Source organism: Micromonospora sp. NPDC049107, assembly GCF_040648595.1.
In the GTDB taxonomy this organism is placed as follows: Bacteria; Actinomycetota; Actinomycetes; order Mycobacteriales; family Micromonosporaceae; genus Micromonospora.
In genome coordinates this window covers 67,344-180,683 of record NZ_JBEZEC010000011.1, presented here as the reverse complement: position 1 = coordinate 180,683, position 113,340 = coordinate 67,344, and the positions used below count along the sequence as shown (strand labels likewise).

The window sequence follows — 113,340 nt, the reverse complement described above, 5'->3', positions numbered from 1 at the left end:
CGAAGACGTCGATGGCGAACTGCTTGAGCGGCTCGGGAACGGCGTCGACGACCACCCCGCCGACCGCGACCAGTGGCGCCGACCGGGGGCCGGTCAGCACCGCCACCGGCTCCGCGGTGCCGATCGCGACGGCGGCGGCGGTGACTCCGGCCAGCGCGGCGTACCGCCGCGACGTCGTGCTCATCGGCCCAGTGTGCGCGATCATCTCGGCCGATCGCCAACGACGTCATCGCTTGGTAATGCTCGCCCGGACGAAACCGGGGCACACCGCCGTACGGCGGTGTGCCCCGGAACGGGTGTCGCTACCGGGTCAGAAGCCCGGGCCGTGCTGGTGGCCGTGGCCGTGGCCGTGCCCGCCACCGGCGGCGGCCGGCTCGGGCTGCTCCGGCTTCTCCACCACGAGGCTCTCCGTGGTGAGTAGCAGGCCGGCGATCGACGCGGCGTTGGTGACGGCGTTGCGGGTCACCTTCACCGGGTCGATGATGCCGGACTTGACCAGGTCGCCGTACTCGCCGGTGGCCGCGTCGAGGCCGTTGCCCCACTGCATGCCGGCGACCTTCTGGGTCACGACGTAGCCGTCGTGGCCGGCGTTCTGCGCGATCCAGCGCAGCGGCTCGACCAGCGCCTTGCGCACGATCGAGACGCCGACCTTCTCCTCGCCGGTGAAGCCCAGGTCGTCGTCGAGCACGGGGAGGATCTGCACCAGGGCGGCGCCGCCGCCGGGCACGGTGCCCTCCTCGACCGCGGCCTTGGTCGCCGCGATCGCGTCCTCGATGCGGTGCTTGCGCTCCTTCATCTCGACCTCGGTCGCCGCACCCACCTTGATCACGGCGATGCCGCCGGAGAGCTTGGCCAGCCGCTCGGCCAGCTTCTCCCGGTCCCAGTCGGAGTCGGAGGCCTCGATCTCCTTGCGGATCTGGGCCACCCGGTCGTCGACCTCGGTCTTCTGGCCGCCGCCGTCGACGATCGTGGTGTTCTCCTTGTCGACCACGACGCGCCGGGCGGTGCCGAGCACCTCCAGGCCGACCTGGTCGAGCTTGTAGCCCAGCTCCGGGGCGACCAGCTCGGCGCCCGTGGAGATCGCGATGTCCTGGAGCATGGCCTTGCGCCGGTCGCCGAAGCCCGGGGCCTTGACCGCGCAGACCTTGAGGGTCTTGCGCAGCGAGTTGACCACCAGGGTGGAGAGCGCCTGGCCGTCCACGTCCTCGGCGATGATCAGCAGGGGCTTGCTGTTCTGCAGGACCTTCTCCAGCAGCGGCAGCAACTCCTCGATCGCCGAGATCTTCTGGGTGGTGACCAGGATGTACGCGTCCTCGAGGACGGACTCCTGACCCTCCAGGTCGGTGACGAAGTTCGGCGAGATGAAGCCCTTGTCGAACTGGAGACCCTCGGTCACGTCCAGCTCGGTGGTGAGCATCGAGCCCTCCTCGACGGTGATGACACCGTCGCGGCCGACCCGCTCCATCGCCTCGGCGATCAGCTCGCCGATGGTGGCGTCCTGCGCGGAGATCGTCGCCACGTTCGCGATCGACTCCTTGCCGGCGACCTCGACGGCCTTGCCGAGCAGCGCCTCGGAGACCTTGGCGGCCGCCGCGTCGATGCCCCGCTTGAGGCCGGCCGGGTTGGTCCCGGCGGTCACGTTGCGCAGGCCCTCACGGACCATCGCCTGCGCCAGCACGGTCGCGGTGGTGGTCCCGTCGCCGGCGACGTCGTTGGTCTTGGTCGCCACCTCCTTGACCAGCTGCGCGCCGAGGTTCTCGTAGGGGTTGGTGAGCTCGATCTCCTTCGCGATGGTCACGCCATCGTTGGTGATCGTCGGCGCACCGAACTTCTTGTCCAGGACGACGTTGCGCCCGCGCGGGCCGAGGGTGACCTTGACCGCGTCAGCGAGGGCGTTGACACCGTGCTCCAGCAGGTGTCGGGCGTCGTCCGAGAAGCTGAGGATCTTCGCCATGAATGTCCCTTCGAAGCGCCGCTGCCCCGGCCCGGCGAGCCGGACCGGGGCAGCGACACTGATCGGTTGCTTACTTCTCGATGACCGCGAGGACGTCGCGGGCGGAGAGCACCAGGTACTCCTCGCCGGCGTACTTGACCTCGGTGCCGCCGTACTTCGAGTAGAGGACGGTGTCGCCGACCTGCACGTCAACCGGAACCCGGTTGCCGTTGTCGTCGACGCGCCCCGGACCGACAGCGAGGACGGTGCCCTCCTGCGGCTTCTCCTTGGCGGTGTCGGGGATCACGATGCCCGACGCCGTGGTGGTCTCAGCCTCGTTCGCCTGGACCACGATGCGGTCCTCGAGCGGCTTGATCGCAACCTTGGTCGCGGTAGTCACGGGCATACCCTCCTGGGGTACTGGTTTCGTTGCCGGCCAGCGGGGCTGACCAGCGTCAATCTGCCTCATGCCACCGGGCGGGGCCGTCGTCGCGGGTGCCGGTCCGCCTGGCGTGCGCACCCGGGTCGCGAGACCCGGAAGCTGGCACCCTCAGGGTGAGAGTGCTAATCGCAGGTTATTCCGTGGCTAGCACTCCGTCAAGGAGAGTGCCAGCGCGTCGCGCCCCGCCAGCGGTATTTTCCCCTCGGTCGGGAGAATGGGCAGGTGGATCTCGATCAGTTGGCGGCACTGCGTACCCCCGAGGGGTCGGCCGCCCTCACGGCGGCGGCCGAGCTGGCCGGCGGCGATCCACTGGCCGCGGCGTCGGCGCTCCGCGCGGCCGGGGTGCCGCCGACGCTGGCGGCGGCGGCCCTCACCCAGGCCGAGCTGCGCCACCGGGCGGTGGGCAAGTTCGGCCCGGCCGCCGCCGGGATGTTCCTCACCCGCCCCGGCCTGGAACAGGCCACCCGCCGGGTGGTCGCCGACCGGCGGGCCGCCCGGCTGCACGCGGCCGGCGTGCGCACCCTGGCCGATCTCGGGTGCGGCCTCGGCGCGGACGCGCTGGCCGCCGCCCGTGCCGGCATCCGGGTGTACGGGGTCGAGGCCGACCCGGTGACCGCGGCGATGGCCGCCGCCAACGCCGCCGCCGCCGGGCTGGCCGACCTGTTCACGGTCGAGTGCGGCGACGCGACCGCGTTCGACGTGTCGCGGGTGGACGGCGTCTTCTGCGACCCGGCCCGACGGGCCACCGGCACCGGCCGACGGATCTTCGACCCGCGCGCCTACTCGCCGCCCTGGGACTTCGTCACCGGCCTCGCCGAGCGGGTGCCCCGCACGGTGGTGAAGGTGGCGCCGGGCCTGGATCACGCGCTCATCCCGGCTGGCGCGGAGGCGGAGTGGGTCGGCGTGGACGGCGACCTGGTCGAGGCGGCGCTCTGGTGCGGCGAACTGGCCGAGGTGCCCCGCCGCGCCAGCGTGTACCGGAGGGAGATCCACCAGCTCACCGGCTCGGGCGACACGGAGGCGCCGGTCGGACCCCCGCGCCGCTACCTGTACGACCCGGACCCGGCGGTGGTCCGGGCGCACCTCGTCGCCGAGCTGGCCGCGGAGCTGGACGCCACCCTTGCCGACCCGAGCATCGCGTACCTCTACGCCGACCAGCCGACCCGCACCCCGTACGCGCGCTGTCTGGAGATCACCGACGTGCTGCCGTTCTCGCTCAAGCGCCTGCGGGCATTGCTGCGCGAGCGTCGGGTGGGTCGGGTGGAGATCCTCAAGCGGGGTTCGGCGCTGACGCCGGAGCAGTTGCGGCGGGACCTGCGCCTGGCCGGCGACCAGGCGGCGAGCCTGGTGCTGACCCGGGTCGCCGGAGCGCCGACCGTGCTGATCGGCCGGCCGGTGGATTAGGTTCGGGGCGTGGCGGGACAGGGCACTCCGGCAACGGCACTACTGGCCAAGCGCGGGATCGCGCACCGCACCCACCCGTACCGGGTGGCACCCGACGCTCCGAACTACGGCGCCCTGGTGGCGGCGGCCCTCGGCGTGGCGCCGGAGCGGGTGTTCAAGTCGCTGGTGACCGAGGTGGACGGCGTCCTCACCGTGGCGGTCGTACCGGTGACCGGTGAGCTGGACCTCAAGGCGCTCGCGGCGGCGGTCGGCGGCAAGCGGGCGGCGCTCGCCGAGCGGACGGTCGCCGAGCGGGCCACCGGCTACGTGCGAGGCGGAATCAGCCCACTCGGGCAGCGGCGGCGACTGCCCACCGTGCTCGACGACTCCGCGCTGGACCTGCCGACGATCTATGTCTCCGCTGGTCGGCGCGGGCTGCAACTCGAACTGGCGGCGGTGGACCTGGTGGCGCTCACCGGGGCCCACAGCGCGCCGTTGCAGGCGCGCTGACCTGTCGTTACATCGCCCTTTTCGGGGGATGTTCGGCGAGTAACAGTCGCGTTGCTGAATTGTTATCGCTTCCAACAAACTTGGGACCTGCGTGGTCTTGTGGTTCCAGTATGACGCGGAATACGTTGCCGGACACAACAAAACAACACCTCCCCCACCTCCGAAAGGACCCTGCACATGCGTAAGGGGATCCTCACCATCGCCGCCGTGGGCCTGCTCGCGACCGGCGGTTTGACCGCCTGCGGCGACGACTCCGGCAACGGCTCGGCCGACTCCAAGAAGACTCCCAAGATCGGCGTGATCCTTCCGGACAGCAAGTCCTCCCCCCGCTGGGAGACGGCGGACCGTCGCTTCCTGGAGGAGGCGTTCAAGGCCGCCGGCGTCCAGTCCGACATCCAGAACGCCCAGAACGACAAGGCCGCCTTCCAGACGATCGCCGACCAGATGATCACCGGCGGCGTCACCGCCCTGATGATCGTCAACCTGGACTCCGGCACCGGCAAGGCCGTGCTCGACAAGGCCAAGTCGCAGGGCGTCGCCACCATCGACTACGACCGGCTCACCCTCGGCGGCTCGGCCCAGTACTACGTCAGCTTCGACAACGAGGTCGTCGGCAAGCTCCAGGGCGAGGGCCTGTCGAAGTGCCTGACCGAGAAGGGCGCCAAGAACCCTGTCGTGTCGTACCTGAACGGCTCGCCCACCGACAACAACGCCACCCTGTTCAAGGCCGGCTACGACTCGGTGCTCAAGCCGAAGTTCGACTCCAAGGAATACACCAAGGGCCCGGACGACGCCGTGCCGGGCTGGGACGGCCCCACCGCCGCGACCATCTTCGAGCAGCAGCTCACCGCGACCAAGGGCAAGATCGACGGCGTGCTGGCCGCCAACGACACTCTCGGCAACGCCGCCATCTCGATCCTGAAGAAGAACAAAATCAACGGCAAGGTGCCGGTGACCGGGCAGGACGCCAGCGTGGAGGGCCTGCAGAACATCCTCGCCGGTGACCAGTGCATGACCGTCTACAAGGCAGTCCGGGAAGAGGCCAAGGCCGCCGCGGACCTGGCCATCGCGCTGGCCAAGGGCGAGAAGAAGGACACCGGCCAGTCGGTGAAGGACGGTGACCGCGACGTCCCCTCGGTGCTGCTCACCCCGAAGGCCATCTACAAGGACAACGTCAAGGACGTCATCGCCGACGGCTACGCGACCAAGGAGCAGGTCTGCACCGCGGCGTACGCCAAGTTCTGCGCCGAAGCCGGCATCAGCTGACCGACGCCGCAGTACCCGCCGGGACGACCATCGCCGCCCGGCACGGGAGCACCCTCCCGTGCCGGGCGGCGCCCGCCGGACGGGCCCCGACCCTCCCTTAAGAAGGAGACCCCGTGTCCGCGACTCCCCTGCTGGAACTCCGCGGGATCGACAAGAGCTTCGGTCCCGTCCAGGTGCTCCGCGACGTCGCCCTGAGCGTCCACCCGGGCGAAGTGACCGCACTTGTCGGCGACAACGGCGCCGGCAAGTCGACCCTGGTGAAGTGCATCAGCGGCATCTACCCCACCGACGCCGGTGAGGTCCTGTTCAACGGCGAACAGGTGCACATCGGCAGTCCCCGCGACGCCGCAACGCTCGGCATCGAGGTCGTCTACCAGGACCTCGCGCTCTGCGACAACCTGGACATCGTGCAGAACATGTTCCTCGGCCGGGAGAAGCACAGCGGCATCGTCCTGGACGAGCCGACCATGGAACAGCTCGCCGCCGAGACCCTGGCGGGGCTCTCCATCCGCACCGTCACCTCGCTTCGCCAGCACGTCTCCAGCCTCTCCGGCGGTCAGCGCCAGACCGTGGCCATCGCCAAGGCGGTGCTGTGGAACAGCAAGCTCGTCATCCTGGACGAGCCGACCGCAGCCCTGGGCGTGGCACAGACCGCCCAGGTCCTCGAACTCGTCCGCCGCCTCGCCGACAACGGCCTGGCCGTGGTGCTCATCTCGCACAACATGAACGACGTCTTCGCCGTCTCCGACCGGATCGCCGCGCTGTACCTCGGCCAGATGGTCGCCCAGGTGAAGACCACCGACATCACTCACGCCCAGGTGGTTGAGTTGATCACCGCCGGGCGCTCGGGCGGCCTCGGCCTCGCCACCGACCCGGGCGGCAACGGCGACGGCCCGCAGCCGGCCGACTCGATCTCAGGAGGCGTCCGATGACCACCACCGCCGTGCGCAAGGACGGCCCGGCGGCCGTCACACCGCCGCCGACCGTCGGGAGCCACGTCCGCAACTACGTGAGCCGGGTACGCGGTGGCGACGTCGGCGCGCTACCAGCCGTGCTCGGCCTGATCGTGCTCTGCACCGTCTTCGCGGTCATGCGGCCGTCGTCGTTCCTGTCGGCCGGCAACTTCGCCAACCTCTTCACCCAGGGCGCGGCGGTCACGCTGATCGCGATGGGCCTGGTCTTCGTGCTGCTGCTCGGCGAGATCGACCTCTCCGCCGGCTTCGCCAGCGGTGTCTGCGCGGCGGTACTGGCAAACGTGGTCACCGTGCTCGGCTACCCCTGGTGGGTCGCCGTCCTCGCCGCCATCGCCACCGGTGTCATCATCGGCACCACGCTCGGCATGCTCGTCGCGAAGATCGGCATTCCGTCCTTCGTGGTCACTCTCGCCGGCTTCCTCGCCTTCCAGGGCGTCGTGTTGCTGCTCGTGCAGGAGGGCACCAACATCTCCGTCCGCGACGAGGTGCTGGTCGCCATCGCCAACCGCAACCTCGCCCCCGCGCTGGGCTGGGCGCTGACCGCCGTCGCCGTCGTCGGCTACGCGGCGGTGCAACTGCTACGCCACCGCAACCGGGCGGCCCGCGGCCTGATCACCGACCCGATCGCGGTGGTGGCGCTGCGGATCGGCGGGCTCGCCGTCATCCTCGGCACCGCCGTGTACGTGCTCAACCTGGAGCGCAGCCGCAACGTCCTCATCGTCTCGCTCAAGGGTGTGCCGATCGTGGTGCCGATCATCGCGGTGCTGCTGGTCATCTGGACCTTCGTGCTCCAACGCACCAGCTACGGCCGGCACATCTACGCCGTCGGCGGCAACCGGGAAGCGGCCCGCCGGGCCGGCATCGGAGTCGACCGGATCCGGATCTCCGTCTTCGTGATCTGCTCGTCCATGGCCGCCGTCGGTGGCATCGTGGCCGCCAGCCGGGCCAACTCGGTCGACCCGAACACGGGGGGCAGTAACGTACTGCTCTACGCGGTCGGCGCGGCGGTGATCGGCGGCACCAGCCTCTTCGGCGGCAAGGGCCGGGTATTCGATGCCGTGCTGGGAGGCGCGGTGGTCGCGGTCATCGAAAACGGAATGGGCCTGATGGGGTACAGCGCGGGAGTCAAGTACGTGGTGACCGGCGTCGTGCTGCTGCTCGCCGCCAGCGTCGACGCCCTCTCCCGCCGCCGCGCGGCAGCCACCGGCTCCCGCTGACCGCGCGGGAGGTAGCACCAGCATGCGCCCGGCACCTAGCCAGGAAGAGGTTCGCCGGCAGAACCTCGGGGCCCTGCTGCGGTACGTGCACGTCCACGGGCCGACCACCCGTGCCGAACTCACCACGGCACTGGGGTTGAACCGGAGCACCATCGGCGCGCTCACCGCCGACCTGGCCGGCGTCGGGCTGGTCAGTGAGGGAACGCCGAAGGAGACCGGCCGGGCCGGACGACCGTCCATTGTCGTCCGGCCCGAGTCGGCCCGGGTGTACGCGTACGCGTACTCCGTGGAGGTGGACCGGCTGCGGGCCGCGCGGGTCGGTCTGGGCGGCGCGGTGCTGGACCGCCGCGAGCTGGATCGCCCGCGTGGCCTGCTGGCCGCGGAGGCCGCGCCGATGCTGGCCGGCGCCGTCAAGGAGATGCAGCAGGCGGTCCCGGGCGGCGCGATCTGCGTCGGCACCGGCGTCGCGGTCTGCGGCATGGTCCGCCGGGAGGACGGCCTGGTGCGGCTCGGCCCCACCACCGGCTGGGTGGACGAGCCGATCGGCGCGGCGCTCGGGGCCGAGATGGGCCTGGACGTGCCGGTCACGGTCGGCAACGTGGCCGACGTGGCGGCGTTCGCCGAGCACACCAGGGGCGTCGCGGCCGGCTGCGACAACGTCATCTACCTGTACGGCGACGTCGGCGTCGGCGCCGGGATCATCGCCGGTGGGCGTCGGCTCACCGGACACGGCGGGTACGGCGGCGAGGTCGGCCACATGAAGGTGGTGCGCGACGGCAGGCCCTGCGAGTGCGGCGCCCGGGGTTGCTGGGAGACCGAGATCGGCGAGCACGGCCTGCTGCGCGCCGCCGGACGCTCCGATGCGCGGGGACGCGACGCCCTGCTGGCCGTCTTCGACGCCGCCGACCGGGGGGACGCCCGCGCCCAGACGGCGGTACGCCAGGCGGGTGACTGGCTCGGCTTCGGGGTCGCCAACCTGGTCAACGTCTTCAACCCCGAGATGGTCATCTTCGGCGGCACCATGCGCGACCTCTACCTCGCGGCGGCGGCCCAGATCCGCAGCCGGCTCAACTCGAACGCACTCGGCGCGTGCCTGGAGCACGTCCGGCTGCGTACGCCGACGCTGGGCGAGGACGCACCCCTGATCGGGGCCGCCGAGCTGGCCTTCGAACGACTGCTCGCCGACCCCCTCGACGTGGGCTGACCCGCGTACGCTGTCCGGCGTGGACGTCGAGTTGCGCGCCTCCGACGACGACCGTCACCGGGTGGTCGCCGAGCTGCACCGGCACACCACGGTGGGCCGACTCACCCTGGACGAGTTCTCCGAACGGGTCGGCGCGGTGTGGACCTCCCGCACCCTCGGCGACCTCGCCACGCTGACCCGGGACCTGCCCGCCCTGCCCGATCCCGCAGCCGCGGCGAAGGGCGACGACGGGATCGGGCACGGCCGCCGGGAGCTGCTGGTGCTCTTCGCCGTCGCCGCGCTCACCCTGCTGCTGCTCGGTGGCTTCCTGGCCGTCACCCGCTGATCCGTGTGGCACGCCCGACGGGCTCCGCATTTCCACGGCCCGAGCGGATGAACTGATCGGACGATCAGTCCGTACCAGTGGGCGGACGGGCGGCCGGCAGGGTGCGGCTGCCCGGTCCAGACGCGTTTCGGTCCGGACCGAGGAGGCACCGCAGACATGGCACCGCTCAGATTGGCCCGTCGCCGGCCGGGCAACCGGACGCACCGCGCGGCGATGTTGCTCATCGCGATCATCGCGGGGGTCGGTGTCCTGCCGGGCGTGGCCATCGCCGCCCCCGCGGGTGGGCAGCAGCTCAACGCCGCCGACATGACGCTGCTCAACGGGGTGCGCCTGGCCGGGCTGTGGGAGATGCCGGCCGGCCAGATGGCCGCCGAGAAGGGACAGTCGCCGAAGGTACGGGAGATCGGGGCCGGCATCGCCGGCGAGCACCAGAAGCTCGACCAGCTCGTCGTGGACGCCGCCAACAAGCTCGGCGCGTCCATCCCCACCGAGCCGACGGCCGAACAGAAGGGCTGGCTGGCCGAGATGCAGAACGCGTCCGGCGCTCGGTTCGACCAGATCTTCGTGACCCGGCTCCGGGTGGCCCACGGCAAGATCTTCCCGGTGATCGGCGCGGTACGGGCCAGCACCCGCGACGCCACCGTCCGCAAGCTCTGCGAGGACGCCAACGCCTTCGTACAGCACCACATGCAGATGCTGGAGTCCACCGGACTGGTCCGCTGGCCCGAACTGCCGCCGGCCGCGCTGCCCGCGCCCGGCAAGGACGGTCTGCTCGCCGCCGCCGGGGCGAACGCGGGGCCGCAGGTCGGGGTGAGCAGCACCGTCGTCTGGCTGGTCTTCCTCGCCGCGCTCGGTACCGGCGGGATCGCCACCTACCGGATGCTGCGCCGGAGCTGACCGACGATTGAGGTGGCCCGGAGTCAGCGGTCGACCTGGGTGAAGTCCCAGGAGTGCGGGGCGCGGGCCACCAGCAGGGCGGGCGGATCGGGCAGCGGACGCGGGTTGCTGCGCCACTTCGAGATGACCACGACGCGGTGGTCGGTGGACGAGAAGACCTCGCTCGACACGTGCAGCGGGTCGTGCTCCAACTCGGGCAGGGCGGTGTCGCACACCCAGGTGATCAGGTCGGCGACGCCGTACGCCTCGGCGCGCGCCTCCCACATCCGCACGATCATCTCCGGCGTCCCCGTCACACGCTGACCGTGGTCAACGGCAGCGCCGAGTCGGCCGGCAGATCCAGCCGGCTCGGCGCGACCCCGGCGGCGACCAGGTGCGATCCGAGCGCGGCCACCATCGCCCCGTTGTCGGTGCACAGCTTCGGCCGCGGCACCCGGACCCGGATGCCGTACTTCTCGGCCCGCTCCTCGGCCAACGCCCGCAGCCGGGAGTTCGCGGCCACTCCCCCACCGATCACCAGGGTGTCGATGCCCTGCGCCCGGCAGGCGGCGATGGCCTTGTTGGTCAGCACGTCGCAGACCGCCTCCTGGAAGGACGCGGCCACGTCGGCGACCGGCACCGGCTCACCGGCGCGTTGCCGCGCCTCCACCCAGCGGGCCACGGCCGTCTTCAGACCGGAGAACGAGAAGTCGTACCGGTGGGCCGCCAGGTCCTTCGCGGCGGTCAGGCCACGCGGGAAGGCGATGGAGGCGGCGTCACCCGCCCGGGCCTCACGGTCGATGGGCGGACCGCCCGGGAACGGCAACCCGAGCAGCCGGGCCACCTTGTCGAACGCCTCACCGGCCGCGTCGTCGATGGTGGCGCCGAGCGGGGTGACACCCCGGGCCAGGTCGTCGACCAGCAACAGGGACGAGTGCCCGCCGGAGACCAGCAGGGCGATGGCCGGTTCGGGCAGTGGGCCGTGTTCCAGGGTGTCCACCGCCACGTGCGCGGCGAGGTGGTTGACGCCGTACACCGGCTTCTCGGCGGCGAGGGCGTACCCCTTGGCGGCGGCGACGCCGACGAGCAGCGCGCCGGCCAGACCCGGCCCGGAGGTGACCGCGATGGCGTCGATGTCGGCGAGGGTGACGCCAGCGTCGGTGAGCGCCCGCTGCATGGTCGGCACGATGGCTTCGAGGTGGGCCCGGCTGGCCACCTCCGGCACCACGCCCCCGAAACGGGCGTGCTCCTCGACGCTGGACGCGAGCGCGTCAGCCAGCAGGGTGTGCCCGCGTACGATGCCGACGCCGGTCTCGTCGCACGAGGTCTCGATGCCCAGGATCAGCGGTTCGTCAGCCATGGTCGTGTGGTCCGTCCCCGGTCGGCTCGGCGTCGCGCCGCATGACCAGCGCGTCGGTGTTGCTCGGTTGGTAGTAGCCGCGACGCACCCCGATCGGCTCGAACCCGTACGTCGCGTAGAGGCGCTGGGCGGGGGCGTTGTCCACGGCCACCTCCAGCAGGGTGCTGCGGGCGCCCCGACGGTTCGCCTCGGCGAGCAGTTCCTCCAACAGGACGCGGCCGACGCCACGTCGCTGGACGTCCCGCCGGACGGCGATGACCTGCACCCACACCTCGTCCGGTGGGGCGCCGGCGAGCCCGGCGTAGCCGAGCACCGCTCCGTCGCTGTCGGTCGCGACCCGGTAGTGGTGCCCGTTGGCCAGCTCGTTCCAGAACATGGAGGGCGACCACTGCCCGGCGCCGAACAGGTCCGCCTCGATCGGCATCGCCTCGTCGACGTGCCACCAGCGGAACCGTTCCAGCCGTACCGACGTCACGGGAGGACCGGTTTGCGGCCGGTGGCCGCCACGGCGTCGGGACGGCGCAGGTAGAGCGGGGTGAGTCGCTCGCCGGGCGCGCCGGCCCGGATCCGCTCGGCGGCGAGCAGCGCCAGCACGGTGGCCTCCGGGTAGCGCGGTTCGACCCGGACCGGCAGGTCCAGAGCCTCGGCGTACCGGTGTGCTCCGTCGCCGACCGCGACCGTCGCGCCCAGCTCACGGGCGCGGGCGGCGGCCACCGCCGGCGAGGACACCTCGGGCCCGACGACCCGCTGGCCGGCCCCGTCGTAGACAGCCCAGTACAGCTCCTTGCGGCGGGCGTCGCTGGCTGCCAGCACCGGCTCGCCGGCAGCCGCCGGGTGGCCGATGGCGTCCAGGGAACAGACGCCGTACGTCGGAACGCCGAGCACCTGCCCCATCGTGGCGGCGGTGACCAGGCCGACCCGCAGCCCGGTGAACGGCCCGGGGCCGAGCCCGGCGACTATCGCGCCCAGGTCACGCGGGCGAGCGCCGGCGTCGGCAAGGACCGCGTCCACCTGAGGCGCGAGCAGTTCACCGTGCGCGCGGGCATCGACCGTGCACCGGTGCGCCCGGGACGTGACGCCGTCCGCCGAGATCTCCACCAACGCTGCGGTCACCGCGGGGGTCGAGCTGTCCACCACGAGTACGAGCACGGTTAGCCAGCCTAGCGGCCCCGCCACCGCCCGCCCGTGACGCCCCGCCCCTCGGCCACCACCGGGCCTACCGGCGGACGAGCAGCGCCGCGACTCCACCCGTCGCCACGCCACCCCGCCGCCGTGCGCCTTCCCGACCCTCACCGACCCTCACGCCACGCCGTGCGCCTTCCCGACCGCCACGCCACGCCACGCGTCTTCCCGACCGCCACGCCACGCCGTGCGCCTTCCCGACCGCCACGCCACGCCACGCGCCTTCCCGACCACGGCGACGGCGACGGCGACGGCGACACCATCCTGATGAGCCTGATGCCTGTGAGTCATCTTGATGACTCACAGGCATCACTCTCATCAGCAATACCGCCGCCGCTCAGCGACGCGGCCCCGACCGTGCTGATCCCGGCCTGCAAGACCGCGAGTCGTGAATCCGCCGCAGAGCTACCGCGAGCGTCTGATGCTGGGCCAGCATGCCGGGATGCCATCGACTCGCCTCGTCACCCTCCTCGGCGCCGTGCTGCGACAACAACGCCAGCGACGCGAGCTGAGCCAGCGCCAGCTCGCCGGACTCGCCGAGGTCAGCCAGGCGGCCGTGGCCCGGATCGAACGCGGCGAACGCGCGCCGAGCGTCCCGGTGCTGGAGCGGTTGTTCACCGCGATGGACGTGCAGCTGGTGGTCGGGGTCGAACCGCTGGACGCGCATCTCGACGCTCGCATCGACGAACTGGCCGCCCGCCCGGTCGGCGAACGCATCGACGAACTGGGCCTCAACGAGACGCTGGACCGACTGACCGACTTTCCGCAGGTGCTCACCGGTAGCACGGCGGCGCTGTTGCAGGGCGCGCCGGTGCCGGTGGACGCCGTCGAGATCGCCCTCCGCTGGCAGGACTCGAAACGGTTCACCGGCTGGCTGGAGGCAAACTACGGCCAGCGGTGGAACGCCCGGTGGGGCGAGTTCGGCGGGGTGTGGTTGGAGCCGGAGGAGCCGGGCGAACACCGTTGGTCGACCCGGTACGGCGAGATCAGGGCGACCATGTGCGACGAGTTGCCCGAGACGATCGAGGTACGCCACGGTGGCCGCGATTATCAGGTGGTGCCGCTGGTCGAGCTGGAGTTGACCGAGCCGCGGGCCGCCGACCTGCTGCGCCGCTACCGGGCCCGGCGCCGCGCCCCGGAAAGCTGACCGGACCCGGCCAGCCGGCGCCGGACCCGGACCAGGCCAGCCGGCGCCGAACCCGGGCCAGGCCAGGCTGAGGTCAGTCGGCGGTGCGCTCCCAGTCGATGGTGGGACGGCCGGCGTCGGCGAGGGCCTTGTTGGCCGCGCTGAACGGGCGGCTGCCCAGGAAGCCGCGCGGGTTCATCGGGCTCGGGTGGCCGGCCTCCAGCACGACGTGCCGAGAGTTGGTGACCAGGCCGGCCTTCTTGCGGGCGTAGCCGCCCCAGAGCAGGAAGACCACCCGGTCCGGCAGGGCGTCCAGCGCCCGGATGGTGGCGTCGGTGAACTCTTCCCAGCCGGCGTTCGCGTGCGAGCCGGGGGTGGCCTGACGGACGGTCAGCACCGCGTTGAGCAGCAGCACGCCCTGCGCCGCCCAACCGTCGAGGTTGCCGTTGCGCGGCTTGGGCACGCCCACGTCCTCGCCCAACTCCTTGAAGACGTTGCGCAGCGAGGGCGGCACCGACACGCCCTCGCGGACGCTGAAGCTCAGCCCGTGCGCCTGCCCGGCCCGGTGGTAGGGGTCCTGCCCGAGGATCAGCACCCGGGTGGCCTCCGGCGGGCAGAGCCGGTACGCCGAGAAGAGGTCCTCCAACGGCGGGAAGACGGTCTGCGTCGCGTACTCCCGGGCGACGAACTCGGCCAGCGCGGCCGTGCGGGCCGGGTCGAGGTGCGGGGTGAGCACGGCACGCCACTGCTCCGGCAGCAGCGCCAGCAGATCCAGGGCGGGGGCATCGTCGGGCATCAGAAACCTCTTCCAGCGCGGGTCGGTCCCCCGCACTCTAGGCATCACGTCCGACAGCGCCGCGTCCTAACCCAGCTCGGCCAACCGCCGAGCCCAGTCCCCACCGACCGGATCCAGCTCGACGACCCGGGTGTCGTCGTCGCGGCGATCGATACGGACCCGCAGGTGCGCGTCGACCAACTGCTCCACCAGGCCCTCGCCCCACTCCACGACGGTCACCGACGCGTCCACCGAGGCGTCCAGGTCCAGGTCGTCGATCTCGGCGCGCGGGTCGCTGGCGGCGCCCAGCCGGTACGCGTCGGCGTGCACGAGGGCCACCCGACCGCCCCGGGCCGGATCGGGCCGGTGGACCCGGGCGATCACGAACGTCGGCGAGGTCACGTCCCCGAGGACGTTGAGCCCGGCACCGATGCCCTGGGTGAGCGCGGTCTTGCCGGCGCCCAGCGGGCCGGTCAACAGCACCAGGTCACCGGCCCGCAGCAGCCCGGCCAACCGGCGGCCGAACTCCCGAGTGTCCTCGACGGTCGGCAGTTTGACGACGAAACTCACCGGTCCTCCATGCTCTCCAGTGATTCGAGGAACCGCTCCAGCGCGGCGTTGACCTCGTCGGCGTGCTCCAGCATCACCACGTGACCACTGTCTTTGATCTTGATGAACTCGGCGTGCGGCAGCCGCCGGACGATCTCCTCGGAGTGGGTCACCGGCGTGATCATGTCCTTGTCGCCGACGACCACCAGCACCGGCGCGTTCGCCAGCGCCGCCAGCGCCGGGAAGCGCGAGTGTGTGGCGAGGGTCCGCAGGTAGCGGGTCACCGTGTCGGCCGAGGTCCGGGAGTTCATGGTCTCCACGTAGGACACCAGCCGAGGGCTGGGCTTGCGGGTGCCGAAGCCGTACTTGCGGGTCAGCAACCAGGCCACGTTCGAGGTCGACTTGCGGGCCCGGTCGATCACCGGGCCGCCGTACCGCGTGGCGTTGCTGACCATGTAGAGCACCGGACCACCGACCCGGCCCAGCAGCGCCGGGGCGACCAACTTGGTCTCCGCGACGAGACCGCCCGACGTGGCCATCAGCACCGTGCCCACCACCCGGTCACCGAACAGCTCCGGGAACAGTTCGGCGAACGCCATGATCGTCATGCCGCCCATCGAGTGGCCGACCAGCACCAGTGGCCCCTCCGGGGCGACCCGGTCGATCACCCGGCGCAGTGTCCGGCCGAGCACGGCCAGGTCGTACTCGCCGGTCTCCAAGCGACCGGACTGGCCGTGACCGGGCTGGTCGTACGCCACGATCCGATAGTCGCCACGCGCGGCCAACATCTCGCGCTGGAAGTGGAAGGTGCCCATGTCCAGGCAGAACCCGTGCACCAGCACCACCGTCGGGTGCCCCGGCACCGGACGGGTCGGCTCGACCACCTCGACGTGGATGTCGGTGCCGTCCGGCAGCTCCAGCCGGAACGCCTCGTCGTACCTCTGTTCGCCGAACGTCTCCTGGGCGTAGCGGTCGGTCGGGTCGGTCTTCAGCCGGCGGACCAGGGTGCGTTCGGTCGCGACGCCGGCGGCCAGACCGGCCGCCGCCACCCCGACCGCGGCCCCGACCAGGCCGGCGACGCGGCCGGCCGCGGTCCGCGGGCGCGGGATGCGGTACGCCATCAGGGGCGCTCACCGTCGTAGACGCGCGGCACCCGGGTGCTGCCGAACCGGGTGACGATCTCGTAGTTGATCGTGCCGACCGCCTCGGCCCAGTCGTCGGCCGTCGGCTCGCCGTCGGCGCCGCTGCCGAAGAGGGTCGCCACGTCACCGTCGGCCACCGGGTCGTCGCCGCAGTCGAGCACGAACTGGTCCATGCAGACGCGTCCGGAGATCGTCCGCCGCGCGCCGGCGAGCTGTACGGGGCCGGTGTTGGAGGCGTGCCGGGGCACACCGTCGGCGTACCCGAGCGGCACCACGGCCAGGTTCGCGTCCGACTCGGTGGTGTAGGTGTGGCCGTAGGAGACGCCGGTCCCGGCGGGCACCCGCTTGGTGAGCATCACCCGGGCCCGAGCGGTCATCGCCGGACGCAGCCCGTACGTCTCGCCGGCCACCGGGGACAGGCCGTAGATAGCCAGCCCGGGACGGACCAGGTCGAAGTGCGTGTCGGGGCGGGTCAGGGTGGCCGCCGAGTTGGCCAGGTGCCGCCACCGGGGGCGCAGCCCGGCCCGCTCGACCATGGCCAGTCCCTCGTGGAAGACGGCGAGCTGCCGGTCGGTGGTCGGGTGGCCGGGCAGGTCGGCGTACACGAAGTGGCTCCACACACCGACCACCTCGACCAGGCCGTCGGCCTGGGCCTTCGCGGCGGCGTCGAGCAGGGCCGGCCAGTCGGCGACGGTGGCGCCGCCCCGCGACAACCCGGTGTCGATCTTCAGGTGCAGGCGGGCGGGGCGCTCGGCACGCCGGCTCGCCTCGATCATCTCGTCGAGCTGCGGCACGCTGGCGGCACCGAGATCGACCCCGGCGCTGACACCCTCGTGCAGCGGCAGCCCGGGCGCGAGCAGCCACGCCAGCACGGGCGCGGTGATTCCGTTCCGGCGCAGCGTGAGCGCCTCGTCGAGGGTGCAGACGCCGAGCCAGTCGGCCCCCGCGTCGAGCGCCGCGCGGGTGGCCGGGAGCATGCCGTGGCCGTACCCGTCGGCCTTCACCACCGCCATCAGCTCGGCGGTGGTGCCGGAGCGGAGCCGGCTCACGTTCTCGCGGATCGCGTCAAGATCGACACGTACCTCGGCCTGCCACATGCGCCCAGCCTACTTTCCAGCCTGATCACCGTGGGCGGCGACGCTCGGCCCGCCGCACCGGTCGGGTCGGTTCGGGACGATCAGCCCAGCCGGGCGACGACCGGGCGCAGCGCGGTCACCACGTCGGGCGCGGTCACCGGGCCGCCGCGGGCCGCCTCCCGACCGGCCAGCCCGTGCAGGTACGCGGCCCCGGCCGCCGCCCGATCCGCCGGCACCCCGGCCGCCAGCAGCGAGCCGAGCAGCCCGGCCAGCACGTCGCCGGTGCCGCCGGTGGCCAGCGCCGGGGTGCCGGTGGGGTTGACGTACGCCCGGCCGTCCGGCGTGCCGATCACCGTGCGGTCCCCCTTGAGCAGCACCACCGCGTTCATCCAGGCGGCCAGTCGCAGCGCGGACCCGACGCGGTCGGCGCCCGGCTCCTCCCCGCACAGCCGGGTGAACTCCCGGTCGTGCGGGGTGACGACGATCGGCGCGTCCCGGCCGCGCAGCCGGTCGGCGAGTGAACCGTCGACCAGCAGGGTCAACGCGTCCGCGTCGAGCACCACCGGCACCGGTGTCGCCAGGACGGCCCGCAGCTCGGCCGCCGCCTCGTCTCCGGTGCCCAACCCCGAGCCGCACACCCACGCCTGCACGCGGCCGGCATCGGCCACCCGGGGCGTGGCGATCACCGAGGGGTGCTGGCGCAGCACCTCGTCGCGGGCCCCACCGGCGTACCGGACCAGGCCGGTCGGCCCGGCGAGCGCACCGCCGACGGAGAGCACCGCCGCGCCCGGGTACGTCGCCGAGCCGGTCGCCACCCCCACCACACCCCGGGTGTACTTCTCCGACGCGGCGCCCAGCTCGGGCCACCACCGCTGAAGGTCGGACCAGTCGGTGACGTTCAGCGCGGGGGTGCCCCGCAGCCAGGGCTCCAACCCGATGTCGACCAGCTCGACCTGCCCCGCCAACGCGGCGGCCGGCCCGACCACCAGGGCGGGCTTGAGCGCGCCGAAGGCGACGGTCACGTCGGCGCGGACGGCGGTGGGCCGGCCGGACGCGGACAGCGGCACGTGCCCGGTGTCCACCGCGACCCCGCTCGGCACGTCCACGGCCAAAACGGTGGCCCGCTGGCCGTCGCGCCCGCGCAGGTCGCCCAGCCCCTGGACGACCTCGTCCGCGTTCGCCCGCAACCCACCCGTGCCGCCGATCCCGACGATGCCGTCGAGGACCAGGTCGACGGGGCCGGCGGGGCGGTCGACCAGCCGGCCACCGGCGGCCCGCAGCGCGGCCAACCCGGCCACGTGCGCCCGGCCGGGGGTGAGCAGCAGGGCGAAGACCTCGACGCCCCGGCGGGCCAGCCGCTCTCCGGCGTAGAGCGCGTCACCGCCGTTGTCGCCCGAGCCCACGAGCAGCAGCACCCGGCCGCCGTACACGCCGCCGCGCTCGGCGAGCAGCAGGGCGGCCCGGCGGGCCAGCCCGGCGGCGGCGCGCTGCATCAGCGTCCCCTCCGGCAGCGTGCCCATCAGCCCCGCCTCGGCGGCCCGTACGTCGCCCACCCGCCACACCGGTCTCATGTCACCGTGTCCCATCCGTTCCGCGGGCTGGCCGGCACGGCCCACCCGGCCGACGTCACCGTTCCGCGACCACCATCGCCGAGGCGATGCCACCGTCGTGCGAGAGCGACAGGTGCCAGTGGTTGATACCACGCTCGGCGGCCACCGCCGCGACGGTTCCCGAGACGCTCAGCCACGGCCGGCCATCGGTGTCGGGCACGATCTCGCAGTCGTGCCACCGCAGGCCGGCGGGAGCGCCGAGGGCCTTGGCGACGGCCTCCTTCGCGGCGAAGCGGGCGGCCAACGACTCCGGCGAGCGGGGACCGCCGGAACGGGTGACCCGCTCCGGCCCGGTGAAGAGCCGGTCGGCGAGCAGCGGCGTCCGCGCCAGGGACCGGGTGAACCGGTCCACCAGGACGACGTCGAGGCCGACAGCGACGATCACCAGACCACCCTACCGGCGGCGGGGGCGGCAGATTAGCCGTCGGGCCCGCGGTGGGCAACGCCTGTGGACAGACCGGGGTACGACCGCAGTCCGCCGTCCACAGGGCACCTCGGCGCGGCCCGGCTCTGCCTAGCGTTCACCGCGTCGATGCCGATCCGACACGGGGGTGGGGTCATGACCGAGGAGCCGTTCGCCGTCCGGCCGCAGGAGCTGCGCGCGGAGGCCGGCGCGCTCGACGACGAGGCGTACCGGTTGGCGTGGGGTCTGGCGCGGGTGCCCGGGCTGCTGGTGCCGGCCCCGGGCTGGCGGACGGCCACGGCGCTGGCGGGGCTGGAGGCGGCCGGACACGCCTGGTTCTGCCGGCTGGGCACAGCCGTGGCGGTGACCGCCGATGGCATCCGTGGGGCGGCCGAGGCGTACGAGACGGTGGACGACCGGGCCGCCGGCCGGTTCGTCACCGTGCCCCGGTGAGCGGGGTCGGCTACCGGCAGCTCTGGGCCGCCGATCCGGCCGGCTGGCGGGCGGCCGGATCGGCCTGGGCCGGGCTGACCGGCCCGGTCCACCGGCACGCCGACGAGCTGGCCGGGACGGCCGGGCGGCTGCGCGGTGGCTGGTCCGGTGCGGCGGCCACGGCAGCCGACGCCCGGCTCGCCGGTCTTGCCGACGAGCTGACGTCGGTGGCGCCGGCGCTGATCGAGGCCGACCAGACGCTGGCCGAGTTGGCCCGGCAGCTCGGCGTGGCGAGGGCCCAGCTCGCCGAGGCGGTCACCCGGGCCGAGGCGGCCGGCCTGACCGTGGACCGAGCCGGTGGTGTGCGGGCGGCTCCGGTGGACCCCGCGCATCCCGTCGGAGCCGGCACGGCGGCAGCCGGGCCACCGGCGGGTACGAGGGCCGGCACGGCGGCGGGGTCGGCAGCCGGCACGGCGGCGGGGTCGGCAGCCGGCACGGCGGCGGGGTCGGCAGCCGGCACGGCGGCGGGGTCGGCGGTCGGAGTCGCGGTGGCGGGAGTGGCGGCGGCCGTACGCGCGGCGGTCGAGCGGGCCGACGCGGCGGATCGGGCCGCCGCCGACCGGTTGGCGGAGCTGGCCCGTGCGGCCGGCACCGGCTGGGCGTCCCCGGCACCGCCCGGCCGGCCGGCCACCGGGGCGTCGCCGTCGGTTGTACGCGCCTGGTGGTCCGGGTTGACGCCGGCCCAGCGGCGCTGGCTGGTCGGGCACGAACCGGCGCTGGTCGGCGCCCTGGACGGGGTACCGGTGGCGGCCCGCGACCAGGCCAACCGCCTGCTGCTCGGCGCGCGGCGCGACGAGTTGCTGGCCGAGCGGCGGCGATTGTCGGTCCGGGTGCCGCCGGGACCGCTGGTGTCGGTGCGACTGCGCGCGCTGGCCGCACGGTTGGCCGGCCTGGACGCGCTCACCGAGCGGCTGGCCGGCGGGACGCCGCGGGCGTACCTGCTGGGGCTGGACCCGACCGGTGAGGGGCGGGTGGTGGTGGCGCTCGACGACCCGGACCACGCCGATCGGGTGCTGACGTACGTGCCGGGGATGACCGCCGGGCTGGACGACGCCCCCGGCGAGCTGGGTCGGGCCGCCCGGGTGCTGGAGCGCTGCGCGGCGCTCGCGCCGGGTCAGCGCAGCGCGGCCGTGCTGTGGCTGGACTACGACGCTCCGGACTTCCTGACCGAGGCGGCGTCCGCCGGCCAGGCCCGGGACGCCGGGCCGGCGCTGCACCGTTTCCAGGAGGGGCTGCGCGCCACCCACGAGGGGTCGCCGGCCCGGCAGACGGTGCTCGGGCACAGCTACGGGTCGCTGGTGGTGGGGGTGGCCGCCCGGGAGCACGGGCTGGCGGCCGACGCGCTGATGTTCGTCGGTTCGCCCGGGGTGGGCGTGGCGCACGCCGACGAACTGGGCGTCCCGGCCGGGCAGGTGTGGGCCAGCAGGGCACCCGACGACGTGATCCGCCTGGCCCGGCCGGTGGACGAGCTGGGTCGCCCGGCGCTGTTGGGCGCGGCTCCGCTCGCCGCGGTGCTGGGTTGGCCGGATCGCACCGGTCACGAGCTGTGGTTCGGTCACGACCCGGCCGATGCCGGGTTCGGCGGCCGGGTGTTCCGCAGCGGCCGGGGTGGGCACGCCGGCTACTGGGAGCCGGACAACCCGGCGTTGGACGGGATGGCCCGCGTCGTACTGGGCCGGTGACGGGACCGGGCCGCCGACGAGCCACCGGACGCGACGCCGACGACGGAGCCCCGGCCACCGCGGGTGCGGCGCGGCCGGGGCTCCGGGGCGTGGCTGGCGACTACTCGACGGTGACCGACTTGGCCAGGTTGCGGGGTTGGTCCACGTCGTGCCCCCGAGCCGCGGCGATCTCGGCGGCGAACACCTGCAGCGGCACGGTGGTGACGAGCGGGGCGAGCAGGGTGGGCGTACGCGGCACGTAGATCAGGTGGTCGGCGTACCGGACGACGGCCTCGTCGCCCTCCTCCGCGATCACGATGGTCCGCGCGCCACGCGCCCGGACCTCCTGGATGTTGGAGACGACCTTGTCGTGCAGCATCCCGCGCCCCACCGGGGAGGGCACCACGCAGATCACCGGGGTGCCCTTGTCGATCAGGGCGATGGGGCCGTGCTTCAGCTCGCCGGCAGCGAAGCCCTCGGCGTGCATGTACGCCAGCTCCTTGAGCTTGAGCGCGCCTTCGAGGGCCACCGGGTAGCCGACGTGCCGGCCGATGAACAGCACCGTCGGCTCGGACTTCAGCTCGCGGGCCAGCTCGCGGACCGGCTCGATGCGGTCCAGCAGCTCGCGCAGCTTGCCCGGCATCTCCTGGAGCTGGGCCACGACCGCGCCGACCTCGTCGGCGAACTTGATGCCGCGTACCTGGGCCAGGTGCAGGCCGATCAGGTAACAGGCGACGACCTGGGTGAGGAACGCCTTGGTGGAGGCGACGGCGATCTCCGGCCCACCGTGGGTGTAGAGCACGGCGTCGGACTCGCGGGGGATGGTGGAGCCGTTGGTGTTGCAGATGGCGAGCACCCGGGCCTTCTGCTCCTTGGCGTGCCGCAGGGCCATCAGGGTGTCCATCGTCTCGCCGGACTGCGAGATCACCACGATGAGCGTGGACCGGTCGAGCACCGGGTCGCGGTAGCGGAACTCGCTGGCCAGCTCCACCTCGCACGGGATCCGGGTCCAGTGCTCGATGGCGTACTTGGCGACCAGGCCGGCGTGGTACGCGGTGCCGCAGGCCACGATGAAGATCTTGTCGACGTCGCGCAGATCCTGGTCGCTGAGGCGGACCTCGTCCAGGGCGATCTCGCCGCTCTCGGTGAGTCGGCCGAGCAGGGTGTCGGCGATCGCCTGCGGCTGCTCCTCGATCTCCTTGAGCATGAACCAGTCGTAACCGCCCTTCTCGGCGGCGGACGAGTCCCAGTCGATGTGGAAGTCCTTGCCGCTGGCGGGCTGACCGTCGAAATCGGTGATCTCGATGCTGTCGCCGGTGATCAGGACGATCTGGTCCTGACCCAGCTCCACCGCCTCGCGGGTGTGCTCGATGAACGCGGCCACATCGCTGGCCAGGTAGTTCTCGCCGTCGCCGCGCCCGACGACCAGCGGCGAGTTGCGCCGGGCGCCGACGACGGCACCGGGCACCGAGGCGTCGACCGCGAGCAGGGTGAACGCGCCCTCCAGTCGCTGGCACACGACACGCATGCCGGCGGCGAGCAGCTGCGGGCCGTCCGGCTGGCCGGCGGCGCGCAGGTCGGCCAGGGCGGCGGAGAGCAGGTGCGCGGCGCACTCGGTGTCGGTGTCGCTGGTGAACTGGACGCCGTCGGCCTCCAACTCGGCGCGGAGCCGGGCGAAGTTCTCGATGATGCCGTTGTGGATCACCGCGACGCGGCCGTCGGGCGCGACGTGCGGGTGGGCGTTGCGGTCGGTCGGCCCGCCGTGGGTGGCCCACCGGGTGTGCCCGATGCCGGTGGTGCCGTCACCGATGCCGATCGGACTGGCCGCGCAGGAGGTCGGGTCGTCGGCGGCACGCTCGGAGAGCACCTTTTCGAGGTTGGCGAGCTTGCCGGCCTTCTTCTCGGTCAGGAGCTGGTCGTCGCAGACGATGGCGACGCCGGCCGAGTCGTAGCCCCGATATTCCAGCCGTCGCAGCCCGTCGAGCACGATGCTCAGCGCCGGGCGCGCGCCGGCGTATCCCACGATTCCACACATGGCCCGCAGCCTAACCCAGTTTCGCTCATCATGGGTGCTCGAAAGACGGCTAAACAAGCACCGAATTTGAGCGATCGGTCGTTGGTGGGCCGCAACGGGACGAGCGTCACGAGCCGGGCCGGCGTGCGCGGGACCGGACGGGGTTGCGGGACGACCGGCGCGTACGACAGTCTTCCGGCGGGTTCGGCGCACGCTCCGCTGACTCCTCGACCCCTTACCCACTCCCGCCCGGAGCAGCCATGTCCGACGCGCCGCCACCCGAGTCGTCCCCGACGCCACCTCCGGACCCCGCCCCGCCGCCGCCGGACCCGACGGCTGCGCCGCCGCCGACGAACCCGCCGTCCGGCTGGTCCGCGCCGGACGCCTTCCCGACGCCGGATCCGTTGACGCCGGGCCAGCCCTGGGCGCCCCCACCGGCCTGGACCCCGCCGCCCCCGTCCGCGCCGTGGACGCCCGATCCCACCGGCGTTCCGGGTACGCCCGACGCCGCCGGAACCGGCGCCTGGCCGCCGCCCCCAGAACAGCCGTCGGCCGGCTACCCGCCGGGTTACCCGGTACCCGGCTACCCGCCGCCCGGCTACCCACCGCCCGGCTATCCACCGCCCGGCTATCCACCGCCCGGCTATCCACCGCCCGGCTACCCACCGCCGTACCTCTATCCCGGCTATCCGCCGCCCGCCCGGCCGGGCGGCGGGGCCGGCCGGGTCGTCGGGATCGTCGTCGCGGTCGTCGTGGCGCTCGCCCTCCTCGGGTGCGGATGCTTCTGCGTGTCCGGGTCACTGCTCAGCCGGCTTGTCCCGGACACGGTCGCCGAGGACCCGTACGACAGCGACCCCTTCGGCGACGACACCTGGCCGCCGAGCATCGCGCCCGAGCCGCCCACCGTGCCCGACACCCCCACGACGGGGCCCACCAAGAAGCCGATCACGCGCCCGACGTCGGGTCCGGCCCCCGTGACGGTGGTCTACGAGGTCACCGGAGTGGGCCGGGCGGACATCGCGTACTTCGACGCCGAGAGCGATCTCATGCACATCGACGGCGCGAAACTGCCCTGGCGCATGACCATCCGCACCAACGGCCAGAGTCGGGTCATGGTCGAGGCCAGGTGGTCCGATGACGGTGAGAGGCCGATCGGCTGCACCGTCACGGTCACCGGCGCCGGAAAGCCCGTGACGAACAAGACCCAGGGGACCTGGGCCACCAGTTGTGAGCCCGAGTGAGGCTGGAGTCGGGTCAGCGGGTGACCGTAGGCTGGCGCAGGTGACGACGAGCACCGATGTCGACCCGCTGGTGGCCCGGATGCGGCCGTTCGGTACGACGATCTTCGCCGAGATGTCCGCCCTCGCCGTCCGGACCGGGGCGGTCAACCTCGGCCAGGGCTTCCCGGACACGGACGGCCCGCCGGAGATGCTGGCCGCCGCCGTCGAGGCGCTGCGCGGCGGGCAGAACCAGTACCCGCCCGGTCCGGGGATCCCCGCCCTGCGCGCGGCCGTCGCGGCGCACCAGCGTCGGTTCTACGACCTGGCGTACGCCCCGGACGGCGAGATCGTGATCACGGCGGGCGCGACCGAGGCGGTGGCGGCCAGCATCCTCGCTCTCTGCGAACCGGGCGACGAGGTGGTCTGCTTCGAGCCGTACTACGACTCGTACGCCGCTTCGATCGCGCTGGCCGGCGCGGTCCGGCGGCCGGTCACGCTGCGTCCCGGCGCGGACGGCCGGTACGCCTTCGATCCGGCGGCGCTGCGGGCGGCGTTCGGGCCGCGTACCCGGCTGGTGCTGCTGAACTCGCCGCACAACCCGACCGGCAAGGTGTTCACGCCGGCCGAGCTGGCGCTGGTGGCCGAGTTGTGCCAGGAGTTCGGCGCGTACGCGGTCACCGACGAGGTGTACGAGCACCTGGTGTTCACGGACGCGTCCAGCGCGCACGTGCCGCTGGCGTCGCTGCCCGGGATGCGGGAGCGGACGCTGCGCATCTCGTCGGCCGGCAAGACGTTCTCCTGCACGGGCTGGAAGATCGGCTGGGTGAGCGGCCCGGCGGCGCTGGTCTCGGCGGTGCTGCGGGTGAAGCAGTTCCTCACCTACGTCAACGCCGCGCCGCTGCAACCGGCGGTCGCCGTGGCGCTGGCCCTGACCGACGACTACTACACGGGCTTCCGCGACGGGCTCCAGCAGCGGCGCGACCAGCTCATCGGCGGCCTCACGGACGCCGGGTTCGACGTGCTGACGCCGGAGGGCACGTACTTCGTGACCGCCGACGTCACCGCGCTCGGCGGCACCGACGGGATGGAGTTCTGCCGGTCGCTGCCGGAGCGCTGCGGCGTCGTGGCGGTGCCCACCCAGGTCTTCTACGACGACGTTGAGGCCGGCCGGCGGCTGGTCCGGTTCGCGTTCTGCAAGCGCCCGGAGGTGCTGGCCGAGGCGGTCACCCGGCTGCGCGCGCTGACCCGCTGACCGGCCCGGAGCCGGTCGCGTCCGGATCGGTCGCCGACTGATCCGGGGTGGGCGACGTCAGTCGGGTGAGCAACTGGCCCTCATCGCCGAGCAGCGCCGCCTCGGCGTCGTCCACGAAGGACAGGTCGGCGGTCACGTGCCGGCTCGCCGCGGTGAGCAGCAACCCGACCACCGGATCGTCGGCGGTCCGCCGGAGGCCGTCCAGATTGCGCAACTCGCGCAGCAGGTGCCCGCGCTGGTTGCTCAGCACGGCACGAACGGTGACCGCGGACCCGGACCGGGCGGCGGCGGTGACCTTGAGGAAGAAGTCGTCCCGGAATCCGCCGCTGCGCGGGCTCGGCTCACCCAGCCACCGCGCCAGCTCCGCGCGCCCGGCCGGGGTGATCTCGTAGACGACCCGGTCCGGCTTGATCGGCTGGGGCTGCCGTTCGGCGACGACCAGTTCGTCCCGGGAGAGCCGGTCGAGGATCTGGTAGAGGTGGCCGATGTTCAGCGGCCCCCACTGCGGGCCGACGGCGGCCTCGAACGCTCCCTTGAGCTGGTAGCCGTGGCTGGGGCCACCAGCGAGCAGGGCGAGGACGGCGTGCTGGATCGCCATGTCACCTCCGGTACCGGTCTTGCATTGTCACAATGTATCGCGCAGAGTGGGAGACGGCACACGGGGAGGCGCGATGCTCGGCTTCATCTGGCGACAGCTACGCGGCCGTGCGGGGCGGTCGGTGGCACTGCTGGTCGGAGTGCTGGTGGCCACCACCGGTTTTGTGGTCCTGACCGGTGCCACCACCACCTCCCGCCTGGATGTCAACGGCACGGTCGAGCGCAACACCCAGGTCGCCTACGAGATCCTGGTGCGCCCGAAGGGCACCCGCACCCCGCTGGAAGCCGAGCGCGGGCTGGTCCGCCCCAACTATCTCTCCGGGCTCTTCGGCGGCATCACCACCCAGCAGTACGAGCAGGTGGCGGCCGTCCCCGGCATCGAGGTGGCGGCCCCGATCGCGATGCTGGGCTATTCCACCACGCTGCTGCCGACGCCGATCGACCTCACCGGGGCCGTCGACCGCTCACTCGATCATCAGGTCATCCGGGTCGCCCCCACCTTCCACGCCGAACGCGGTCTCTCCAGCGCGCGGGGCAAGCCCCGGTACGTCTACGTGACCAAGAAACCGTTGATCTTCCCCCGGCTCGACGGGAGACTCGGCAGCGAATCGGTCCCCTACTCCGACGGGAACTCCTACCCCTGGCCGGAGGCCTGCGGACCGGCCCCCCGGGAGGTGCAGCCGGACGGCCGCAGCCTGCCCATCTGCGATCCCCAGTACGCCCTGCTCGGCAACCCCGGCACCTACTCCGAGCGGGAGGCGTGGTCGCTGCACGCCGTGCAACTGTTGCCCGACGGCCGGTTCCGGGGCCAGCCCTACGCGTTGGCGAGCGATCGGGACGGCACCTCGGCGCCCGCCGACCGGCTGGTGATGGCGTACGACCTGACCGTGCCGTTCCTCCTGGCCGCTGTCGACCCGGTCGCCGAGGAACGTCTGGTCGGCCTCGACGACGCCGTGGTCACCGGCCGGGCCGTCCGCCCGGACGACACCGTCGCCGTCGAACGGGCCGGCAGCACGGAGAACCTGCAGGTGCCGGTCCTCGTCACCAATCGGCCCTTCATCGACGAGGCACTGTCGGCCACCTTCACCCGGCTCTCGGCCAGTCCGGTGGGCGTGCCGGCGATCGACCTGGAGAAGACCCTGAGCCGCCCGGTCGGGGCGCCAGCTGGGTCTGCCCGAACCGACCTCACCGCCGGCCACCAGACGATGCTCACCGAGGAGCTGTCCCCGACCGGGTGTTGCGTGGGCCAGTTGCAGGCCATCGTGCAGTCGGCCGACGTGCAGTACGACCGTCTTGCCGACGGCAGCCTGCGGGCCCGTCCGCAGCCACCCGGCGCACCCACCGCGTACGGCCGGGAGACGGCGTACAACCCGATGCCCCGCCCCTGGCTCGCCGACGACAGCGGTTCGCGGTCGGTACGGCCGCTGCTGCTGGCCGCCGCCGGGAACACCACCTTCCGGTACTGGCGGGCCACGGGTGTCTTCGACCCGAGTCGGCTGACCGGCTTCGCCGACCTCGGCCACCTGCCGCTGCAGACCTATCAGGCGCCCGTCGCGCAGGGCGCCGACGAGCGTAGCCGTGCGGCGCTGGGCGGTCAGCCACTCGCGCCCAGCGGCAACCCGGCCGGATACCTCTCCGCCCCACCGCTGCTGATCACCAACCTCGGCAGCCTGCCGACCCTCCTCGCGGGTACCGGCAGCCCACAGGCCAAGGCCCCGATCAGCGCGATCCGGGTACGGGTGGCCGACGTGGGCGGGTACACCGAACGTTCGGCCGAGCGGGTCCGGTTGGTCGCCGAGCAGATCGCGGCGCGCACCGGACTGGACGTCGACATCACCCTCGGCTCGTCGGCCGCGCCGCAGACCGTGGAGCTGCCCGCCGGCACGTTCGGTCGGCCGACGCTACGGCTGACCGAGAACTGGTCGGCGCTCGGCGTCGCCTCGATCATCACCCAGGCGGTGGACCGCAAGAGCCTGGTGCTTTTCCTCCTGGTGCTGGTGGTCTGCGTCCTGTTCCTCGGCAACGCGGTCAGCGCCGCAGTCCGGGACCGACGCTCCGAACTGGCGGTGCTCTCCTGCCTCGGCTGGCCGGTCCGCCGCATCGCGGCGCTGATCCTGGGCGAGGTGGCCCTCCTCGGGCTCATCGCCGGCCTGCTGTCGCTGACCCTCGCGGTGCCGCTCGGAACAACCCTCGGCATCGATGTCGACTGGCGGCGGTCGGCTCTGGCCGTACCCATCGCCCTGCTGCTCGCGCTGGCCGCGGGCCTGGTGCCGGCGCTGCGGGCCGCGCGCGCCCACCCCGCCGCCGCCCTGCGCCCGATGGTCGCTCCCGCCGGTTGGGTACGCCGGCCCCGCACCCTGCTCGGGATGGCGCTGGCGAACCTGGCCCGTACCCCCGGACGCACCTTCCTCGGCGCCGGCGCGCTGGCCATCGGGGTGGCCGCGCTGACGTTGGTCACCGCCGCTGCCTGGGCGTTCCGGGGCGCGATCGTCGGCAGTCTGCTCGGCGACGTGGTCTCACTGAGCGTGCGCGGCGCGGACACCGTGGCCGCGGTGGCCACCGTGCTGCTCGGCGCGGCGGCGGTCGCGGACGTGCTCTACCTGAACATCCGCGACCGGGCGGCCGAGCTGGCCACCCTGCGGGCAATCGGCTGGACCGACGCCGAACTGGGCCGGCTGGTCGGTTACGAGGGGCTGACGCTGGGGCTCGTCGGGTCGACGACCGGCGCGGCGGTCGGCCTGGCCAGCGCGGCGTGGCTGATCGGCGCCCTGCCCGGCGCGCTGATCCTGGTGGCCGCGCTGGTCGCGCTGGCGGGCGCGCTGGTGAGCGCTCTCGCCGCGCTGGTGCCCGCCGCTCTGTTGCCGCGCCTACGGCCCGCCCGACTTCTGGCAGAGGAGTAGCTAATGAGCGAGCAGAGCGGCAGCGTGATCTCGGTCGACCACCTGGTCCGACGGTTCGGCGTCGGCGCGGACCGACTCACGGCGGTCGACGACGTGTCGCTGAGCATCGCGGCGGGCTCGGTGGTGGCGCTGACCGGGCCGAGCGGGTCGGGGAAGTCGACGCTGCTGCACCTCATCGGCGCGATCGAGCAGCCAGACGAGGGCACCATCACCACCGACGGTGTGGTGGTGAGCGAGCTGCGGCGTGCCGCGCTGGCCCGCTACCGGCAGCGGGTCGGGTTCGTCTTTCAGCGCTACCACCTGCTGCCCGCGCTCACCGTGCTGGACAACGTGATCGCGCCGGTCCTGCCCCGCCGTGGTCGGACCGATCACGCGGCACGTGCCCGGGAACTGCTCGACGCGGTCGGCCTGGCCGGGCGGGAACGCGCCCTGCCCGCCCAGCTCTCCGGCGGACAGCAGCAACGGGTCGCCATCGCTCGGGCGCTCATGGGCGCACCGGGCCTGCTGCTGGCGGACGAGCCCACCGGCAACCTCGACTCCACCACCGGCGGCCAGATCCTCGACCTACTGCTCGACCTCCGTGACCGGCACGGCATGACCATCCTGCTGGCGACCCATGATCAGGCCATCGCCGCGCGCTGTGACCGACTGGTCCGACTGACCGACGGCCGTGTCACCGAGGATCTCGATCTCACCGACGGCGAGGACCCCGCCGACACCTACGGGCGGGCGAGCCAACTGCGGTTGTGAGATCGCCCCGGGATGGTCTCAGGCGGCCGGGCTGGCCGTACGCACCAGGGCGGCGATCCGCTCGGCGACGTCGCGGGCGATCGCCTCGGTGGCGGCCTCGACCATCACCCGGACCAGGGGCTCGGTGCCCGACGGGCGCAGCAGCACCCGACCGGTCTCCCCCAGTTCCGCCTCGGCCCGCTCGACCTCGGCGCGGACGGCCGGTGCGTTGGCCCCGACGGTCCGGTCGCCGACCGGCACGTTGATCAGCACCTGCGGCAGCTTGGTGACCACCGAGGCCAGCTCGGCGAGCGACCGGCCGGTGGCGGCCATCCGGGCCATCAGGTGCAGACCGGTGAGGACCCCGTCGCCGGTTGTGGCGTGGGCCGGCATGACGATGTGACCGCTCTGCTCGCCGCCGAGCGCGAGGCCGGACGCGCGCAGCTCCTCCAGGACGTACCGGTCGCCGACCTTGGTTTCGATCAGCCGGATGCCCTGCGCGGACATCGCCAGCCGCAGACCGAGGTTGCTCATCACGGTCGCCACCAGGGTGTCCTGGGTGAGGGTCCCGGCCTCCCGCATGGCCAGCGCCAGGATCGCCATGACCTGGTCGCCGTCGACCTCGTCGCCGTCGGCGCTGACCGCCACGATCCGGTCGGCGTCGCCGTCGTGGGCGATGCCCAGGTGGGCGCCGTGCTGCACCACGGCCTCACGCAGGGCCTCGATGTGGTTGGAGCCGCAGTCGTCGTTGATGTTCAGGCCGTCGGGCTCGGCGTGGATCGCGACGACCTCGGCGCCGGCCTCCCGGTAGGCGACCGGAGCCACCTCACTCGCCGCGCCGTTGGCGCAGTCGACGACGACCTTGATCCCGTCCAGCCGGTGCGGCAGTGCGCCGACCAGGTGCTGCACGTAGTGGTCCGCGCCGTCGAGCAGGTCGTGCACCCGGCCGACGCCGGCACCGATCGGGCGGTCCCAGGCGGTGGTGGCGTTCGCCTCCACCGCGGCCTCGATCTTCATCTCGATCTCGTCGGGCAGCTTGTGACCACCGGCGGCGAAGAGCTTGATGCCGTTGTCCGGCATGGGGTTGTGTGACGCGGAGAGCACCACGCCGAGGTCGGCCTTGGCTTCGGCGGTGAGGAAGGCCACGGCCGGGGTGGGCAGCACACCGACGCGTACGACGTTCGCGCCGGCGCTGGTCAGCCCGGCCACGACGGCGGCCTCCAGCATCTCGCCGCTGGCCCGGGTGTCCCGGCCGACAACGGCGAGCGGCGGGTGACTGCGGTCCGTCTCGGCGAGTGTGTGCGCGGCGGCCACGGCCAGCGCCAGCGCCAACTCGGGCGTGAGATCCGCGTTCGCGCGCCCGCGTACGCCGTCCGTGCCGAACAACCGACCCATACCCGCCAACCTCCGATGAGCAACTGCCGATGAGGAGAAAGCGGAACGGCCGGTCCACCTCCCCGGTCGGGGGAGGCGGACCGGCCGTCCGTCAGAAGTACAACGCGCTGGAGAAGATCAGCGCTTCGAGTACTGGGGAGCCTTACGGGCCTTCTTGAGGCCGTACTTCTTGCTCTCCTTGACCCGGGCGTCCCGGGTGAGGAAGCCGGCCTTCTTGAGGGCCGGGCGGTCGTCCGGCTCGTTGACGATCAGCGCGCGGGCGATGGCCAGCCGCAGCGCACCGGCCTGGCCGGTGGTGCCGCCGCCACGCAGGTTGGCGATGACGTCGAACGCCTCGGGCTTCTCGGCGGTGACCAGCGGGTCCTTGATGAGCTGCTGGTGCACCTTGCTCGGGAAGTAGGCCTCAAGGTCGCGGCCGTTGCAGGTGATCTTGCCGGTGCCCGGAACGATACGGACCCGGACGATGGCCTCCTTGCGCCGACCCACGGTCTGGATCGGGCGGTCACCACGCGGCGCGCGGGCGACGGGCGCCGGCGCCTCGGTGGCCTCGGGGGCAACCTCGGTCTCGGTGATGTCGGTCATGCTGCTTCCTTCGCCCGCGCTCACTGCGCGATCTGCTTGATCTCGAACGGCACCGGCTGCTGCGCGAGGTGCGGGTGCTCGGCACCGGCGTAGACCTTCAGCTTCTTGATCAGCTGACGGCCGAGCTTGTTGTGCGGGAGCATCCCCTTCACAGCCAGCTCGATGGCCCGCTCGGGGCGCTTGGTCAGCAGCTCGTCGTAGCCAACCTGCTTCAGACCACCCGGGTATCCCGAGTGGCGGTAAGCGACCTTGGTCTGGCGCTTGTTGCCGGTCAGCGCGACCTTGCCCGCGTTCACGATGACGACGAAGTCGCCCGTGTCGACGTGCGGCGCGAAAGTCGGCTTGTGCTTACCACGCAGCAACGTGGCGGCGTGGGTGGCCAGGCGGCCCAGCACGACATCAGAGGCGTCGATGACGTGCCACTGACGCTCGATCTCACCCGGCTTCGGGCTGTACGTACGCACAGGTCTACCTTGTCTCGTCGTCGGTCTGGGGTCGCGCGCCGAGGTGACCAGAGCTAGCAGGCCGGACCAGCGCGCACGAACGACCAAGCGTACCTGATAGGGCACGCCTCTGGATGTCGTACAACAGCAGGCAACGATACCCGGCGCCCCATCGGCAGGTCAAAACGGGGGTGGGCCGCCGCGCTCGGGCGCGGCGGCCGTGACCCGGTTCACACGCCGGCGAGCCGCTGGGGCGACCCCGGACGACGGTAGGCGACCCAGGTGACCGCGAAGCACAGCGCGTACCAGCCGATGAACGCCAGGTAGGCGGCGTCCGCGTTGCCGGAGCTGAGGAACGACTGGCGGAAGGCGATGTTGACCAGCACCCCGCCGGAGGCCCCGATCGCGCCGGCGATCCCGATCAACGCGCCGGTCATCCGTCGCGCCCACCGGGCGGCGGCCTCCGGGTCGCGCGTGCCGTCGGCCACCGCGTCCGCCGCTCGGGCCCGGAAGATCGCCGGGATCATCTTGTACGTGGAGCCGTTACCGATCCCGGAGAAGACGAAGAGGGCCAGGAATCCGGCCAGGTAGAGCCCGAACGAGCGCTCGCGGGCCGCGTACAGGACCATGCCGGCGCCGAGCGCCATCGCCACGAAGTTCCAGAAGGTCACCCGTGCCCCGCCGAGCCGGTCGGCGAAGTGCCCGCCCAGCGGCCGGACCAGCGAACCGATCAGCGGCCCGAGGAAGGTCAGCCAGGCGGCGTCGACGGGGGTGGGGAACCGGTCGGCGAACTGGAGCTGGAGCACCTGGCCGAAGGCGAAACCGAACCCGATGAACGACCCGAAGGTGCCGATGTAGAGCAACGACATCACCCAGGTGTGCGGGTCCCGGGCCGCCTCGCGCAGCGCTCCCGGCTCGTTGCGCGCCCCGGGCACGGTGTCCAGCCAGCGGGCCGCCGCCAGCGCGGCCAGCACGATCAGCGGCAGATACACCGCAGGCACCAACCGGGGGTACGCGGCGCCGGCGGTGGCCAGCACCGCCAGCCCGACGAGCTGCACGGCCGGTACGCCCAGGTTGCCGCCACCGGCGTTGAGCCCGAGGGCGCGTCCCTTGAGGTGCTGCGGGTAGAACAGGTTGATGTTCGCCATCGAGGAGGCGAAGTTGCCGCCGCCGACGCCGGTGAGGCAGGCGAGCACCATGAGGGTGGAGTAGGACACCCCCGGCTCCAGCAGGATCGTCATCGGCACCGTCGGGAGCAGCAGCAGAAGCGCGCTGATCATCGTCCAGCGCCGCCCGCCGAAGCGGGCCACCGCCAGGGTGTACGGCAGCCGCAGCACCGCGCCCAGCGCGGCCGGCACGGCGGTGAGCAGGAACTTTCCGGCCGGGTCGATGCCGTACGCGGGGCCGAGGAAGAGCACGGTCACCGACCAGAGACTCCACACGGAGAAGCCGACGTGCTCGGCGAAGATCGACACCCAGAGGTTGCGGCGGGCGATCGGCGCGCCCGTCGTACGCCAGAAGTCCGGGTCCTCGGGCCGCCAGTCGTCCAGCGGGCGTCGACGCCCGGTGACGGCAGGTGGGTCGGCGGTGACTGCGGTGCTGGTGAGCGTGCTCACGGCGGCTCCTCCTCGTCGATCTGACGAGGAAAAACGCTAGGAAGGTGGAGTTACCTGGCAGTGCCTGTCGTGGGTCGGCCCGGAAACGCCTGCCGCACCACGGGCCGGGGGCGTTGGTGAGGTCCGTCGATTCAGAGCTGTTGGAGGATGCGCAGCGCGCGGCCGACCCGGAGCATCGTGTCGGTGTCGGCGACGTCCACGCACTCGGTGAACCACTTCTTCATGGGCGAGGAGATCCGGTCGGGCATCACCACGTACGCGCCCATCGGCACGGCCAGGGGCGAGTCGCGCAGCAGCGACTCCTCGACCACCTCGACGACGATCACGATGGGCACGTCGGTGGAGTTGTAGACATCCGAGCTGATCACCAGACCGAGGCGTTCCCGGGCGCCCTCGATGCGCCAGACCTCACCCCTGCGCAGCACGCGGCGGTTCACCGGAGAAGAGGTCGTTGACCATGCCCACCTCGCGGGCGTCGGCGAGGGCGGCGGACTCCAGGTCGAGGCCGGCGCGTCCCACGGCGGCGGCGTGCGCGGTGAAGACCTCGCGCAGCGCCTTCTCCCGGGCGGCCTGGTCCATCCACGCCGAGAGGGACAGCCCTTCGCGCTTGGCGAAGCGTCGGGCCTCCTCGATCGTCTCGTCCGTGAACGATAGCGTCACCTTGGCAGTCATGCCGGTGAGACTACCCATCGGTATGACTGTCAGTCATCCACGCGGTGGCCGGCTCGCTCCCGGGTGTCGAAACGTGCATATCGTCAGCGGGCACGTCCGCCGAACACCGCGAAACGCCACTCCTTGAAGTAGCAGTCGACGTCGACCAGGCCGGCCTCGTCGAGCCATCGGCACTGGTCGGCGACGGTCGCCGGAAGGTCGTAGCGCATGCGGCCCCGAGAGGCGGCGATCTCCTCCGGCGACGACCCCAACTCGGCGATCCGCGCCATCCACACCTCGTCGTAGCGCTGGTCGAGCGCGGGAGTCGGCCCCGCGACCTGCTCGGCGTTGACGAACACCCCACCGGGCGTCAGGGCGGCGGCGGCCCGCCGGTAGAGCGCCCGCTTGCCGTCGTCGTCCAGGTGGTGGATCGCGAGCGCGCTGACCACCGCGTCGTAGCGGCCGGGGGGCAGCTCGTCGGACAGGTCCGCCTGGACGGTCCGGTGCGGCACCGAACGCGCCGACAGCTCGTCGGTGGCGCGGGCCAGCATCGCCGGCGCGGCGTCCACAAGGGTCAGCCGGACCCCGGGCACCGCCGCGGCCAGCAGGAGCGAGAGCAGCCCGGTGCCCGCGCCCAGGTCCAGCACCTCGGGGGTACGCCCCGCCGCCAGCGCGGCACGCAGCGGTGGTGTGGCCACCTCGACGGCCGTGCCGTAGAAGGCGTCGAAGCAGGGCACCAGCCGCCGCCGCGCCTCGTCGTAGGTGCCGGCCACCGCGTCGAAAACGTCCACCACACTCATCGCGCGCACTCCCATTTAGTGAGACAGATTTCCCACATTATAAGCGCCGATGGGCCAACGCCGCCGACCCCGGACACGCGAAAGCCCCCGGCACCCTTCGTGGGTTTCAGGAGCCGGGGGCCGCTACGTCTAGCTGTTCAGGCCGGGTCGTGTGCCTTCGCCATACCGACGAACGCCTGCCAAGCCGCTGACCCGAAGGCCAACACCGGCCCTGCCGGGTCCTTCGAGTCCCGCACACCGACGATGCCAGGCAGGTTGTCCGCAACCTCGACGCAGTCGCCGCCATTGCCGCTGCTGCGGGTGCTCTTACGCCACTGCGCGCCGGTCAGTTCCATGTCTTCGCCATCTCCGTAAGTAGCTCGACGGATTGCCAGTGGGACAACGCCTCACCGCGCACGTTCTCCCACGCGGCCAGCATCGCCGCTATGTCCTCAGCACCGGTGACGACCTGCCCCTGAAGCTGATTGTCGAGGCAACCGGCAATCCGATGCTCAGGCCCCACGGCGATCACGAAGGGTCCATTCAGGCCAGCGTACGCGCCGACGGTGGAGGGGACGATGTGCACGCGGACGTGCGGGGCCCCGCACGCGGCGACGAGGGCCCGTACCTGCTCACGCATGACGGCGCGTCCACCGACCGGCCGCCGCAACACGGCTTCGTCGACAACGGCGGTGAAGTGTGGCGGGTCTTCACGGGTCAGGATGCTTTGCCGGGCGAGCCGTGAGGCCAGGTGTCGCTCGACGTCGCTGCGGGCGATGACGTCGGCTCCGGCGAGCACGGCGCGGGCATATGCCTCGGTCTGGAGGAGGCCGGGGAGGACGGTCGACTGAAACGACCGCAGCGAGATCGCCTCGCGCTCAATCTCCTGCCATGGTCGGAACCAAATTGGCTCGCGGCGTCTTGAAGTGTCCGGCCAGATGTCCCCTATGGGCCGTCGGAGCGCACTCGCCGCCGCCTCCCGGTGTCGGGGGTGGGGAATGTGGTCGTGGTTCAGCCAGCGCGCGACCGTCTTCCGATCGACCCCGACCAGCCCTGCCAGGGACTCAATCGAATGACCCGTCTCTGCTAGCGCGGCGCGTAGCGCATCGTTCACGACTTCCCCCCTCGGATGCGCGGAATGTCTCGCGACCATATCGCTACGGGCTGTTCTTGTCCTGTTACTGCCCGCAAGGTGAGATCAGGCGGTGCGGCCGGTAGGGATCAGAGCCCGGCGGACGCGTTCGTATCGGGGCCGCCCCTGGCCCGTGGGCATCGCGGGGCGGCCCCTTCCCACAGTGACGACCAGGGGGAGAGAGCACCGTGCCGGACAAGCCGCCGGATCGGAGACCCACACCGAAGCCCACACCGCGGAAGCCACACACGGGTGACGTGCTGCACCTGACGCGTGCCGCGAGTGTGCAGTTCCTGCACCCGATCTTCGTCCGCGTGATTCGCGTGCTCGACTGGCCGACGTACGACGGGTGGCTGTGGATTGACGCTTACGAGCTGGCCCCGAATGGCGACGCGGTCGCGCGCCGGTCCCTGTTCGTGATGCCGGTGGGCCTGATCTGGGCGGGCGCGTCCGCCCCGGCGGCCCGTCGCTCGACCACCCGCACTCCCGTCAGGCGCGGTCCGGTGCGTGTTCGATGACCCGTCGTCCTCGCCCGCACCATCCGATGCGCCCGGCGTGGCTCTGCGGCAACTGTGCCGCTCCCTGGCCGTGCCCGCCGGCACAGCTTCACCTCGCGACCGAGTTCCACGGCCATTCGATCGCCCTGGCGTTCTACCTGGCAGCGAACATGCAGGACGCGGTTGCCGACCGGTACGCCCTGGGTCTTGATCCTGACCTGCGGGCACTTCACGCCCGGTTTCTGGGCTGGCTTTCGCTGTCCCGCCGACCGAACCGCGCCGACCTGGAGGGGTGACTGTCGGTCCGCCGCCACCTACCCGTCACGCCCGTTGCTCCCGTGCGGTGTGAGGCCCACTTGACAGGACCGAAACAGAAGGGACCCGGACTGGAAACTGCCCGGCGGCACGCTTTGCCGACATGACAGACGGTGCACGGCCGGCAACTCGATCGGGGCGTACGCCCCGGGAGGTGGCGACGCACTGCCCGTACTGCGCTCTCCAGTGCGGGATGACCCTGCGCGAGGACGAGGCAGGGGTGAGCGTGCTCCCCCGCCAGTTCCCGACCAACCGGGGTGGGCTGTGCCAGAAGGGCTGGACCTCGGCGGAGCTGCTCGACCACCCGGACCGGCTGACCAGCCCGCTCGTGCGTGACACCGTCAGCGGCGAGCTGCGCCCGACGACCTGGGACGCCGCGCTGGACCGGGTCGCCACCGGCGTACGCGCCATCCAGGACAGCTCCGGGCGGGACGCGGTCGCCGTCTTCGGCGGCGGCGGGCTGACCAACGAGAAGGCGTACGCGCTGGGGAAGTTCGCCCGGGTCGCACTGCGTACCCGCAACATCGACTACAACGGGCGGTTCTGCATGTCCTCGGCGGCCGCCGCCGGGATGCGCGCCTTCGGCATCGACCGAGGGTTGCCGTTCCCCCTGTCCGACCTGGGTCAGGCCGACACGCTGCTGCTGGTCGGCGCCAACCCGGCGGAGACCATGCCGCCGCTGGTGCGCTGGCTCACCGAGCAGCGCCAACGCGGCGGGAAGCTCATCGTCGTCGACCCCCGCGTCACCGCCACCGCCCGCCAGGCCGACCTGCACCTGCAACCGCTGCCCGGCACCGACCTCGCCGTGGCCAACGCGCTGCTGCACATCGCGCTCACCGAGGGCTGCGTCGACCAGGCGTACGTGGCCGAGCGCACCACCGGCTTCGACGCGGTCCGCCGCAGCGTCGCCGCCTGGTGGCCGGCCCGCGCGGAACAGCTCTCCGGGGTGCCGGTGGCCGATCTCGAGGCGACCGCCCGCGCGCTGGGCACCGGCGGCCGGGTGATCATCCTGACCGCGCGCGGAGCCGAGCAGCACGCCAAGGGCGTCGACACCGTCACCGCGTACGTCAACCTGGCCCTCGCCCTGGGCCTGCCGGGCCGACCGGGCTCCGGGTACGGCTGCCTCACCGGCCAGGGCAACGGTCAGGGCGGGCGGGAGCACGGGCAGAAGGCCGACCAGCTCCCCGGCTACCGCAGGATCGATGATCCGGCGGCCCGGGAACACGTCGCGGGCGTCTGGGGCGTACCGGCCGACGAGCTGCCCGGTCCCGGTGTGCCGGCGTACCAGCTCCTCGACTCGCTCGGCACCGCCGACGGTCCCCGGGCGCTGCTGGTGTTCGGCTCGAACCCGGTGGTCTCCGCTCCCCGGGCCGCCCGGATCGAGGGCCGGCTACGCGACCTCGACCTGCTGGTCGTCGCCGACCTACTGCTCTCCGAGACGGCGGCGCTGGCCGACGTGGTGCTGCCCACCGCCCAGTGGGCCGAGGAGGACGGCACGATGACCAACCTGGAGGGTCGGGTGCTGCGTCGGCGCGCGCTGCGCCCACCGCCGCCGGACGTCCGCACCGACCTGGCCATCCTCGCCGACCTGGCGGGACGCTTGGGCGACGCCGAGACGGCGGCGGCGCGGTTCCCGACCGACCCGGCCACCGTCTTCGGCGATCTGCGCCGCGCCTCCGCGGGCGGCATCGCCGACTACGCCGGCATCACCTGGGAGCGCATCGACGCCACCGACGGCGTCCACTGGCCGTGTCCCAGCGCGGACGGGCCGGACACGCCACGACTCTTCGCCGACAGGTTCGCCACCCCGGACGGCCGGGCCCGGTTCCACCCCGTCGACCACCGGCCGGCCGCCGAGGAGGTGTGCGCCACGTATCCGCTGCACTTCACCACCGGCCGGGTGCTGGCCCAGTACCAGTCCGGCACGCAGACCCGCCGGGTACCGGCGCTGCGTCGCGCGGCGGCCGAGGCGTTCGTCGAGCTGCACCCCGACCTGGCCGCCCGGTTGGGCATCGACGACGGCGACCCGGTGCGGGTCACGTCCCGCCGGGGCGAGCTGCGCGCCCCGGCCCGGCTCAGCCCGGGTATCCGGCCGGACACGGTCTTCGCGCCATTCCACTGGCCGGGCGCCGGGCGGGCCAACTCGGTGACCAACGACGCGGTTGACCCGATCTCCGGGATGCCCGAGTTCAAGATCTGCGCGGTCCGGGTGGAGAAGGCATGACCGCCCGGGTGGTCATCGTGGGCAACGGCATGGCCGGCGCCCGGCTCGCGACCGAGCTGCACGCCCGCGGGGACGAGCGCAAGGTCACCGTCCTCGGGGCGGAACCGCACCGCGCGTACAACCGGATCATGTTGTCCACGCTGCTGGCGGGCCGCATCGACGAACCGGACGTGGAGCTGACCGAGGCCGCCGGGCACGGCATCGACCTGCGCTCGGGCGTGACGGTCGCCGCCGTGGACCGGTCCGCCCGCGAGGTCCGCACGGCCGACGGCGAACGGATCGCCTACGACCATCTGGTGCTGGCCACCGGCGCGCGGGCGGTGGTGCCGCCCCTGCCCGGCCTCGACCCGGCCGACCTGCCCCGGCGGGTCGTCCCCTTCCGCACCCTGGACGACTGCCGCCGCATCCTGGCCGTGGCGCGCGACGCACGCGCCGCGATCGTGCTCGGCGGCGGGCTGCTCGGGCTGGAGGCCGCCCGGGGCCTGGCCACGCGCGGGCTGGCCACCACCGTGGTGCACCCGACCAACCACCTCATGGAACGGCAACTCGATCCGGCGGCCGGCACGGTGCTGGCCAGCACACTCGCCGGGCTCGGCGTCACGATCCAGCTCGGGGTGCCCGCCACCGGGGTGGCGGCGGACGACAGCGGCGTCCGACTCGACCTGGCCGACGGCCGGTCGCTGCACGCCGACCTGCTGGTGCTCTCCTGCGGGGTACGCCCGGACACCGCCCTCGCGCAGGCCGCCGGGCTGGCCGTGCGGCGCGGCGTGGTGGTGGACGACCGGCTGCGCACCAACGACCGGTCCATCTCGGCGCTCGGCGACTGCGCCGAACACGACGGGACGCTCACCGGACTGGTCGCGCCCGCGTGGGCCCAGGCGCGGGTGCTCGCCGACGTGTTGACCGGCACGGACCCGCTCGCCCGGTACCGGCCCCGCCCGGTGGTGACCCGGCTCAAGGCGGCCGGGATCGACCTGGCCGCGATGGGCGAGGCGGTCGGCGGCCCGCCGGGCGAGGAGCTGACGTTCACCGACCCGACCCGGGGCACGTACGCCCGGCTGCGCATCCATGACGAGCGGTTGATCGGCGCGATCCTGCTCGGCGACAACCCGGCGATCGGCACGGTGATCCAACTTTTCGACCGGGGTCACCCGGTACCGGCCGACCGGCGGGCCCTGCTGCTCGGCCGGGCGCTCGGCGGGGCCGTCTCGACGCCGAGCGCGTCACCGGCGCTGATGCCGGACGCGGCCGTCGTCTGCCAGTGCAACAACGTGACCAAGGGAGCGCTGGTGCGCTGCTGGCGCTCCGGCGCGCGGACGGTCGACGCGGTGGTGGCGGGCACCCGGGCCGGCACGGGATGCGGCGGATGCCGCGACGCGGTCGGCGGCATCGTCGACTGGTTGTCCGAAGCGGAATCTGTGGAGGTGACGCGATGAGCGGCGCGGACCTGGTCGTCGTCGGCAACGGCATGGTGGGGCAACGCTTCGTCGACGCACTGCGCGCCCGTGACCCGCAGGGCCACTGGCGGGTCACGGTACTGGCCGAGGAGAGGCGTCCGGCGTACGACCGGGTGCGTCTCTCGGCGTACTTCGACGGGGTGAGCGAAGAGGAACTGAACGTGCACACCCCGGACGACGGGGTGCGGCTGCGCCTCGGTGAGCCGGCCACCGCCATCGACCGGGAACGGCAGGTGGTGAGCACCGCCGAGGGCGACTACCACTACGACGCGCTGGTGCTGGCCACCGGGTCGTACCCGTTCGTGCCGCCGGTGCCCGGGGCCGACCTGCCCGGCGTCTTCGTCTACCGGACGCTCGACGACCTGGCGGCGATCCGCACGTACGCCGCCGGTCGGCGGGTCGGCGCGGTGATCGGCGGCGGGCTGCTCGGGCTGGAGGCGGCGAACGCCCTGCGCCTGCTCGGCCTGAGCACCGACGTGGTCGAGTTCGCGCCCCGGCTGATGCCGGTGCAGGTGGACCAGGCCGGCGGCGCGATGCTGCGCCGCTACGTCCACGACCTGGGTGTGCGTACCCACCTCGGGGTCGCCACCACGGCGATCCGCGCGGGCGCCGACGGCACGGTGGCCGCGTTGGAGCTGTCCGACGGCCGGGTGGTCGACGCCGAACTGGTCGTGGTGGCCGCCGGCATCCGACCCCGCGACGAGCTGGCGCGGGCCGCCGGGCTGCCGTTGGGTCCGCGCGGTGGGGTGCTGGTCGACGAGACCTGCCGCACGGCCGACGAGCGGGTCTGGGCCGTCGGCGAGTGCGCGGCGGTCGACGGCACCTGTCACGGCCTGGTGGCACCGGGGTACGCGACGGCCGAGGTGGTCGCCGACCGGCTGGTCGGCGGCGCGGCGACGTTCCCGGGCGCGGACACCGCCACGAAGCTGAAGCTGCTCGGGGTGGACGTGGCGTCGTTCGGCGACGCCCACGGCACCACCGAGGGCTGCCTGGACGTCACGTTCACCGACCCGGCTACCCGCGTGTACGCCAAGTTGGTCCTCTCCGACGACGCGCACACCCTGCTCGGTGGGGTGCTGGTGGGCGACGCCAGCGCGTACCCGACGCTGCGGGCCAGCGTGGGTGGCCCGCTGCCGGCCGCGCCGCTGGCCCTGCTCGCCCCCGACGGCGGCGGCGCGGACGCCGGGACGCTCCCCGCCGCCGCGCAGGTCTGCTCCTGCAACGCGGTGACCCGGGGCGACGTGGACGCCGCCATCGCCGGCGGCTGTTCGGACGTGCCGGCGCTGAAGGCGTGCACCAGGGCGGGCACGAGCTGCGGCTCCTGCGTGCCGATGCTCAAGCAGCTTCTCGACGCGGCCGGGGTGGCACAGTCCACGGCGCTGTGCGAGCACTTCGACGTGAGCCGCCGCGAGCTGTTCGAGATCGTGCGCGTACGCGGCATCCGCACCTTCTCCCGGCTGGTCGCCGAGCACGGCCGGGGACGCGGCTGCGACATCTGCAAGCCCGTGGTGGCCTCGATCCTGGCCTCGCTGGGCAACGGGCACGTGCTCGACGGCGAGCAGGCGTCGTTGCAGGACACCAACGACCACTTCCTGGCCAACCTGCAACGCGACGGCAGCTACTCGGTGGTGCCCCGCATCCCCGGCGGCGAGATCACCCCGGAAAAGCTGATCGTGATCGGCGAGGTGGCCCGGGACTTCCAGCTCTACACGAAGATCACCGGTGGGCAGCGGATCGACCTGTTCGGGGCCCGGGTGGAGCAGCTACCGCAGATCTGGCGACGCCTGGTCGACGCCGGCTTCGAGTCCGGCCACGCGTACGGCAAGGCGCTGCGCACGGTGAAGTCCTGCGTCGGCGAGACCTGGTGCCGGTACGGCGTACAGGACTCGGTGGGGTTGGCCGTGGCGCTGGAGCTGCGCTATCGCGGGCTGCGCGCCCCGCACAAGCTCAAGTCGGCGGTCTCCGGCTGCGCCCGCGAGTGCGCCGAGGCCCGCAGCAAGGACTTCGGCATCATCGCCACCGAGACCGGCTGGAACCTCTACGTCGGCGGCAACGGCGGCTTCCGGCCCCGGCACGCCGACCTGTTCGCCACTGATTTGTCAACAGAAACCCTGATTCGACTAATCGATAGATTTTTAATGTATTACATCCGCACCGCCGACCGGCTGCAACGCACGGCCGGCTGGATCGAGGCCATGGACGGCGGCCTGGACCACCTGCGGGCCGTGATCGTGGACGACTCGCTCGGCATCTGCGCCGACCTCGACGCGGCCATGGCACAGCACGTGGCGTCGTACTCGGACGAGTGGCGCGACGTGCTGGACGATCCGGAGCGGTTGCGCCGCTACACCTCCTTCGTCAACGCCCCCGACGTGCCCGACCCGTCCATCACCTTCGCCGTGGAGCGCGGCCAGCCGGTGCCGGCGCGCGGCGGCACCCCACCCGACGGCCACGGCCGTCGTCCCGTCACGCTCGGCCTTCCGGAGGTACGGCGATGAGCATCACGATGACCACCAGGACCACCCTCGGCTGGACGGCGGTCTGCCCTCTCGACCGGCTGGAACCGGATCGGGGTGTCGCCGCCCTGGTCGACGGCGTGCAGGTGGCTCTCTTCCACACCGTGGACGGGCTGTTCGCGATCGACAACCGCGACCCGGTCACCGGCGCGTACGTGCTGTCCCGGGGCATCGTGGGCAGCCGTGGCGGAGTGCCGACGGTCGCGTCGCCGCTGCACAAGCAGGTGTACGACCTGCGCACCGGGGAGTGCCTCGACCTGCCCGGGGTGACCGTGGCCCGGCACGACACGCGCTGCCACGACGGGATCGTCGAAGTGCGGTTGCGACGGGAGGACTGATGCGGGAAGAACTGGCCGGCTTCACCATCGGGGTGACCGCCGACCGGCGGCGCGACGAGTTGGCCGCGCTGCTCGAACGCCGGGGCGCACGCGTGGTGCTCGCCCCGGCGCTGCGGATCGTGCCGCTGTCCGACGACAGCGAACTGCGCGAAGCGACCCGCGCCTGCCTCGACCAGCCACCCGACATCCTGATGGCCAACACCGGCATCGGGATGCGTGGGTGGCTGGAGGCGGCCGAGGGCTGGGGGCTGGCCGAGCCGCTGCGTTCGGTGCTCGCCAGCTCGTACGTCGTCGCCCGGGGTCCCAAGGCGCGCGGCGCGATCCGTGCGGCCGGCCTGCACGACCAGTGGTCACCGGCGTCGGAGAGCTGCGACGAGGTGGTCGACCACCTGCGTCGGCGGGGGGTGGCCGGGCAGGTGATCGCCATGCAGTTGCACGGTGAGCGGCAGCCCGAGTGCACCCTCGCGCTGGAGGCGGCCGGCGCGACGGTGATCGAGGTGCCGGTCTACCGCTGGGCGCCACCGACGGACCCTGCTCCGCTGCACCGGCTGATCGACCTGATCGCCGGCCGGCTGGTGGACGCGGTGACATTCACCTCCGCGCCGGCGGTCGAGGCGCTGCTGCGGGCGGCCGGCGACCGTACCGACGCGGTGGTGTCCGCGTTCCGCACCGACGTGCTGGCTTGTTGCGTCGGCGCGGTGACCGCCGAGCCGTTGCTCCGGCTCGGGGTGCCGGTGAGCGCGCCCGGCCGCGCCCGGCTGGGTGCCCTGGTTCGCACCATCGTCGACGAGCTGCCCCGGCGGACCGTGACCTTCAAGGCCGGCGGCCACCTGCTCACGTTGCGCGGGCACGCCGCGGTGATCGACGGCGACTTGCGGCCCCTCGCTCCCGCGCCGATGGCCGTGCTGCGGGCGCTGGCGCAGTCCCCGGGCCGGGTGCTGTCGCGTACCGCCCTGCTGCGGACCCTGCCCCGGGGCGCGGACGAGCACGCCGTGGAGATGGCGGTGGCCCGGCTGCGTGCCGGTCTGCGCGCGCCCCGGGTGGTGCAGACCGTGGTGAAGCGCGGCTACCGGCTCCGGGTCGACTGAAACGCGCCACGGCCGGCTGTCGCCAGCCGGCCGTGGCCGTGGGTTCAGTCGGCGGTGACCGTGGATCCAGCCGGCCGTGACCGTGGGTTCAGCCGACCGGCGTGGGGAAGCCCCGGCCGTGCTCCGCCTGGAGGCGGAGCATGGCGTGCTCGACCACCGTCACCAGCACCTGCTTGACCGAGTCCCGCTGCCGGGCGTCGGTCATGACCAGCGGCACCTGCGGCGAGATGGCCAGCGCCTCGCGGATCTCCTCCAGCTCATACTGGGGAGCGCCGTCGAAGTTGTTCAGCGCCACCACGTACGGCAGGTTCCGGTTCTCGAAGTAGTCCAGCGGGGCGAACGCGTCCGTGATCCGACGGGTGTCCACCAGGACGGCGGCACCCACCGCCCCTCGGATGATCTCATCCCACATGAACCAGAAGCGGGTCTGACCCGGCGTACCGAACAGGTACAGGATCAGGTCCTGGGCCATGGTGATACGACCGAAGTCCATGGCGACCGTGGTGGTCTCCTTGCCGGGCACCTTGGACGGGTCGTCGATGCCGACACCGGCCGCGGTCATCACCGCCTCGGTCGTCAACGGCGTGATCTCGGAGATCGCGCCGACCAGGGTCGTCTTACCGACGCCGAAACCGCCCGCGACGACGATCTTCGCGGAGACGATTCCCCGGCTCGGCTGCCGCCCCCCAGCGGGGTCATAGCCTGCGAAGTCCACTTAGCACCCTTCCAAGCAGTTCCATCCGCTCCTCGAACCCCTCGGCGGGAGCAGCAGTGTGTAACGTCAGCAGGCTCTCGGCCACCATGTCGGCGACCAGCACCCGGGCGACGCCCAGCGGCATCCGGGTGTACGCGGCGATCTCCGCCAGCGACTGTGCACGGCCCTCGCAGACCGTGGCGATTCGGTGCTTGTCGTGCCCCGCGAAACGGGACTCGGCAACCTGGGTGGGAGAGGAGGTGAGGACCGCCTCGAGGGCGATGTCCTGCCGGGGCTCGGTACGACCACGGGTGACCGCGTACGGACGCACCAACGCGCCACGCGGGTCAACGCGTCGTTGGTCCATCCCCGATCACCTCCTCGTCTCCCGCGGAGCCGGTAGAGACCGCCTCCCCTCCCTGCTCCGGCGCGCGGTCCGCGCGCCGGACTGTGGCGCTACGAACGCACCGCGTCCCGGGGCAGCGGCACCAGCGCCGCGCCCACCCGTTCCACCAGCAGCGCCATCTCGTAGCCCACCTGGCCCACGTCACAGCTCCGCGCGGCCAGCACGGCCATCGACGAACCGTCGCTGATCGACATGAGGAACAGGTAACCGCTGTCCATCTCGATGACGGTCTGCAACACACCGCCCGCGCTGAACATCCGGGCCGCACCCTCGGTCAGGCTCACCACGCCGGAGGTGATCGCGGCGAGCTGGTCGGCCCGGTCCCCCGGCAGGTCCCGGGAGGACGCGAGCAGCAGCCCGTCGGCGGACACCGCCACCACGTGGGCGATACCGGCCACGCTGTCGGCGAAGTTGGTGAGCAGCCAACCCATGTCCTGCATGGCAGCTGGCCTGTTCATCGGCTCTCCTTGGTCGAGGTGCTGTTCAGGTCCGTACCAGCCGACCTACCGCGCTGCACGCCACGGTGGTAGGCCGACAACAGGCCGCGTACTTCGTCGGGGGTCCGCCGGCTGCGGTCCCGGCCACCCTTCGGTTCGATACCGCCCGGCACGAGCTGCGCCTGCGGCACCCGCTTCGGCAGACCCGAGCGGGTGGTGCCGGCGGGGGCCGGCTCGGCGGCCCGGCTGGCCAGCGTCCACCCCTCGTCGGCCGCCGTGCGCCAAGCGTCCGGGTCCGGGGCCGGCGGCGCGGCGGCCGGCGCGGGAGCCGCGACGGGGGCCGCCGGAGCGGCCGGCGCCGGGGCGTAGGACGGTGGTGGCGTCGGCGTCGAGGCGGTACGACCGCCGGCCTTCGCGGTGCCGAATCCGTCCATGCTTCCCATGCTCTGCGCTCCGGTGCCCTCGGAACTGCCCGGGGTCCGGGTGGGCAGCGGCGGTCGGGCCGGCGCTTTCGCGGCGCTCGACGGGCCACCGTTGGTGACCCGCGTGCCGGCGTCGGCCGGCGGGGGCGGCGTGTCGAACTGCGGCCGGGTGAAGATCGCGGTGGCGTCGTCGCCGTGCGACCGGAACCAGACCGCCTCCATCTCCCGGAAGATCGGCGCTTCGGCGGGGAACTCCGGCCGGTTGCTGACCGGCGCGGCCGGCGTCGGCGGCGCGACCGGCGCGGCGGGCTGCACGGGCGGGAGCGACGGCGTGGCGGGCTGCACGGGCGGGAGCGGCGGCGCGGGCGGCGCCGGCGGGGCGACCGCGCCCGGCCCGGCGACCGGACCGACCGGCAGCACCGACGCGCTCCGGGCGTCCGTGGTGTCGGCCGCCGCGCCCCGCCGGGGCAGCGCGTCGATGGTCGGGTACGCCACGGTGGGGCTACCCGCCGAAGTGCCGTTGCCGTTGCCGTACGACGGTCGCGCGGGCGGTGCCGGCGCGGCCGGCGCGGCGGCGGGCGGCACCGTCGGACGCGCACCGGTGTATCCGCCGGCCTGCACGGCCGGGGTGGTGTCCCGCGTGTCGAGTGGGGACTGCCACTGCGCGGGCGCCGGGGCGTTGCTCCGCCACTGGTCCGGCAGCGTGGCCGCCGTGGTGGTCGCGCCGGCGTACGACTCGGCGTGGCCGACCGGGGTGAGCGGCGTCTGCTCGACGGCCATCGGCTGACGGGGGCGGGTGAGCGCCTGCTCGCGTCCCCGGCTGCTGGGCAGGATCACGGTGGCGGCGGGCAGCGTCACCTGGGCGACCGTGCCGCCCTCGACGTTGCGGCGCAGCTCCACCCGGATGCCGTAGCGGGACGCGAGCCGGCTCACCACGGCCAGACCCATCAGCCGGAACGCGGCGACGTCCACGCTCGGCGGGGCGGCCAGCCGACGGTTGAGCGAGTCGAGCTGCTCGTCGGTGAGGCCGAGCCCGCGATCCTCGATCTGGATCAGCACGTAGTCGCGGATGCGGCGACCGTCGGCGACGACCGTCGTGTTCGGTGGCGAGAACCGGGTGGCGTTGTCGAGCAGTTCGGCGACGAGGCGTACGACGTCGTTGACCGCGTGCGCGGCCACCGAGATGTCGGTGTCGACGGTGCCGAACTCGATGCGGTTGTACAGCTCGACCTCGGACTGGGCGGCGCGCAGCACGTCGACGACGAGCGCGTCGTCGCGGCGCGGTACGGCCGAGTCCGCGCCGGCCAGGACCAGCAGGTTCTCGTCGTTGCGGCGCATTCGGGTGGCCAGGTGGTCCAACTCGAAGAGCTGGGCCAGCCGCTTCGGGTCCTCCTCGCCGCGCTCGATCGCGTCCAGCTCGCCGATCATCCGGTCGACCAGGGTCTGACTACGGCGGGCCAGGTTGAGGAACATCGCCGAGACGCTGGTGCGCAGCGCGGCCTGTTCGGCCGCGACCCGGACCGCCTCCCGGTGGACGACGTTGAAGGCCGACGCCACCTGACCGACCTCGTCGCGGCTGTTGAGCTGGATCGGATCCCGGACCTGCCGGACGATCTCGTCCACCCCGCCGTCGCCGACGCTGCCCATGTTCTGCAGTCGCTGCACGGCGTCCGGCAGGTCGTGGTTGGCCACCGAGAGCGCGCCCTCGCGCAGGCGGCGCAGCGAGTGGTTCAGCGACCGGGCCAGCACCACGGCCAGCGACACGGCGATGATCAGGGTGAGCAGCACCAGGATCGACTCGACCACGGCCTGCCGGATGACGTCCGAGCGTGCCTCGTCGGCCTGGTCGAGCAGCCGGTCCTGCAGTTGGATCTCGGCCCAACGCATCAGGTCGTTCACCGCGCCGATGGCCGCGGTGGCGTCCTGCGCGCTCACCAGAGCGCGCTGCCCGACGGACCGGGTGATGTCGGTGGCGACCCGGTCGGAGAGGCCGACGGCGTCACCGGAGACGGTGCTGTCGACCAGGGCCCGCTGCACGGGGTCGGCGGCGAGCGAGAAGGCGACGAGCGCCTCCTGCTGGCTGGTCAGTGTGGCCACGAAGGAGGAGAACTGCTCCGGGTCGAGCTGGCCGGCGGTCAGCGCGGTGAAGGCGACCGCCTCCTCCTCGGCGACGGACGCCTTGGCGCGGGCGAAGGCGGCGACGGCGCGGCGACTGTCCGCCAGGCTCTCGTCGCCGGGTAGCTGGGCCAGCCCGTCGCCGTAGCTGATCAGGTCGGTGAGGATGACGCCGTAGCGCAGGACCGCCTCGGCGACCGCCATCTGCCGGCGGTCCAGCACCTCCTGGCGGGTGCCGTCCAGGGTGGCCAGGTGGTCGTCGATCGCCGCCAGCCGGTCCCGCACCGCCGTCGGCACCTCGCCGATCCGGTCACGCTCGGCGCGGTACTCGTCCACCCGCTGCTGCGTCTGGCGTACCCGCAGGTTGTACGCGTCGGCCGGCTGCTGCGGAGTGGCCAGGTAGGCCGCCGCCGCCATCCGCTCGGCCTGCAGATCCTGGGTCAGCGCGCTGACGTCGATGGCGAGCGCGGTGAGCGACCGGGCCCGGGTGGCGTCGTAGGCGCCCTCGCCGATCGAGATGAGTCGGACGGTGGCGAGCGCGATCACCGCGGCCACCGGAACGACCAGGATCAGCGCCAGTTTGGACCGGATCCGGGCGTCCCGCAGCCTCGGCATGCGCCGGCGCGTACGCCCGGTATCGCCGCCGATCGCGGGCAGGGTCGTCGGTCCGGTGCTCACGACATCGCCTCCGTCGTTTCTTCCCCGCCTGACCCGCCGAGCCGTGCCGGGAGCGGAGGGGACCACGCGCGGCACGGCCGCGATTTCATCAGAGAAGATCGTGTTTGGGAAGCCGCAGTGAGGTAGGAAACGGTCGGACGGCGCGGAACCCTTGATCCGGTCAACTGATACCTTCATTTCCGCAAGCCCCTGATCAGGGCATGTAACTCCAGAGTGGTCACGCGTGTATGCAAAGTGAGGTTTTGCAAACATTGCGTTACCCCAGCATGTGGGATGACCGTCCCGAAAATGCAACCGGGGTCCGCGCTTGACCACAGCGCCGGCCATTGGCAAGGTTTTGCAGGCTTCGCGCACACACCGTACGGCAGAGGAGATCCCGTCCTCCACTGAGGACGGATTAGCGGCGGTGACCGGGCAGCGCCCGCGCCCGCACCTGGAGGACTGAGTTGAGCCCCATCCGCTCCGCGACCATCGCGGCGCTCGCATCGGCCCTCGTGGCCACCACGCTCACCGGCTGCCAGTTCGGCGAAGCGGAGCAGGACACGAGTCCGATCGTGATCGCCGCCGACCTCGAGCTCTCCGGTGCCGCGGCACCAATGGGCCGGGCATACCAGCGCGCGCTGGAACTCAAGAGAGACCAGTTGAACTCCTCCGGAGCACTGAACGGCCGGAAGATCGACCTTAGGATCAAGGACAACCGTTCCGACGCTGCCGAGTCACTGCGCAACATCGCGGACTTCAGCAGCGATTCCCGGGTCAGCGCGATCGTCATGGGCGGTTGTAGCGAATGCGCGGTCGGCGCGGTCGGCGTCATCAACGAGAAGCGGATTCCCACCATTGCGCTGGCCGCTTCCGGGGCGATCTCGAGCCCGGTCGCCGACCGGCGCTACGTGTTCAAGCTGGGCCCGAACGCGGCCGACAGCGCCTCGGCGCTCACCACCGAACTACGTCGCAAGAACGTCCGCAAGGTCGCCCTGCTCGCCAGTAACGACGACTACGGCCGCGAGGGCGTCCTCGCGCTGCGCCGCGAACTGGGCAAGACCACCATCAAGGTGGCCGGCGAGGAATCGGTGAAGACCACCGACACCGAGGTCGGCCAGCAGATCGGCAAGCTCGTCAAGCTCAAGCCCGACGCGCTGGTCGTCTGGACCCCGCCGGAGCAGGCCGCGCTCGCCGCGACCAGCGCCCAGCAGGCCGCGTTCCGCGGGTCGCTCTTCTTCGACGCGGGAGCGGCCGGCGACCTCTTCCTCGGCGCGGCGGCCCGGGCCACCGAGAAGGCCACGATGGTCTTCACCCAGACCATGGTCATCGACGACGTGATCGCCACCACGCCGGCGAAGGCGGCCCGGCGGCAGTGGTTCCAGGACTACACGGCCCGCTTCGGCGGCTACAACGGCTCGTCCTCCTTCGCCGCCGACGCGATCCAGCTGATCGCCGACGCCGAACTGCGGGCCGGCGGCCCGGCGGGGAAGGTCGACCGGGACGGCATCCGGGACGTGTTGGAGACGTCCCAGATCGACGGCCTCTCCGGCCCGATCCGCATGACGCCCGACAACCACTCGGGGCTCATGCCGCAGGCGCTCACCACGCTCGTCGCGCGCAACGGGCGCTGGCGGCTCGCGGGGTAACCCGCCAAGATCCACGCAACTTCGGTGATACTGCTGCCTCCGCCACTCGGGAAGCAGCAGTATCACCGAAGTTGTGACTGTTAGACGACCGTGCCGGGCTGCCCAAGATCTACCCTGGCCTCCCGCCTCACCGGGTCAGCGGCTGCTGGTGGTCTCTCGTACCCAGGGCAGCGCGATCCGCTCGACGAGCACGAGCGCGGAGTAGAGCAGGATGCTGACCAGCGCCACCAGCATGATCGCCGCCCAGGCGGTGGCGGTGTCGCCGACGCCCGCGTACTGGGTGATCACGTAGCCCAGGCCCTTCTCCCCGGCCTGGAACTCGCCGATCACCGCGCCAATGGCCGCCAGCGGCATGGCCACCTTGAGACCGACGAAGATCTGCGGCAGCGCCGCCGGGAACCGCACCTTGCGGAACGCCTGCCAACGGGAGGCGTTCCAGGACCGGACCAGCTCGGCCAGGTCGGCCGGCGTGGTGGTCAACCCCGTCGCGGTGGACAGCACGATGGGGAAGAAGCAGAGCAGGAACACCATGGTCAGGATCGGCTTCTGCCCCCAGCCCAGCGCCACCACCAGCAGCGGGCCCAGGGTGATCTTCGGCACGGCGTTCACCGCGACCAGCAGCGGCGTGAACATCCGCTCGACCGTGTGGGAGCTGGCCAGGGAGAGTCCGATCAGGACACCGGCGGCGGCCGACAGGACGAACCCGATCAGGATCTCCAGCAGGGTGGCCCAGGTGTGCTCCAGCATCTGGGCGGGCTTGTCGACGAACGCGCTGAGCACGTCCCCCGGCGGCGGCAGGGCGGCCGGGTGGACCAGCTCCAGCCGGGCGACCAGCCACCACACGGCCAGGGCGACCACGAGACCGGCCGCGGGCAGCAGCGCCGCCCCGGTCCCCGCCCGCAGGCCGGCGCCCCGACCCGCCCGACGCGCCTGGCGGCCGGCGCCCGAGGGTGCGGGCCCCGTCACCACCGGCTCGGCTGAGCGGACGTCGGTCATCTTGTCCTCCTCGTTGTTCGCCGGCCCGCAAGGGCCGACAGGATTCGCCGGCCCCGAGGGCCGACAAGCGACGGGGGTACGCCCCACCGGAGACCGGTGGAACGTACCCCCTGGTGACGACCGGACGATCAGGCCTTCGGCGCGAGGCTGAAGTCGATGATCTGCTCGGGGGTGATGTTCTGCTTGAGCGCGCCCGCGCCCTGCAGGATCGCGATGCTCTTCGCCACCCGGCCGCTGTCCAGCGTGCCGATCGCGGTGCCGGAGTTGCCGGAGCGCACGTACGCGGCCATCAGGTCCAGCTCGGCGGCGGCGGCCACCGGGTTGGCGGCGTCGACGTTCTTCTTCAGGATCTCGCCGGCCTCCTTGGAGTTCGCCAGGCTGTACTCGAGGCCCTTGAGCAGCGCTGCGGTGAACCGCTTCACCATCTCGGGCTTCTCCTTGGCGATCTTGCTGGAGGTGATCAGCACGTTGCCGTAGAGGTCCTGCATCACGTTGCTGTACGGCAGCATGACGGCCTTCTTCTTGGACACCGCCTCGATCGTCGGCTGACCGACGACGAACTGGCCGATGCCGTCCACCGAGCCGGAGGCCAGCGTGCCGATCAGCGCCTGCGCCTCACCGTTGACCCAGGTCACCTTGCTGGCGTCCACACCGGCGAGCCGGGCGTACGTCGGGAACAGGTTGCGCACCACGGAGCCGGGGGTGTCGGCGAGCTTCTTGCCCTCCAGGTCCTTGGGCGAGTTGATGTTCTTGCCCTCGACGGTGGCGATGCCCGCCATCGTGCGCTGCTGGATCGCGGCCACGGCGGTGAAGTCCTTCGCCTGACCGTTGCCGAGCTGGAGCAGACCACCGGTGAGGTCGATCGGCCCGAAGTCCGCCTGACCGCCGACGACCGTCTGGATCACGCCGCCGGTGCCCTGGCCGGCCTTGATCTCGACGTCGAAGCCGGCCTCCTTGAAGAAGCCCTTGTCCTTCGCCACCCAGGCGTAGGAGTCACGGCCGAAGTTGCCGAAGGAGGTGAGGTAGGTCACCTTCTCCAGTGCTCCGTCTTTGCCACCCTTGGCGTCGTCGGACGAGTCCGACCCGCTGCTGCAGGCGGAGACGAGGGCGAGGGCAGTGGCCAGCGCGGCCGTAGCGACCGTACGGGTCAGCCTTCTCATCAGTAGCACCATGTCCTTTCCGACCGGGGCCGCAGGCCACCGGAGGGGGTTGTCGCGGCGGTACCGGCGGGAGGGGCAAGCCGGGCACCGCCATCGTGAGGGGACTCTTCGCGGGCACAGCGTACGAGAAACCCACAGTTGCGACGCCAGGCGTACCGGGTTGCGGATCGGAAACAACCTGACGACGACCCCGGACGGTGCGACATGTCAACAGGGCGGCTAGCCTTTGTCGGATTCCTGACCGTCCACTCAGCGGAGGTCCGCCGCAGATGATCCGACTGTCCGGGGTGTCGCGTACCTTCGAAGGCCGGTCCGGCCAGGTCGAAGCCCTACGCGGCATCGACCTCGACGTCGCCGAGGGCGAGTTCGTCGCCGTCCTCGGGCGCTCGGGCTGCGGCAAGTCCACCCTGCTGCGGCTGATCGCCGGGCTGCTCCCGCTGACCTCCGGCGAGATCACTGTGGCCGGTACGCCGATCACGCGACCCCGCCGCGACATCGCCATGCTGTTCCAGAAGCCGGCGCTGCTGCCCTGGCGCAGCGTGCTGGACAACGTCCTGCTGCCGGTGGAGATCTTCGGCTGGAGTCGCGCCAAGCACCGCGAGCGGGCCCGGCAACTGCTCGACGTGGCCGGCCTGGCCGGGTTCGAGAAGCGGCTGCCGCACGAACTCTCCGGCGGCATGCAGCAGCGGGTGTCGCTGTGCCGGTCGCTGATCGGCGAACCCCGGGTGATGCTGATGGACGAGCCGTTCTCCGCGCTCGACGCGCTCACCCGCGAGGAGCTGTCCGGCGAACTCCAGCGCGTGCACATGGAGAACAAGCCCACCATCGTCTTCGTCACCCACTCGATCGACGAGGCGGTGCTGCTCGCCGACCGGGTGATCGTGCTGAGCCCCCGGCCCGGCCGGATCCGCAAGGTGGTCGAGGTGGCCATTCCCCGTCCACGCACCCTGGGCCGCAACGCCCACCTCGCCGACGTCGCCCGGGTCAGCGCCGACCTGCACGAACTGTTGATGGAACGCGACCAGCCGGCCACGGCCGGCGCGGAGGGACGATGACCATGCGGGTGTCGGTGTTCACCGAGCCGCACCGGGGTGCCGACTACGACACCCAGCTCCGGTTCGCCCGACTGGCCGAGGCCGGTGGCTTCGAGGGATTCCTGCGGGCCGACCACTACCAGTCGATGGGCGACGACCCGGGCCTGCCCGGCCCGACGGACGCCTGGCTGACCCTCGCCGCGCTGGCCCGGGAGACCGAACGGATCCGGCTCGGCACCCTGGTGACGTCGGCCACCTTCCGCCTGCCCGGCCCCCTCGCCGTGCTGGTCGCGCAGGTCGACCAGATGAGCGGCGGCCGGGTCGACCTCGGCATCGGCGCCGGCTGGTACCAGCGCGAGCACACGTCGTACGGCATCCCGTTCCCGGCCGTCGGCGAACGCTTCGACCGGCTGGCCGAGCAGCTTGAGGTGATCACCGGGCTGTGGTCCACCCCGGTGGGCGAGACGTACAGCTTCACCGGTGACCACTACCGGCTGGTGGACGCGCCCGCGCTGCCCAAGCCGGCGCAGGTGCCCGGTCCGCCGATCATCGTGGGCGGCCGCGGTCCCAAGCGGACCCCCGAGCTGGCCGCCCGGTACGCCGACGAGTTCAACATGCCGTTCAAGTCCGTGGCCGAGACCGCCGGGGCGTACGACCGCGTTCGGGAGGCGTGCGACCGTACCGGTCGGGCCGAGACCGGGCGAGCGCCGCTGGTGCTCTCCGCCGGCATCGTGGTGGCCATCGGGCGTACCGACGCGGAGGCCGCCCGACGGGCCGCGCCCCTGCACGAGAAGAGCGCGCTGCCGCCGGAGGACCCGGTGGTCGGCTCGCCGGCAGAGCTGGTGCAGCGGATCGGCGAGTTCGCCGAGATCGGCGCGAGCCGGGTGCACCTGCGCCTCACCGATCTCGACGACCTCGACCACCTCGAGCTGATCGCCGCCGAGGTGCTTCCCCAACTGGACGGTGGACGATGACCGACGTGATCGACGGCACCGAACTCGGGCCCGTGGGCCAGGAGGTCGTGTACGAGAACGACCGGGTCCGGGTCTGGCACATCCGGCTCGAACCGGGTGAGCGTCAGCCCCTGCACCGGCACGACCACCCCTACCTGGTGGTGGCGATCCAGGGCGCGAAGAACGTCGTGCAGACGATCGACGGGACCCGGATCGACGCCGACGAGCCCACCGGCGGTGTCGTCTATCGCGACCCCGGCGCGGTACACATGCTCACCAATGTCGGGGACACGACATACCTGGCCCGACTGGTCGAACTCAAGTAGACCCGCCCGGCGTGCCCCGGCGCGCCGCGCGGCGCGCCGGTGGCGATCGGGTGTACCAGGTGCGTAACGTGCCCGACATGGCCTATCGGACCTGGGGCAGACTGCTGCTCACGGCGCTCGGGGTGAGTGTGCTGGCCGGAGCCGGCCAACTCGGCGTCGCGTACGGCTTCGGCATCGTCCGGCTCACCGGCGCCTTCACCGGCTCGACGGTAAACCAGTGGCCGGCCCAGCTCGTCTGGGTGGGCTGGTTCGCCGCGAACGCCGCCGTGGCCGGCGCCGTCCTGACCGGACGACTGGCCCGCCGGGACACCCCGCCGGCCAGCACCGGCCGGCACCTCGCCATCGCTGGCGCTGCCGCGCTCGGCGCCACCGCCGTCGCCCCGCTCTGTATGCAGCCCGCCCGAGCCGCCGAGTTGATCTCGGTGGACCCGGTCTGGGCGGTCAGCATCTGCGCCATCCTCGGCGCGGTCATCGGAGCGGGCGCGGCCATCGCCGTACTGCTCCGGCCGGTGCTGGGCTGGAACATGGCGGCCGTTGCCGGGACGATCTGGCTGCTGGCGCTGGTCTCCGTTCTGCCGTCGCTCGGCACGTCCGGCCCGCTGCCCACGGTCCGACTCGGCGTACTCGAACCGAACTGGCTCAACGACGCGGCCGCGCAGCGCCTGGCGCTGCTCGTGCTGCCCCTGGTGGCGTTGCTCGCGGGCGCGGCGACCGCCGGACTGGCCCGGTGGCGCGGCCAGATACCGCTGATCAGCGCGGCGACCGGGGTGGCGGGTCCGGTGCTGGTGGCGTTCGCCTACCTGACCGCCGGCCCCGGCGACGCCGTCGACCGCTACCAGACGACCCCCTACTACGGCGCGCTGATCGCCGTCCTCGCCGGCGCCCTCGGGGCTGCGGCGGCCGCCCTGCTGCGCTGGCCCGTCGGCGTCCGCGCCGCCGACTCCGAGGCGATCGCGCCCACCGACATCCTGCGTCCGCTGCCCACCGGCCCGACGCTGCCGGGCGGTGACCAGGCGACGCCGGCGGACCAGGCCGAGGACCACCCCGGGCCCGCCGGCCGACAGCTGGTCGAGACGGCTGCGGGTCCGCGTGCCGGTGACGACACCACAGGTGTACGCACCGTCCCCGCCCACTGGGACTGGCCGTCTGCCACGGTGAGCGGCCAGCACGGCCCGGTCCCCGCCGACGCGACGCGCGCGGGCGAGAGCCCTCGACCCGCCGGCCCCCGCCAGCGGTCCGACGCCGCCGGGTCGGCAGCGGACGCCGCGACTCCGGACCCGTTCGCCACCGGCGCACGGCACGACCGCACACCGGCCCGCGCCTCCTGGCTGACCGACCCGACCGGCGAGTTCACCGCCGGGCGGCAGCCGTCGAGCCGCGACGAGGACGCGACCGGCGGTGCCGCCGACCCGGCCCGTACCGCTGCGACGTCCACCACGCCCGCGTCGGCAGCCGTCAGCCCGACGCCCACCACGCCCGCATCGGCAGCCGGCAGCCCGACGCCCGACGCGGGCGGCGACGGCGCGACAGACAGCGCGACGACCGGCTGGGACAAGCCGGGCAGCGACCGCACGACGATCAGCGCCACGCAAGCGCCGCCCGACATGGAAGCCCCGGTCGGCACGGACGGCTCCGGTGACACGAGCACTCCGCTTGCGGGCGCCACCGTCACTCCGGTCGCCCGTAGGGCGGGCACGCGGGCCGGGGGCGGCGCGGGCACGCCGAGCGCGGGCGACACCGGCGAGCCGGTCGCGACCAATTCCGGCACCCCGAGCACGCAGGGCACGAATCCGCAGGTCGTGGCCGATGCCGGCACGCCGAGCACAGGCCCGCAGGTCGTGGACGTGGCTGGGCCGAGCACGGGTCCACAGGTCGTGGAGGTCGCCGGCACCACGAGCACGGACAGCGCCGCCGACACGGACAGCGCCGCCGACGCGGGCAGCGCCGCCGACACGGACAGCACCGCCGACGTGTCCACGCCCAAGCCGCGTCGCTCGCGCAAGCCGAAGTCCGTACCGGCCGCCACCTCGACGACCGCCACCTCGACGACCGCGGCCGAGGACGGCACGGCGGCGGCCACCGGGACGAACACCAGCGCGACGTCAACCGCCGGAGCGGCGCCCACCGGTACGAGCACCGAAGCGACGACCGGCGGACGCGCCAAGCGGACGGCCCGCGCCGGCAAGGGCGCCGACGTGACAAGCGCCGACCAGCCGCTCGGCAAGGACGCGCCGCGCCCCTCCCCCGAGGGTGAAGGCGTCGAGCCCGGCGAAGCGGCACGGACCGCTGCAGCGGAACCCGACGCCCTGGTCGCCGAAGAGGGTGCGGTCCTGCCCGCCGACGGCTCCATCCCGGTCGCGGAGCCCGGGGCGGGCCGCCGCACCGGACCGGCGACGGCCGAGGGTGGCACCGGCGCTTCGCTGTTCGGCGAGCCGACTGCGGGCGACGCGGGGGCCGACCGGTGGACGCCGGCAGCGCCGGCCTGGTCGGCCACCCCGTCGTGGACCACGGCGTCGACCGACCCGGAACCGTCGACTGCGGATGCGGCCGCGAGCGCCGAGGAGTCGACCGACTGGACGCCCCGCTTCCGGCACCGGGCACCCCTGCCCGACCTGAGCCGGGTGCCCACCTGGGACGCCTTCGACACCACCCGCCGCGCCAGAGCATCGGATCAGAGCACCGGTACGCCGGACCAGAACACCAGCGCGGCCGAGGCCGGCACCGCCGGACCTGCTGTCAGCACGCCGGACCAGACCCCCGCCGGTACGACCGACCAGGCCAGGGCGATGGCCGCCCTGGCGAGGTCCATCGTGCCGCCGTCGATCACTCCGGTCGTACCGGAGCAGGGGGACGCGTCCACCACCGCCGGCAGGGCCGAGCCGGCGAACGACCCCGCGCGGACGTCCACGGACGACGGGCGGTCCTCCCGGCGAGGGCGGCTCGGCGGGCTGTTCCGGCGTAACCGGGTGCGGGCCGACGAGGAGAGCCGGCCCGCGCCCGATGCGGCGGAGCCGCTGCCCTCGCAGGACGAGGAGTTCGTCGACTGGGTCGCCGGCCTGAGCAAGCCGGTCACCGACAACGAGCCCGAGCAGGAGAGCGGCCGTCGCTCGCTGCGCTCCACCGGCCGCCACCACCGCGACTGAACCGACCGACCCCGGGTTCCGTGAATTCGGGCCTTCCTGCCGGCCAGGACGCCCCGACTTCCCGGAACCCGGGGTCGACCGCGCCAAACCGTCAGGCCAGGGGCAGGTAGACCTTCCCGCCGCCGGAGACGAACTCCTCCGACTTGTCCTTCATGCCGCGGGCGGCGTACTCCTTCAGCTCCTGGGTGATCTTCATGGAGCAGAACTTCGGGCCGCACATCGAGCAGAAGTGGGCGGTCTTCGCGGGCTCGGCCGGCAGCGTCGCGTCGTGGTACGAGCGCGCGGTCTCCGGGTCCAGCGAGAGGTTGAACTGGTCCTCCCAGCGGAACTCGAACCGTGCCTTCGACAGCGCGTCGTCCCACGCCTGCGCGCCGGGGTGCCCCTTGGCCAGGTCGGCAGCATGGGCGGCGATCTTGTACGCGATCACGCCGGCCTTCACGTCGTCCCGGTCCGGCAGGCCGAGGTGCTCCTTCGGGGTGACGTAGCAGAGCATGGCGGTCCCGAACATGCCGATCATCGCCGCGCCGATCGCCGAGGTGATGTGGTCGTACGCGGGCGCGATGTCGGTGGTCAGTGGACCGAGCGTGTAGAAGGGCGCCTCGTGGCACCACTCCTGCTGGAGGTCCACGTTCTCCTTGATCTTGTGCATGGGCACGTGACCCGGGCCCTCGATCATCACCTGCACGTCGTGCTCCCAGGCGACCTTCGTCAGCTCACCGAGGGTGCGTAGCTCGGCGAACTGCGCCTCGTCGTTGGCGTCCGCGATCGAACCGGGCCGCAGCCCGTCACCGAGCGAGAACGTCACGTCGTAGCGCGCGAGGATCGCGCACAGCTCCGCGAAGTTGGTGTACAGGAAGTTCTCCTCGTGGTGCGCCAGGCACCAGGCCGCCATGATCGAGCCGCCCCGGGAGACGATCCCGGTCACCCGGTCCACGGCCAGCGGCACGTACGGCAGCAGCACCCCGGCGTGCACCGTCATGTAGTCCACGCCCTGCTCGGCCTGCTCGATGACGGTCTCGGCGAACACCTCCCAGCTCAACTTCACCGGGTCGCCGCCGACCTTCTCCAACGCCTGATAGATCGGCACCGTCCCGATCGGCACCGGGGAGTTGCGCACGATCGCCTCACGGGTCTCGTGGATCCGCTTGCCCGTGGACAGGTCCATCACGGTGTCCGCGCCCCACCGGGTCGCCCAGGTCAGCTTCTCCACCTCCTCGGCTACCGACGAGCTGACCGCCGACGTGCCGATGTTGGCGTTCACCTTGACCAGGAACGCCTTACCGATGATCGCCGGCTCGCACTCCGGGTGGTTCACGTTCAGCGGCAGCACCGCCCGACCGGCGGCGATCTCGGTCCGGACCAGCTCCGGGTCGACGTTCTCCCGGATCGCCACGAACTCCATCTCCGGCGTCACCACACCCGCCCGCGCGTACGCGAACTGCGTGGGCCGACGACCCTCCGCGCCGGCCAGCGGCGTGCCCGCGCCCCGCACGGGGGCCACGTCACCGCGCTCGGCGATCCACGGACCACGCAGCGCCGGCAACCCCACCGCCGGGTCCGACCCCGGGCCGGACGTGTCGTAGAGCCGTACCGGCGGATGGTCACCGGTCAGCGTCACCTCCGCGAACGGCACCCGCACATCCGGCCGCGACCCCTCGACGTACACCTTGCCTCGTGCCTGCATGACAACCTCCCTGGTGATCAGGCGGACCAGCCGAAGTGATCCAGCGGCCCGCGCCCCGTGCCCAGCTCCCAGCCCCGCCCGCCGGTCAGCGCGCGGAACACGTACTCCTTGGCGACCTGCACCGCCGCCGGCACCGGATCCCCCAGCGCCAGCCGCACGGCGACGGCCGCCGAGAACGAACAGCCGGTGCCGTGGGTGTGCCGGGTGTCCACCCGGGGACCGCGCAGCAGAGTGGTGACGCCAGCGCCGCACAGCACGTCGACCGCCTCGTCCCCAGCGACGTCGCCGCCGGTGACCACCACGTACTCCGGGCCGCCGGCCGCAAGCGCCTCGGCGGCCACGACCATCCCCGCCACGTCGTCCACGCCACGTCCGGTGATGGCCGCGGCCTCCGCGCAGTTCGGCGTCGCCACCCGGGCGTACGGAAGCAGCCGCTCCACCGCGCCCACCACGCCCAGCCGGTGACCGCTCGTCGCGACCAGCACCGGATCGACGACGAGCTGGGGCAACCGACCGTCCCGGGCCGCCTGAGCCACCACGTCGGCGACGGCCGGGGTGCCGAGCATCCCCGTCTTGACCGCGCCCACGGTGAAGTCGGCGAGCACGCTGTCCAACTGCTCCGCGACCGTGCGCGGTGGCAACGGCAGGACGGCGTCGACACCCCGGGTGTTCTGCGCGGTGACCGCCGTGAGGACACTCGTGCCGTACGCGCCGAGCGCCGCGAAGACCTTGAGGTCCGCCTGGATGCCCGCGCCACCGCCGGAGTCGGAGCCGGCGATGGTTAGCGTGGTTTTCGGGGTCACTGGCTTTCCTTCGTGGTCGCGGTTTGGGGCGGCGGCCGACCGTGCCCACTCCGGGCGGTCAGGCTTGATCCCTGCGTGGGCACGGTCGGCCGCAGCCCTGACCGGGGGACCTCCGTGCGCCCGTGCCGGCCTTTTAGGACCTTCTGGGTGACCGCCTCTTCGAAGGCGCTGGTCAGGTTTGCCGCTGCCTCTTCGGGGTTTCTTGCGCGCATGAGTGCGCCGAGTACTGCCACTCCGGCGGCTCCTGCCTGCACGCAGGCGGTTACCTGTTCCGGGGTTTCGATGCCACCCAGCGCCAACAGGGGCACCGGGCTGATCTCGATCAGCTTTCGCAGGCCCGTTGCTTGTAGGGGTGGGCCGTAGCCGGGTTTGGTGGTGGTGGGCCAGATCGGGGAGAGGGTGGCGTAGTGCTCGGTGGTGAGGCGGTTCAGTTCGGTCTCGTTGTGGCAGGAGCGGCCGACCAGACCGTGGCGTGGCGGCGGGTACGGGCCGGCGGCCGGCAGGTGGACGACGTCGCCGCCCAGCGGGTCGGGGCCGGCCACGATGAGGGTCCCGCCGGCGTCGGCGAGGATCGCGCGTAGCTCGACGGCGAGGGCGGCGCGCTCGGCGCGGGGCAGGTCCTTCTCCCGCAGCACGACCCAGCGCACTCCCCCGGCGACCGCCCCCGCCACGACCCGTTCGAGACCGCTCCTGGCGACCAGCCGATCGGTCAACAGGACCACCCCGGCCGGCGGCGACCCCGTCACAGGTTCGGTCTTCCCTCGTCGGGGGTGGACGCGAGGGCGTGGAAGCGCCGGGCGATCCGGCCCGCGCCCGCCGCCAGGCGGCCGGCCTCGACGGCGTACCGCATCGCCGTCGCCATCGCCACCGGGTCGGCGGCCCGGGTGACCGCGCTGGCCAGCAGGACGGCGTCGCAGCCCAGCTCCATGGCGAGCGCCGCGTCGGAGGCGGTGCCGATGCCGGCGTCGAGGATCACCGGCACGTCCACGCTCTGCCGGATCAGCCGGATGTGGTGCGGGTTGCCGATGCCGAGTCCCGAGCCGATCGGCGCCCCGGCGGGCATCACCGCGGCGCAGCCCACGTCGGCGAGGCGGCGGGCGAGCACCGGGTCGTCGCTGGTGTACGGCAGCACCGTGAAACCGTCGGCGACGAGTTCCTCGGCGGCGCGGAGCAGCTCCACCCCGTCGGGCAGCAGCGTCCGCTCGTCGCCGATCACCTCCAGCTTCACCCAGTCGGTATCGAACGCGTCGCGCGCCAGCCGGGCCACCTTCACCGCCTCGGCCGCGGTGTGGCAGCCGGCCGTGTTCGGCAGCAGCCGTACGCCGCACCGGTCCAGCAGGTCCAGCAGCCCGCCTCCGGTGCCCGGGGCGGTGTCCACCCGGCGCAGTGCCAGCGTGACGAGTTCCGTGCCGGACGCCCGGATCGCCTGCTCCAGCACGTGCAGGTTCGCGGCCCCGCCGGTGCCGAGGATCAACCGCGAGCCGAACGTCTCCCCACCCAGTTCGAACGGCACGCCGCTCACCCGCCCTGCGCGGCGGTGAGCACCTCGACCTGGTCGCCGTCGCGCAGCTCCGTGGCCGGCCAGCCGGCCCGGGGCACCACCTCGCCGTTGACCGCGACCGCGACGCCACGCTGGTGCGGCGCGACGTCTTGGACCAGGTCGGCCACCGACACACCGCCGGGGACGCTGCGCCCGGCTCCGTTCACCGTCAGCTCCATCACTCCTCCTCGAAACTGCTTCTCGGGCCGGCGAACCGGTCGGCGCCGAAGCCGGTGAGCAGCGGGTCGGGCGTTCCGGTGAGCACCAGTTCGGTGATCGCCTCGGCGGTGACCGGGGTCAGGACGATGCCGTGCCGGTGGTGCCCGGTGGCGGCCAGCACGTCCGGCCGGCCGGGCAGCGGCCCGAGGATCGGCGCGTTGTCCGGGGTACCGGGCCGCAGCCCGGCGACGGCCTCCACCAGGTCGTACTCGGTCAGTTCGGGCAGCAGGTCGACCCCGGCGCGCAGCAGCCGCTGCACCGCGCCGGCGGTGACGGTGGTGTCCGACCGCTCCTCGACCGTCGCGCCGAGCACCACCTCGCCGTCGGCGCGGGGCACCAGGTAGACGTGCTCGCCGTCGGCGTACCCCCGGATCACGTGCCGGAAGCCCGGCGCGACGCCGCCGGGCGCGCGCAGCCGGAGGATCTGGCCCTTCACCGGCCGAACCGGCAGGCCGGTGAGGGCGGCGGCGCCGCAACCGGCCGCGACCACCGTGACTCCGGCCTCCACCTCGGACAATCGCCGGACCGGCCGCGGCACGAACGCCGCGCCGGCCCGCCGCGCGGCCGTGCGCAGCGCCGGCACCAGCCGCCGGGGATCGACCTGGTGGTCGGTGGGCGCGAACGCGCCGCCGCGAACCCGGGGCGCGAGCGCCGGCTCGCGGTCGCGCAGCTCAGTGGGGCGCAGCGCCGTCACCGGCAGATCCAGACCCTGTTGGTACGCCCACAGCCGGCGGGCCTCGGCCAGGTCGTCGCCGGTCAGCCCGACCATCAGGGTGCCCTCGGTCCGGTAGCCGATCGTGGCGTCGCTGGCGTCGGTCAGTTCGGCGGCGAACGCGGGCCAACGCGCGGCGGAGGCCACCAGCAGCTCGGTCAGTCGCCGTTCCCCGAAGTACGCCTCGGCGACCGGGGAGAGCATCCCGGCGGCGACGGCCGACGCCCCCGACCCGGGCGTCGGGTCGTGCACCTCGACGCGCAGGCCACGGGTGGCACAGCGCCACGCGATCGCCAGCCCGATCGGGCCCGCGCCCACCACCGCCACGTCGGCGCGGGTCACGCCAGCGCCCGCAGCAGGTCGGTGGTAGCCCGTCCCGGATCGGCGGCCGAGGAGACCGCCCCGACCACGGCCACCCCGTACGCCCCGGCGGCGCGCAGCGCCGGCACCCGGTCGGCGGTCACTCCCCCGATCGCGATGACCGGCACGTCGACGGCGTCGACGACGTCGCGTACCCCGACTGCCCCGATGGGGTCGGGCAGGCCGGACTTGGTGCTGGTGGCGTGGCACGGGCCGACGCCGAGGTAGGTGGCCCCGGCGACGACCGCCTCGACCGCGCCGCGCGGCTCGCGGGCGGTGACGCCCAGCACGCCGGTGGGGCCGAGCACGTGCCGGGCCGCGGCGACCGGCAGGTCGTCGGCGCCGACGTGTCCACCGGCGGCGTCGACCGCCAGCGCCACGTGCAGTCGGTCGTTGATCAGGCACGTCGCCCCGTACGGCGCGCACAGCGCGAGCACCCGGGCGGCCAGGTCGTACGCCTCGCGGTCGGTGGCGGAGTCCTGGACCCGGACCTGCACGACGAGGTCGGCGTGGGCCGCCGCGAGGGCGGCCCGGACCACGGTGAGGGGATCGCGCCCGGGTCGGGTGTCGGTGATCAGATGCAGTCGTCCAAGGGACGGCACGGCAACGCTCCTCCCTGCGCCGGCATTACCCGGATCAGGTTCGACGGTCGGGGGCTGTCAGCCCCCCTCTCAGCCCGGTACACCGGGCTCCCGTGGGTTACTTGCGTGTCACCGTACGACAGTTCGGCCTCCGCTGCCAAGGGTGGGTCATCGACCCGAGGCGGCGTATCGATCGGGGTGCTTTCTCCTGTCCTGTTCGGAATGTCGCCCGCCGTTGCAGAACCGTTACCCGCCGGCATCTTGCCGGACATCGATGCAGCAGAACTAATTTGTTCAGCGATTCGACAAAATGCCGGCGTGGACGCCCTGGCACGGCGTCCCCACCGGCTCCATCTGGGACGGTCTTCGGCGAGCCGGCCCCGCGATCCCTGTCCACCGCGACATTGGAGGCGGCGTGTCCCGTTCTCGTCGTGCCCGTTTACCACTCACCGCTACCCTGTTGTCCCTCGCCCTGACGTCGACGGCCCTCATCGGGTCCCCGGCGCAGGCGGCTCCGACCGGAGCACAGATCCCCGCGCGAGACGTGCCTGTCGCGGCTCCGCTCTCCCAGGCGGCGCCGAACGCGCCGAAGGCCGCTGCGGCCGACCCCTACTCCGTCCTGATCTTCTCGAAGACCGCCGGCTTCCGGCACGACGCCATCCCCACCGGCATCGCCGCCATCCAGCAGCTCGGCGCCACCAACGGCTTCACGGTGGACACCACCGAGGACGGTGCCGCGTTCAGCGACGCCAACCTCGCCAAGTACAAGGCCGTGATCTGGCTCTCCACCACCGGTGACGTTCTCAACGCCGACCAGCAGGCGGCCTTCGAGCGGTACGTGAAGGCCGGCGGCGGTTACGTCGGCGTCCACGCCGCCTCGGACACCGAGTACAGCTGGGCCTGGTACGGCGACCTGGTCGGCGCGTACTTCGCCAACCACCCGCAGAACCAGCAGGCCACCGTCAAGGTGGAGGACCCGGCCCACCCGTCCACCGCCGGACTGCCGGAACGCTGGTCCCGGTTCGACGAGTGGTACAACTTCCAGACCAACCCCCGGTCGGACGTGCACGTCCTGGCCAGCCTGGACGAGAAGAGCTACACCCCGGGCGCCGGCGCGATGGGCGCCGACCACCCGACGGCGTGGTGCCAGGACTTCGACGGTGGCCGCTCCTGGTACACCGGCGGCGGGCACACCCGTGAGTCGTACGCCGAGCCCGAGTTCCTCAAGCACCTGCTCGGCGGCATCCAGACGGCGGCCGGCGTGGTCGACGCCGACTGCGGCGCGTCGAAGACCTCCAACTTCGAGAAGGTCACGCTGGACAGCAACACCAGCAACCCGATGGAGCTGGACATCGCCCCCGACGGGCGGGTCTTCTACATCGAGCGCGACGGTCGGGTGCAGATCATCAAGCCGGACACCGGCAACACCGTCACCGCCGTCGACCTGGACGTCTTCACCGGCAACGAGGACGGCCTGATCGGCATCCGGCTCGACCCGGACTTCGCCACCAACAAGTGGGTGTATCTCTACTACGCCCCGAACGACAACGTCACGCGCAACCTGCTGTCCCGGTTCACCGTGACCGGCGACACCATCGACCTGGCGAGCGAGAAGCAGGTGCTGCGGGTCGACACCCAGCGCAACACCTGCTGCCACGCGGGCGGCAGCATGACCTTCGACAGCGCCGGCAACCTGTACCTGGCCACCGGTGACAACACCAACCCGTTCGAGTCGAACGCGTACGCGCCGCTCGACGAGCGTCCGGGTCGCCAGGACTACGACTCGCAGCGCACGTCGGCCAACACGAACGACCTGCGCGGCAAGGTGCTCCGGATCCACCCGGAGGACAACGGGACGTACACCGTTCCGTCCGGCAACCTCTTCCCGGCCGGCACCGAGAAGACCCGTCCCGAGATCTACGCGATGGGCTTCCGCAACCCGTTCCGGATCGGCACCGACCCGAAGACCGACACGCTGTACGTCGGTGACTACGGGCCGGACGCCAACTCGAACAACCCGGACCGGGGCCCGCGGGGTCTGGTCGAGTGGAACGTCGTGACCCCCGGCAACTACGGCTGGCCGTACTGCACGGGCACGAACGAGGCCTACAACGACTACACGTTCCCGTCCGGCCCGAGCGGTCCGAAGTTCGACTGCGCCGCGCCGGTCAACAACTCGCCCAACAACACGGGCCTGACCAACCTCCCGCCGGTCGTCCCGGCCACCGTCGACTACGGCTACGCCGGTGACGCGCGGTACCCGGAGATCGGTGGCGGTGGCGCCCCGATGGGCGGCCCGGCCTACCGGTACGACGCCAACCTCAACTCGACCCGCAAGTGGCCGGCCTACTTCGACGGCAAGGCGCTGCTGGGCGAGTGGAACCAGAACAAGATGTACACGATGCAGATGACCGCCGACGGCAAGTCGTTGGTGGACATCAACCAGTTGCTGCCCGGCATGTCGATGATCCGGCCGATGGACTTCGAGTTCGGTCCGGACGGCGCACTGTACCTGATCGAGTGGGGCAGCGGCTTCGGCGGCAACAACGACAACTCCGGGGTCTACCGGATCGACTACACCGCCGGTGACCGTGCGCCGATCGCGGCGGCGGCCGCCAACCCGACCTCGGGTCCGGCCCCGTTGACGGTGGAGTTCTCCAGCGCCGGCTCCCGGGACCCGGACGGTGGAACGCTCACCTACGCCTGGGCGTTCGGTGACGGGCAGACCTCCACCGAGGCCAACCCGACGCACACCTACGCCACGGCGGGCAACTACACGGCGCAGCTCACCGTGACCAACCCGAAGGGCCGCACGGCGGTGGCCAACGTACCGGTCACCGTGGGCAACACCGCGCCGACGGTAACCATCGAGTTCCCGCCGGACGGTGGCTTCTTCAACTGGGGTGACCAGGTCCGCTACACGGTCAAGGTGACCGACCCCGAGGACGGGCAGATCGACTGCACCAAGGTGAACCTCCAGGTGCTGCTCGGTCACGACGAGCACGCCCACCCGCTGGAGCAGCACACCGGCTGCACCGGCACGGTCCAGACGTCGCTCGCCTCCGGGCACGGCGCCGAGGCGAACGTGTTCGCGGTCTTCGAGGCCACCTACACCGACAAGGGTGGCGCGGGCGGTTCCGGCGCGCTCACCGGCCGGCAGATCGAGATCCTGCAGCCCAAGCAGAAGCAGGCCGAGTACTTCACCGCCACCGGGCGTACCCCGGTGAGCACGGGCGGCGGCGACGCCGGCGTGCAGCGCGAGGCCGCGACCGACACCGCCGGTGGCGGTCAGAGCATCGCGTTCATCGAGGACGGCGACTGGTGGTCGGTCGTTCCGGCGAACCTCACCAACATCACCGAGATCCGGTTCCGGGCCGCCTCGGCCGCCGCTGGCGGTCGGATCGAGGTCCACGCCGGTGCGGTCGACGGACCGGTCGTGGCCACGGCCACCGTTCCGGCGACCGGCGGGTGGCAGACGTACACGGACGTGAGCGCGCCGGTGACCGGTGCCGCGAGCGGCGGGCTGTACTTCGTGGCCCGTGACCCGAACGGCGGAACGGGTTCGCTGTTCAACGTCAACTGGATGGACTTCGTCGGTCGCGGCGTCACCGAGAACGGGCCGCCGGTGGTCACCGCCACCGCGACCCCGACCACGGGCACCGCGCCGGTCACCGTCGCCTTCGACGGCACGGCCACCGACGCCGAGGGTGACACCCCGCTGACGTACGCCTGGGACTTCGGTGACGGCGGTACGGCGTCCACCCTGGACGCCAGCCACACGTACACCAGCGTCGGCGCCTTCACGGCCACCCTCACGGTGACCGACAGCAAGGGTGCCAAGTCGTACGCCACGGTGCCGGTGCGGGTCAACGCTCCGGACACGTCCTGCCTCGGGGCGCGTTCGGACGACTTCAACGGCAACACGCTGGACAAGAGCCGGTGGACCACCGTGGTCCGGGAGAACCAGCTCTACTCCCTCAGCGGCGGCGCGCTGAAGCTACCCACCGCCGTGGGTGACCTCTACGGCGCCCGCAACGACGCCACCAACCTGGTGCTCCAGCCGGCGCCGACCGGCGCCTGGGAGATGACCACCAAGGTCACCCTCCCGGTGACGGCCAACTACCAGCAGGCCGGCCTGCTGGTGTACGGCGACGACGACAACTACGCCAAGGTGGACCTGCTCTACAACGGCAGCCGTCGGGTGGAGTTCATCCGGGAGACGGCGGCCACGCCGCGCAACGACGCTGCCGACGCCACCAACGCACCGGCCGGTGACACCGTGTACCTGCGGATCACCAGCGACGGGACGAACCTGACCGCGGCCACCTCGGGCGACGGGCAGACGTTCACCACGGTCGGCCGCTCGGCCGCGCTGGCTGGCATCACCAACCCGCGGATCGGGGTGTTCGCCCTCAACGGCGGCACCGAGGCCCCAGTGGTGGACGCCGCGTTCGACTCGTTCGTGGTCACGCCGGACGCTCCGGCCGGCCCGGTCGAGCCGTCGGACGAGTTCACCGGCAGCACGCTGGACAAGTGCCGGTGGGACGCCATCGTTCGGGAGGACCCGAACGGCTACCGGGTGACCGACGGCGCGCTGCGGATCGACGTGCCGAACGGTGACATCTACGGCACCGACAACACCGGTCCGAAGAACTTCATCCTCCAGACCGCGCCCTCGGGCGACTGGACCCTGGAGACCAAGGTCGACGGCAGTCTGCTGAACGAGCAGTACCAGCAGGCCGGTCTGCTCGTGCAGGCCGACGACGACAACTACCTGAAGTTCGACTTCATCGCCGACAACACGGCCGGCTCGGCGGTGACGCGGCGGATCGAGTTCCGCAGCGAGATCGCCGGGACGGTGCAGAGCCCGCAGCCGGAGGCGACGAGCCTCACCTCGGCGGTGTGGTACCTGCGCCTGGCCCGGGTGGGCGACACCTTCACCGCGTCGTACTCGGCCGACGGGACGACCTGGACCACGCTGGAGGCACTGACCAACAGCGCGGTGGGCGCCACCCCGAAGGTGGGTCTGTTCACCCTCGGCGCCAACCAGACGGCGTCGAAGACGGCCGCGTTCGACTACTTCCGGTTGAGCACGAAGGTGGCCGACGACAAGGCGCCGGTCACCACCGCGGCGGTGTCCGGCACCCCCACCGACGGCTGGTACACCGGCCCGGTGACGGTCACCCTGACCGCCGCCGACGAGGCCGGCGGCAGCGGGCTCGCCAGCACGGAGTACCAGCTGGACGGGGCCACCGCGTGGACGGCGTACACCGCGCCGGTGGCGATCAGCGGTGACGGCGAGCACGAGCTGCGGTTCCGCTCGACCGACAAGGCCGGCAACGTGGAGTCGACGAAGACCGTCACGGTCAAGATCGACGCCACCGCTCCGGTCACCACGGCGACGTTCGCTCCGGCGAACGACGCGGGCTGGCACAACGGGACCATCCCGGTGGTGCTCGCCGCGACCGACGCCGGTTCCGGGGTCAAGACGGTCGAGTGGTCGCTGGACGGTGGCGCGTGGACGCCGTACACGACGCCGGTCGAGGTGACCGGTGACGGGCAGCACGAGCTGCTGTACCGCTCCACCGACAAGGCGGGCAACGTCGAGACGCTCAAGTCGGCGATCCTGAAGATCGACGGCACCAAGCCGACGCTGCTGGTCTCCGGCATCGCCGACGGCCAGCTCTACGGCGACAGCCAGGACGTCCGCGTGTCCTGGCAGGCCGTGGACCCGACCTCGGGCATCGCGTCCGTGGTCGGCCAGCTCGACGGCAACACGTACGCCAGCGGCACCCTGCAGGCCATGTACGAGCTGTCGCTCGGCCTGCACGAGCTGACCGTCACCGCGACCGACAAGGCCGGCAACAAGACGACCTCGAACGTCCGGTTCTTCGTCACCACCTCGTTCCGGGACATGCAGTTCCTGCTGGACCGGTTCAAGGCGACGGGGCGGTTGTCGGCCAAGGCGCACAAGCAGTTGACCGCCAAGCTCGACGCGGCCCGCCAGGCCGAGGCGGCCGGCAACGACAGCAAGGCGATCAAGCAGCTGACCCAGTTCCGGGACCTCGCCACCGACGCCACCCTGGTGGCCGAGGCCGAGATCCGGGACACCCTCACCCGGGACGCCGACGCGATGATCGTGCGACTCGGCGGTACGGCCAGCAAGGCCGGCGTCAAGGCCAATGACGGCGAGCCGGTCAAGGGCACGGGACGGCTCGGTGGCGACGCCACCCGGCTGGCACCCGGTCGCCAGCTCTGATCCGATCGAGGCCCCTCCCCGACGCTCCGGCGTCGGGGAGGGGCCTCCCTCATTAGGGAGGAGACGTCCGTGACGCGTATCCGCAAGGTGCTGGCCGCCGTGTTCGCCGGACTGGCTCTGACCCTGCTCGCCGCGACCCCGGCGGCCGCGCAGGCCGACAAACTCAAGCTGACGGTGGCCGGCGACGGAGCCGAGGGCGTCACCATCCAGGCCACCTACGCCGACGGTCGTCGGCTGGACCGGGTGGTACGACTGGTGCTCACCGCCACCGGCCCGGACGGGCAGAAGGTCGGCCCGGTGCAGCTGGAACCGCAGCCCGAGGGGCAGGGCTTCTACAGCAGCGGCCCGGTGCTCTCCACCGGCACGTGGAAGGTGACGGTGAACTCCCCCGCTCCGCTGCAGAGCAAGGCCACCGCGACGGTGCAGGCGAAGGCGGCACAGTCTCCGCCGGTGCCCACGCCGGTCGCGGTGACCGCGGACCGGGCCGACGGACGCGGGGCAGCTGCCGGCTGGTGGCCGTTCGCGGCGGCCGGGCTGGTGCTCATCGCCGCCGCGATGGGGGTGGCCATGCTGTTCGGCCGCCGCCGCTCCGCCACGCCGAACGACTGACCTGTCGGCGCTCCAGCGCCACTCCGACGACCGGGCCGGGCCGCGACGAGCGGCCCGGCCCGGTTCCGTCCGGCCGGCTGGTGATCGACTCGTGTTCCTTGAAGTCGGGGCATCCCCGACCGCAGGTCACCCCGCATTCAAGGAACGCGAGTGGATCACGACGCGGCACGCGGCGCCCGCGCTCAGAGAATGTCGCGCAGGGCCGTCAGGTCCTCGTCGGTGGGCTCCCAGGTGCCGGCGGCGGCATTGGCGTGCACCTGCTCGGCGCTGGTGGCGCCGGCGATCACCGAGGTCACCGCAGGCTGGGCTGCCAGGCCACCGATCGCCACCTGGAGCATGGTCAGACCCCGCTCGTTCGCGTACGCCTCGATGGCCTCGATGGTGTCCCAGTCGGCCGCCGCGAGCCGGTCGGCGTACCGGCCGCCGCCGGAGAGCCGACTGCCGGCCGGAGGCTGCTCGCTGCGCTTGTACTTGCCGGTGAGCAGACCGTTGGCGAGCGGGAAGAACGGCAGCATGCCGAGGCCGAACCGCTCACACGCCGGGATCACCTCGGCCTGGACCGAGCGCTCCAGCAGGCTGTAGTGGTTCTGCGCGCTGATGAAGCGGGCCCGGCCGTTGGACGACGCGACCCAGTCCGCGTCGGCGATCTGCCAGCCGGCGAAGTTGGAGTTGCCCAGGTAGCGCACCTTGCCGTCACGGACCAGGTCGTCCAGCGCGGCGAGGGTCTCGTCGATCGGCGTACCCGGGTCGGGCTCGTGCATCTGGTACAGGTCGATGTGGTCGGTGCCGAGCCGGCGCAGCGACGCCTCGACCGCGCGGGCGATGTACCGGCGCGCGCCACGGGCCCCGAAGTCCGGACCGTTCAGGCCGTTCATGTCCATACCGAACTTGGTGGCCACCACCACGTCGTCGCGGCGGCCCTTGAGCGCCTGCCCGAGCAGCTCCTCCGAGCCACCCTGCGGCTCGCCGTAGATGTCGGCGGTGTCGAACAGGTTGATCCCGGCGTCCAGGGCGGCGTCCACCACCGCTCGCGTGCCGTCGAGGTCCAGCTTGCGGCCGAAGTTGTTGCAGCCGATCCCGACGACGGACACCACGAGCCCGGAGTCGCCCAGCCGGCGATAGGTCATCTCAGTCACGAGTTCCACCCTATGCCCCGTGAAGGAAGGGCCCCTTACTAACGCCTGGTGTCTAATAAGGGGCCCTTCCTTTCGCGTCAGCCGACGTCCCAGACCGGCTCGGGGGTTTCCACCACCTCGTTGTCGCCGCGGAACAGTACGAAACGGTCGAAGGAGCGGGTGAACCAGCGGTCGTGGGTGACCGCGATCACCGTTCCCTCGAAGGCGTTCAGGCCGGCCTCCAGGGCTTCCGCGCTGGCCAGGTCGAGGTTGTCGGTGGGTTCGTCGAGCAGCAACAGGGTCGCCCCGGACAGCTCCAGCAGGAGCACCAGGAAGCGGGCCTGCTGCCCTCCGGAGAGGGTGCCGAAGCGCTGATCACCCTGCCCGGCCAGCTCGTACCGACTGAGCACCCCCATCGCCGCGTGCCGGTCCATCCCCTGGCGGTGCTCGTCGCCCCGCCACAGGATCTCGACAAGCGTCCTTCCCATCAGCTCCGGTCGGTCGTGCGTCTGGGAGAAGTGCCCGGGGCGGACCCGCGCGCCGAGCCGGGCCACGCCGTCGTGCACCACCGGCGCGAGCGCGCCCGCGCCGTCGACCGGCCCGTTCGCCGGGTCGGGATCGGTGCCGCCGCGCGCCAGCAGACGCAGGAAGTGCGACTTGCCGGTGCCGTTGGCGCCGAGGACCGCCAACCGGTCGCCGTACCAGATCTCCAGGTCGAAGGGGAAGGTCAGGCCGTCCAGCTCAAGCTGGTCGCAGACGACCGCGCGCTTGCCGGTCCGCCCGCCGGTCAACCGCATCCGGATGTCCTGGTCCTTGGGGGGTACGGGCGGAGGCCCGGCCTCCTCGAACTTGCGCAGCCGGGTCTGCGCGGCCTGGTACCGCGAGGCCAACCCGTCGTTGTACGCGGCCTTCTGCTTGTACATCAGCATCAGCTCGCGCAGCTTCTGGTGCTCCTCGTCCCAGCGTCGACGCAGCTCGTCGAGGCGGGCGTGCCGGGCCACCCGGGCCTCGTGCCAACTGGCGAAGCCACCCGGGTGCACCCAGGCGCTGCCGCCCTCGACGGCGACCACCCGGTCGGAGCTCTGCGCCAACAGCTCACGGTCGTGCGAGACGTAGAGCACCGACTTCGTCGACTCCCGCAGCCGCCCCTCCAACCAGCGCTTGCCGGGCACGTCGAGGAAGTTGTCCGGCTCGTCGAGTAGCAGCACCTCGTCCGGGCCGCGCAGCAGCAACTCCAGGGCGAACCGCTTCTGCTGCCCGCCCGAGAGCGTCCGTACCGGTCGGTCCCGTACGGCGTCCCACGGCTGGTCGAGCACGATGGTGGCGACGGTGTCGAAGAGCACCTCGGCGTCGTACCCGCCGGTCTCGCCCCAGGCGCCGAGCGCGTCCGCGTACGCCAACTGCGCCTTGCCCGCGGCGTTGCTGAACTTGCCGTGGGTCTCGGCCGCCCGCATGGCCGCCTCGGTCTCGCCGAGCCGGCGGCCGGCGTCGCGAAGCGCCGGCGGGGCCAGCGACAGCGCCAGGTCGGCGAGCGTCGTCTCGTCGCCGATCATGCCGATGAACTGCCTCATCACGCCCAGCCCGCCGGCCCGCGCGATACTGCCCGCGCGTACCGGAAGGTCACCGGCGACCATCCTCAGCAGTGTCGTCTTGCCGGCGCCGTTCGGCCCGACCAGGGCGACCTTGGCGCCCTCACCGACTCGGAACGACACGTCGGCGAAGAGTTCCCGACCGTCGGGCAGGGTGTGCCCGACCGCTGCCACGTCCACGTATCCCACGCCGGGATCCTGCCCCAACCGGGACCGGTAGGGACATCCAATTACCGGGTGACCCGCAGCACCCGGAAGCCCTTCTGGCTGGCGTGCCGCTCGACCTGCCAGCCCTGTTCGACGAGCCAGCGCTGCAGCGAGTCGCCACCCAGGTGCCGGGCGACGACCAACCAGCCGACGCCGTCCGGGGCGAGCCGGGGCAGCCAGCGCCGCAGCAGCTCGTGCAGCTCGTCCTTGCCGACGCGGATGGGCGGGTTGGACCAGAGCTGGGCGAAGGTCACCTCCGCCGGTACGTCGTCCGGCGCGCTCACCCGGACCCGGTCACCGGCGCCGATCCTCGCCGCGTTGGCGGCGGTGAGATCGCGGGCGCGGGAGTTGACGTCGACGGCCCAGACGGTGCTCGTCGGCGCGAGGTCGGCCAGGACGCACGCGATGGGTCCGAACCCGCAGCCGAGGTCGAGCAGGTCACCCGTGGTGTCGGCGGCGGGCAGGTCGGCCTTGCGCAGGAGTACGGCGGTGCCGGGATCGAGACGGCTGGCGGAGAAGACACCGCCGGCCGAGGCGAGTCGGTAGTCGCGGTCGGCGACGGAGAATTCGACCTCGCGCGCCGGTGCGTCGCTGGCGGGCTGCGCGGTGAAGTAGTGGTCGCCGGTCACGTCGGCAATTCTCGCATCGGCTCGGGCGGCTCACGACACTGCCCACACCCACATTTCCCTGATATTACCCCCTAAAGGGACAATCACTCCTACTCTGGGCGACATGGTGTATCGGTACCAGTCCGAAGAGGACGCATTCGAGGACCCCGAGCCCGGCTCCGACCTGGACGTGGTCGGCGCAGGTCCCCCTCCACCGGCCGGCCCCTCACCGTCGCGTTTCCCCGCGCCGTCGCTGCCCCGACCCAACCAGTTGGTGCTGCCGTCGAACCAGCCGCCGCCGGCCCCCCGCGTCACCCCGTCGGTGGCGGCTCCCCGCAGCCAGGTCTACACCTCGGCCCAGCCGGTGGAGCCGTCCGCCCGGCGTGGCGGTGGGCGGCTCTGGCAGGTGGTGATCGGCGGCGCCGCCGTCCTCGTCCTGCTCGCGCTCTGCGGCCTGGGCGCCGCCGCACTGCTGCTGGATCGCGACGCGACACCACAGTCCACCCCGACGTACCAGCCGAACGCCGCGCCGTCCGCCAGCGTCCAGCAGCCGCAGGATCTCGACTCGCGGGACACCGACCAGGCGCCGCTCACCGCGAAGGAACTCTTCCCCGGCAAGGATCTGAAGCTCGCCGAAGGCCAGCCCGCCTACCAGGTGCTCAAGACCCAGTCCAGCGGCAGTTGCGCCGTCGCCGCCACGGACGAGGTCGCGGACCTGCTGGTCCGGCTCGGCTGCAACCAGGTCGTCCGGGCCACCCTGCGGAGCCCCGGCGGCGAGCACCTGGTCACCACCGGCCTGTTCAACCTGACCGACAGGGCCAACGCCGAGCGGGCCCGGGACCGGATCCGGCAGATCCTCGACGAACGGCAGGGCCGGTTCCTCGGGCTCACCGCCGGCGACGACACCGATGCGCTGACCAGCGCCCCGGCCCGGGTCGGCTGGCAGGTCCGCGGCCACTACCTGGCGTACGCGCTGGTGGTCCGTGCCGACGGAACCGCGGTCAAGCCCGGCGACACCAAGATCCGGGAAGTCCTGTTCGACATGATCGAGGCCCACCTCAGCAAGGGCGTCCTCCAACGGCGGGCCGACATCGGCACGGCCGGGCAGCCAACGGGGGCGTCCACCGACGGCAGCGGCAGCCAGAGCGGCGGCGAGGACGGCGACTGACCGCGACCGCGTCCGACGGGTGTGCCGCCGAGGTGGCACACCCGTCGTCGTCCGTACCGGGTTCGCCCGTCAGCCCTCGACCGGCACGCGCAGCCGGCGCGTCAGGTCGGCACGGCGCGCGTAGTCCACCGGATCGTCCGGGTAGCCGACCGCGACCAGGGTCAACCCGTGCGCCGGCGCCACCGTCACCTCGCTGGACCGCTCCTGCCGGGTCAGCAGGCTGCCCGGCCACCGCACCGGCCGGCGGCCGTCGCCGGCCGCGAGCATCGCCCCCACGAGGCTGCGCACCATCGCCTGACAGAACGCGTCCGCCTGTACGGTGGCGACCAGGATGCCGTCCGGGTCCCGCCGCCAGTCCAACCGGGTCACCTCGCGCAGCGTTGTCGCGTTCTCCTTGCGTCGGCAGTACGCGGCGAAGTCGTGCTCCCCCACCAGGCCCTCGGCCGCGGCGTTCAGGGCCGCCAGGTCCAGCGCCCGCGGCCAGGCCAACACCTCGTGCCGACGGAGCGGCTCCGCGCCGTACGGGGCGTCGGTCACCCGGTACTCGTAGCGCCGGTAGGTGGCCGAGAAGCGGGCGTCGAAGTCGGTGGGCACCTCGGTCATCGCCCGTACCCGCACGTCGGTGGGGAGCAGCCGGGCCAGCCGGCGCAGCAGCCGCCCCTCGTGCTCCCGCCACACCTCGACGGGTAGGTCCAGGTGACAGACCTGCCCGCGGGCGTGCACCCCCGCGTCGGTCCGGCCCGCGACGGTCAGACCGGTCGCCGTACCCGCGCCCAGGACCAGGTCCAGGGTCTCGACGAGCACCCCGGCGACGGTCCGCCGCGTCGGCTGGGGCGCCCACCCGGAGAAGTCCGCGCCGTCGTACGAGACGTCCAGCCGCAGCCGGATCCGCTCGTCCACCTCGTACCTCCTGTTACGGGTCGGGCCCGACACCCCGAAAGGGGTGCCGGGCCCGCACTGATGCCCGAGGTCAGGCCTTGTTCTCCTCGGTGGCGAGGTCGCTGTCCTCGCGCGCCTCGGCGGTGTCGCCGGAGGCCGACACCGGCGCCTCGGAGTCCTGGTCGGCGTCGGCCGACTTCGGAGCGTCCTCGGCCGGGGCGAGCGCCTCGACCTTGTCCTGCTGCGCGGCCTTGCGGGCGGCGGTCTTCTTGTTCGCCTTCGGCTCGGCGACCTGAAGCTCCTCCACCAGCTCGATGATCGCCATCGGCGCGTTGTCACCCTTGCGCGGACCGGTCTTCACGATCCGGGTGTAACCGCCGGGGCGGTTGGAGTACCGGGGCGCGATCTGGTCGAACAGGGCGTAGACGACGTCCTTGTCCTTGACGACACCCAGCACCCGACGCCGCGAGGCGAGGTCACCGCGCTTGGCCTTGGTGATGAGCTGCTCGGCCAGCGGACGGAGCCGCCGGGCCTTCGTCTCGGTGGTCTGGATCTTGCCGTGCTGGAACAGCGCGGTCGCCAGGTTGGCGAGCATCAGCCGCTCGTGCGAGGGGCTGCCGCCGAGGCGGGGGCCCTTGGTGGGCGTGGGCATTTTTGGTGCTCCTCAGTTGTGGCGGCAGCGCGGACTAGAGCTGCTCGGTCTCGCGGTAGTCGTCGGTGTCGTAGTCGGCCTCGCCGAAGGTGTCCACGACGTGCGCCGGGTCGAAGTTCGGAGCCGAGTCCTTCAGCCCGAGACCCATCCCGGCGAGCTTCATCTTGACCTCGTCGATCGACTTCTGACCGAAGTTGCGGATGTCGAGGAGGTCGGCCTCGGTACGCCCGATGAGCTCACCAACGGAGTTGATGCCCTCGCGCTTGAGGCAGTTGTAGGAGCGGACGGTCAGGTCCAGCTCCTCGATCGGCAGAGCGAGGTCCGCCGCCAGCTGGGCGTCCTGCGGGGACGGCCCGATGTCGATGCCCTCAGCCGTCTCGTCCAGCTCACGAGCCAGACCGAACAGCTCCACCAGCGTCGAACCGGCGGAGGCCAGCGCGGTACGCGGGCCCATCGACGGCTTGGTCTCGACGTCGATGATGAGCCGGTCGAAGTCGGTGCGCTGCTCGACGCGGGTCGCCTCGACGCGGTAGGTCACCTTCAGCACCGGCGAGTAGATCGAGTCGACCGGGATCCGGCCGATCTCGGCGCCGGACTGCTTGTTCTGAGCGGCCGTCACGTAGCCCCGGCCCCGCTCGACGGTCAGCTCCATGTCGAGCCGGCCCTTGCCGTTCAGGGTCGCGAGCTTGAGGTCCGGGTTGTGCACCGAGACGCCGGCCGGGGGCTGGATGTCGCCCGCCGTCACGTCGCCCGGGCCCTGCTTACGCAGGTACATGCTGACCGGCTCGTCGTGCTCGGAGCTGACGCACAGCTCCTTGATGTTCATGACGAGCTCGACCACGTCCTCCTTGACACCGGGGATCGTGGTGAACTCGTGCAGCACGCCGTCGATCTTGATCGAGGTGACCGCCGCACCCGGGATCGACGACAGCAGCGTACGCCGCAGCGAGTTGCCCAGGGTGTAGCCGAAGCCCGGCTCGAGCGGCTCGATGGCGAACCGCGACCGGGTCTCGTTGATCGACTCCTCGGAGAGGGAGGGTCGCTGACTGATGAGCATCTTGTCTCTTCTCTTCCGGGACGCCCGCTATTTGACGCCCACGACACAAACTGTTCCGGTGGCCCGCCCCGAAGGGCAGGCCACCGCAACGAGCCCGACTACTTGGAGTAGAGCTCGACGATCAGCTGCTCCTGGACCTGCGTGTCGATGACCTGCCGGGCCGGGAGGGAGTGCACGAGCACCTTCATCTGGCTCGGAATGGCCTCAAGCCACGCCGGAACCGTCTTCGAACCGGCCTGAGCCTGCGCCACCACGAACGGGGTGAGCTCCTTGCTCTTGCCCCGAACCTCGATGATGTCGTGCTCCTTGACGCGGTACGACGGGATGTCGACCTTCTTGCCGTTCACCGTGAAGTGACCGTGCTTGACCAGCTGGCGGGCCATGTCCCGCGAGTGGGCGTAGCCGGCCCGGTAAACGACGTTGTCCAGCCGCGACTCGAGGATCTGCAGGAGGACCTCACCGGTCTTGGCCTGCTTGCCGACGGCTTCCTCGTAGTAGCCACGGAACTGCTTCTCCAGCACGCCGTAGACGCGGCGGGCCTTCTGCTTCTCGCGGAGCTGGAGCAGGTACTCCGTCTCCTTGGTGCGGCCGCGGCCGTGCTGCCCGGGCGGGAACGGCCGGGACTCGAACGGGCACTTCGGACCATCGCACTTGCTGCCCTTGAGGAACAGCTTCATCTTCTCCCGCCGGCAACGGCGGCAGTCAGCACCGGTGTAACGAGCCATCTCTCTCTACCTCTCAGACCCGACGACGCTTAGGCGGACGGCACCCGTTGTGCGGCTGCGGGGTGACGTCGGCGATCTGGCCGACCTCCAGCCCGACGGCCTGCAGCGAACGGATAGCGGTCTCCCGGCCGGAGCCGGGGCCCTTGACGAACACGTCGACCTTGCGCATGCCGTGCTCCATGGCGCGACGCGCGGCGGCCTCGGCGGCCAGCTGCGCGGCGAACGGAGTCGACTTGCGGGAGCCCTTGAAGCCCACCTGGCCCGCGGAGGCCCAGGAGATGACCGCACCGGTCGGGTCCGTGATGGACACGATGGTGTTGTTGAAAGTGCTCTTGATGTGCGCCTGCCCGTGGGCGACGTTCTTGCGTTCCTTGCGCCGGACCTTCTTGACAGCGGCTCCGGCACGAGCCTTCGGTGGCATAAGTCTGTGCGCTCCTATTACTTCTTGCCGGGCTTCTTCTTGCCGGCGACGGTCCGCTTCGGGCCCTTGCGGGTCCGCGCGTTGGTCTTGGTCCGCTGGCCACGCACGGGCAGGCCCCGGCGGTGCCGGATGCCGGCGTAGCAGCCGATCTCAACCTTGCGGCGGATGTCAGCGGCGACCTCGCGGCGCAGGTCGCCTTCAACCTTGTAGTTGCCCTCGATGTGGTCGCGGAGCTGCACGAGCTCCTCGTCCGTGAGGTCCCGAGCGCGCTTGTCCGGCGAGATGCCGGTAGCGGCGAGCGTCTCCAGGGCGCGGGTTCGACCGACCCCGAAGATGTAGGTGAGCGCGATCTCCATCCGCTTCTCGCGGGGGAGATCCACGCCGACTAGACGTGCCATGTGCGGGCGTACTCCTCGTGATGTGTGGCGGAGGTGTGGACCCGTCCCACCCCGCTACCGGCCGTCCCGTCTTTCCGACGCCATCAGCGCCGGCGACCGGGATCGGTCGCTGCCCAAGCGGGCCCCGGCCTCCGACCGGGGGTCAGCCACGAAAGGAGTACGCCTCGCGTACCGCTCGCGGCTGGGACGAGCATGTGTGATGTGTGTGTCGCTGAGGAACTGCCCGGACCAACACCACCCGGCCGTGTTCGGCCGGACGGGCTGAGTCAGCCCTGGCGCTGCTTGTGGCGCGGGTCGGTGCAGATGACCATGACCCGGCCGTGCCGGCGGATAACCCGGCACTTGTTGCAGATCCTCTTGACGCTCGGCTTGACCTTCACGGTTGCCTTACTTCCCATCTGGCCCGGCAACGCGCCATGCGCGAGACCGGACGTCGAAGACGGACACGGGACTTCCCGGCCGCCGTCAGGACTACTTGTAGCGGTAGACGATGCGCCCGCGGGTCAGGTCGTACGGCGAGAGTTCGACGACGACCCGGTCCTCCGGCAGGATGCGGATGTAGTGCTGCCGCATCTTGCCGCTGATGTGAGCCAACACCTTGTGGCCGTTCGCGAGCTCCACGCGGAACATGGCGTTCGGCAGGGGCTCGATGACCCGACCCTCGATCTCAATGGCTCCGTCTTTTTTCGGCATGTCCTCCGCTGTCCTGACGTCGATTGCTCCGGGCGACCCACAACGTCTTACACGGAAATCTGACCAGAATCAGAAGACCGCGCCAGCCGCGGCTCCGGGACCCACCGAAGCGCAGGGTGGGCATGCCGGAGTGGACGCTGTGCGCCGATCAGAAAGTGTACGCCCGCCTGCCGCCCACCGCCAAACCACCCACCCACCACGACCCGCAGCCTCTGGTTGATCATGAAGTTATCGCCATGACACGCCGGGCCCCGAGGGCAGTAACTTCATGATCGACGGGGATCTGGGTGGGGTTTGTGAGTCAGGTGGGGGGTGGGGTTTTGTCTGGTTCGGTGGAGCGGAGTTGGCGTCTGCGCTCTCGCTTGGCGCGCTTGCGCTGGCGACGACGCTCCCGCTCGATCGCCTGCCGCCGGGGCTCCCCCGCGGCCAGCCCACCCACCGTCCGAAGCACCAGCACCACACCCCACGGCCCGGCCACCCAGACCGGCCAGAAGTAGAGCAGGTCCTGACTCAGCAGCGAGGTCACGCCCCAGATGGTCACCACGATGGCAAGCACCTTCAGGTACGGGAACCACACCTCGCCCAGCCAACGATTGGTGTCGCCGATCGCGAACGAGGCGAGTCGGCCGCTGGACGGCTGGGCCACCGGGCCAGGCGACTGCGGGGCCGGCTGCGCCGCAGGCGACATCGGCGGCAGGTCCGACAGCAGCGGATCCAGTTCCGCGTACGTCCGCGCAGCGTAGGCCCGCTGCAACCGCTCGTCGTACTCGTGCAGGTCCAACCGACCCTCGTTGAGGGCGGCCCGCAACCGTTCGGCCACCGCTTCCCGGTCCGCGTCCGCCGCTCGCATCCCGTCGCGCCCGTCCATGCCGGCAAGCATGCCACCGCCCCACCAATCCGTCCCGCCCGGTTGCCCTGCCCTCGATCGACCCGACATCAGGGCAATCGGGGTTTCCATGGCGGTGGGACAGGGCGACCTTCCGGAACCCGAGTCGATCAACCGACTGGCCCGCCCGGTCGGGACCGTCAGGGGGTGGTGGAGGCGGCGGGCCGTCAGGGGGTGGTGGAGGCGGCGGGCTGGCGGGCCGTCACGAGGTCGCCGAGTCGGGCCCGGCCCCCGTCGAAGGCGGTGAGCACCCAGACGCCGTCGGGCAGGAGCGCCATCGAGTGCTCGACGTGCGCCGCGATCGACCCGTCCCGGGTGACCACCGTCCAGCCGTCGGCCAGTTCGACCGTACGGGGCGAGGCCATGGTGATCATCGGCTCGATCGCCAGGGCCATGCCCGGGACCAGACGCGGCCCCTTGCCCGGCCGGCCGTGGTTGAGCACGTGCGGATCCTGGTGCATCTCGGTGCCGATGCCGTGCCCGCCGTAACCGTCGACGATGCCGTACCGGCCGCCCTTGCGGACCGCGGTCTCCACGGCGTGCGAGATGTCGGTGAGCCGGCCCTTGCCGCTGGCCGCACCACGAGCCGCAGCGGCGATACCGGCCCACATGGCGTCCTCGGCCACCTCAGCCATCTTCAACAGCGCCGGATCGACCTCGCCGACCCCGACGGTGATCGCCGAGTCGCCGTGCCACCCGTTCAACACGGCACCGCAGTCGATCGAGATCAGATCGCCCTCGGCGAGCACCTGGTTCGACGATGGGATGGCGTGCACGATCTGCTCGTTCACCGAGGAGCAGATCGACGCCGGGAAGCCGTGGTACCCCTTGAACGACGGGACGGCGCCCGCCTCGCGGATCGTCGACTCGGCGATGGCGTCCAGATCGGCGGTGCTCACACCGGGCGCAACAGCCTCGCGCATCCGGCGGAGCGCCTCGGCGACCACGAGTCCGGCCGCGCGCATCTTCTCGATCTGGTCAGGGGTCTTCAGCTGGATGTCCAGCTGGGGACGACGCATGGAGCGGTTACCTTTCGTTGCCGAAACAGCGGGGCACGTCTCGCGTACCCCGCTGTTCGCACTCTATCCGCCGCGGTGCGGCCGGGCCTCAGCCGCCGTACGACCGCAGGGCGTCGATGGCCCGGGTCGTGACGTCCTCCACCGGGCCGGTGGCGTCGATCCCGACGAGCTTGCCCTGGGCGCCGTAGTAGTCGACCAGGGGGGCGGTCTTCTCGCTGTACTCCCGCAGGCGGGTGGCGATGGTCTCCGGCTTGTCGTCGTCGCGCTGGAACAGCTCGGCGCCGCACCGGTCACAGATGCCCGGACGGGTGGTGGCGTCGAACTCGACGTGCCAGATCTTGCCGCAGCCGCGGCAGGTACGCCGGCCGGAGAGCCGCCGGATCACCTCGTCGTCGTCGACCACCAGCTCCAGGACCAGGTCCAGAGCGGTGCCCAGGTCGGCGAGGAGCTTGTCCAGAGCGGCTGCCTGCGGAGTGGTCCGCGGGAAGCCGTCGAGGAGAAAGCCCTCGCTGGCGTCGGGCTCGGCGAGCCGATCCCGGACCATGTTGATGGTGACCTCGTCCGGAACCAGCTCGCCCGCGTCCATGTAGCGCTTCGCCTCGACGCCCAGTGGCGTGCCCTGGGTGACGTTCGACCGGAAGATGTCCCCGGTCGAGATCTTGGGCACCGAGAGGTGCGCGGCGATGAACTCGGCCTGCGTGCCTTTGCCCGCGCCCGGCGGGCCAACCAGAACGAGTCTCATCTACCGCAGGAACCCTTCGTAGTTCCGCTGCATGAGTTGGCTCTCGATCTGCTTCACGGTCTCCAGACCGACGCCGACCATGATGAGCACAGCGGTGCCACCGAACGGGAAGTTCTGGTACTGCTGGTTGTCCAGCCAGATGAAGAAGAAGTTCGGCAGGATCGAGATGACGCCCAGGTAGAGCGCGCCCGGCAGGGTGATCCGGCTGAGGATGAAGTCCAGGTAGTCGGCGGTCGGCTTGCCCGGACGGATGCCCGGCACGAAACCGCCGTACTTCTTCATGTTGTCCGCGACCTCGGTCGGGTTGAACGTGATCGACACGTAGAAGTACGTGAAGAAGATGATCAACAGGAAGTAGACCGTGATGTAGATCGGGCTGTCCGGGGCGACCAGGTTGTTCTGGATCCAGGCCTGGACCTTGCCCGGGTCGTTCTGGTCGAAGAACTGGAGAGCCAGCTGCGGCAGGTAGAGCAGCGACGACCCGAAGATGACCGGGATGACGCCCGCCTGGTTGACCTTGAGCGGGATGTAGGTCGAGGTGCCGCCGTACATGCGCCGGCCGATCATCCGCTTGGCGTACTGCACCGGAATCCGGCGCTGTGCCTGCTCGATGAAGGTGACCGCCGTGATGACCACCAGGACCAGCGCGATGACCAGGGCGAACATGTCCCAGCCCTTGCTGGTCTTGATCTGCCAGCCCTCGCTGGGCAGGCGGGCCGCGATCGAGGTGAAGATCAGGACGGACATGCCGTTGCCGACGCCGCGGTCCGTGATCAGCTCGCCGAGCCACATGACCATGCCGGTGCCGGCGGTCATCGTGATCACCAGGATGGACAGCGTCAGCCAGTCCGGGATGCCGGTGCCCTCGGGGATGATCGGGAACTGGTCGCAGCGGTTCTGGAACAGCTGCCCGGAGCGGGCCAGGGCCACGAACGCCGACGCCTGCAGGACACCCAGACCCAGGGTCAGGTAGCGGGTGTACTGCGTGATCTTCGCCTGGCCGGCCTGGCCCTCCTTGCGGAGCTGCTCAAGGCGCGGGATCACGACGGTCAGCAGCTGCAGGATGATCGACGCCGTGATGTAGGGCATGATGCCCAGCGCGAAGACCGAGAGCTGGAGCAGCGCTCCGCCGGAGAATAGGTTGAGCAGATTCAGCGGGCCCGTCGTGTCGCCCGAGATGGAGTCGAGGCACTTCTGCACGTTGCCGTACGAGACGCCGGGGCTGGGCAGCGTGGCACCCAGCCGGTAGACCGCGATGATGCCTACTGTGAACAGCAGCTTCTTGCGCAGGTCAGGCGTACGGAACGCACTGAGAAAGGCGGACAGCAACTTCTTCCTCCTGCGCGAGGCGGGCCGCCGGTGATCCCTGGCGGGTCGGGGTGAATCCCGGGCGAGTGCCCGGAATCCATGGCTGGGATGGGACTCTAACAGCCCTGTCCCACTCCGGGCAGGTGTGCCCGGCTACATAAACCGATTCCGATATTACCGGGCGCTCAGGCCCCAGGCAGACCTAGGCGCCCGCCAGTTGCTCGCAACTGGACGGGCGCCGAGGTCGTACGCCTTACAGCTCGGTGGCAGAGCCACCGGCGGCGGCGATCTTCTCCTTGGCCGACGCGCTGAACGCGTGCGCCGACACCTGGAGCGCCACCCCGCCGAGATCCCCGGTGCCGAGGACCTTGACCGGCTGGCCCTTGCGGACCGCGCCGGCCTCGACCAGCTCGATCGGGCCGACCTGGCCGCCGTTCGGGAACAGCTCGGCGAGCCGGTCCAGGTTGACCACCTGGAAGACCACCTTGAACCTGTTCTTGAAGCCCTTCATCTTCGGCAGGCGCATGTGGATGGGCATCTGCCCACCCTCGAACGCCGCCGAGATGTTCTTGCGGGCCTTGGAGCCCTTGGTACCGCGACCGGCGGTCTTGCCCTTGGAACCCTCACCGCGACCCACACGGGTCTTCGCGGTCTTGGAACCGGGCGCCGGGCGCAGGTGGTGCACCTTGATCGTCATTACTCGACCTCCTCGACCTTCACGAGGTGGTTGACCGTGAAGATCATGCCGCGAATCTCGGGCCGGTCCTCCTTGACCACCACGTCGTTGATCCGCTTGAGACCGAGCGAACGCAGCGAGTCACGCTGGTTCTGCTTGGTCCCGATACCGGACCGGAGCTGGGTGACCTTCAGGCGTGCCATCAGCGCGCCACCCCCGCCCGCGACGCCAGCATGGCGGCCGGCGCGACGTCCTCCACCGGCAGACCACGACGCGCTGCGACCTGCTCGGGGGACTCGAGCCCCTTCAGGGCCGCCACGGTGGCGTGCACGATGTTGATCGGGTTCGACGAACCGAGGCTCTTGGAGAGCACGTCGTGGATACCGGCGCACTCCAGCACGGCACGCACCGGACCACCGGCGATGACACCCGTACCGGCCGAGGCCGGCTTGAGCAGCACCACACCGGCCGCGTCCTCACCCGTCACCGGGTGCGGGATCGACTGACCGATCCGCGGCACCTTGAAGAAGTGCTTCTTGGCCTCCTCGACACCCTTGGCGATGGCCGCGGGCACCTCCTTGGCCTTTCCGTAGCCCACGCCGACCGTGCCGTCGCCGTCGCCCACGATCACCAGGGCGGTGAAGCTGAAGCGACGACCACCCTTCACGACCTTGGCGACGCGGTTGATCGCGACGACCCGCTCAAGGTGCGGGGTCTTCTCGACGGGCGCGTTTCCGCGGCCGCCCTCACGGCGGTTGTCGCGGCGACCACCCTCGTTGCCACCGGACCCGCCGCCACGGCGCTGTTGACCTGGCATCAGCAGCCTTCCTTATCTCTCGTGACGGGGTTGTTAGAACTCGAGCCCGGCTTCGCGGGCGGCGTCGGCAAGCGCGGCGACTCGGCCCGCGTACCGGTTGCCACCGCGGTCGAAGACGACCTTGGAGACGCCAGCGGCCTTGGCCCGCTCGGCGAGCAGGGCGCCCACCTTGCCGGCGAGGGCGCTCTTGTCGCCCTCCGTACCGCGCAGCGAGGCGTCCAGGGTCGACGCCGACGCCAGGGTGTGGCCCTTGGTGTCGTCGACGATCTGGGCGACCATGTGCCGCAGCGAACGGGTGACGACCAGGCGCGGACGCTCGGCCGTACCGGTGACGTTCTTGCGGACGCGGAAGTGCCGACGCGCACGCCCAACGGCGCGCTTGGCGGCGACGCCGCGGCGGCGCTTGAGCAGCGTGGCGCTCACTTCTTACCTGCCTTTCCAGCCTTGCGGCGGATGACCTCGCCCTGGTACTTCACGCCCTTGCCCTTGTAGGGCTCCGGCGGACGGATCTTCCGGATGTTGGCGGCGACCTCACCGACCTGCTGCTTGTCGATGCCGGCCACGTGGAACAGGGTCGGCCGCTCCACCGTGAAGGTGATGCCCGCCGGGGCGGGGACGACCACCGGGTGCGAGAACCCGAGCGCGAACTCGAGGTCCGAACCCTTGGCGGTGACCCGGTAACCGGTGCCCGCGATCTCCAGGCTCTTACGGTAACCCTCGGTCACGCCGACGATCATGTTGGCGACCAGGGTACGGCTCAGGCCGTGCAGTTCCTTGGCCTTGCGCTCGTCGTTCGGGCGGCTGACGTTCAGCTGCCCGTCCTCCGCGCGCTCGATCGTGATCGGCTCCGCGATGGTGTGCTGGAGCTCGCCCTTCGGGCCCTTGACCTTGACGGTCTGCCCGTCGATCGTGATGTCGACGCCGGATGGCACCGGGATCGACTTACGTCCAATTCGCGACATTTCTACCAGTCTCCCGTTACCAGACGAAGGCGAGGACTTCCCCGCCAACACTCCGCTTGCGGGCCTGCCGGTCGGTCAGCAGTCCCTGGGACGTCGAAATGATCGCCACGCCCAGCCCACCGAGCACCCGCGGGAGCCCGTCCGACTTGGCGTACACCCGGAGACCGGGCTTGGACACGCGCTTGATGCCGGCCAGGCTCCGCTCGCGGTTCTGGCCGTACTTCAGCTCGACGACCAGTCGCTTGCCGACGGCGCCCTCCTCGGGCTCCTCGACCGACCAGGTGGCGATGTAACCCTCGGCCTTCAGGACCTCGGCGATGTTCGCCTTGATCTTGGAGTAGGGCATCTTCACCTGATCGTGGTACGCCTGGTTGGCGTTACGCAGACGCGTGAGCATGTCTGCGATCGGGTCGGTCATCGTCATGGATTTCGTCAGCCTTTCTCGCCGGGGTTCCCGGGGCACCAGCCCCGGGCCTACGGCGAAGAGCAATACCTAATCGGTGCAGGAGTTCCCGGCCGGAGCCGGGACGCGGTCGCCCTTACCAGGAAGCCTTGGACACACCCGGCAGTTCACCGCGGTGGGCCATCTCCCGGATGCAGACCCGGCAGAGCCCGAACTTGCGGTAGACCGCCTTCGGACGCCCGCACCGCTGGCAGCGGGTGTACGCGCGAACCGAGAACTTCGGCTTCGCGGCCGCCTTGAGGATCAGCGCCTTCTTGGCCATCTCAGTTCTCCTTGAACGGGAAGCCCAGGAGCTTGAGCAGCGCCCGGCCCTCGTCGTCGGTCGTGGCGGTGGTGACCACCGTGATGTCCATGCCCCGCTGGCGATCGATCCGGTCCTGGTCGATCTCGTGGAACACCGACTGCTCGGTCAGACCGAACGTGTAGTTGCCGTGCCCGTCCAGCTTGCGCCCGTCCAGACCGCGGAAGTCGCGGATACGCGGCAGCGCGATGGAGAGCAGCCGGTCCAGGAACTCCCACATGCGGTCGCCGCGGAGGGTCACCTTCGCGCCGATCGGCATGCCCTCGCGGAGCTTGAACTGCGCGATGGACTTGGTCGCCCGCCGCACCTGCGGCTTCTGGCCGGTGATCGTGGCGAGGTCGCGGACCGCGCCGTCGATCAGCTTGGCGTCGCGAGCGGCCTCGCCGACACCCATGTTGACGACGATCTTGACCAGCCGCGGCACCTGCATGGGGTTGCCGTAGCTGTTCTGCTCACGCAGCTGGGCCACGATCTCGTTGCGGTACCGCTCCTTGAGGCGCGGCATGGTCTTTTCGGTAGCCGTGGTCATCACAGGTCCTTACCGGTGCTACGCGCGATGCGGACCTTCTGGCCGTTGTCGTCGATCCGGTAACCGACGCGGGTCGGCTTGCCGTCGGAGTCCAGGACCTGCACGTTCGAGACGTGGATCGGGGCCTCCTGGGTGACGATGCCGCCGGTCTTGGCGCCACGCTGGGTGGTGCTGATGCGGGTGTGCTTCTTGACCCGGTTCACGCCCTCGACCAGGACCTTGTCCTGCCGCGGGTAGGCCGCGATGACCTTGCCCTTGGCGCCCTTGTCCTTGCCGGCGATGACGACGACCGTGTCGCCCTTCTTGACCTTCACGGTCACAACACCTCCGGCGCGAGGGAAATAATCTTCATGAACCGCTTGTCCCGCAGCTCCCGGCCCACCGGGCCGAAGATACGGGTTCCACGCGGGTCCCCACCGTCCTTGATGATGACGGCGGCGTTCTCGTCGAAGCGGATGTACGAGCCGTCCGGCCGCCGCTTCTCCTTGGCCGTGCGAACGACGACCGCCTTGACGACGTCGCCCTTCTTCACACCGGCACCCGGGATCGCGTCCTTGACCGTGGCCACGATGACGTCGCCGATGCTCGCGTAGCGCCGACCGGAGCCACCGAGAACCCGGATGCACAGGATCTCCCGAGCACCCGTGTTGTCGGCGACGCGCAGTCGCGACTCCTGCTGAATCACGTCTATCTCCTATGTCTGCCGGTTCTCCGGCCGCCGTGGCGGCCGGAGCCTGGCGGAACCTACGCCCGACGCAACGCCGGGCGAGCTCGAGCCTTCGCTACTTGGCCTTTTCCAGGATCTCCACGATCCGCCAACGCTTGGTGGCGCTCAGCGGCCGGGTCTCCATGATCAGGACCCGGTCGCCGGTGCCAGCGGCGTTCTGCTCGTCGTGCACCTTCAGCTTGCTCGTACGACGCATGATCTTGCCGTACAGCGCGTGCCGAACCCGGTCCTCGACCTCGACCACGACGGTCTTGTCCATCTTGTCGCTGACCACCAGGCCCTCGCGGACCTTGCGGCGCGCGCGGGTGGCGTCAGCGGTGGTGTTCTCGGTCATGATGCAGTCACCTCAGTCGGCGCGGCCGAGAGCCCCAGCTCGCGCTCGCGCATGATCGTGTAGATCCGGGCGATCTCCCGACGGATGACCTGCAGCCGCCGGTTGTTGTCCAGCTGCCCGGTTGCGGCCTGCACGCGGAGGTTGAACAGCTCCGCCTTGGCCTCCCGCAGCTTCGTGACCAGCTCCTCCTCGGAGAGCTCACGCAGCTCGGTCGCCTTAACGCCCGCTGCCATCAGGATTCACCCACTTCGCGCGTAACAATGCGGCACTTCATCGGGAGCTTGTGGATCGCGCGACGCATGGCCTCACGCGCGATCTGCTCGTTGGGGAACGACATCTCGAAGAGAACCCGTCCCGGCTTGACGTTGGCGACCCACCACTCGGGCGAACCCTTACCGGAACCCATCCGGGTCTCGGCAGGCTTCTTGGTGAGGGCCTGGTCCGGGAAGATCGTGATCCAGACCTTGCCGCCACGCTTGATGTGACGGGTCATCGCGATACGCGCCGACTCGATCTGGCGGTTGGTCACGTACGCCGGCTCGAGAGCCTGGATCCCGAACTCGCCGAACACCACCCGGTTACCACCCTTGGACGCGCCGTGGCGGTCCGGGTGGTGCGGCTTGCGGAAGCCCTTCGGGGGCTTGCGCGGCATCAGCATCTGTCAGCCCTCCTGCTGCGTTTCAGCCGGAGCAGCAGTGGCGGCGACAGCAGCGCTGTCGACCGGCTCGCCGCTCGGCGTCTCGGCCTGCTGCGCGATGGTGGTCGCAGCAGCCCGACCGGCCTCGGTGCCACCAGCCGTGGTGCCGGACGAACCCGACCGGCCACGGCGCGGACGCTCGGGACGGTCGCCGCGCTCACCACGACGCGGGCGGGACGGACCGGCCTCGGCCGGAGCCTCCCGGCCCGGGACGGCGTCGCCCTTGTAGATCCAGACCTTCACGCCGATCCGGCCGAACGTGGTACGGGCCTCGAAGAAGCCGTACTCGATGTTGGCCCGCAGCGTGTGCAGCGGAACCCGGCCCTCACGGTAGAACTCGGTCCGGCTCATCTCGGCGCCGCCGAGGCGACCCGAAACCTGAACCCGGATGCCCTTGCAGACCGGGTTCTTCATGGCCGACTGCATGGCCTTGCGCATCGCCCGACGGAAGCTGACCCGGCTGGACAGCTGCTCGGCCACGCCCTGCGCGACGAGCTGAGCGTCCGACTCGGGGTTCTTCACCTCGATGATGTTCAGCTGGACCTGCTTGCCGGTGAGCTTCTCCAGCTCGCCGCGGATCCGGTCGGCCTCCGCACCCTTACGGCCGATGACGATGCCCGGCCGGGCGGTGTGGATGTCGACGCGGACGCGGTCGCGGGTGCGCTCGATGTCGACCTTGGAGATCCCGGCACGCTCGAGGCCCTTGGACATCATGCGGCGGATCTTGACATCCTCGCCGATGTAGTCCTTGTAGAGCTTGTCCGCGAACCAACGGGACTTCCAGTCGGTCGAGATGCCGAGCCGGAACCCAGTGGGGTGAACCTTCTGACCCATTACTCGGCGTCCTCCGTCTTGCTCTGCGCTTCGGCCGGTGCGGCCTGCGTGGCCGGGGCGGCCTTCTTCGCCGCGGCCTTCCTCGGCGCTGCCGGCGCGACCGCCTCGACCGCCACGGTGATGTGACAGGTGCGCTTGCGGATCCGGTACGCCCGACCCTGCGCCCGCGGCTGGAACCGCTTCATCGTCGGGCCCTCGTCCACGAACGCCTCGCTGACGAGCAGCGCGTCGGGGTCCAGCCGCTCGTTGTTCTCCGCGTTGGCGATCGCGCTAGCGAGCACCTTGTACACCTGCTCGCTCGCAGCCTGCGGCGCGAACTGCAGCACCGTGAGCGCCTCCTTCGCGGGCAGGCCGCGGACGAGGTTGACCACCCGGCGCGCCTTCATCGGCGAGATGCGCACGTGCCGCGCAACCGCCCGCGCGCCCGGAAGCACCGGAGCGTCGCCCTTTCCTGGCATCGCTGTAACCCCTTGTTCCCTCTATCCGTATGCCTGGCGGCGTCAGCGCCGACGGCTCTTCCGGTCGTCCTTCTCGTGACCCTTGAAGGTGCGGGTCAGCGCGAACTCGCCGAGCTTGTGCCCGACCATCGCCTCGGTCACGAACACCGGGACGTGCTTGCGTCCGTCGTGCACGGCGATCGTGTGCCCGAGCATCTCGGGGATGATCGTCGAGCGCCGCGACCAGGTCTTGATCACGTTCTTGGAGCCCTTGTCGTTCTGAACTTCCACCTTCTTGAGCAGGTGGTCGTCGACGAACGGGCCCTTCTTCAGGCTGCGAGGCATGTCTTATCTCCCTCAGCCGCGCTTACGCGTGGCGTAGCGGCGGCGGACAATCAGCTTGTCGCTCGCCTGGCCCTTACGGCGGGTGCGGCCCTCGGGCTTACCCTGCGGGTTGACCGGGTGGCGACCACCGGAGGTCTTACCCTCACCACCACCGTGCGGGTGGTCGACCGGGTTCATGGCGACACCACGGACGGTCGGGCGCTTGCCCTTCCACCGCATCCGGCCGGCCTTACCCCAGTTGATGTTCGACTGGTCGGCGTTGCCGATCTCGCCGATGCTGGCGCGGCAACGCACGTCCACCCGCCGGATCTCGCCGGACGGCATACGCAGGGTCGCGTACACGCCCTCGCGGCCGAGCAGCTGGATGCCGACGCCGGCGGAGCGGGCGAGCTTGGCCCCGCCGCCCGGACGCAGCTCCACGTTGTGGATCGTGGTACCGACCGGGATGTTGCGCAGCGGCAGGTTGTTACCCGGCTTGATGTCGGCGCCCGGACCGGACTCGACGCGGTCGCCCTGCTTCATGTCCTTCGGCGCGATGATGTACCGCTTCTCGCCGTCGGCGTAGTGCAGCAGCGCGATGCGCGCGGTGCGGTTCGGGTCGTACTCGATGTGGGCGACCTTCGCCGGCACGCCGTCCTTGTCGACCCGCTTGAAGTCGATCAGACGGTACTGGCGCTTGTGACCGCCACCGTGGTGCCGCGTGGTGATCCGGCCGTGGGCGTTACGCCCGCCCTTCTTCGGCAACGGAGCCAGCAGCGACTTCTCCGGCGTAGACCGGGTGATCTCGGCGAAGTCGGCGACGCTGGAGCCACGACGGCCCGGCGTCGTCGGCTTGTACTTACGGATAGCCATTGTCTACACCCCTCAGCTGACCGGGCCGCCGAAGGCCTCGATACGGTCACCGTCAGCCAGCTTCACGATCGCCCGCTTGGTCGCCTTGCGCTGACCGAAGCCGGTCTTGGTGCGCTTGCGCTTACCCTGGCGGTTGAGCGTGTTGACCGTCAGGACGCGGACGTCGAAGATCTGCTGGATAGCGATCTTGATCTCGGTCTTGTTCGCGTCCGGGTGCACCAGGAAGGTGTACCAGTTCCGGTTCAGCTCGCTGTAGCTCTTCTCCGAGACGACCGGCGCCACGATGATGTCGCGCGGGTCGGCGATCGTGCTCACTTGCCACCCTCCTCGGTGGTCTCGGCGGGCACGCCCAGGAACTCGTCCAGGGCGTCCTTGGTGAAGACCACGTCGTCGGCCACCAGCACGTCGTACGTGTTCAGCTGGCCGGACTCGATCAGGTGCACCCGCGGCTCGTTGCGCAGCGACACCCAGTTCAGCTCGTCGGTGCTGCTCAGCACGACCAGGACCCGACGGGCCTCGGTGAGCTTGGCAAGCGTGGCCAGAGCGGCCTTGGTCGACGGCTTCTCGCCCGAGACGAACGCCTCGACGACGTGCACCTGCCCGGCGCGGGCCCGGTCGGAGAGGGCACCCCGCAGCGCGGCGGCCTTCATCTTCTTCGGGGTCCGCTGGCTGTAGTCGCGCGGCACGGGACCGTGCACCACGCCACCGCCGGCGAACTGCGGCGCGCGGATCGAGCCCTGCCGGGCGCGACCGGTGCCCTTCTGCTTGTACGGCTTCTTGCCGCCACCGGCGACCTCGCCGCGGGTCTTGGCCTTGTGCGTGCCCTGTCGGGCCGCCGCGAGCTGGGCCACCACGACCTGGTGCATCAGCGCGACGTTGGCCTGCACGTCGAAGATGTCCGCCGGCAGCTCGACCGAGCCGCTGGTGGTGCCTTCGACGGTGCGCACGTCAACGGTGGTCACTTGGCCGCACCGCCCTTCTTCACCTTGCTCTTGGCCGCGGTACGGACCAGAACGAGCGCGCCCTTGGGACCAGGAATGGCACCCCGGACGAGCAGCAGGTTGTTCTCGGTGTCGACCGCCTGGACGGTGAGGTTCTGCACGGTGTAGCGCACGCCACCCATGCGGCCGGCCATCCGGGTGCCCTTGAAGACACGACCCGGGGTGGCGCAGGCGCCGATGGAGCCGGGCGAGCGGTGCTTGCGCTCGACACCGTGGCTGGCGCGCAGACCGTGGAAGCCGTGCCGCTTCATCGGGCCGGCGTAGCCCTTGCCCTTGGTCTTGCCGGTGACGTCGATCGTGACGCCCGCCGGGAACTCCTCGACCGTGACCTCCTGGCCGAGCGAGTACTCCGACGCGTCCGTGGTGCGCAGCTCGACGATGTGCCGGCGCGGCGCCACGTCCGCCTTCGCGTAGTGCCCGCTGACCGGCTTCTTCACCTTGCGCGGGTCGATCGTGCCGTACGCCAGCTGGACCGCGGAGTAACCGTCCTTCTCGGCGCTACGAACCTGGCTGATGACGCACGGGCCGGCCTCGACCACGGTCACGGGAACAACCTTGTTGTTGTCCCAGACCTGGGTCATGCCGAGCTTGGCGCCCAGGATCCCCTTGACTTGCCTGTCCATTTGTCCGGTCCCTACAGCTTGATCTCGATGTCGACGCCAGCCGGCAGGTCGAGGCGCATGAGCGAGTCGACCGTCTTCGGGGTCGGGTCGATGATGTCGATCAGCCGCTTGTGCGTGCGCATCTCGAAGTGCTCGCGCGAGTCCTTGTACTTGTGCGGCGAGCGGATAACGCAGAAACGGTTGATCTCCGTGGGCAGCGGCACCGGGCCCGCGACCTGCGCCCCGGTACGCGTCACCGTCTCGACGATCTTCCGAGCCGAGGAGTCGACGACCTCGTGGTCATAGGCCTTGAGCCGGATGCGGATCTTCTGTCCCGCCATGGTGGCTTCTGTTCCTTCTCTCGATGCCGCTGTGTTGCGGGCGCCTGTACCGGCTGGCACAGGCCCACTTCGCCGACCCCCGCGGTCGGGCGTGTCGCGCCCTCGGGCCAGGCTCCGCCCCGGGGTTCCGGAGTGGTGCTGACCGCGCGGTGGGTCAAGGCGCCGATCGCACTACCGCGACCTGAACGCCGTGCGAGGGTGGTTGGCGACTGGGCCGCCAACCACCCTACGCTCGACTGCCTCGCCACCCGGAGGTTCAGCGAAAGCCGAACACAGGCGACGAACTGTCGTTACGCAACCTGACTAGTATGCCGCACGACCGGCGGCGGGTCTAATCGGGGTTACCCAGGTCACTTCTGGATCTTGGTGACGAACCCGGCGCCGACGGTGCGGCCACCCTCGCGGATCGCGAACTTGAGGTTCTCCTCCATGGCGATGGGCTGGATCAGCTTCACCGACATGGTGGTGTTGTCACCCGGCATGACCATCTCGGTGCCCTCGGGGAGGGTGACGACACCGGTGACGTCCGTGGTCCGGAAGTAGAACTGCGGGCGGTAGTTCTGGAAGAACGGGGTGTGCCGGCCGCCCTCCTCCTTGGAGAGGATGTAGACCGTCGCCTCGAACTCCGTGTGCGGGGTCGTGGTGCCCGGCTTGACGACCACCATGCCGCGCTCGACGTCCTCGCGCTTGATGCCACGCAGCAGCAGACCGACGTTCTCGCCCGCGCGGGCCTCGTCGAGCAGCTTGCGGAACATCTCAATACCGGTGCAGACCGTCTTCTGCGACTTCTCGCGGATACCGACGATCTCCACCTCCTCGTTCGGCTTGAGGATGCCGCGCTCGGCGCGACCGGTGACGACGGTGCCACGACCGGTGATCGTGAAGACGTCCTCGATGGGCATGAGGAACGGCTTCTCGGTCTCGCGCTCCGGCTGCGGGATCGCGGTGTCGACCGCGGTCATCAGGTCCAGGAGCTTGCCGGTCCACTCGGGGTCACCCTCGAGGGCCTTCAGCGCCGAAACCCGCACGACCGGCAGGTCGTCACCCGGGTACTCCTGCGAGGAGAGCAGCTCACGGACCTCGAGCTCGACGAGCTCCAGGAGCTCCTCGTCGTCGACCATGTCGCTCTTGTTGAGCGCCACGACGATGTACGGCACGCCAACCTGACGCGCGAGCAGCACGTGCTCACGGGTCTGCGGCATCGGGCCGTCGGTCGCCGCGACCACCAGGATCGCGCCGTCCATCTGCGCGGCACCGGTGATCATGTTCTTGATGTAGTCCGCGTGGCCGGGGCAGTCCACGTGCGCGTAGTGCCGCGACTCGGTCTGGTACTCGACGTGCGCGATCGAGATCGTGATGCCGCGGGCCTTCTCCTCCGGCGCCTTGTCGATCTCGTCGAACGGCGTGTACGGGTTCAGGTCCGGGTACTGGTCGTGCAGGACCTTGGTGATGGCCGCCGTCAGCGTCGTCTTACCGTGGTCGATGTGACCAATGGTGCCGATGTTGACGTGCGGCTTAGTCCGCTCGAACTTAGCCTTCGCCACTGGTGTCCTCCTGTGGACTTCTTGGTTCGTACGCCCGGCGCGCCGGTCGGCGCTTAGGACTCTGTCGACAGCCTTTCCGGCCTGACGGCCGGAGAGCCTTTGTGGGTTCTGCGGCGATGAAGCCTACAGGCCCGGTCTCACGCGATCCGATCGTGGTGGCCGCGGGCGGGTTGAGTCACCCGCGACCGACCACGAATCACCTGCTCGGGGCAGTTACTCGCCCGTTGCCTTCGCGATGATCTCCTTCGCGACGCTCTGCGGAACCTCCGCGTAGGAGTCGAACTGCATGCTGTAGCTAGCCCGGCCCTGGGTCTTCGACCGCAGGTCGCCGACGTAGCCGAACATCTCCGACAACGGCACCAGAGCCCTCACGATGCGGGCGCCGCTGCGCTCCTCCATCGCCTGGATGATGCCGCGGCGGGAGTTGAGGTCACCGATGACGTCACCCATGTTCTCCTCAGGAGTGGTGACCTCAACGGCCATCATCGGCTCAAGCAACGCGGGATCGGCCTTGCGGGCCGCGTCCTTCATCACCATCGAGCCGGCGATCTTGAATGCCATTTCCGACGAGTCGACCTCGTGGTACTGACCGTCCAGCAGCGTCAGCTTCACACCGACGAGCGGGAAGCCCGCGAGGATGCCGTACTGCATGGCGTCCTGCGCACCGGCGTCGACCGACGGGATGAACTCCCGCGGGATGCGACCGCCGCTGACGGCGTTGGCGAACTCGTAGGTCGGCGAGTCGTTGTCCAGCGGCAGCGGCTCGACGCTCACGATGACGCGGGCGTACTGGCCGGAGCCACCGGTCTGCTTCTTGTGGGTGTACTCGACCTTCTCCACCTTGCGGCGGATGGTCTCGCGGTACGCCACCTGCGGCTTGCCGACGTTGGCCTCGACGTTGAACTCGCGGCGCATCCGGTCGACCAGGATGTCCAGGTGCAGCTCGCCCATGCCGGAGATGACCGTCTGACCGGTCTCCTCGTCCAGCTGGACGCGGAAGGTCGGGTCCTCCTCGGCCAGGCGCTGGATGGCCGTACCCAGCTTCTCCTGGTCAGACTTGGTCTTCGGCTCGATCGCCACCGAGATGACCGGCTCCGGGAAGGTCATCGACTCCAGGATGACCGGGTTCGCCGGGTCGGAGAGCGTGTCGCCGGTGGTGGTCTGCTTGAGACCCTGCACGGCGATGATGTCGCCGGCCTGCGCCGACGGACGCTCTTCCCGCTTGTTGGCGTGCATCTGGTAGATCTTGCCGATCCGCTCCTTGCGGTCCTTGGTGGAGTTGACCACCTGGGAGCCGGAGTCGAGCGTGCCGGAGTAGACGCGCACGTAGGTAAGCTTGCCCAGGTGCTTGTCCGTCTGGATCTTGAAGGCCAGACCGGAGAAGGGCTCCGAGTTGGACGGCTTGCGCAGCAGCGGGGTCTCACCGTCGGTGGCCGTACCCTCGATCGCCGGAACGTCCAGCGGCGACGGCAGGAAGTCGACCACGGCGTCGAGCATGGGCTGGACGCCCTTGTTCTTGAACGCCGAGCCGCACAGCACCGGGTTGGCCTTGCCGGCGATGGTGGCACGCCGGATGGCGGCCTTGATCTCCTCGATGGAGACCTCCTCGCCTTCCAGGTACTTCTCCATCACCGAGTCGTCGACGTCGGCGAGGGTCTCCATCAGCTTCTCGCGCCACTCGGCCGCGGAGTCGGCCAGCTCGGCCGGGATCTCCTCGATCGCGTAGTCCTCACCCTTCTGGGTCTCCCCGCGCCAGGTGAGGGCGCGCATGCCGACCAGGTCGACGACACCGATGTGGTCGCCCTCGAGCCCGATCGGGATCTGGAGCACCAGCGGGGTGGCGTTGAGCCGGTCGATCATCATCTGCACGCAGCGGAAGAAGTCGGCACCGGTCCGGTCGAGCTTGTTGACGAAGCACATCCGCGGGACGTTGTACTTGTCGGCCTGCCGCCAGACGTTCTCCGTCTGCGGCTCGACGCCGGCGACACCGTCGTAGACCGCGACCGCACCATCCAGGACCCGCAGCGACCGCTCGACCTCGACCGTGAAGTCGACGTGGCCAGGCGTGTCGATGATCTGGATCGTGTGGCCCTTCCACTCACACTTGGTGGCAGCGGAGGTGATGGTGATACCACGCTCCTGCTCCTGCTCCATCCAGTCCATGACGGCGGCGCCCTCGTGGACCTCACCGATCTTGTACGTGATGCCGGTGTAGAACAGGATTCGCTCGGTGGTCGTGGTCTTACCGGCATCGATGTGCGCCATGATGCCGATGTTGCGTACGTTGGCGAGCGCGTCTGCGGCGGCCACTTCAATCCCTACTTATCGTCGTCTCGACTCAACTGGTGGCGGTTCCGGCGCCCGGTGGGCGCCGGAACCTCAGGTGTTACCAGCGGTAGTGCGCGAAGGCCTTGTTGGACTCGGCCATCTTGTGCGTGTCCTCGCGCCGCTTGACGGCGGCGCCGAGGCCGTTGCTCGCGTCCAGCAGCTCGTTCATCAGCCGCTCGACCATGGTCTTCTCGCGCCGGGCGCGGGAGTAGGTCACCAGCCAGCGCAGGCCCAGCGTGGTAGCCCGGGTGGGGCGGACCTCGACCGGCACCTGGTAGGTGGCGCCACCGACACGACGGCTGCGCACCTCGAGGGTCGGCTTGACGTTGTCCATCGCCCGCTTGAGGGTGACGACCGGGTCGGTGCCGGACTTCTCGCGGCAGCCCTCGAGGGCCGCGTACACGATCGACTCGGCGAGCTGGCGCTTGCCGCGCAGCAGGATCTTGTTCACCAGCTGGGTGACCAGCGGCGAGTTGTACACCGGGTCAGCGACCAGCGGCCGCCGCGGAGCGGGTCCCTTACGCGGCATGTCAGCTCTTCTCCTTCTTCGCGCCGTAACGGCTGCGCGCCTGCTTGCGGTTGCGGACACCCTGGGTGTCCAGCGAGCCGCGGACGATCTTGTAACGCACGCCGGGGAGGTCCTTCACACGACCGCCACGCACGAGCACGATCGAGTGCTCCTGCAGGTTGTGGCCGACACCCGGGATGTACGCGGTTACCTCGATCTGGCTGCTGAGCTTGACACGAGCGACCTTGCGCAGCGCCGAGTTCGGCTTCTTCGGGGTGGTGGTGTACACGCGGGTGCACACGCCGCGCCGCTGGGGAGACCCCTTGAGCGCAGGGGTCTTGGTCTTGGTCGTCTTGGCCTGACGGCCCTTTCGGACCAGCTGCTGAATGGTGGGCACCGGGTTTCTCCGCTCCCTTCGGCCGCTGTCTGCGGCCGCGCCGTCTGCTCGTTAGCCAGCCTGATGACCGGCTCTCCTACATTCCGACCAGGGTCACCTTGCGGAGGCCCCGGCACCCGCGGTCGGGCGTGTCGCCCAGCTCACGGTCCCGGTGCGGACGCTGTCGCGGACGTACCGGGTTTTCTGTCACCGGCACGCGGATCGCCCCGCTCCGGATCTTTGGCTTGTCGTGCCGCCGTCCGGACTCCGGAACCAGCGCACGCACGAGTTGCCCGGGCACGCCCGGGCACAAGGGGAAAGAGTACCTACCACAGCCGCCCAGGTCAAAACGGAATGGGTCGGCGAACGTCTCACCCCTCGCCGGCCGGATCGCGTCCCGCCTCGGCACCCGCGATGGGCACCTACAAACACAAGTGTACCGGCTTCCCCGCCGAAGCACCCGTCGCCCCCGGGCAGGCCCCCAGGCACCACCTGATCCACGGACCCGTCCCCGCGCCCCTGTCACGTCAGACTGATCAGCAACCCCAGCCCCAGACCCAACAGGCTCAGCAGGGCGCCCGCCGCGCCGCAGCTGACGCCGGCCACCGCGAGCCCCCGACCGGTGAACCGCACCGCCGACGGCGCCGCCGCCCGGCGGATCTGTCGCTGGCCCAGCAGGCCGGTGACGACCGCTGCCAACCCCGCCAGCACCCCCAGCACCGTGAAGGCGCCCGAGACCCACACTCCCCCACGGGCCCCGAAGGCCACACCGACGCAGATCACCAGCAGCGAGACCAGGATCGACGCGATGCCGGCCACCAGCGACCCCGTCGCCAGCCCGGCGGTCACCGGCGGCACGTCCAGGTGCACCACCCCGAACGGGGTGCCGGGCACCGCCTCCACCCGCTTCGGCGGCCTCCGCTGCTCATCGGTGGGTGGCGGCACCGGCCGGGCGGGGGCCGTACCCCAGGCGGGGAAGTGCCCCGGCACCGGCTGCCCCCAGGGGCCCGGCCCGGACGAGGGCTGCCCCCAGCCGGGCGGTCCCGACGATGGGTGGCCCCAACCGGCCGGCGTGCCCGGTCCGGACGGTGGCTGCCCCCACCCGTCTGCGGCGGCGGGCCCCGACGGCGGTTGGGCCCAGCCGTACGGCACCGGCGTACCGGCGGCAGGGTGGGGCTGGTGGTAACCGGGCGGGAAGACCCCGCCCCACTCGGCCGCGGGCGGACCCCAGGCGGGCGAGGGCGGCGGACCCCAGCCCGCCGACGAGGGCGTACCCGCAGCAGGGGCGCCGGTCGTCGGCGCCGGCTGTCCGCCCGCCTCCGGTTGCGCCCACTCACTCCACGCCGAGGGCATCGGCCCGAAATCCGAAACCGGTGCGGACGACGCGCTCGACGCCGGCGCGGTGGAACCGGAATCGGAGGAGGCAGGTGAGCCGACCCCCGGGGAAGACGCCGCGGTCGGATTCGGGCCGGAGGTGGCATCGACAGCTGGTTTCGAGGGAGCCGCGTCCGGAGCCGGCGCGGAGGAGGCCACGCCGGGAGCCGGCGAGCCGGGAGCCGCGTCCGGAGCCGGCAAGCCGGGAGCCGCGTCCGGAGCCGGCGAGCCGGGAGCCGCGTCCGGACCCGGCGAGCCGGGAGTCGCGCCCGGAGCCGGCACGTCAGGATGCCCGGCTGGTTCGTCCGCCGGGGGCCGCGCCGGTTCCGTCACGAAGTCCTCCTGTCGACTGGGCCGCCAGCGCGCGCGGCGGACACCGGCCAGGCTACCGCCGGAGGCGGCGCCGTCCGCGCCGGGCGCGGTCGCCGCATGCCTCAGTCCATGTTCGAGGGGTAGTCGTGGCCGAACGGCGTGCCCGCCAGCCGGACCACGCCGATCACCACGACGACGACCACGCTGACCGCGACCAACGCCAGACCGGTCCAGGCCATCCGCTCCCCCCGCTGCAGCCAGACGCTTCCGGTGAGGAAACCCCCCGAGGCGTACGCCTCCCGGCGGGCCTGCCGGGCCAGCTGGAGCGCCACCGTCGCGGGCACCACCCCGCCGATGAACAGCCCGGTCAGCATGCCGAGCAGACCCAGCGCGAAGACCGCCCGCGCCTTGGTGGCGCGGGCCGGATCCGGGTCGAGCGGGTGGCGCAGGCCTGAAGAGGCGACGGACACCTGCCCGGATGCGGTCGTCATGCCTCCATCATGCCCAACCCGGTCCGCTGGCAGGGCGGTCCGGGAACGACGAGGCCCCCGGCGGATGCCGGGGGCCTCGTCGTTGTCTGGTGCTTAGCGGTACGACCCGAAATCGAAGTCGTCCAGCGGCACAGCCTGCCCACTGGCCGGCCCGAAACCGTAGTCGGTCTCCGGGTAACCGGTCATCGAGTAGACCTTGGCCTTGGCCTCCTCGGTCGGCTCGACCCGGACGTTGCGGTACTTGCTGATGCCCGTACCGGCCGGGATGAGCTTACCGATGATCACGTTCTCCTTGAGGCCGACCAGCGAGTCGCTGCGCGAGTTGATCGCAGCGTCGGTCAGCACCCGCGTGGTCTCCTGGAAGGAGGCCGCGGAGAGCCAGGAGTCGGTGGCCAGCGAGGCCTTGGTGATACCCATCAGCACCGGACGGCCGGCGGCGGGCTCGCCACCCTCCGACACGAGTCGGCGGTTCTCCGACTCGAACAGCGCCCGGTCGACGAGCACGCCCGGCAGGAACTCGGTCGAGCCGGAGTCGATGACCGTCACCCGCTTGAGCATCTGGCGGATGATGATCTCGATGTGCTTGTCGTGGATGAGCACACCCTGCGAGCGGTAGACCTCCTGGACCTCACTGGTCAGGTGGACCTGGACCGCACGCGGACCCATGATCCGCAGAAGCTCGTGCGGGTCGATGGTGCCCTCGGTCAGCTTCTCGCCGACCGCGACGTGGCCGCCGTCGTGGGTCCGGAGCTTGACGCGCTTCGAGATCTTGTCGTAGACGATCTCTTCGCTGCCGTCGTCCGGCACCACGATGATCTTCCGCGAGCGCTCGCCGTCCTCGATGCGGATCCGACCGGGGGTGTCGGCGATGGGCGCCTTACCCTTCGGGACCCGGGCCTCGAAGATTTCCTGCACACGCGGCAGACCCTGGGTGATGTCCTCACCCGCGACACCACCGGTGTGGAAGGTACGCATCGTCAGCTGCGTACCCGGCTCACCGATGGACTGGGCGGCGATGATGCCGACGGCCTCACCGATGTCGACCGACTTGCCGGTCGGCAGCGAACGGCCGTAGCAGGCCGCGCAGACGCCCAGCTTCGACTCGCAGGTGAGCACGCTGCGCACCCGGACCGTCTCCACACCAGCGGCGACGATCTTGTCGACCCCGATGGAGTTGATGTCCTGGCCGCGCTCGGCCACCACGGTGCCGTCCGGCCCCTTGATGTCGTCGGCCAGGGTCCGGGCGTGCACGCTGGTCTCGGCGTGGGTGTGGACGACGAGCTTGCCGTCGAGCTTCTCGCCGATCTGCATCGGGATCGCCCGGTCGGTGCCGCAGTCCTCCTCGCGGATGATGACGTCCTGGGAGACGTCCACCAGACGACGGGTCAGGTAACCCGAGTCGGCGGTCCGCAGCGCGGTGTCGGCGAGACCCTTACGGGCACCGTGCGTGGAGATGAAGTACTCCAGCACGGACAGACCCTCCCGGTAGCTGGCCTTGATCGGCCGCGGGATGATCTCGCCCTTCGGGTTGGCCACCAGACCACGGATCGCCGCGATCTGCCGGAGCTGGAGCAGGTTACCGCGAGCACCCGAGTTGATCATCTTCCACAGTGGGTTCTCCTGCGGCAGCGCGGTGTCCATCTCCTTGGCGACCTCGTTGGTCGCCTTGGTCCAGATCTCGATGAGTTCGCCGCGACGCTCCTCGGCGGTCATCAGACCACGCTGGTACTGCTTGTCGATCCGGTCGGCTTCCTTCTCGTACTTCGCCAGGATCTCCGCCTTGCGCGGCGGGGCGATGACGTCCTCCATGCCGATCGTCACGCCGGACCAGGTGGCCCAGTGGAAGCCGGCCTCCTTGAGCCCGTCCAGGGTGGCCGCGAGAGCCACCTTGGGGAAGCGCTCGGCGAGGTCGTTGACGATCGCGGAGAGCTGACCCTTGCGGATCTCGTAGTTCACGAAGCGGTAGCCCTGCGGCAGCGTCTCGTTGAACAGCACCCGACCGAGGGTGGTCTCCACGGTCAGCGGCTCACCCTCGACCCAGCCCTCCGGAGCGGTCCACGCCTCGGCGCCGGCGCCGTTGTCGACACCGATCACGTTCCGCAGGCGGATCTTCACCGGAGCCTGCAGGTGCAGCTCACCGTTGTCGAACGCCATCCGCGCCTCGGCGTCCGAGCTGAACGCCCGGCCCTCGCCCTTCTCACCGGCGGTGAGGTGGGTGAGGTGGTACAGGCCGATGACCATGTCCTGGGTGGGCATGGTGACCGGCTTGCCGTCGGCCGGCTTGAGGATGTTGTTCGACGACAGCATCAGGATCCGCGCCTCGGCCTGGGCCTCGGCGGACAGCGGCACGTGCACCGCCATCTGGTCACCGTCGAAGTCCGCGTTGAACGCGGTGCAGACCAGCGGGTGGATCTGGATGGCCTTGCCCTCGACCAGCTGCGGCTCGAACGCCTGGATGCCCAGACGGTGCAGGGTCGGCGCCCGGTTGAGCAGCACCGGGTGCTCGCCGATGACCTCTTCCAGCACGTCCCACACGACCGGGCGCTGACGCTCGACCATCCGCTTGGCGGACTTGATGTTCTGCGCGTGGTTGAGGTCGACCAGCCGCTTCATGACGAACGGCTTGAACAGCTCCAGGGCCATCTGCTTGGGCAGGCCGCACTGGTGCAGCTTGAGCTTCGGGCCGACCACGATGACCGAACGGCCGGAGTAGTCGACGCGCTTGCCCAGCAGGTTCTGGCGGAACCGGCCCTGCTTGCCCTTGAGCATGTCGGACAGCGACTTGAGCGGGCGGTTACCCGGACCGGTGACCGGCCGGCCACGACGACCGTTGTCGAACAGCGCGTCGACGGCCTCCTGGAGCATCCGCTTCTCGTTGTTGACGATGATCTCGGGCGCGCCGAGGTCGATCAGCCGCTTGAGGCGGTTGTTCCGGTTGATCACGCGGCGGTACAGGTCGTTGAGGTCCGAGGTCGCGAACCGGCCACCGTCGAGCTGCACCATCGGGCGCAGGTCCGGCGGGATGACCGGGACGCAGTCCAGCACCATGCCGAGCGGCGAGTTGCGGGTGTTCAGGAACGCCGCGACGACCTTGAGCCGCTTGAGCGCCCGGATCTTCCGCTGGCCCTTGCCGGACCGGATGGTCTCGCGCAGGCTCTCGGCCTCGGCGTCGAGGTCCATGTTCTGGACCAGCGCCTTGATGGCCTCCGCGCCCATCGAGCCGGTGAAGTACTCACCGAACCGGTCGCGCAGCTCGCGGTAGAGCAGCTCGTCGGTGACAAGCTGCTTCGGCTCCAGCTTGCGGAAGGTGTCCAGCACCTCGTCCAGGCGGTCGATCTCGCGCTGGGCCCGGTCGCGGATCTGGCGCATCTCGCGCTCTCCGCCCTCCTTGACCTTGCGCCGGACGTCCGCCTTGGCACCCTCGGCCTCCAGCTCGGCCAGGTCGGCCTCGAGCTTGGCGGCCCGCTTCTCGATCTCCGAGTCGCGGCTGTTCTCGGACTGCCGCTTCTCGGCCAGGATCTCGTTCTCGATCGTCGAGAGGTCACGGTGACGCGACTCCGCGTCCACGCTCGTCACGACGTACGAGGCGAAGTAGATGATCTTTTCGAGATCCTTCGGGGCGAGGTCCAGCAGGTAGCCCAGCCGGCTCGGAACGCCCTTGAAGTACCAGATGTGGGTCACCGGAGCGGCGAGCTCGATGTGCCCCATCCGCTCACGACGAACCTTGGAGCGGGTCACCTCGACGCCGCAGCGCTCGCAGATGATGCCCTTGAACCGGACGCGCTTGTACTTACCGCAGTAGCACTCCCAGTCCCGCTGCGGACCGAAGATCTTCTCGCAGAAGAGCCCGTCCTTCTCCGGCTTCAGGGTGCGGTAGTTGATGGTCTCAGGCTTCTTGACCTCGCCGTGCGACCACTGACGGATGTCGTCGGCGGTGGCGAGACCAATGCGCAGCTCGTCGAAGAAGTTGACGTCGAGCACTATGTCCCCTATGTCGTCGTCTTTACAGCTAGATCACGGGCGGGGGTCGGGAGCCCGAAGGCCCCCGACCCGCACCACTTACACCTCTTCGACCGAGCTCGGCTCGCGCCGGGACAGGTCGATGCCCAGCTCCTCCGCGGCCCGGAACACCTCGTCGTCGGTCTCGCGCATCTCCAGGGCCACACCGTCGCTGGACAGCACCTCGACATTGAGGCACAGCGACTGCAGCTCCTTGAGCAGCACCTTGAACGACTCCGGAATGCCCGGCTCCGGGATGTTCTCGCCCTTGACGATGGCCTCGTAGACCTTCACCCGGCCGAGCACGTCGTCGGACTTGATCGTGAGCAGCTCCTGCAGGGCGTACGCGGCGCCGTACGCCTGCATCGCCCAGCACTCCATCTCACCGAAGCGCTGACCACCGAACTGCGCCTTACCACCCAGCGGCTGCTGCGTGATCATCGAGTACGGACCGGTCGACCGAGCGTGGATCTTGTCGTCGACCAGGTGGTTGAGCTTCAGGATGTAGACGTAGCCGACCGCGATCGGGTCCGGCAGAGGCTCACCGGAACGACCGTCGAACAGCTGCGCCTTACCGGTGCGCCCGATCAGCTGCTTGCCGTCCCGGTTGGGCAGGGTCGACTCGAGCAGACCGGAGATCTCCTCCTCGCGGGCACCGTCGAAGACCGGGGTGGCCACGTTGGTGTCACCCTCGGACTCGTGCGCGTCGATCGAGCGGAGCTGGCGCTTCCACTCGGCGTCGTCACCCTCGACCTTCCAACCGGTCTTGGCCACCCACCCGAGGTGGGTCTCCAGAACCTGGCCGATGTTCATCCGGCTCGGCACACCGAGCGGGTTGAGCACGATGTCGACCGGGGTGCCGTCCTCGAGGAACGGCATGTCCTCGACCGGGAGGATCTTGGAGATGACGCCCTTGTTGCCGTGCCGGCCGGCGAGCTTGTCGCCGTCCTGGATCTTGCGCTTCTGGGCGACGTAGACCCGGACCAGCTCGTTGACGCCCGGCGGCAACTCGTCGCCGTCCTCGCGGGAGAACGTGCGCACACCGATGACCGTGCCGGTCTCGCCGTGCGGCACCTTCAGCGAGGTGTCCCGAACCTCACGCGCCTTCTCACCGAAGATCGCGCGGAGCAGTCGCTCCTCCGGGGTCAGCTCGGTCTCACCCTTGGGCGTGACCTTGCCGACCAGGATGTCGCCGGGAACGACCTCGGCGCCGATCCGGATGATGCCGCGCTCGTCGAGGTCGGCGAGCATTTCCTCGCTGACGTTCGGGATGTCGCGGGTGATCTCCTCCGGACCGAGCTTGGTGTCCCGGGCGTCGACCTCGTGCTCCTCGATGTGGATCGAGGTGAGCACGTCCTGCTGCACGAGGCGCTGCGACAGGATGATCGCGTCCTCGTAGTTGTGGCCCTCCCAGCACATGAACGCCACCAGCAGGTTGCGTCCGAGTGCCATCTCGCCCTCGTCGGTGCAGGGACCGTCGGCGATGACCTGACCGGCCTCGACGCGGTCGCCCTCGAAGACGACCGGCTTCTGGTTGACGCAGGAGCCGGCGTTGGAGCGGCGGAACTTGTGCAGCAGGTACGTCCGGCGGTGGCCGTCATCCTGGTGGATGGTGACGTAGTCGGCGCAGAGATCCTCGATCACACCGCCGACCTCGGCGACCACCACGTCGCCAGCGTCGACCGCGGCCCGGTACTCCATGCCCGTACCCACGAGCGGCGCCTCGGCCTTGACCAGCGGCACCGCCTGGCGCTGCATGTTCGCGCCCATCAGTGCCCGGTTGGCGTCGTCGTGCTCGAGGAACGGGATCATGGCGGTCGCGACCGAGGTCATCTGCCGGGGCGAGACGTCCATGTAGTCGACGGCACCGGGGACGACGTCCTCGGTCTCGCCGCCCTTACGACGGCAGAGCACCCGGTCCTCGGCGAACGTGCCGTCAGCCTTCAGGCGCGCGTTGGCCTGGGCCTTGACGAACCGGTCCTCCTCGTCCGCGGTCAGGTAGTCGATCTGGTCGGTGACCCGACCCTCGACGACCTTCCGGTACGGCGTCTCGATGAAGCCGAACGGGTTGACCCGGGCGAAGGTGGACAGCGCGCCGATCAGGCCGATGTTCGGGCCTTCCGGCGTCTCGATCGGGCACATCCGGCCGTAGTGGGACGGGTGCACGTCGCGGACCTCGAAGCCGGCCCGCTCCCGGGACAGACCACCCGGGCCGAGCGCGCTCAGCCGACGCCGGTGGGTCAGGCCCGCCAGCGGGTTGGTCTGGTCCATGAACTGGGACAGCTGCGACGTACCGAAGAACTCCTTGATCGCCGCCACCACCGGGCGGATGTTGATCAGGGTCTGCGGCGTGATCGCCTCGACGTCCTGCGTGGTCATCCGCTCGCGGACGACCCGCTCCATCCGGGAGAGGCCGACCCGAACCTGGTTCTGGATCAGCTCGCCCACGGTACGGAGGCGCCGGTTGCCGAAGTGGTCGATGTCGTCGGCCTCGTAGCCGTCCTCACCGGCGTGCAGCCGGCACAGGTACTCCACGGTGGCGACGATGTCGTCCTCGGTCAGCGTGCCGGTGGTGATCGGCACGTCGACTTCGAGCTTCTTGTTGAACTTGTAGCGCCCGACCTTGGCCACGTCGTACCTCTTCGGGTTGAAGAAGAGGTTGTCGAGCAGGGTCTGGGCGTTCTCGCGCGTCGGCGGCTCGCCAGGGCGCAGCTTGCGGTAGATGTCTAGCAGGGCCTCGTCGGCGCCGGCGATGTGGTCCTTCTCGAGCGTGGTCATCATCAGCTCGGACCAGCCGAACTTCTCACGGATCCGCTCGGCCGACCATCCGATGGCCTTGAGCAGGACCGTGACGGCCTGCCGGCGCTTGCGGTCGATACGTACGCCGACCGTGTCGCGCTTGTCGATGTCGAACTCCAGCCAGGCACCCCGACTCGGGATGACCTTGACGCTGGAGAGGTCGCGGTCGGAGGTCTTGTCCGGCTGCTTGTCGAAGTACACGCCCGGAGACCGGACGAGCTGGCTGACCACGACGCGCTCGGTGCCGTTGATGACGAAGGTGCCCTTGGGCGTCATCATCGGGAAGTCACCCATGAACACCGTCTGGCTCTTGATCTCGCCAGTGGTGTTGTTGGTGAACTCCGCGGTCACGAAGAGCGGAGCGCAGTAGGTCAGGTCCTTCTCCTTGCACTCCTCGATCGAGGCCTTGACCTCGTCGAAGCGCGGCGCCGAGAAGGAGAGCGACATGGTGCCGGAGAAGTCCTCAATGGGACTGATCTCTTCAAGGATCTCCGCGAGACCCGAGCGTGCGTGCGGGTCGTCCGCCGACCGGCCCTGCCAAGCCTCGTTGCCGACGAGCCAGTCGAAGGACTCGTTCTGGATGGCAAGGAGGTTGGGGACCTCGAGGTGTTCGGTGATCCTGCCGAATGAAACTCGGCGGGGAGCGAATGCGCTCGACGTACGACTGGTCTTCGCAGGGCGGGAAGCTGCCAAGATGCGTCCTTCCGAGGACCGGTGCTGCAGAACGGCTGGTACGCGTGCACTCCAATGACCCCACCAGAATTATCCGTAAACGGACATTTCCGAGCAGGGGTCAAGTCGGAAGGCAGCGCAAACTAGCAGTGTAGCCGAGAGGCTAACCGCTGTCCAGCCCACCCCGCAGGTCGTTTGCGGAACGCTCCTCGGCCCCCGTTCACCGGGGTCTGCCGGGCCGCTCAGAACGCAACTCCCCACTGGGCCGCTCGGGTGACCGCGACCGATGGTGCCGTCGCTGTCATTACCCACATCGTGGCCGTCGCAAGCGCGGTGTCTTGCTGGTGTCAGGGTGCCTGTCAGGCCGGGGCCGCGTCAAGGGCCGGTATCCGGGTCGTCGGTTCTTTCCCACCTCAGGAGGATCCGGTCGTTCGTGCGGATGATCCCGCGCCGACCATCGGCGCCCAGCTCAGCACGGTTGTCGCCCGGTCCACGAAACACGGCGGGCGGTGATCCGTGTCGGATCACCGCCCGCCGCGACGCGACCGTGTCCCAGCTCACCGAGCCGGGTACGCGCAGGTTGGAGCTCAGGTCACTTGAGGGTGACCTTGGCGCCCTCACCCTCGAGCTTGGCCTTCGCCTTCTCGGCGGTCTCCTTGTTGACCTTCTCCAGGATGGCCTTCGGCGCGGACTCGACCGCGTCCTTGGCCTCCTTGAGGCCCAGGCCGGTCAGCTCACGCACGACCTTGATGACCTGGATCTTCTTGCCACCGTCAGCCTCGAGGACGACGTCGAACTCGTCCTTCTCCGGCTCGGCCTCGGCGGCGGCCGGAGCGCCACCGGCGGCGGCAACCGCGACCGGAGCGGCGGCGGTGACCTCGAAGGTGTCCTCGAACTGCTTCACGAACTCAGAGAGCTCGATCAGCGTCATCTCCTTGAACGCGTCGAGCAGCTCGTCGGTGCTGAGCTTCGCCATGTCTGGCGTCCTTTCTAAAGGTTGTTAAAGAACGTGGGTGCGCCGCGCGGCCTCAGGCCGCCTCGGCGCCCTCCTGCTCGCGCTTCTTGTCCGCCAGGGCGGCCGCCGCGCGGGCGGCCTTGGAGAGCGGAGCCTGGAACAGGGCCGCGGCCTTGCTCAGGTTGCCCTTCATCGCGCCGGCCAGCTTGGCCAGCAGCACCTCACGGGACTCCAGGTCGGCGAGCTTCGTGACCTCGGCCGCGGAAATGGCCTTGCCCTCGAAGACACCGCCCTTGATGACGAGCTTCGGGTTGGCCTTCGCGAAGTCGCGAAGCCCCTTCGCCGCCTCGACGACGTCGCCCGAAACGAAAGTCAGCGCGGTAGGACCGGTGAACAGCTCGTCGAGGCCGGTGATGCCCGCGTCCGTCGCGGCACGCTTCGCCAGCGTGTTCTTCGCGACCGTGTAGCTGGTCTCGGCACCGAGCGATCGCCGCAGCTGGGTGAGCTGGGAAACCGTCAGACCGCGGTACTCGGTCAGCACGGTAGCGCCCGCGCTGCGGAAGCTCTCGGTCAGCTCAGCGACGGCCGTGGCCTTGTCGGCTCGGATCGGCTTGTCCGCCATGTCCCTCCTCTCTCGTTGCTCGAGGCTGGTCCCCGGGCACGGCCGAAGCCGGAGCGGGGACGAAGGCAGCACGACAACGAAAAGCCCCGGCGCAGGGCGCACGGGGCGAGGGCCGGCGGGAAGTCACGGTCGGCGGACCATGCTCACTGCCGAATTACGCTTGCCGCCCTACGCGGGTCGCCCGTCGTCGCGGGGCCTTCGACCGTGCCGAAGCACGGTGACCAGCGGTCTCTGGGTGGTTCCTTATCCGCAATAACACGGATGAGGTTAAGAGTACGTGCCGCCGGGACCAGCGCCAAATCGCCCCCGGTGAGCCGGGTCACGCCGCCGGGCCACTCAGCCCTGGGCCCGCCGCCGCCACAGGTAGCCGGCGGTGACCGCCACGCTCCACGCCAGGGCCCAGGCCGTGAGCCCGAGCAGGGTCAGCGCGGCGGCGTCACCCGCCGTCGTCCGGGCGGTAGCCATGATCGGCGGTACCAGCCAGGGCGCGACGGAACCACGCAGGCCGAGCGCCACCGCGCCGACACCGCCGAGGGCCAGCACCGCGACGCCGTACGCGGCACCGCCCACCGACGCCCGGCTGGCCAGCGCGCCGAGGGCAACCGCGGCGGGTACGGCCAGCAGGTGCGCCCACAGCCCCAGCGCGATGCCGACCGGCACCGACCGGTCACCCGGCTCGACCGGGCCGGTGACCCCACCCACCAGCCACGGAAAGAGCAGCGCGACGGCCACCGCGACCAGCGCCGCCGCGCCGGCCGCCAGGAGTCCGGCGAGACGCTCCCGGGCCACCCCGACGGTCACCTGGGCCAGCCGACGCTGCACGTCCGGCTCGATGTCCAGCAGGATCTTGGTCTGCCAGGCGAGCACCGGGAAGAGCACCACCGCCGAGACGCCGTACGCCTCCGCCGGCTGGGACCGGCCGCCGCCGTAGAGCGTGCCGAGGACGACGAGGCCGGCGAGCAGGGGCGCCAACGCCCGTCCGGTACGCAGGAAACCCGCCAGCCGCATCCGCACCAGCGCGTTCATCGGCCCTCCCCGGTGTCGGGCTCGACCATCGCGTCGGCCGCCCCGAGCCGCGCCGACGTGGCCGACGGGGTGGGCGGATGCGCCTGGGGTGGGGTGGTGGAGGCGTCGGCGCGTACTCGGAGGATCTGATGGCCCTCGGCGCGCAGGCGGGCGACGGTGCCGGCGACCCGCGCGGCCGGCACCGCGACCTCGACCACCGCGATGGCCTCCTCGTCGGCGGGCGCGGTCTCCTCGGTCAGCACGCCCGCGGCCACCGACCAACGGCGCGCGGCCGGCAACCGGACCGTCTCCCCCCGGTGGTCGCTGACCAGGACCGTGCCACCGTCGGCCAGCACCTCGTCGATCAGCTCGGGAACCAGCTCGCGGGTCGCGGCGTCCAGGCCCTCCCACGGCTCGTCGAGCACCAGCAGGCCCGGCGCCCGCAGCATGGCCTGGGCGAGGCCGACCTTCTGCGCGGTGCCCTTGGACAGCTCCGCGAGGCGCACCGAGCGGAACGCGTCCAGCCCGAGCCGCCGCGTCCAGGTCGTCACCGCCTCGTCGGCGGCCGAGCGTCCCAGCCCAGCCGCGCGGGCCATGCCGGTCAGATAGCGGGACACGGTGAAGGGCTGATCGGCCGGGAAGCGCTCGGGCACCCAGCCCACCCGGGCCGGCCGGTCGACGACCCGACCCCGGCCCGGCCGCAACACCCCGGCGGCCACCTGGAGCAGGGTGGACTTGCCCACCCCGTTGCGGCCCAGGACGACCGCAACCTCACCCGGGCCGATCTGCGCGTCCACGCTCCGCAGCACCCACGGACCCCGCCGGTGGTACCGCAACCAGACGTTCTCCAGCCGCATGCGGACGAGCTTGCCACACCCGGAACGCGCCGGGGCGCCGCCACGATCGTGGCGGCGGCCCGGGTGAGCGAGTTGTCAGCGCACTCGGGCGCCCCGTGCACAG

Annotated in this window: 115 protein-coding genes and 1 riboswitch (1 of these 116 cut by a window edge); of the genes, 30 read left to right on the top strand and 85 right to left on the bottom strand. The window is 71.2% G+C overall.

Features of this window, described 5'->3' with window-relative positions; translation table 11 throughout:
• The 3 genes from AB0B55_RS26185 to groES all read right to left on the bottom strand — a co-directional run.
• A protein-coding gene (locus AB0B55_RS26185) for a molybdopterin-dependent oxidoreductase (protein WP_357174432.1) crosses the window boundary here: on the bottom strand, positions 1–184 show its start. The gene continues 1,382 nt to the left of window position 1, outside the view; only the first 184 of its 1,566 coding nucleotides appear in the window; the start codon lies at positions 182–184; the stop codon falls past the left edge of the window.
• 126 nt (positions 185–310) lie between these two features.
• Positions 311–1,954, bottom strand: coding sequence for a chaperonin GroEL (groL, locus tag AB0B55_RS26180; RefSeq protein WP_357126326.1), 1,644 nt, complete (start codon positions 1,952–1,954; stop codon positions 311–313).
• A gap of 70 nt (positions 1,955–2,024) precedes the next feature.
• Positions 2,025–2,339, bottom strand: coding sequence for a co-chaperone GroES (gene groES / locus AB0B55_RS26175; protein WP_030330046.1), 315 nt, complete (start codon positions 2,337–2,339; stop codon positions 2,025–2,027).
• Positions 2,340–2,597: 258 nt separating this feature from the next.
• On the opposite strand from groES, the gene AB0B55_RS26170 reads away from it, so the two are divergent.
• The 8 genes from AB0B55_RS26170 (at position 2,598) to AB0B55_RS26135 (ending at position 10,151) form a co-directional block, all read left to right on the top strand.
• Positions 2,598–3,779, top strand: coding sequence for a methyltransferase domain-containing protein (locus AB0B55_RS26170; protein WP_357174429.1), 1,182 nt, complete (start codon positions 2,598–2,600; stop codon positions 3,777–3,779).
• A gap of 9 nt (positions 3,780–3,788) precedes the next feature.
• The gene (gene ybaK / locus AB0B55_RS26165) at positions 3,789–4,268 is read left to right on the top strand and encodes a Cys-tRNA(Pro) deacylase (RefSeq protein ID WP_357174426.1); all 480 of its coding nucleotides are present in this window, start codon (positions 3,789–3,791) and stop codon (positions 4,266–4,268) included.
• 177 nt (positions 4,269–4,445) lie between these two features.
• Positions 4,446–5,534 carry a substrate-binding domain-containing protein gene (locus AB0B55_RS26160; RefSeq protein ID WP_357126335.1) on the top strand — a complete coding sequence of 363 codons (1,089 nt, stop codon included), beginning with the start codon at positions 4,446–4,448 and terminating at the stop codon, positions 5,532–5,534.
• Positions 5,535–5,647: 113 nt separating this feature from the next.
• The gene (locus AB0B55_RS26155) at positions 5,648–6,466 is read left to right on the top strand and encodes an ATP-binding cassette domain-containing protein (RefSeq protein ID WP_357126338.1); all 819 of its coding nucleotides are present in this window, start codon (positions 5,648–5,650) and stop codon (positions 6,464–6,466) included.
• The gene (locus AB0B55_RS26150) at positions 6,463–7,725 is read left to right on the top strand and encodes an ABC transporter permease (protein WP_357174423.1); all 1,263 of its coding nucleotides are present in this window, start codon (positions 6,463–6,465) and stop codon (positions 7,723–7,725) included. Before AB0B55_RS26155 ends, AB0B55_RS26150 begins: the two co-directional genes overlap by 4 nt.
• A 22-nt stretch (positions 7,726–7,747) precedes the next feature.
• Positions 7,748–8,929, top strand: a complete 1,182-nt coding sequence (locus AB0B55_RS26145) for an ROK family protein (protein ID WP_357126345.1) — start codon at positions 7,748–7,750, stop codon at positions 8,927–8,929.
• Between the two features lie 19 nt (positions 8,930–8,948).
• A complete protein-coding gene (locus AB0B55_RS26140; RefSeq protein WP_357126348.1) occupies positions 8,949–9,254 on the top strand; it encodes a DUF1707 domain-containing protein in 306 nt (101 codons plus the stop codon).
• 156 nt (positions 9,255–9,410) lie between these two features.
• Positions 9,411–10,151: a DUF4142 domain-containing protein gene (locus tag AB0B55_RS26135; protein WP_357126351.1), complete on the top strand. Its 741-nt coding sequence runs from the start codon at positions 9,411–9,413 to the stop codon at positions 10,149–10,151.
• A gap of 23 nt (positions 10,152–10,174) precedes the next feature.
• On the opposite strand, the gene AB0B55_RS26130 is transcribed toward AB0B55_RS26135, so the two are convergent.
• The 4 genes from AB0B55_RS26130 to tsaB are packed head-to-tail and all read right to left on the bottom strand — an operon-like array spanning position 10,175 to position 12,639.
• Positions 10,175–10,429, bottom strand: a complete 255-nt coding sequence (locus AB0B55_RS26130) for a hypothetical protein (RefSeq protein ID WP_053660576.1) — start codon at positions 10,427–10,429, stop codon at positions 10,175–10,177.
• A 14-nt stretch (positions 10,430–10,443) separates the two neighbouring features.
• Entirely contained in the window at positions 10,444–11,490 is a 1,047-nt protein-coding gene (gene tsaD, locus AB0B55_RS26125) for a tRNA (adenosine(37)-N6)-threonylcarbamoyltransferase complex transferase subunit TsaD (RefSeq protein WP_357126354.1), read from the bottom strand.
• The gene (gene rimI / locus AB0B55_RS26120; protein WP_357126357.1) at positions 11,483–11,965 is read right to left on the bottom strand and encodes a ribosomal protein S18-alanine N-acetyltransferase; all 483 of its coding nucleotides are present in this window, start codon (positions 11,963–11,965) and stop codon (positions 11,483–11,485) included. Before rimI ends, tsaD begins: the two co-directional genes overlap by 8 nt.
• Positions 11,962–12,639, bottom strand: coding sequence for a tRNA (adenosine(37)-N6)-threonylcarbamoyltransferase complex dimerization subunit type 1 TsaB (gene tsaB, locus AB0B55_RS26115; protein WP_357174420.1), 678 nt, complete (start codon positions 12,637–12,639; stop codon positions 11,962–11,964). The genes rimI and tsaB overlap by 4 nt, the downstream gene beginning before the upstream one ends.
• A gap of 475 nt (positions 12,640–13,114) precedes the next feature.
• Here tsaB and AB0B55_RS26110 point away from each other — a divergent pair, with 475 nt between their 5' ends.
• Positions 13,115–13,819: a helix-turn-helix transcriptional regulator gene (locus AB0B55_RS26110; protein ID WP_357126363.1), complete on the top strand. Its 705-nt coding sequence runs from the start codon at positions 13,115–13,117 to the stop codon at positions 13,817–13,819.
• Positions 13,820–13,892: 73 nt separating this feature from the next.
• Here AB0B55_RS26110 and ung read toward each other — a convergent pair whose 3' ends face one another.
• From ung to AB0B55_RS26080, 6 genes are all read right to left on the bottom strand, one after another.
• Positions 13,893–14,594 carry a uracil-DNA glycosylase gene (gene ung, locus AB0B55_RS26105; protein WP_357174417.1) on the bottom strand — a complete coding sequence of 234 codons (702 nt, stop codon included), beginning with the start codon at positions 14,592–14,594 and terminating at the stop codon, positions 13,893–13,895.
• A 66-nt stretch (positions 14,595–14,660) separates the two neighbouring features.
• A complete protein-coding gene (gene tsaE / locus AB0B55_RS26100; RefSeq protein WP_357126369.1) occupies positions 14,661–15,143 on the bottom strand; it encodes a tRNA (adenosine(37)-N6)-threonylcarbamoyltransferase complex ATPase subunit type 1 TsaE in 483 nt (160 codons plus the stop codon).
• The gene (locus AB0B55_RS26095) at positions 15,140–16,243 is read right to left on the bottom strand and encodes an alpha/beta hydrolase (protein ID WP_357126372.1); all 1,104 of its coding nucleotides are present in this window, start codon (positions 16,241–16,243) and stop codon (positions 15,140–15,142) included. The genes tsaE and AB0B55_RS26095 overlap by 4 nt, the downstream gene beginning before the upstream one ends.
• On the bottom strand, positions 16,243–17,361 hold the full coding sequence (gene alr / locus AB0B55_RS26090) for an alanine racemase (RefSeq protein ID WP_357174414.1): 1,119 nt from the start codon (positions 17,359–17,361) through the stop codon (positions 16,243–16,245). Before alr ends, AB0B55_RS26095 begins: the two co-directional genes overlap by 1 nt.
• Positions 17,362–17,441: 80 nt before the next feature.
• Positions 17,442–18,911 carry an NAD(P)H-hydrate dehydratase gene (locus tag AB0B55_RS26085; protein ID WP_357174411.1) on the bottom strand — a complete coding sequence of 490 codons (1,470 nt, stop codon included), beginning with the start codon at positions 18,909–18,911 and terminating at the stop codon, positions 17,442–17,444.
• Between the two features lie 55 nt (positions 18,912–18,966).
• Complete coding sequence (locus AB0B55_RS26080; protein WP_357126380.1) at positions 18,967–19,335, bottom strand: holo-ACP synthase; 369 nt, start codon at positions 19,333–19,335, stop codon at positions 18,967–18,969.
• A 174-nt stretch (positions 19,336–19,509) separates the two neighbouring features.
• Here AB0B55_RS26080 and AB0B55_RS26075 point away from each other — a divergent pair, with 174 nt between their 5' ends.
• Positions 19,510–19,806, top strand: a complete 297-nt coding sequence (locus AB0B55_RS26075; protein ID WP_357174408.1) for a hypothetical protein — start codon at positions 19,510–19,512, stop codon at positions 19,804–19,806.
• Positions 19,803–21,527: an alpha/beta hydrolase gene (locus AB0B55_RS26070; protein ID WP_357174405.1), complete on the top strand. Its 1,725-nt coding sequence runs from the start codon at positions 19,803–19,805 to the stop codon at positions 21,525–21,527. Before AB0B55_RS26075 ends, AB0B55_RS26070 begins: the two co-directional genes overlap by 4 nt.
• 100 nt (positions 21,528–21,627) lie before the next feature.
• On the opposite strand, the gene glmS is transcribed toward AB0B55_RS26070, so the two are convergent.
• Complete coding sequence (gene glmS, locus AB0B55_RS26065; protein WP_355050715.1) at positions 21,628–23,541, bottom strand: glutamine--fructose-6-phosphate transaminase (isomerizing); 1,914 nt, start codon at positions 23,539–23,541, stop codon at positions 21,628–21,630.
• 239 nt (positions 23,542–23,780) lie between these two features.
• Between glmS and AB0B55_RS26060 the strand changes: the two genes are divergently transcribed.
• Together AB0B55_RS26060 and AB0B55_RS26055 are read left to right on the top strand one after the other, a co-directional pair.
• Positions 23,781–24,761 (top strand): MmpS family transport accessory protein, encoded by a 981-nt coding sequence (locus AB0B55_RS26060; protein WP_357174402.1) that lies wholly within the window; start codon positions 23,781–23,783, stop codon positions 24,759–24,761.
• A 79-nt stretch (positions 24,762–24,840) separates the two neighbouring features.
• Positions 24,841–25,992 (top strand): pyridoxal phosphate-dependent aminotransferase, encoded by a 1,152-nt coding sequence (locus AB0B55_RS26055; RefSeq protein WP_357174509.1) that lies wholly within the window; start codon positions 24,841–24,843, stop codon positions 25,990–25,992.
• Here AB0B55_RS26055 and AB0B55_RS26050 read toward each other — a convergent pair.
• Positions 25,964–26,590: a PadR family transcriptional regulator gene (locus AB0B55_RS26050; RefSeq protein WP_357174399.1), complete on the bottom strand. Its 627-nt coding sequence runs from the start codon at positions 26,588–26,590 to the stop codon at positions 25,964–25,966. The two genes, AB0B55_RS26055 and AB0B55_RS26050, sit on opposite strands and share 29 nt — an antisense overlap.
• A gap of 73 nt (positions 26,591–26,663) precedes the next feature.
• Between AB0B55_RS26050 and AB0B55_RS26045 the strand changes: the two genes are divergently transcribed.
• On the top strand, positions 26,664–29,489 hold the full coding sequence (locus AB0B55_RS26045) for an ABC transporter permease (RefSeq protein ID WP_357174397.1): 2,826 nt from the start codon (positions 26,664–26,666) through the stop codon (positions 29,487–29,489).
• Positions 29,490–29,492: 3 nt separating this feature from the next.
• Positions 29,493–30,239 (top strand): ABC transporter ATP-binding protein, encoded by a 747-nt coding sequence (locus AB0B55_RS26040; RefSeq protein WP_357126399.1) that lies wholly within the window; start codon positions 29,493–29,495, stop codon positions 30,237–30,239.
• Positions 30,240–30,257: 18 nt separating this feature from the next.
• On the opposite strand, the gene glmM is transcribed toward AB0B55_RS26040, so the two are convergent.
• The 9 genes from glmM to AB0B55_RS25995 all read right to left on the bottom strand — a co-directional run bounded on the left by glmM (position 30,258) and on the right by AB0B55_RS25995 (position 36,798).
• A complete protein-coding gene (gene glmM / locus AB0B55_RS26035; protein ID WP_357126402.1) occupies positions 30,258–31,613 on the bottom strand; it encodes a phosphoglucosamine mutase in 1,356 nt (451 codons plus the stop codon).
• A 117-nt stretch (positions 31,614–31,730) separates the two neighbouring features.
• Positions 31,731–32,195: a 30S ribosomal protein S9 gene (gene rpsI, locus AB0B55_RS26030; RefSeq protein ID WP_355050719.1), complete on the bottom strand. Its 465-nt coding sequence runs from the start codon at positions 32,193–32,195 to the stop codon at positions 31,731–31,733.
• A 20-nt stretch (positions 32,196–32,215) separates the two neighbouring features.
• Positions 32,216–32,659: a 50S ribosomal protein L13 gene (gene rplM, locus AB0B55_RS26025; protein WP_007465158.1), complete on the bottom strand. Its 444-nt coding sequence runs from the start codon at positions 32,657–32,659 to the stop codon at positions 32,216–32,218.
• Between the two features lie 209 nt (positions 32,660–32,868).
• A complete protein-coding gene (locus tag AB0B55_RS26020) occupies positions 32,869–34,254 on the bottom strand; it encodes a nitrate/nitrite transporter (RefSeq protein WP_357174394.1) in 1,386 nt (461 codons plus the stop codon).
• A gap of 131 nt (positions 34,255–34,385) precedes the next feature.
• Positions 34,386–34,691, bottom strand: a complete 306-nt coding sequence (locus AB0B55_RS26015; protein ID WP_357126408.1) for a hypothetical protein — start codon at positions 34,689–34,691, stop codon at positions 34,386–34,388.
• Positions 34,663–34,926: a DUF6364 family protein gene (locus AB0B55_RS26010; protein ID WP_357126411.1), complete on the bottom strand. Its 264-nt coding sequence runs from the start codon at positions 34,924–34,926 to the stop codon at positions 34,663–34,665. Before AB0B55_RS26010 ends, AB0B55_RS26015 begins: the two co-directional genes overlap by 29 nt.
• Positions 34,927–35,009: 83 nt before the next feature.
• On the bottom strand, positions 35,010–35,705 hold the full coding sequence (locus tag AB0B55_RS26005; protein ID WP_357126414.1) for a methyltransferase domain-containing protein: 696 nt from the start codon (positions 35,703–35,705) through the stop codon (positions 35,010–35,012).
• Positions 35,706–35,842: 137 nt separating this feature from the next.
• Entirely contained in the window at positions 35,843–36,040 is a 198-nt protein-coding gene (locus tag AB0B55_RS26000; RefSeq protein WP_357126417.1) for a DUF397 domain-containing protein, read from the bottom strand.
• Positions 36,031–36,798: a helix-turn-helix transcriptional regulator gene (locus AB0B55_RS25995; protein ID WP_357174391.1), complete on the bottom strand. Its 768-nt coding sequence runs from the start codon at positions 36,796–36,798 to the stop codon at positions 36,031–36,033. The genes AB0B55_RS26000 and AB0B55_RS25995 overlap by 10 nt, the downstream gene beginning before the upstream one ends.
• Positions 36,799–37,073: 275 nt before the next feature.
• Here AB0B55_RS25995 and AB0B55_RS25990 point away from each other — a divergent pair, with 275 nt between their 5' ends.
• The 7 genes from AB0B55_RS25990 to AB0B55_RS25960 all read left to right on the top strand — a co-directional run bounded on the left by AB0B55_RS25990 (position 37,074) and on the right by AB0B55_RS25960 (position 45,251).
• On the top strand, positions 37,074–37,334 hold the full coding sequence (locus AB0B55_RS25990; protein ID WP_357126423.1) for a hypothetical protein: 261 nt from the start codon (positions 37,074–37,076) through the stop codon (positions 37,332–37,334).
• A complete protein-coding gene (locus AB0B55_RS25985) occupies positions 37,331–37,609 on the top strand; it encodes a hypothetical protein (RefSeq protein WP_357126426.1) in 279 nt (92 codons plus the stop codon). Before AB0B55_RS25990 ends, AB0B55_RS25985 begins: the two co-directional genes overlap by 4 nt.
• 122 nt (positions 37,610–37,731) lie before the next feature.
• A complete protein-coding gene (locus AB0B55_RS25980; protein WP_357126429.1) occupies positions 37,732–39,852 on the top strand; it encodes a molybdopterin oxidoreductase family protein in 2,121 nt (706 codons plus the stop codon).
• The gene (locus AB0B55_RS25975; protein ID WP_357126431.1) at positions 39,849–41,288 is read left to right on the top strand and encodes an FAD-dependent oxidoreductase; all 1,440 of its coding nucleotides are present in this window, start codon (positions 39,849–39,851) and stop codon (positions 41,286–41,288) included. Before AB0B55_RS25980 ends, AB0B55_RS25975 begins: the two co-directional genes overlap by 4 nt.
• Complete coding sequence (gene nirB, locus AB0B55_RS25970; RefSeq protein ID WP_357174388.1) at positions 41,285–43,807, top strand: nitrite reductase large subunit NirB; 2,523 nt, start codon at positions 41,285–41,287, stop codon at positions 43,805–43,807. The genes AB0B55_RS25975 and nirB overlap by 4 nt, the downstream gene beginning before the upstream one ends.
• Before the next feature lie 8 nt (positions 43,808–43,815).
• Complete coding sequence (nirD, locus tag AB0B55_RS25965; RefSeq protein WP_357174506.1) at positions 43,816–44,163, top strand: nitrite reductase small subunit NirD; 348 nt, start codon at positions 43,816–43,818, stop codon at positions 44,161–44,163.
• A complete protein-coding gene (locus AB0B55_RS25960) occupies positions 44,163–45,251 on the top strand; it encodes a uroporphyrinogen-III synthase (protein WP_355050730.1) in 1,089 nt (362 codons plus the stop codon). The genes nirD and AB0B55_RS25960 overlap by 1 nt, the downstream gene beginning before the upstream one ends.
• Before the next feature lie 88 nt (positions 45,252–45,339).
• Here AB0B55_RS25960 and AB0B55_RS25955 read toward each other — a convergent pair whose 3' ends face one another.
• The 4 genes from AB0B55_RS25955 to AB0B55_RS25940 form a co-directional block, all read right to left on the bottom strand.
• Entirely contained in the window at positions 45,340–45,966 is a 627-nt protein-coding gene (locus tag AB0B55_RS25955; RefSeq protein ID WP_357126437.1) for an ATP/GTP-binding protein, read from the bottom strand.
• Positions 45,947–46,312, bottom strand: coding sequence for a DUF742 domain-containing protein (locus AB0B55_RS25950; protein WP_282305307.1), 366 nt, complete (start codon positions 46,310–46,312; stop codon positions 45,947–45,949). Before AB0B55_RS25950 ends, AB0B55_RS25955 begins: the two co-directional genes overlap by 20 nt.
• A gap of 89 nt (positions 46,313–46,401) precedes the next feature.
• On the bottom strand, positions 46,402–46,809 hold the full coding sequence (locus AB0B55_RS25945; protein ID WP_007465177.1) for a roadblock/LC7 domain-containing protein: 408 nt from the start codon (positions 46,807–46,809) through the stop codon (positions 46,402–46,404).
• Positions 46,806–50,003, bottom strand: a complete 3,198-nt coding sequence (locus AB0B55_RS25940; protein WP_357126441.1) for a sensor histidine kinase — start codon at positions 50,001–50,003, stop codon at positions 46,806–46,808. Before AB0B55_RS25940 ends, AB0B55_RS25945 begins: the two co-directional genes overlap by 4 nt.
• 446 nt (positions 50,004–50,449) lie before the next feature.
• Here AB0B55_RS25940 and AB0B55_RS25935 point away from each other — a divergent pair, with 446 nt between their 5' ends.
• Complete coding sequence (locus AB0B55_RS25935; RefSeq protein WP_357126444.1) at positions 50,450–51,631, top strand: ABC transporter substrate-binding protein; 1,182 nt, start codon at positions 50,450–50,452, stop codon at positions 51,629–51,631.
• Between the two features lie 135 nt (positions 51,632–51,766).
• On the opposite strand, the gene AB0B55_RS25930 is transcribed toward AB0B55_RS25935, so the two are convergent.
• Both AB0B55_RS25930 and AB0B55_RS25925 read right to left on the bottom strand, forming a co-directional pair.
• The gene (locus AB0B55_RS25930; RefSeq protein WP_357174385.1) at positions 51,767–52,627 is read right to left on the bottom strand and encodes an ABC transporter permease; all 861 of its coding nucleotides are present in this window, start codon (positions 52,625–52,627) and stop codon (positions 51,767–51,769) included.
• Positions 52,628–52,755: 128 nt separating this feature from the next.
• The gene (locus tag AB0B55_RS25925; protein ID WP_355050735.1) at positions 52,756–53,787 is read right to left on the bottom strand and encodes an ABC transporter substrate-binding protein; all 1,032 of its coding nucleotides are present in this window, start codon (positions 53,785–53,787) and stop codon (positions 52,756–52,758) included.
• A gap of 269 nt (positions 53,788–54,056) precedes the next feature.
• Here AB0B55_RS25925 and AB0B55_RS25920 point away from each other — a divergent pair, with 269 nt between their 5' ends.
• The 4 genes from AB0B55_RS25920 (at position 54,057) to AB0B55_RS25905 (ending at position 59,243) form a co-directional block, all read left to right on the top strand.
• Positions 54,057–54,842, top strand: coding sequence for an ABC transporter ATP-binding protein (locus tag AB0B55_RS25920; protein ID WP_357126451.1), 786 nt, complete (start codon positions 54,057–54,059; stop codon positions 54,840–54,842).
• A 2-nt stretch (positions 54,843–54,844) separates the two neighbouring features.
• Complete coding sequence (locus tag AB0B55_RS25915) at positions 54,845–55,795, top strand: LLM class F420-dependent oxidoreductase (protein WP_357126598.1); 951 nt, start codon at positions 54,845–54,847, stop codon at positions 55,793–55,795.
• On the top strand, positions 55,792–56,100 hold the full coding sequence (locus AB0B55_RS25910) for a cupin (protein ID WP_355050737.1): 309 nt from the start codon (positions 55,792–55,794) through the stop codon (positions 56,098–56,100). Before AB0B55_RS25915 ends, AB0B55_RS25910 begins: the two co-directional genes overlap by 4 nt.
• 77 nt (positions 56,101–56,177) lie before the next feature.
• The gene (locus AB0B55_RS25905; protein WP_357174382.1) at positions 56,178–59,243 is read left to right on the top strand and encodes a hypothetical protein; all 3,066 of its coding nucleotides are present in this window, start codon (positions 56,178–56,180) and stop codon (positions 59,241–59,243) included.
• A gap of 91 nt (positions 59,244–59,334) precedes the next feature.
• On the opposite strand, the gene thiC is transcribed toward AB0B55_RS25905, so the two are convergent.
• The 7 genes from thiC to thiE form a co-directional block, all read right to left on the bottom strand.
• A complete protein-coding gene (thiC, locus tag AB0B55_RS25900; protein WP_357126457.1) occupies positions 59,335–60,927 on the bottom strand; it encodes a phosphomethylpyrimidine synthase ThiC in 1,593 nt (530 codons plus the stop codon).
• Between the two features lie 17 nt (positions 60,928–60,944).
• Entirely contained in the window at positions 60,945–61,730 is a 786-nt protein-coding gene (gene thiD / locus AB0B55_RS25895; protein ID WP_357126460.1) for a bifunctional hydroxymethylpyrimidine kinase/phosphomethylpyrimidine kinase, read from the bottom strand.
• Entirely contained in the window at positions 61,727–62,476 is a 750-nt protein-coding gene (locus AB0B55_RS25890; RefSeq protein ID WP_357126463.1) for a thiamine phosphate synthase, read from the bottom strand. Before AB0B55_RS25890 ends, thiD begins: the two co-directional genes overlap by 4 nt.
• On the bottom strand, positions 62,473–63,252 hold the full coding sequence (locus tag AB0B55_RS25885) for a thiazole synthase (protein WP_357174379.1): 780 nt from the start codon (positions 63,250–63,252) through the stop codon (positions 62,473–62,475). The genes AB0B55_RS25890 and AB0B55_RS25885 overlap by 4 nt, the downstream gene beginning before the upstream one ends.
• The gene (gene thiS / locus AB0B55_RS25880) at positions 63,249–63,449 is read right to left on the bottom strand and encodes a sulfur carrier protein ThiS (protein ID WP_357126469.1); all 201 of its coding nucleotides are present in this window, start codon (positions 63,447–63,449) and stop codon (positions 63,249–63,251) included. The genes AB0B55_RS25885 and thiS overlap by 4 nt, the downstream gene beginning before the upstream one ends.
• Positions 63,449–64,543 (bottom strand): glycine oxidase ThiO, encoded by a 1,095-nt coding sequence (thiO, locus tag AB0B55_RS25875; protein WP_357174376.1) that lies wholly within the window; start codon positions 64,541–64,543, stop codon positions 63,449–63,451. Before thiO ends, thiS begins: the two co-directional genes overlap by 1 nt.
• On the bottom strand, positions 64,540–65,163 hold the full coding sequence (gene thiE, locus AB0B55_RS25870) for a thiamine phosphate synthase (protein ID WP_357126475.1): 624 nt from the start codon (positions 65,161–65,163) through the stop codon (positions 64,540–64,542). Before thiE ends, thiO begins: the two co-directional genes overlap by 4 nt.
• Positions 65,158–65,267: riboswitch (TPP riboswitch) on the bottom strand. (Overlaps the previous gene by 6 nt.)
• A gap of 419 nt (positions 65,268–65,686) precedes the next feature.
• On the opposite strand from thiE, the gene AB0B55_RS25865 reads away from it, so the two are divergent.
• Both AB0B55_RS25865 and AB0B55_RS25860 read left to right on the top strand, forming a co-directional pair.
• Complete coding sequence (locus tag AB0B55_RS25865) at positions 65,687–71,401, top strand: ThuA domain-containing protein (protein WP_357174373.1); 5,715 nt, start codon at positions 65,687–65,689, stop codon at positions 71,399–71,401.
• 69 nt (positions 71,402–71,470) lie between these two features.
• Positions 71,471–72,010: a hypothetical protein gene (locus AB0B55_RS25860; protein ID WP_357126481.1), complete on the top strand. Its 540-nt coding sequence runs from the start codon at positions 71,471–71,473 to the stop codon at positions 72,008–72,010.
• 182 nt (positions 72,011–72,192) lie between these two features.
• Here the strand turns inward: AB0B55_RS25860 and AB0B55_RS25855 are convergent, their stop codons facing one another.
• The 3 genes from AB0B55_RS25855 to AB0B55_RS25845 form a co-directional block, all read right to left on the bottom strand.
• The gene (locus AB0B55_RS25855; protein ID WP_357126601.1) at positions 72,193–73,137 is read right to left on the bottom strand and encodes an aldo/keto reductase; all 945 of its coding nucleotides are present in this window, start codon (positions 73,135–73,137) and stop codon (positions 72,193–72,195) included.
• A gap of 86 nt (positions 73,138–73,223) precedes the next feature.
• A complete protein-coding gene (locus AB0B55_RS25850) occupies positions 73,224–74,903 on the bottom strand; it encodes an ATP-binding cassette domain-containing protein (RefSeq protein ID WP_357174371.1) in 1,680 nt (559 codons plus the stop codon).
• A 41-nt stretch (positions 74,904–74,944) separates the two neighbouring features.
• Positions 74,945–75,550, bottom strand: a complete 606-nt coding sequence (locus tag AB0B55_RS25845) for a methyltransferase (protein ID WP_357126487.1) — start codon at positions 75,548–75,550, stop codon at positions 74,945–74,947.
• A 103-nt stretch (positions 75,551–75,653) separates the two neighbouring features.
• Here AB0B55_RS25845 and AB0B55_RS25840 point away from each other — a divergent pair, with 103 nt between their 5' ends.
• A complete protein-coding gene (locus AB0B55_RS25840) occupies positions 75,654–76,697 on the top strand; it encodes a hypothetical protein (RefSeq protein WP_357174368.1) in 1,044 nt (347 codons plus the stop codon).
• Between the two features lie 69 nt (positions 76,698–76,766).
• Here the strand turns inward: AB0B55_RS25840 and truA are convergent, their stop codons facing one another.
• The 45 genes from truA to AB0B55_RS25615 all read right to left on the bottom strand — a co-directional run bounded on the left by truA (position 76,767) and on the right by AB0B55_RS25615 (position 113,237).
• Positions 76,767–77,597, bottom strand: coding sequence for a tRNA pseudouridine(38-40) synthase TruA (gene truA, locus AB0B55_RS25835; RefSeq protein ID WP_357174365.1), 831 nt, complete (start codon positions 77,595–77,597; stop codon positions 76,767–76,769).
• Between the two features lie 70 nt (positions 77,598–77,667).
• A complete protein-coding gene (gene rplQ / locus AB0B55_RS25830; protein ID WP_357126496.1) occupies positions 77,668–78,228 on the bottom strand; it encodes a 50S ribosomal protein L17 in 561 nt (186 codons plus the stop codon).
• A 34-nt stretch (positions 78,229–78,262) separates the two neighbouring features.
• Entirely contained in the window at positions 78,263–79,285 is a 1,023-nt protein-coding gene (locus AB0B55_RS25825) for a DNA-directed RNA polymerase subunit alpha (RefSeq protein WP_007465227.1), read from the bottom strand.
• Positions 79,286–79,383: 98 nt separating this feature from the next.
• Positions 79,384–80,010 (bottom strand): 30S ribosomal protein S4, encoded by a 627-nt coding sequence (gene rpsD, locus AB0B55_RS25820; protein WP_007465229.1) that lies wholly within the window; start codon positions 80,008–80,010, stop codon positions 79,384–79,386.
• Positions 80,011–80,023: 13 nt separating this feature from the next.
• A complete protein-coding gene (gene rpsK, locus AB0B55_RS25815; protein WP_030329919.1) occupies positions 80,024–80,431 on the bottom strand; it encodes a 30S ribosomal protein S11 in 408 nt (135 codons plus the stop codon).
• A gap of 17 nt (positions 80,432–80,448) precedes the next feature.
• Positions 80,449–80,829: a 30S ribosomal protein S13 gene (gene rpsM, locus AB0B55_RS25810; protein WP_007465236.1), complete on the bottom strand. Its 381-nt coding sequence runs from the start codon at positions 80,827–80,829 to the stop codon at positions 80,449–80,451.
• A gap of 266 nt (positions 80,830–81,095) precedes the next feature.
• Complete coding sequence (gene rpmJ, locus AB0B55_RS25805; protein ID WP_012184307.1) at positions 81,096–81,209, bottom strand: 50S ribosomal protein L36; 114 nt, start codon at positions 81,207–81,209, stop codon at positions 81,096–81,098.
• A 91-nt stretch (positions 81,210–81,300) separates the two neighbouring features.
• Positions 81,301–81,522, bottom strand: coding sequence for a translation initiation factor IF-1 (gene infA, locus AB0B55_RS25800; RefSeq protein WP_007073013.1), 222 nt, complete (start codon positions 81,520–81,522; stop codon positions 81,301–81,303).
• 301 nt (positions 81,523–81,823) lie between these two features.
• The gene (locus tag AB0B55_RS25795) at positions 81,824–82,390 is read right to left on the bottom strand and encodes a DUF1707 domain-containing protein (protein ID WP_357126500.1); all 567 of its coding nucleotides are present in this window, start codon (positions 82,388–82,390) and stop codon (positions 81,824–81,826) included.
• A gap of 185 nt (positions 82,391–82,575) precedes the next feature.
• Complete coding sequence (gene map / locus AB0B55_RS25790) at positions 82,576–83,427, bottom strand: type I methionyl aminopeptidase (protein WP_357126503.1); 852 nt, start codon at positions 83,425–83,427, stop codon at positions 82,576–82,578.
• Between the two features lie 88 nt (positions 83,428–83,515).
• Entirely contained in the window at positions 83,516–84,169 is a 654-nt protein-coding gene (locus AB0B55_RS25785; protein ID WP_088950228.1) for an adenylate kinase, read from the bottom strand.
• Positions 84,170–85,498 (bottom strand): preprotein translocase subunit SecY, encoded by a 1,329-nt coding sequence (secY, locus tag AB0B55_RS25780; protein WP_355050755.1) that lies wholly within the window; start codon positions 85,496–85,498, stop codon positions 84,170–84,172.
• A 232-nt stretch (positions 85,499–85,730) separates the two neighbouring features.
• Complete coding sequence (rplO, locus tag AB0B55_RS25775) at positions 85,731–86,174, bottom strand: 50S ribosomal protein L15 (RefSeq protein ID WP_357126507.1); 444 nt, start codon at positions 86,172–86,174, stop codon at positions 85,731–85,733.
• Positions 86,174–86,356: a 50S ribosomal protein L30 gene (gene rpmD / locus AB0B55_RS25770; RefSeq protein WP_030329904.1), complete on the bottom strand. Its 183-nt coding sequence runs from the start codon at positions 86,354–86,356 to the stop codon at positions 86,174–86,176. The genes rplO and rpmD overlap by 1 nt, the downstream gene beginning before the upstream one ends.
• Complete coding sequence (rpsE, locus tag AB0B55_RS25765; RefSeq protein ID WP_007465263.1) at positions 86,356–86,970, bottom strand: 30S ribosomal protein S5; 615 nt, start codon at positions 86,968–86,970, stop codon at positions 86,356–86,358. The genes rpmD and rpsE overlap by 1 nt, the downstream gene beginning before the upstream one ends.
• A 33-nt stretch (positions 86,971–87,003) precedes the next feature.
• The gene (gene rplR, locus AB0B55_RS25760) at positions 87,004–87,393 is read right to left on the bottom strand and encodes a 50S ribosomal protein L18 (RefSeq protein ID WP_357126510.1); all 390 of its coding nucleotides are present in this window, start codon (positions 87,391–87,393) and stop codon (positions 87,004–87,006) included.
• On the bottom strand, positions 87,390–87,932 hold the full coding sequence (gene rplF / locus AB0B55_RS25755) for a 50S ribosomal protein L6 (protein WP_355050757.1): 543 nt from the start codon (positions 87,930–87,932) through the stop codon (positions 87,390–87,392). The genes rplR and rplF overlap by 4 nt, the downstream gene beginning before the upstream one ends.
• 16 nt (positions 87,933–87,948) lie before the next feature.
• On the bottom strand, positions 87,949–88,356 hold the full coding sequence (gene rpsH / locus AB0B55_RS25750) for a 30S ribosomal protein S8 (RefSeq protein WP_007465270.1): 408 nt from the start codon (positions 88,354–88,356) through the stop codon (positions 87,949–87,951).
• 115 nt (positions 88,357–88,471) lie between these two features.
• Complete coding sequence (locus tag AB0B55_RS25745) at positions 88,472–88,657, bottom strand: type Z 30S ribosomal protein S14 (protein ID WP_007073023.1); 186 nt, start codon at positions 88,655–88,657, stop codon at positions 88,472–88,474.
• A gap of 1 nt (position 88,658) precedes the next feature.
• Positions 88,659–89,225, bottom strand: coding sequence for a 50S ribosomal protein L5 (gene rplE, locus AB0B55_RS25740; protein WP_355050758.1), 567 nt, complete (start codon positions 89,223–89,225; stop codon positions 88,659–88,661).
• On the bottom strand, positions 89,225–89,545 hold the full coding sequence (gene rplX, locus AB0B55_RS25735; RefSeq protein ID WP_007465276.1) for a 50S ribosomal protein L24: 321 nt from the start codon (positions 89,543–89,545) through the stop codon (positions 89,225–89,227). The genes rplE and rplX overlap by 1 nt, the downstream gene beginning before the upstream one ends.
• Positions 89,542–89,910, bottom strand: a complete 369-nt coding sequence (gene rplN / locus AB0B55_RS25730; protein WP_007073026.1) for a 50S ribosomal protein L14 — start codon at positions 89,908–89,910, stop codon at positions 89,542–89,544. Before rplN ends, rplX begins: the two co-directional genes overlap by 4 nt.
• Positions 89,911–90,007: 97 nt before the next feature.
• The gene (rpsQ, locus tag AB0B55_RS25725; protein WP_355050759.1) at positions 90,008–90,286 is read right to left on the bottom strand and encodes a 30S ribosomal protein S17; all 279 of its coding nucleotides are present in this window, start codon (positions 90,284–90,286) and stop codon (positions 90,008–90,010) included.
• Positions 90,283–90,519 carry a 50S ribosomal protein L29 gene (gene rpmC / locus AB0B55_RS25720; RefSeq protein ID WP_007465283.1) on the bottom strand — a complete coding sequence of 79 codons (237 nt, stop codon included), beginning with the start codon at positions 90,517–90,519 and terminating at the stop codon, positions 90,283–90,285. The genes rpsQ and rpmC overlap by 4 nt, the downstream gene beginning before the upstream one ends.
• Positions 90,519–90,944 carry a 50S ribosomal protein L16 gene (gene rplP, locus AB0B55_RS25715; protein ID WP_073834927.1) on the bottom strand — a complete coding sequence of 142 codons (426 nt, stop codon included), beginning with the start codon at positions 90,942–90,944 and terminating at the stop codon, positions 90,519–90,521. Before rplP ends, rpmC begins: the two co-directional genes overlap by 1 nt.
• Positions 90,945–90,947: 3 nt before the next feature.
• Complete coding sequence (gene rpsC, locus AB0B55_RS25710) at positions 90,948–91,817, bottom strand: 30S ribosomal protein S3 (protein ID WP_091402401.1); 870 nt, start codon at positions 91,815–91,817, stop codon at positions 90,948–90,950.
• Positions 91,817–92,275 (bottom strand): 50S ribosomal protein L22, encoded by a 459-nt coding sequence (gene rplV / locus AB0B55_RS25705; RefSeq protein ID WP_089018943.1) that lies wholly within the window; start codon positions 92,273–92,275, stop codon positions 91,817–91,819. Before rplV ends, rpsC begins: the two co-directional genes overlap by 1 nt.
• 42 nt (positions 92,276–92,317) lie before the next feature.
• Positions 92,318–92,599 (bottom strand): 30S ribosomal protein S19, encoded by a 282-nt coding sequence (rpsS, locus tag AB0B55_RS25700; RefSeq protein WP_007465299.1) that lies wholly within the window; start codon positions 92,597–92,599, stop codon positions 92,318–92,320.
• Positions 92,600–92,611: 12 nt separating this feature from the next.
• Positions 92,612–93,451, bottom strand: coding sequence for a 50S ribosomal protein L2 (gene rplB, locus AB0B55_RS25695; protein WP_355050760.1), 840 nt, complete (start codon positions 93,449–93,451; stop codon positions 92,612–92,614).
• Between the two features lie 12 nt (positions 93,452–93,463).
• Positions 93,464–93,766, bottom strand: a complete 303-nt coding sequence (gene rplW, locus AB0B55_RS25690; RefSeq protein WP_088998352.1) for a 50S ribosomal protein L23 — start codon at positions 93,764–93,766, stop codon at positions 93,464–93,466.
• Positions 93,763–94,413: a 50S ribosomal protein L4 gene (gene rplD / locus AB0B55_RS25685; protein WP_357126515.1), complete on the bottom strand. Its 651-nt coding sequence runs from the start codon at positions 94,411–94,413 to the stop codon at positions 93,763–93,765. Before rplD ends, rplW begins: the two co-directional genes overlap by 4 nt.
• A complete protein-coding gene (gene rplC, locus AB0B55_RS25680; protein ID WP_355050762.1) occupies positions 94,410–95,075 on the bottom strand; it encodes a 50S ribosomal protein L3 in 666 nt (221 codons plus the stop codon). The genes rplD and rplC overlap by 4 nt, the downstream gene beginning before the upstream one ends.
• Before the next feature lie 11 nt (positions 95,076–95,086).
• The gene (gene rpsJ, locus AB0B55_RS25675; RefSeq protein ID WP_007073037.1) at positions 95,087–95,395 is read right to left on the bottom strand and encodes a 30S ribosomal protein S10; all 309 of its coding nucleotides are present in this window, start codon (positions 95,393–95,395) and stop codon (positions 95,087–95,089) included.
• Between the two features lie 350 nt (positions 95,396–95,745).
• Positions 95,746–96,939, bottom strand: a complete 1,194-nt coding sequence (gene tuf, locus AB0B55_RS25670) for an elongation factor Tu (protein ID WP_355050763.1) — start codon at positions 96,937–96,939, stop codon at positions 95,746–95,748.
• 213 nt (positions 96,940–97,152) lie between these two features.
• Positions 97,153–99,249 carry an elongation factor G gene (fusA, locus tag AB0B55_RS25665; protein ID WP_357126520.1) on the bottom strand — a complete coding sequence of 699 codons (2,097 nt, stop codon included), beginning with the start codon at positions 99,247–99,249 and terminating at the stop codon, positions 97,153–97,155.
• Between the two features lie 76 nt (positions 99,250–99,325).
• Positions 99,326–99,796 carry a 30S ribosomal protein S7 gene (gene rpsG / locus AB0B55_RS25660; protein WP_007465317.1) on the bottom strand — a complete coding sequence of 157 codons (471 nt, stop codon included), beginning with the start codon at positions 99,794–99,796 and terminating at the stop codon, positions 99,326–99,328.
• Position 99,797: 1 nt separating this feature from the next.
• A complete protein-coding gene (rpsL, locus tag AB0B55_RS25655; protein ID WP_007465318.1) occupies positions 99,798–100,172 on the bottom strand; it encodes a 30S ribosomal protein S12 in 375 nt (124 codons plus the stop codon).
• 501 nt (positions 100,173–100,673) lie between these two features.
• Entirely contained in the window at positions 100,674–101,054 is a 381-nt protein-coding gene (locus tag AB0B55_RS25650) for a hypothetical protein (protein WP_357126604.1), read from the bottom strand.
• 905 nt (positions 101,055–101,959) lie between these two features.
• On the bottom strand, positions 101,960–102,328 hold the full coding sequence (locus AB0B55_RS25645; RefSeq protein ID WP_357174361.1) for a hypothetical protein: 369 nt from the start codon (positions 102,326–102,328) through the stop codon (positions 101,960–101,962).
• 93 nt (positions 102,329–102,421) lie between these two features.
• On the bottom strand, positions 102,422–106,309 hold the full coding sequence (locus AB0B55_RS25640; protein WP_357126524.1) for a DNA-directed RNA polymerase subunit beta': 3,888 nt from the start codon (positions 106,307–106,309) through the stop codon (positions 102,422–102,424).
• A gap of 78 nt (positions 106,310–106,387) precedes the next feature.
• Positions 106,388–109,819 (bottom strand): DNA-directed RNA polymerase subunit beta, encoded by a 3,432-nt coding sequence (locus tag AB0B55_RS25635; protein WP_357126527.1) that lies wholly within the window; start codon positions 109,817–109,819, stop codon positions 106,388–106,390.
• Between the two features lie 571 nt (positions 109,820–110,390).
• Positions 110,391–110,774, bottom strand: a complete 384-nt coding sequence (gene rplL, locus AB0B55_RS25630) for a 50S ribosomal protein L7/L12 (protein ID WP_007465324.1) — start codon at positions 110,772–110,774, stop codon at positions 110,391–110,393.
• 52 nt (positions 110,775–110,826) lie between these two features.
• A complete protein-coding gene (rplJ, locus tag AB0B55_RS25625) occupies positions 110,827–111,375 on the bottom strand; it encodes a 50S ribosomal protein L10 (RefSeq protein WP_355050769.1) in 549 nt (182 codons plus the stop codon).
• Positions 111,376–111,711: 336 nt separating this feature from the next.
• Positions 111,712–112,401: a hypothetical protein gene (locus tag AB0B55_RS25620; RefSeq protein ID WP_355050770.1), complete on the bottom strand. Its 690-nt coding sequence runs from the start codon at positions 112,399–112,401 to the stop codon at positions 111,712–111,714.
• Positions 112,398–113,237, bottom strand: coding sequence for an ABC transporter ATP-binding protein (locus AB0B55_RS25615; RefSeq protein ID WP_357126532.1), 840 nt, complete (start codon positions 113,235–113,237; stop codon positions 112,398–112,400). The genes AB0B55_RS25620 and AB0B55_RS25615 overlap by 4 nt, the downstream gene beginning before the upstream one ends.
• Positions 113,238–113,340: the final 103 nt, after the last annotated feature.

Coding starts and splice junctions, on each gene's coding strand:
- groL (WP_357126326.1), bottom strand. CDS start 1,954: ATGGCGAAGATCCTCAGCTTCTCGGACGACGCCCGACACCTGCTGGAG.
- groES (WP_030330046.1), bottom strand. CDS start 2,339: ATGCCCGTGACTACCGCGACCAAGGTTGCGATCAAGCCGCTCGAGGAC.
- AB0B55_RS26160 (WP_357126335.1), top strand. CDS start 4,446: ATGCGTAAGGGGATCCTCACCATCGCCGCCGTGGGCCTGCTCGCGACC.
- AB0B55_RS26150 (WP_357174423.1), top strand. CDS start 6,463: ATGACCACCACCGCCGTGCGCAAGGACGGCCCGGCGGCCGTCACACCG.
- AB0B55_RS26145 (WP_357126345.1), top strand. CDS start 7,748: ATGCGCCCGGCACCTAGCCAGGAAGAGGTTCGCCGGCAGAACCTCGGG.
- AB0B55_RS26135 (WP_357126351.1), top strand. CDS start 9,411: ATGGCACCGCTCAGATTGGCCCGTCGCCGGCCGGGCAACCGGACGCAC.
- AB0B55_RS26130 (WP_053660576.1), bottom strand. CDS start 10,429: ATGATCGTGCGGATGTGGGAGGCGCGCGCCGAGGCGTACGGCGTCGCC.
- tsaD (WP_357126354.1), bottom strand. CDS start 11,490: ATGGCTGACGAACCGCTGATCCTGGGCATCGAGACCTCGTGCGACGAG.
- AB0B55_RS26110 (WP_357126363.1), top strand. CDS start 13,115: ATGCCATCGACTCGCCTCGTCACCCTCCTCGGCGCCGTGCTGCGACAA.
- ung (WP_357174417.1), bottom strand. CDS start 14,594: ATGCCCGACGATGCCCCCGCCCTGGATCTGCTGGCGCTGCTGCCGGAG.
- AB0B55_RS26095 (WP_357126372.1), bottom strand. CDS start 16,243: ATGGCGTACCGCATCCCGCGCCCGCGGACCGCGGCCGGCCGCGTCGCC.
- alr (WP_357174414.1), bottom strand. CDS start 17,361: ATGTGGCAGGCCGAGGTACGTGTCGATCTTGACGCGATCCGCGAGAAC.
- AB0B55_RS26085 (WP_357174411.1), bottom strand. CDS start 18,911: ATGAGACCGGTGTGGCGGGTGGGCGACGTACGGGCCGCCGAGGCGGGG.
- AB0B55_RS26075 (WP_357174408.1), top strand. CDS start 19,510: ATGACCGAGGAGCCGTTCGCCGTCCGGCCGCAGGAGCTGCGCGCGGAG.
- glmS (WP_355050715.1), bottom strand. CDS start 23,541: ATGTGTGGAATCGTGGGATACGCCGGCGCGCGCCCGGCGCTGAGCATC.
- AB0B55_RS26060 (WP_357174402.1), top strand. CDS start 23,781: ATGTCCGACGCGCCGCCACCCGAGTCGTCCCCGACGCCACCTCCGGAC.
- AB0B55_RS26055 (WP_357174509.1), top strand. CDS start 24,841: ATGCGGCCGTTCGGTACGACGATCTTCGCCGAGATGTCCGCCCTCGCC.
- AB0B55_RS26050 (WP_357174399.1), bottom strand. CDS start 26,590: ATGGCGATCCAGCACGCCGTCCTCGCCCTGCTCGCTGGTGGCCCCAGC.
- AB0B55_RS26045 (WP_357174397.1), top strand. CDS start 26,664: ATGCTCGGCTTCATCTGGCGACAGCTACGCGGCCGTGCGGGGCGGTCG.
- AB0B55_RS26040 (WP_357126399.1), top strand. CDS start 29,493: ATGAGCGAGCAGAGCGGCAGCGTGATCTCGGTCGACCACCTGGTCCGA.
- glmM (WP_357126402.1), bottom strand. CDS start 31,613: ATGGGTCGGTTGTTCGGCACGGACGGCGTACGCGGGCGCGCGAACGCG.
- rpsI (WP_355050719.1), bottom strand. CDS start 32,195: ATGACCGACATCACCGAGACCGAGGTTGCCCCCGAGGCCACCGAGGCG.
- AB0B55_RS26010 (WP_357126411.1), bottom strand. CDS start 34,926: ATGACTGCCAAGGTGACGCTATCGTTCACGGACGAGACGATCGAGGAG.
- AB0B55_RS26005 (WP_357126414.1), bottom strand. CDS start 35,705: ATGAGTGTGGTGGACGTTTTCGACGCGGTGGCCGGCACCTACGACGAG.
- AB0B55_RS26000 (WP_357126417.1), bottom strand. CDS start 36,040: ATGGAACTGACCGGCGCGCAGTGGCGTAAGAGCACCCGCAGCAGCGGC.
- AB0B55_RS25985 (WP_357126426.1), top strand. CDS start 37,331: ATGACCCGTCGTCCTCGCCCGCACCATCCGATGCGCCCGGCGTGGCTC.
- AB0B55_RS25980 (WP_357126429.1), top strand. CDS start 37,732: ATGACAGACGGTGCACGGCCGGCAACTCGATCGGGGCGTACGCCCCGG.
- AB0B55_RS25975 (WP_357126431.1), top strand. CDS start 39,849: ATGACCGCCCGGGTGGTCATCGTGGGCAACGGCATGGCCGGCGCCCGG.
- nirB (WP_357174388.1), top strand. CDS start 41,285: ATGAGCGGCGCGGACCTGGTCGTCGTCGGCAACGGCATGGTGGGGCAA.
- nirD (WP_357174506.1), top strand. CDS start 43,816: ATGACCACCAGGACCACCCTCGGCTGGACGGCGGTCTGCCCTCTCGAC.
- AB0B55_RS25960 (WP_355050730.1), top strand. CDS start 44,163: ATGCGGGAAGAACTGGCCGGCTTCACCATCGGGGTGACCGCCGACCGG.
- AB0B55_RS25950 (WP_282305307.1), bottom strand. CDS start 46,312: ATGGACCAACGACGCGTTGACCCGCGTGGCGCGTTGGTGCGTCCGTAC.
- AB0B55_RS25945 (WP_007465177.1), bottom strand. CDS start 46,809: ATGAACAGGCCAGCTGCCATGCAGGACATGGGTTGGCTGCTCACCAAC.
- AB0B55_RS25930 (WP_357174385.1), bottom strand. CDS start 52,627: ATGACCGACGTCCGCTCAGCCGAGCCGGTGGTGACGGGGCCCGCACCC.
- AB0B55_RS25925 (WP_355050735.1), bottom strand. CDS start 53,787: ATGAGAAGGCTGACCCGTACGGTCGCTACGGCCGCGCTGGCCACTGCC.
- AB0B55_RS25920 (WP_357126451.1), top strand. CDS start 54,057: ATGATCCGACTGTCCGGGGTGTCGCGTACCTTCGAAGGCCGGTCCGGC.
- AB0B55_RS25915 (WP_357126598.1), top strand. CDS start 54,845: ATGCGGGTGTCGGTGTTCACCGAGCCGCACCGGGGTGCCGACTACGAC.
- AB0B55_RS25910 (WP_355050737.1), top strand. CDS start 55,792: ATGACCGACGTGATCGACGGCACCGAACTCGGGCCCGTGGGCCAGGAG.
- AB0B55_RS25905 (WP_357174382.1), top strand. CDS start 56,178: ATGGCCTATCGGACCTGGGGCAGACTGCTGCTCACGGCGCTCGGGGTG.
- thiC (WP_357126457.1), bottom strand. CDS start 60,927: ATGCAGGCACGAGGCAAGGTGTACGTCGAGGGGTCGCGGCCGGATGTG.
- thiS (WP_357126469.1), bottom strand. CDS start 63,449: ATGGAGCTGACGGTGAACGGAGCCGGGCGCAGCGTCCCCGGCGGTGTG.
- AB0B55_RS25855 (WP_357126601.1), bottom strand. CDS start 73,137: ATGACCTATCGCCGGCTGGGCGACTCCGGGCTCGTGGTGTCCGTCGTC.
- AB0B55_RS25840 (WP_357174368.1), top strand. CDS start 75,654: ATGGTGTATCGGTACCAGTCCGAAGAGGACGCATTCGAGGACCCCGAG.
- rplQ (WP_357126496.1), bottom strand. CDS start 78,228: ATGCCCACGCCCACCAAGGGCCCCCGCCTCGGCGGCAGCCCCTCGCAC.
- AB0B55_RS25825 (WP_007465227.1), bottom strand. CDS start 79,285: ATGCTCATCAGTCAGCGACCCTCCCTCTCCGAGGAGTCGATCAACGAG.
- rpsD (WP_007465229.1), bottom strand. CDS start 80,010: ATGGCTCGTTACACCGGTGCTGACTGCCGCCGTTGCCGGCGGGAGAAG.
- rpsK (WP_030329919.1), bottom strand. CDS start 80,431: ATGCCACCGAAGGCTCGTGCCGGAGCCGCTGTCAAGAAGGTCCGGCGC.
- rpsM (WP_007465236.1), bottom strand. CDS start 80,829: ATGGCACGTCTAGTCGGCGTGGATCTCCCCCGCGAGAAGCGGATGGAG.
- infA (WP_007073013.1), bottom strand. CDS start 81,522: ATGCCGAAAAAAGACGGAGCCATTGAGATCGAGGGTCGGGTCATCGAG.
- AB0B55_RS25795 (WP_357126500.1), bottom strand. CDS start 82,390: ATGGACGGGCGCGACGGGATGCGAGCGGCGGACGCGGACCGGGAAGCG.
- map (WP_357126503.1), bottom strand. CDS start 83,427: ATGCGTCGTCCCCAGCTGGACATCCAGCTGAAGACCCCTGACCAGATC.
- AB0B55_RS25785 (WP_088950228.1), bottom strand. CDS start 84,169: ATGAGACTCGTTCTGGTTGGCCCGCCGGGCGCGGGCAAAGGCACGCAG.
- rplO (WP_357126507.1), bottom strand. CDS start 86,174: ATGACGATCAAGGTGCACCACCTGCGCCCGGCGCCCGGTTCCAAGACC.
- rpmD (WP_030329904.1), bottom strand. CDS start 86,356: ATGGCACGCCTGAAGGTCACCCAGCTCCGGTCCGGTATCGGGACCAAG.
- rpsE (WP_007465263.1), bottom strand. CDS start 86,970: ATGCCAGGTCAACAGCGCCGTGGCGGCGGGTCCGGTGGCAACGAGGGT.
- rplF (WP_355050757.1), bottom strand. CDS start 87,932: ATGTCGCGAATTGGACGTAAGTCGATCCCGGTGCCATCCGGCGTCGAC.
- rpsH (WP_007465270.1), bottom strand. CDS start 88,356: ATGACGATGACCGACCCGATCGCAGACATGCTCACGCGTCTGCGTAAC.
- AB0B55_RS25745 (WP_007073023.1), bottom strand. CDS start 88,657: ATGGCCAAGAAGGCGCTGATCCTCAAGGCGGCCGCGAAGCCGAAGTTC.
- rplE (WP_355050758.1), bottom strand. CDS start 89,225: ATGACCACGGCTACCGAAAAGACCATGCCGCGCCTCAAGGAGCGGTAC.
- rpsQ (WP_355050759.1), bottom strand. CDS start 90,286: ATGACCGAGAACACCACCGCTGACGCCACCCGCGCGCGCCGCAAGGTC.
- rpmC (WP_007465283.1), bottom strand. CDS start 90,519: ATGGCAGCGGGCGTTAAGGCGACCGAGCTGCGTGAGCTCTCCGAGGAG.
- rplP (WP_073834927.1), bottom strand. CDS start 90,944: ATGCTGATGCCGCGCAAGCCCCCGAAGGGCTTCCGCAAGCCGCACCAC.
- rpsC (WP_091402401.1), bottom strand. CDS start 91,817: ATGGGTCAGAAGGTTCACCCCACTGGGTTCCGGCTCGGCATCTCGACC.
- rplV (WP_089018943.1), bottom strand. CDS start 92,275: ATGCCAGGAAAGGGCGACGCTCCGGTGCTTCCGGGCGCGCGGGCGGTT.
- rpsS (WP_007465299.1), bottom strand. CDS start 92,599: ATGCCTCGCAGCCTGAAGAAGGGCCCGTTCGTCGACGACCACCTGCTC.
- rplB (WP_355050760.1), bottom strand. CDS start 93,451: ATGGCTATCCGTAAGTACAAGCCGACGACGCCGGGCCGTCGTGGCTCC.
- rplC (WP_355050762.1), bottom strand. CDS start 95,075: ATGGACAGGCAAGTCAAGGGGATCCTGGGCGCCAAGCTCGGCATGACC.
- rpsJ (WP_007073037.1), bottom strand. CDS start 95,395: ATGGCGGGACAGAAGATCCGCATCCGGCTCAAGGCCTATGACCACGAG.
- rpsG (WP_007465317.1), bottom strand. CDS start 99,796: ATGCCGCGTAAGGGACCCGCTCCGCGGCGGCCGCTGGTCGCTGACCCG.
- AB0B55_RS25645 (WP_357174361.1), bottom strand. CDS start 102,328: ATGACGACCGCATCCGGGCAGGTGTCCGTCGCCTCTTCAGGCCTGCGC.
- rplL (WP_007465324.1), bottom strand. CDS start 110,774: ATGGCGAAGCTCAGCACCGACGAGCTGCTCGACGCGTTCAAGGAGATG.
- rplJ (WP_355050769.1), bottom strand. CDS start 111,375: ATGGCGGACAAGCCGATCCGAGCCGACAAGGCCACGGCCGTCGCTGAG.
- AB0B55_RS25620 (WP_355050770.1), bottom strand. CDS start 112,401: ATGAACGCGCTGGTGCGGATGCGGCTGGCGGGTTTCCTGCGTACCGGA.
- AB0B55_RS25615 (WP_357126532.1), bottom strand. CDS start 113,237: ATGCGGCTGGAGAACGTCTGGTTGCGGTACCACCGGCGGGGTCCGTGG.